The organism is Modicisalibacter sp. MOD 31.J (assembly GCF_020147985.1).
Taxonomy (GTDB): Bacteria; Pseudomonadota; Gammaproteobacteria; order Pseudomonadales; family Halomonadaceae; genus Modicisalibacter; species Modicisalibacter coralii.
Genome location: NZ_JAGXFF010000005.1, coordinates 451,193 through 563,464, shown reverse-complemented (window position 1 = coordinate 563,464; position 112,272 = coordinate 451,193). Strand labels below are relative to the sequence as shown.

Annotated in this window: 108 protein-coding genes, 3 tRNA genes and 5 pseudogenes (2 of these 116 only partly in view); 96 read left to right on the top strand and 20 right to left on the bottom strand. The window is 61.8% G+C overall.

The features are described 5' to 3' along the window. The 5 genes from rpsM to rplQ form a co-directional block, all read left to right on the top strand. Positions 1 to 253 carry the 3' portion of a 30S ribosomal protein S13 gene (gene rpsM / locus KGR00_RS19590; protein ID WP_129141344.1) on the top strand. 104 nt of this gene lie to the left of the window's left edge, so 253 of the gene's 357 nt are visible here — the last part of the coding sequence; its start codon lies beyond the left edge, outside the window; its stop codon occupies positions 251 to 253. Between the two features lie 35 nt (positions 254 to 288). Beyond that, complete coding sequence (gene rpsK / locus KGR00_RS19585; RefSeq protein ID WP_011505752.1) at positions 289 to 675, top strand: 30S ribosomal protein S11; 387 nt, start codon at positions 289 to 291, stop codon at positions 673 to 675. 12 nt (positions 676 to 687) lie between these two features. Then, positions 688 to 1,308 carry a 30S ribosomal protein S4 gene (gene rpsD / locus KGR00_RS19580; protein WP_129141343.1) on the top strand — a complete coding sequence of 207 codons (621 nt, stop codon included), beginning with the start codon at positions 688 to 690 and terminating at the stop codon, positions 1,306 to 1,308. Positions 1,309 to 1,393: 85 nt separating this feature from the next. Next, on the top strand, positions 1,394 to 2,392 hold the full coding sequence (rpoA, locus tag KGR00_RS19575) for a DNA-directed RNA polymerase subunit alpha (protein WP_129141342.1): 999 nt from the start codon (positions 1,394 to 1,396) through the stop codon (positions 2,390 to 2,392). A 34-nt stretch (positions 2,393 to 2,426) separates the two neighbouring features. Next, positions 2,427 to 2,813 carry a 50S ribosomal protein L17 gene (gene rplQ / locus KGR00_RS19570; protein ID WP_129141341.1) on the top strand — a complete coding sequence of 129 codons (387 nt, stop codon included), beginning with the start codon at positions 2,427 to 2,429 and terminating at the stop codon, positions 2,811 to 2,813. A 64-nt stretch (positions 2,814 to 2,877) separates the two neighbouring features. Here rplQ and KGR00_RS19565 read toward each other — a convergent pair whose 3' ends face one another. Beyond that, positions 2,878 to 4,275 (bottom strand): PLP-dependent aminotransferase family protein, encoded by a 1,398-nt coding sequence (locus KGR00_RS19565; RefSeq protein WP_224418664.1) that lies wholly within the window; start codon positions 4,273 to 4,275, stop codon positions 2,878 to 2,880. A 248-nt stretch (positions 4,276 to 4,523) separates the two neighbouring features. Here KGR00_RS19565 and KGR00_RS19560 point away from each other — a divergent pair, with 248 nt between their 5' ends. Continuing rightward, positions 4,524 to 5,684, top strand: a complete 1,161-nt coding sequence (locus KGR00_RS19560; RefSeq protein WP_224418665.1) for an MFS transporter — start codon at positions 4,524 to 4,526, stop codon at positions 5,682 to 5,684. 62 nt (positions 5,685 to 5,746) lie between these two features. Here the strand turns inward: KGR00_RS19560 and uvrA are convergent, their stop codons facing one another. After that, a complete protein-coding gene (uvrA, locus tag KGR00_RS19555) occupies positions 5,747 to 8,617 on the bottom strand; it encodes an excinuclease ABC subunit UvrA (RefSeq protein WP_224418666.1) in 2,871 nt (956 codons plus the stop codon). A 364-nt stretch (positions 8,618 to 8,981) separates the two neighbouring features. Between uvrA and KGR00_RS19550 the strand changes: the two genes are divergently transcribed. Next, the gene (locus KGR00_RS19550; protein ID WP_224418667.1) at positions 8,982 to 10,361 is read left to right on the top strand and encodes an MFS transporter; all 1,380 of its coding nucleotides are present in this window, start codon (positions 8,982 to 8,984) and stop codon (positions 10,359 to 10,361) included. 28 nt (positions 10,362 to 10,389) lie between these two features. Further along, the gene (gene ssb / locus KGR00_RS19545) at positions 10,390 to 10,965 is read left to right on the top strand and encodes a single-stranded DNA-binding protein (protein ID WP_129141336.1); all 576 of its coding nucleotides are present in this window, start codon (positions 10,390 to 10,392) and stop codon (positions 10,963 to 10,965) included. A 158-nt stretch (positions 10,966 to 11,123) separates the two neighbouring features. Here ssb and norR read toward each other — a convergent pair whose 3' ends face one another. Then, positions 11,124 to 12,764, bottom strand: coding sequence for a nitric oxide reductase transcriptional regulator NorR (gene norR / locus KGR00_RS19540; RefSeq protein ID WP_224418668.1), 1,641 nt, complete (start codon positions 12,762 to 12,764; stop codon positions 11,124 to 11,126). Positions 12,765 to 13,006: 242 nt separating this feature from the next. On the opposite strand from norR, the gene hmpA reads away from it, so the two are divergent. The 6 genes from hmpA to mnmH all read left to right on the top strand — a co-directional run bounded on the left by hmpA (position 13,007) and on the right by mnmH (position 19,663). Beyond that, positions 13,007 to 14,185 carry an NO-inducible flavohemoprotein gene (gene hmpA / locus KGR00_RS19535; RefSeq protein ID WP_224418669.1) on the top strand — a complete coding sequence of 393 codons (1,179 nt, stop codon included), beginning with the start codon at positions 13,007 to 13,009 and terminating at the stop codon, positions 14,183 to 14,185. 131 nt (positions 14,186 to 14,316) lie between these two features. Next, positions 14,317 to 15,414, top strand: coding sequence for an alkene reductase (locus KGR00_RS19530; RefSeq protein ID WP_224418670.1), 1,098 nt, complete (start codon positions 14,317 to 14,319; stop codon positions 15,412 to 15,414). Positions 15,415 to 15,527: 113 nt separating this feature from the next. Further along, complete coding sequence (locus tag KGR00_RS19525) at positions 15,528 to 16,001, top strand: copper resistance protein NlpE N-terminal domain-containing protein (protein ID WP_224418671.1); 474 nt, start codon at positions 15,528 to 15,530, stop codon at positions 15,999 to 16,001. A gap of 91 nt (positions 16,002 to 16,092) precedes the next feature. Beyond that, positions 16,093 to 17,469, top strand: coding sequence for a DNA repair protein RadA (gene radA / locus KGR00_RS19520; RefSeq protein ID WP_224418672.1), 1,377 nt, complete (start codon positions 16,093 to 16,095; stop codon positions 17,467 to 17,469). A 68-nt stretch (positions 17,470 to 17,537) separates the two neighbouring features. Then, positions 17,538 to 18,575: a selenide, water dikinase SelD gene (selD, locus tag KGR00_RS19515; RefSeq protein ID WP_129141330.1), complete on the top strand. Its 1,038-nt coding sequence runs from the start codon at positions 17,538 to 17,540 to the stop codon at positions 18,573 to 18,575. Beyond that, positions 18,572 to 19,663 carry a tRNA 2-selenouridine(34) synthase MnmH gene (mnmH, locus tag KGR00_RS19510; RefSeq protein ID WP_224418673.1) on the top strand — a complete coding sequence of 364 codons (1,092 nt, stop codon included), beginning with the start codon at positions 18,572 to 18,574 and terminating at the stop codon, positions 19,661 to 19,663. The genes selD and mnmH overlap by 4 nt, the downstream gene beginning before the upstream one ends. Positions 19,664 to 19,722: 59 nt before the next feature. On the opposite strand, the gene KGR00_RS19505 is transcribed toward mnmH, so the two are convergent. Further along, positions 19,723 to 20,454 (bottom strand): type 1 glutamine amidotransferase, encoded by a 732-nt coding sequence (locus tag KGR00_RS19505; RefSeq protein ID WP_129141328.1) that lies wholly within the window; start codon positions 20,452 to 20,454, stop codon positions 19,723 to 19,725. Positions 20,455 to 20,527: 73 nt separating this feature from the next. Here KGR00_RS19505 and KGR00_RS19500 point away from each other — a divergent pair. The 3 genes and pseudogenes from KGR00_RS19500 to KGR00_RS19490 all read left to right on the top strand — a co-directional run. Beyond that, positions 20,528 to 20,821, top strand: a pseudogene (locus tag KGR00_RS19500) (MGMT family protein); the annotation flags it as partial. A gap of 36 nt (positions 20,822 to 20,857) precedes the next feature. Continuing rightward, positions 20,858 to 21,454, top strand: a complete 597-nt coding sequence (locus tag KGR00_RS19495) for a YjaG family protein (protein WP_224419852.1) — start codon at positions 20,858 to 20,860, stop codon at positions 21,452 to 21,454. Positions 21,455 to 21,487: 33 nt separating this feature from the next. Then, positions 21,488 to 22,258 (top strand): CHAD domain-containing protein, encoded by a 771-nt coding sequence (locus KGR00_RS19490; protein WP_224418674.1) that lies wholly within the window; start codon positions 21,488 to 21,490, stop codon positions 22,256 to 22,258. On the opposite strand, the gene hisF is transcribed toward KGR00_RS19490, so the two are convergent. The 4 genes from hisF to hisB form a co-directional block, all read right to left on the bottom strand. Next, positions 22,259 to 23,032: an imidazole glycerol phosphate synthase subunit HisF gene (gene hisF / locus KGR00_RS19485; RefSeq protein ID WP_129141324.1), complete on the bottom strand. Its 774-nt coding sequence runs from the start codon at positions 23,030 to 23,032 to the stop codon at positions 22,259 to 22,261. It lies immediately after the preceding gene. A 5-nt stretch (positions 23,033 to 23,037) separates the two neighbouring features. Continuing rightward, positions 23,038 to 23,805, bottom strand: coding sequence for a 1-(5-phosphoribosyl)-5-[(5-phosphoribosylamino)methylideneamino]imidazole-4-carboxamide isomerase (hisA, locus tag KGR00_RS19480; RefSeq protein ID WP_129141323.1), 768 nt, complete (start codon positions 23,803 to 23,805; stop codon positions 23,038 to 23,040). 94 nt (positions 23,806 to 23,899) lie between these two features. Beyond that, complete coding sequence (gene hisH / locus KGR00_RS19475; RefSeq protein ID WP_129141322.1) at positions 23,900 to 24,541, bottom strand: imidazole glycerol phosphate synthase subunit HisH; 642 nt, start codon at positions 24,539 to 24,541, stop codon at positions 23,900 to 23,902. Positions 24,542 to 24,563: 22 nt separating this feature from the next. Next, positions 24,564 to 25,157: an imidazoleglycerol-phosphate dehydratase HisB gene (hisB, locus tag KGR00_RS19470; RefSeq protein WP_224418675.1), complete on the bottom strand. Its 594-nt coding sequence runs from the start codon at positions 25,155 to 25,157 to the stop codon at positions 24,564 to 24,566. A 184-nt stretch (positions 25,158 to 25,341) separates the two neighbouring features. On the opposite strand from hisB, the gene KGR00_RS19465 reads away from it, so the two are divergent. The 21 genes from KGR00_RS19465 (at position 25,342) to KGR00_RS19365 (ending at position 42,558) form a co-directional block, all read left to right on the top strand. Next, on the top strand, positions 25,342 to 25,794 hold the full coding sequence (locus tag KGR00_RS19465) for an acetyl-CoA sensor PanZ family protein (RefSeq protein WP_129141320.1): 453 nt from the start codon (positions 25,342 to 25,344) through the stop codon (positions 25,792 to 25,794). After that, entirely contained in the window at positions 25,791 to 28,109 is a 2,319-nt protein-coding gene (locus tag KGR00_RS19460; RefSeq protein WP_224418676.1) for an AsmA family protein, read from the top strand. Before KGR00_RS19465 ends, KGR00_RS19460 begins: the two co-directional genes overlap by 4 nt. Before the next feature lie 64 nt (positions 28,110 to 28,173). Beyond that, positions 28,174 to 29,274 carry an A/G-specific adenine glycosylase gene (mutY, locus tag KGR00_RS19455; RefSeq protein WP_224418677.1) on the top strand — a complete coding sequence of 367 codons (1,101 nt, stop codon included), beginning with the start codon at positions 28,174 to 28,176 and terminating at the stop codon, positions 29,272 to 29,274. Then, on the top strand, positions 29,271 to 29,543 hold the full coding sequence (locus KGR00_RS19450; RefSeq protein WP_129141317.1) for an oxidative damage protection protein: 273 nt from the start codon (positions 29,271 to 29,273) through the stop codon (positions 29,541 to 29,543). Before mutY ends, KGR00_RS19450 begins: the two co-directional genes overlap by 4 nt. A 94-nt stretch (positions 29,544 to 29,637) precedes the next feature. Further along, a tRNA-Phe gene (locus KGR00_RS19445) sits at positions 29,638 to 29,713 on the top strand. Positions 29,714 to 29,719: 6 nt separating this feature from the next. Then, positions 29,720 to 29,794, top strand: a tRNA-Gln gene (locus tag KGR00_RS19440). A gap of 16 nt (positions 29,795 to 29,810) precedes the next feature. Next, a tRNA-Thr gene (locus KGR00_RS19435) sits at positions 29,811 to 29,886 on the top strand. An 89-nt stretch (positions 29,887 to 29,975) separates the two neighbouring features. Further along, complete coding sequence (locus tag KGR00_RS19430) at positions 29,976 to 30,878, top strand: ParA family protein (protein WP_224418678.1); 903 nt, start codon at positions 29,976 to 29,978, stop codon at positions 30,876 to 30,878. Positions 30,879 to 30,918: 40 nt separating this feature from the next. Further along, entirely contained in the window at positions 30,919 to 32,286 is a 1,368-nt protein-coding gene (dnaB, locus tag KGR00_RS19425) for a replicative DNA helicase (RefSeq protein ID WP_224419853.1), read from the top strand. Beyond that, entirely contained in the window at positions 32,283 to 32,591 is a 309-nt protein-coding gene (locus KGR00_RS19420; protein ID WP_224418679.1) for a hypothetical protein, read from the top strand. The genes dnaB and KGR00_RS19420 overlap by 4 nt, the downstream gene beginning before the upstream one ends. After that, positions 32,588 to 33,316 (top strand): hypothetical protein, encoded by a 729-nt coding sequence (locus KGR00_RS19415; protein ID WP_224418680.1) that lies wholly within the window; start codon positions 32,588 to 32,590, stop codon positions 33,314 to 33,316. The genes KGR00_RS19420 and KGR00_RS19415 overlap by 4 nt, the downstream gene beginning before the upstream one ends. After that, a complete protein-coding gene (locus KGR00_RS19410) occupies positions 33,313 to 34,182 on the top strand; it encodes a DNA adenine methylase (protein WP_224418681.1) in 870 nt (289 codons plus the stop codon). Before KGR00_RS19415 ends, KGR00_RS19410 begins: the two co-directional genes overlap by 4 nt. Positions 34,183 to 34,401: 219 nt before the next feature. Beyond that, the gene (locus KGR00_RS19405) at positions 34,402 to 35,091 is read left to right on the top strand and encodes a DUF2786 domain-containing protein (protein ID WP_224418682.1); all 690 of its coding nucleotides are present in this window, start codon (positions 34,402 to 34,404) and stop codon (positions 35,089 to 35,091) included. Then, on the top strand, positions 35,084 to 35,584 hold the full coding sequence (locus tag KGR00_RS19400) for a hypothetical protein (protein WP_224418683.1): 501 nt from the start codon (positions 35,084 to 35,086) through the stop codon (positions 35,582 to 35,584). Before KGR00_RS19405 ends, KGR00_RS19400 begins: the two co-directional genes overlap by 8 nt. Positions 35,585 to 35,588: 4 nt before the next feature. After that, a complete protein-coding gene (locus tag KGR00_RS19395) occupies positions 35,589 to 37,619 on the top strand; it encodes a ParB family protein (RefSeq protein WP_224418684.1) in 2,031 nt (676 codons plus the stop codon). Between the two features lie 2 nt (positions 37,620 to 37,621). Further along, positions 37,622 to 38,233, top strand: coding sequence for a DUF2857 domain-containing protein (locus tag KGR00_RS19390; protein WP_224418685.1), 612 nt, complete (start codon positions 37,622 to 37,624; stop codon positions 38,231 to 38,233). Beyond that, a complete protein-coding gene (locus tag KGR00_RS19385) occupies positions 38,233 to 39,462 on the top strand; it encodes an STY4528 family pathogenicity island replication protein (protein WP_224418686.1) in 1,230 nt (409 codons plus the stop codon). Before KGR00_RS19390 ends, KGR00_RS19385 begins: the two co-directional genes overlap by 1 nt. Before the next feature lie 105 nt (positions 39,463 to 39,567). After that, positions 39,568 to 40,350: a PFL_4669 family integrating conjugative element protein gene (locus KGR00_RS19380; RefSeq protein WP_224418687.1), complete on the top strand. Its 783-nt coding sequence runs from the start codon at positions 39,568 to 39,570 to the stop codon at positions 40,348 to 40,350. Positions 40,351 to 40,855: 505 nt separating this feature from the next. After that, positions 40,856 to 41,488, top strand: coding sequence for a hypothetical protein (locus KGR00_RS19375; protein WP_224424516.1), 633 nt, complete (start codon positions 40,856 to 40,858; stop codon positions 41,486 to 41,488). Further along, positions 41,485 to 41,940 carry a DUF3158 family protein gene (locus KGR00_RS19370; RefSeq protein ID WP_224418690.1) on the top strand — a complete coding sequence of 152 codons (456 nt, stop codon included), beginning with the start codon at positions 41,485 to 41,487 and terminating at the stop codon, positions 41,938 to 41,940. The genes KGR00_RS19375 and KGR00_RS19370 overlap by 4 nt, the downstream gene beginning before the upstream one ends. 111 nt (positions 41,941 to 42,051) lie before the next feature. Continuing rightward, complete coding sequence (locus tag KGR00_RS19365) at positions 42,052 to 42,558, top strand: single-stranded DNA-binding protein (protein WP_224418691.1); 507 nt, start codon at positions 42,052 to 42,054, stop codon at positions 42,556 to 42,558. A 181-nt stretch (positions 42,559 to 42,739) separates the two neighbouring features. Here KGR00_RS19365 and KGR00_RS19360 read toward each other — a convergent pair whose 3' ends face one another. Then, positions 42,740 to 43,417, bottom strand: a complete 678-nt coding sequence (locus KGR00_RS19360) for a hypothetical protein (RefSeq protein ID WP_224418692.1) — start codon at positions 43,415 to 43,417, stop codon at positions 42,740 to 42,742. Between the two features lie 436 nt (positions 43,418 to 43,853). Here KGR00_RS19360 and KGR00_RS19355 point away from each other — a divergent pair, with 436 nt between their 5' ends. From KGR00_RS19355 to KGR00_RS19235, 25 genes are all read left to right on the top strand, one after another. Beyond that, entirely contained in the window at positions 43,854 to 45,893 is a 2,040-nt protein-coding gene (locus tag KGR00_RS19355; RefSeq protein ID WP_224418693.1) for a DNA topoisomerase III, read from the top strand. After that, the gene (locus KGR00_RS19350; protein ID WP_224424515.1) at positions 45,890 to 46,753 is read left to right on the top strand and encodes a hypothetical protein; all 864 of its coding nucleotides are present in this window, start codon (positions 45,890 to 45,892) and stop codon (positions 46,751 to 46,753) included. Before KGR00_RS19355 ends, KGR00_RS19350 begins: the two co-directional genes overlap by 4 nt. A 117-nt stretch (positions 46,754 to 46,870) precedes the next feature. After that, positions 46,871 to 47,575 carry a hypothetical protein gene (locus KGR00_RS19345; RefSeq protein WP_224418695.1) on the top strand — a complete coding sequence of 235 codons (705 nt, stop codon included), beginning with the start codon at positions 46,871 to 46,873 and terminating at the stop codon, positions 47,573 to 47,575. A 922-nt stretch (positions 47,576 to 48,497) separates the two neighbouring features. Further along, positions 48,498 to 48,863 carry a CCDC90 family protein gene (locus KGR00_RS19340; RefSeq protein ID WP_224418696.1) on the top strand — a complete coding sequence of 122 codons (366 nt, stop codon included), beginning with the start codon at positions 48,498 to 48,500 and terminating at the stop codon, positions 48,861 to 48,863. A 94-nt stretch (positions 48,864 to 48,957) separates the two neighbouring features. After that, positions 48,958 to 49,491, top strand: a complete 534-nt coding sequence (locus KGR00_RS19335) for an STY4534 family ICE replication protein (RefSeq protein WP_224418697.1) — start codon at positions 48,958 to 48,960, stop codon at positions 49,489 to 49,491. Between the two features lie 123 nt (positions 49,492 to 49,614). Then, entirely contained in the window at positions 49,615 to 49,869 is a 255-nt protein-coding gene (locus tag KGR00_RS19330) for a hypothetical protein (RefSeq protein WP_224418698.1), read from the top strand. Between the two features lie 755 nt (positions 49,870 to 50,624). Next, positions 50,625 to 51,449, top strand: coding sequence for a hypothetical protein (locus tag KGR00_RS19325; protein WP_224418699.1), 825 nt, complete (start codon positions 50,625 to 50,627; stop codon positions 51,447 to 51,449). 10 nt (positions 51,450 to 51,459) lie between these two features. Continuing rightward, complete coding sequence (locus KGR00_RS19320; protein ID WP_224418700.1) at positions 51,460 to 52,218, top strand: TIGR03759 family integrating conjugative element protein; 759 nt, start codon at positions 51,460 to 51,462, stop codon at positions 52,216 to 52,218. Between the two features lie 3 nt (positions 52,219 to 52,221). After that, positions 52,222 to 52,935, top strand: a complete 714-nt coding sequence (locus KGR00_RS19315) for a lytic transglycosylase domain-containing protein (protein ID WP_224418701.1) — start codon at positions 52,222 to 52,224, stop codon at positions 52,933 to 52,935. Between the two features lie 21 nt (positions 52,936 to 52,956). After that, positions 52,957 to 53,514, top strand: coding sequence for an integrating conjugative element protein (locus KGR00_RS19310; protein WP_224418702.1), 558 nt, complete (start codon positions 52,957 to 52,959; stop codon positions 53,512 to 53,514). A gap of 11 nt (positions 53,515 to 53,525) precedes the next feature. Then, a complete protein-coding gene (gene traD / locus KGR00_RS19305; protein ID WP_224418703.1) occupies positions 53,526 to 55,709 on the top strand; it encodes a type IV conjugative transfer system coupling protein TraD in 2,184 nt (727 codons plus the stop codon). A 37-nt stretch (positions 55,710 to 55,746) separates the two neighbouring features. Beyond that, positions 55,747 to 56,400 (top strand): TIGR03747 family integrating conjugative element membrane protein, encoded by a 654-nt coding sequence (locus KGR00_RS19300; RefSeq protein ID WP_224418704.1) that lies wholly within the window; start codon positions 55,747 to 55,749, stop codon positions 56,398 to 56,400. A gap of 161 nt (positions 56,401 to 56,561) precedes the next feature. Then, complete coding sequence (locus KGR00_RS19295; protein ID WP_224418705.1) at positions 56,562 to 56,909, top strand: RAQPRD family integrative conjugative element protein; 348 nt, start codon at positions 56,562 to 56,564, stop codon at positions 56,907 to 56,909. Next, positions 56,909 to 57,124 carry a TIGR03758 family integrating conjugative element protein gene (locus tag KGR00_RS19290; protein WP_224418706.1) on the top strand — a complete coding sequence of 72 codons (216 nt, stop codon included), beginning with the start codon at positions 56,909 to 56,911 and terminating at the stop codon, positions 57,122 to 57,124. Before KGR00_RS19295 ends, KGR00_RS19290 begins: the two co-directional genes overlap by 1 nt. 30 nt (positions 57,125 to 57,154) lie before the next feature. Next, positions 57,155 to 57,529 carry a TIGR03745 family integrating conjugative element membrane protein gene (locus KGR00_RS19285; protein ID WP_224418707.1) on the top strand — a complete coding sequence of 125 codons (375 nt, stop codon included), beginning with the start codon at positions 57,155 to 57,157 and terminating at the stop codon, positions 57,527 to 57,529. Positions 57,530 to 57,540: 11 nt separating this feature from the next. Beyond that, entirely contained in the window at positions 57,541 to 57,951 is a 411-nt protein-coding gene (locus KGR00_RS19280; protein ID WP_224418708.1) for a TIGR03750 family conjugal transfer protein, read from the top strand. Next, the gene (locus KGR00_RS19275) at positions 57,948 to 58,601 is read left to right on the top strand and encodes a PFL_4703 family integrating conjugative element protein (RefSeq protein ID WP_224418709.1); all 654 of its coding nucleotides are present in this window, start codon (positions 57,948 to 57,950) and stop codon (positions 58,599 to 58,601) included. Before KGR00_RS19280 ends, KGR00_RS19275 begins: the two co-directional genes overlap by 4 nt. Then, positions 58,598 to 59,446 (top strand): TIGR03749 family integrating conjugative element protein, encoded by an 849-nt coding sequence (locus tag KGR00_RS19270; protein WP_224418710.1) that lies wholly within the window; start codon positions 58,598 to 58,600, stop codon positions 59,444 to 59,446. Before KGR00_RS19275 ends, KGR00_RS19270 begins: the two co-directional genes overlap by 4 nt. Next, positions 59,443 to 60,933 (top strand): TIGR03752 family integrating conjugative element protein, encoded by a 1,491-nt coding sequence (locus KGR00_RS19265; protein WP_224418711.1) that lies wholly within the window; start codon positions 59,443 to 59,445, stop codon positions 60,931 to 60,933. The genes KGR00_RS19270 and KGR00_RS19265 overlap by 4 nt, the downstream gene beginning before the upstream one ends. Then, entirely contained in the window at positions 60,896 to 61,396 is a 501-nt protein-coding gene (locus KGR00_RS19260; RefSeq protein WP_224418712.1) for a TIGR03751 family conjugal transfer lipoprotein, read from the top strand. The genes KGR00_RS19265 and KGR00_RS19260 overlap by 38 nt, the downstream gene beginning before the upstream one ends. After that, entirely contained in the window at positions 61,396 to 64,353 is a 2,958-nt protein-coding gene (locus KGR00_RS19255) for a conjugative transfer ATPase (protein ID WP_224418713.1), read from the top strand. Before KGR00_RS19260 ends, KGR00_RS19255 begins: the two co-directional genes overlap by 1 nt. Before the next feature lie 11 nt (positions 64,354 to 64,364). Beyond that, complete coding sequence (locus KGR00_RS19250) at positions 64,365 to 64,919, top strand: DUF2726 domain-containing protein (RefSeq protein WP_224418714.1); 555 nt, start codon at positions 64,365 to 64,367, stop codon at positions 64,917 to 64,919. Beyond that, complete coding sequence (locus tag KGR00_RS19245) at positions 64,889 to 65,539, top strand: hypothetical protein (protein ID WP_224418715.1); 651 nt, start codon at positions 64,889 to 64,891, stop codon at positions 65,537 to 65,539. Before KGR00_RS19250 ends, KGR00_RS19245 begins: the two co-directional genes overlap by 31 nt. Beyond that, on the top strand, positions 65,536 to 66,291 hold the full coding sequence (locus tag KGR00_RS19240) for a DsbC family protein (protein WP_224418716.1): 756 nt from the start codon (positions 65,536 to 65,538) through the stop codon (positions 66,289 to 66,291). The genes KGR00_RS19245 and KGR00_RS19240 overlap by 4 nt, the downstream gene beginning before the upstream one ends. A 96-nt stretch (positions 66,292 to 66,387) precedes the next feature. Further along, a complete protein-coding gene (locus tag KGR00_RS19235; protein WP_224418717.1) occupies positions 66,388 to 67,263 on the top strand; it encodes a hypothetical protein in 876 nt (291 codons plus the stop codon). Positions 67,264 to 67,271: 8 nt separating this feature from the next. Here the strand turns inward: KGR00_RS19235 and KGR00_RS19230 are convergent, their stop codons facing one another. Next, positions 67,272 to 67,538, bottom strand: coding sequence for a hypothetical protein (locus tag KGR00_RS19230; protein ID WP_224418718.1), 267 nt, complete (start codon positions 67,536 to 67,538; stop codon positions 67,272 to 67,274). Positions 67,539 to 67,797: 259 nt separating this feature from the next. Beyond that, complete coding sequence (locus tag KGR00_RS19225; RefSeq protein ID WP_224418719.1) at positions 67,798 to 71,682, bottom strand: hypothetical protein; 3,885 nt, start codon at positions 71,680 to 71,682, stop codon at positions 67,798 to 67,800. Between the two features lie 383 nt (positions 71,683 to 72,065). Between KGR00_RS19225 and KGR00_RS19220 the strand changes: the two genes are divergently transcribed. From KGR00_RS19220 to KGR00_RS19200, 5 genes are read left to right on the top strand one after another with little or no spacing between them, the layout of a single operon-like run. After that, positions 72,066 to 72,497: a TIGR03757 family integrating conjugative element protein gene (locus KGR00_RS19220; RefSeq protein ID WP_224424513.1), complete on the top strand. Its 432-nt coding sequence runs from the start codon at positions 72,066 to 72,068 to the stop codon at positions 72,495 to 72,497. Positions 72,498 to 72,514: 17 nt separating this feature from the next. Continuing rightward, on the top strand, positions 72,515 to 73,483 hold the full coding sequence (locus KGR00_RS19215) for a TIGR03756 family integrating conjugative element protein (protein ID WP_224419854.1): 969 nt from the start codon (positions 72,515 to 72,517) through the stop codon (positions 73,481 to 73,483). Further along, positions 73,480 to 74,916: a hypothetical protein gene (locus KGR00_RS19210; protein ID WP_224418721.1), complete on the top strand. Its 1,437-nt coding sequence runs from the start codon at positions 73,480 to 73,482 to the stop codon at positions 74,914 to 74,916. Before KGR00_RS19215 ends, KGR00_RS19210 begins: the two co-directional genes overlap by 4 nt. Beyond that, positions 74,913 to 75,290, top strand: coding sequence for a hypothetical protein (locus tag KGR00_RS19205; protein WP_224418722.1), 378 nt, complete (start codon positions 74,913 to 74,915; stop codon positions 75,288 to 75,290). Before KGR00_RS19210 ends, KGR00_RS19205 begins: the two co-directional genes overlap by 4 nt. Continuing rightward, positions 75,287 to 76,819, top strand: coding sequence for a conjugal transfer protein TraG N-terminal domain-containing protein (locus KGR00_RS19200; protein WP_224418723.1), 1,533 nt, complete (start codon positions 75,287 to 75,289; stop codon positions 76,817 to 76,819). Before KGR00_RS19205 ends, KGR00_RS19200 begins: the two co-directional genes overlap by 4 nt. A gap of 38 nt (positions 76,820 to 76,857) precedes the next feature. On the opposite strand, the gene KGR00_RS19195 is transcribed toward KGR00_RS19200, so the two are convergent. Further along, positions 76,858 to 77,112 (bottom strand): hypothetical protein, encoded by a 255-nt coding sequence (locus KGR00_RS19195; protein WP_224418724.1) that lies wholly within the window; start codon positions 77,110 to 77,112, stop codon positions 76,858 to 76,860. Between the two features lie 196 nt (positions 77,113 to 77,308). Here KGR00_RS19195 and KGR00_RS19190 point away from each other — a divergent pair, with 196 nt between their 5' ends. The 6 genes from KGR00_RS19190 to KGR00_RS19165 all read left to right on the top strand — a co-directional run bounded on the left by KGR00_RS19190 (position 77,309) and on the right by KGR00_RS19165 (position 80,766). Continuing rightward, on the top strand, positions 77,309 to 77,710 hold the full coding sequence (locus KGR00_RS19190) for an antitoxin Xre-like helix-turn-helix domain-containing protein (protein WP_224418725.1): 402 nt from the start codon (positions 77,309 to 77,311) through the stop codon (positions 77,708 to 77,710). After that, a complete protein-coding gene (locus KGR00_RS19185; protein ID WP_224418726.1) occupies positions 77,704 to 78,396 on the top strand; it encodes an RES family NAD+ phosphorylase in 693 nt (230 codons plus the stop codon). The genes KGR00_RS19190 and KGR00_RS19185 overlap by 7 nt, the downstream gene beginning before the upstream one ends. A 140-nt stretch (positions 78,397 to 78,536) precedes the next feature. Beyond that, complete coding sequence (locus tag KGR00_RS19180) at positions 78,537 to 78,938, top strand: hypothetical protein (RefSeq protein ID WP_224418727.1); 402 nt, start codon at positions 78,537 to 78,539, stop codon at positions 78,936 to 78,938. A 174-nt stretch (positions 78,939 to 79,112) separates the two neighbouring features. Then, positions 79,113 to 79,310, top strand: coding sequence for a hypothetical protein (locus KGR00_RS19175; protein WP_224418728.1), 198 nt, complete (start codon positions 79,113 to 79,115; stop codon positions 79,308 to 79,310). Then, positions 79,282 to 79,872, top strand: a complete 591-nt coding sequence (locus tag KGR00_RS19170) for a hypothetical protein (RefSeq protein ID WP_224418729.1) — start codon at positions 79,282 to 79,284, stop codon at positions 79,870 to 79,872. The genes KGR00_RS19175 and KGR00_RS19170 overlap by 29 nt, the downstream gene beginning before the upstream one ends. 60 nt (positions 79,873 to 79,932) lie before the next feature. Then, entirely contained in the window at positions 79,933 to 80,766 is an 834-nt protein-coding gene (locus tag KGR00_RS19165; protein WP_224418730.1) for a hypothetical protein, read from the top strand. Between the two features lie 932 nt (positions 80,767 to 81,698). On the opposite strand, the gene KGR00_RS19160 is transcribed toward KGR00_RS19165, so the two are convergent. The 3 genes from KGR00_RS19160 to KGR00_RS19150 all read right to left on the bottom strand — a co-directional run bounded on the left by KGR00_RS19160 (position 81,699) and on the right by KGR00_RS19150 (position 84,522). After that, the gene (locus tag KGR00_RS19160) at positions 81,699 to 82,655 is read right to left on the bottom strand and encodes a TIR domain-containing protein (RefSeq protein WP_224418731.1); all 957 of its coding nucleotides are present in this window, start codon (positions 82,653 to 82,655) and stop codon (positions 81,699 to 81,701) included. A 741-nt stretch (positions 82,656 to 83,396) separates the two neighbouring features. Continuing rightward, entirely contained in the window at positions 83,397 to 83,771 is a 375-nt protein-coding gene (locus KGR00_RS19155; protein WP_224418732.1) for a hypothetical protein, read from the bottom strand. A 94-nt stretch (positions 83,772 to 83,865) separates the two neighbouring features. Continuing rightward, positions 83,866 to 84,522, bottom strand: coding sequence for a hypothetical protein (locus KGR00_RS19150; RefSeq protein ID WP_224418733.1), 657 nt, complete (start codon positions 84,520 to 84,522; stop codon positions 83,866 to 83,868). Between the two features lie 1,608 nt (positions 84,523 to 86,130). Between KGR00_RS19150 and KGR00_RS19140 the strand changes: the two genes are divergently transcribed. From KGR00_RS19140 to KGR00_RS19055, 18 genes and pseudogenes are all read left to right on the top strand, one after another. Beyond that, the gene (locus KGR00_RS19140) at positions 86,131 to 86,391 is read left to right on the top strand and encodes a hypothetical protein (protein ID WP_224418735.1); all 261 of its coding nucleotides are present in this window, start codon (positions 86,131 to 86,133) and stop codon (positions 86,389 to 86,391) included. A gap of 98 nt (positions 86,392 to 86,489) precedes the next feature. Next, the gene (locus KGR00_RS19135; protein ID WP_224418736.1) at positions 86,490 to 87,026 is read left to right on the top strand and encodes a hypothetical protein; all 537 of its coding nucleotides are present in this window, start codon (positions 86,490 to 86,492) and stop codon (positions 87,024 to 87,026) included. 73 nt (positions 87,027 to 87,099) lie between these two features. Continuing rightward, positions 87,100 to 87,300 carry a hypothetical protein gene (locus tag KGR00_RS19130; protein WP_224418737.1) on the top strand — a complete coding sequence of 67 codons (201 nt, stop codon included), beginning with the start codon at positions 87,100 to 87,102 and terminating at the stop codon, positions 87,298 to 87,300. A gap of 111 nt (positions 87,301 to 87,411) precedes the next feature. Then, positions 87,412 to 87,810, top strand: a complete 399-nt coding sequence (locus KGR00_RS19125) for a hypothetical protein (protein ID WP_224418738.1) — start codon at positions 87,412 to 87,414, stop codon at positions 87,808 to 87,810. A 118-nt stretch (positions 87,811 to 87,928) separates the two neighbouring features. Then, positions 87,929 to 88,768, top strand: a pseudogene (locus KGR00_RS19120) (ArdC-like ssDNA-binding domain-containing protein); the annotation flags it as partial. Next, positions 88,742 to 89,080, top strand: coding sequence for a DUF3275 family protein (locus KGR00_RS22525; RefSeq protein WP_343232820.1), 339 nt, complete (start codon positions 88,742 to 88,744; stop codon positions 89,078 to 89,080). The pseudogene KGR00_RS19120 and the gene KGR00_RS22525, both read left to right, overlap by 27 nt. Positions 89,081 to 89,101: 21 nt before the next feature. Further along, the gene (locus tag KGR00_RS19110; protein WP_224418739.1) at positions 89,102 to 89,338 is read left to right on the top strand and encodes a hypothetical protein; all 237 of its coding nucleotides are present in this window, start codon (positions 89,102 to 89,104) and stop codon (positions 89,336 to 89,338) included. An 81-nt stretch (positions 89,339 to 89,419) separates the two neighbouring features. After that, on the top strand, positions 89,420 to 90,364 hold the full coding sequence (locus KGR00_RS19105; protein ID WP_224418740.1) for a hypothetical protein: 945 nt from the start codon (positions 89,420 to 89,422) through the stop codon (positions 90,362 to 90,364). Positions 90,365 to 90,379: 15 nt separating this feature from the next. Beyond that, positions 90,380 to 91,480, top strand: a pseudogene (locus KGR00_RS19100) (DUF6094 domain-containing protein); the annotation flags it as partial. Positions 91,481 to 91,649: 169 nt separating this feature from the next. Continuing rightward, positions 91,650 to 93,875, top strand: coding sequence for a DEAD/DEAH box helicase (locus KGR00_RS19095; RefSeq protein ID WP_343232821.1), 2,226 nt, complete (start codon positions 91,650 to 91,652; stop codon positions 93,873 to 93,875). Between the two features lie 490 nt (positions 93,876 to 94,365). Further along, positions 94,366 to 95,280: an MBL fold metallo-hydrolase gene (locus KGR00_RS19090; protein ID WP_224418741.1), complete on the top strand. Its 915-nt coding sequence runs from the start codon at positions 94,366 to 94,368 to the stop codon at positions 95,278 to 95,280. Positions 95,281 to 95,338: 58 nt separating this feature from the next. Next, positions 95,339 to 96,607: an FAD/NAD(P)-binding oxidoreductase gene (locus tag KGR00_RS19085; RefSeq protein ID WP_224418742.1), complete on the top strand. Its 1,269-nt coding sequence runs from the start codon at positions 95,339 to 95,341 to the stop codon at positions 96,605 to 96,607. Positions 96,608 to 96,623: 16 nt separating this feature from the next. After that, positions 96,624 to 98,417 carry a sulfate permease gene (sulP, locus tag KGR00_RS19080; RefSeq protein WP_224418743.1) on the top strand — a complete coding sequence of 598 codons (1,794 nt, stop codon included), beginning with the start codon at positions 96,624 to 96,626 and terminating at the stop codon, positions 98,415 to 98,417. A 41-nt stretch (positions 98,418 to 98,458) separates the two neighbouring features. After that, positions 98,459 to 98,890, top strand: coding sequence for a TIGR01244 family sulfur transferase (locus KGR00_RS19075; protein ID WP_224418744.1), 432 nt, complete (start codon positions 98,459 to 98,461; stop codon positions 98,888 to 98,890). Positions 98,891 to 98,970: 80 nt separating this feature from the next. Beyond that, complete coding sequence (locus KGR00_RS19070) at positions 98,971 to 99,429, top strand: YeeE/YedE family protein (RefSeq protein ID WP_224419855.1); 459 nt, start codon at positions 98,971 to 98,973, stop codon at positions 99,427 to 99,429. Beyond that, the gene (locus KGR00_RS19065; protein ID WP_224418745.1) at positions 99,426 to 99,839 is read left to right on the top strand and encodes a DUF6691 family protein; all 414 of its coding nucleotides are present in this window, start codon (positions 99,426 to 99,428) and stop codon (positions 99,837 to 99,839) included. The genes KGR00_RS19070 and KGR00_RS19065 overlap by 4 nt, the downstream gene beginning before the upstream one ends. Before the next feature lie 76 nt (positions 99,840 to 99,915). Beyond that, entirely contained in the window at positions 99,916 to 100,611 is a 696-nt protein-coding gene (locus KGR00_RS19060; protein ID WP_224418746.1) for a response regulator, read from the top strand. Beyond that, positions 100,608 to 101,912 carry a sensor histidine kinase gene (locus KGR00_RS19055; RefSeq protein WP_224418747.1) on the top strand — a complete coding sequence of 435 codons (1,305 nt, stop codon included), beginning with the start codon at positions 100,608 to 100,610 and terminating at the stop codon, positions 101,910 to 101,912. Before KGR00_RS19060 ends, KGR00_RS19055 begins: the two co-directional genes overlap by 4 nt. Before the next feature lie 78 nt (positions 101,913 to 101,990). Here KGR00_RS19055 and dsbG read toward each other — a convergent pair whose 3' ends face one another. From dsbG to dsbD, 3 genes are all read right to left on the bottom strand, one after another. Beyond that, the gene (gene dsbG, locus KGR00_RS19050; RefSeq protein WP_224418748.1) at positions 101,991 to 102,773 is read right to left on the bottom strand and encodes a thiol:disulfide interchange protein DsbG; all 783 of its coding nucleotides are present in this window, start codon (positions 102,771 to 102,773) and stop codon (positions 101,991 to 101,993) included. A 75-nt stretch (positions 102,774 to 102,848) separates the two neighbouring features. Next, on the bottom strand, positions 102,849 to 103,673 hold the full coding sequence (locus KGR00_RS19045) for a prolipoprotein diacylglyceryl transferase family protein (RefSeq protein ID WP_224418749.1): 825 nt from the start codon (positions 103,671 to 103,673) through the stop codon (positions 102,849 to 102,851). Positions 103,674 to 103,675: 2 nt separating this feature from the next. Then, positions 103,676 to 105,613: a protein-disulfide reductase DsbD gene (gene dsbD / locus KGR00_RS19040; protein ID WP_224424512.1), complete on the bottom strand. Its 1,938-nt coding sequence runs from the start codon at positions 105,611 to 105,613 to the stop codon at positions 103,676 to 103,678. Positions 105,614 to 105,752: 139 nt separating this feature from the next. On the opposite strand from dsbD, the gene KGR00_RS19035 reads away from it, so the two are divergent. Beyond that, entirely contained in the window at positions 105,753 to 106,289 is a 537-nt protein-coding gene (locus KGR00_RS19035) for a DsrE family protein (RefSeq protein WP_224418750.1), read from the top strand. A gap of 80 nt (positions 106,290 to 106,369) precedes the next feature. On the opposite strand, the gene lnt is transcribed toward KGR00_RS19035, so the two are convergent. Then, entirely contained in the window at positions 106,370 to 107,851 is a 1,482-nt protein-coding gene (lnt, locus tag KGR00_RS19030) for an apolipoprotein N-acyltransferase (protein WP_224418751.1), read from the bottom strand. Between the two features lie 649 nt (positions 107,852 to 108,500). On the opposite strand from lnt, the gene mobH reads away from it, so the two are divergent. Next, entirely contained in the window at positions 108,501 to 110,264 is a 1,764-nt protein-coding gene (mobH, locus tag KGR00_RS19025; RefSeq protein ID WP_224418752.1) for a MobH family relaxase, read from the top strand. Between the two features lie 31 nt (positions 110,265 to 110,295). Beyond that, positions 110,296 to 111,101 (top strand): IS5 family transposase gene (locus KGR00_RS19020; protein WP_224417470.1). Its coding sequence is split into 2 segments (ribosomal slippage): positions 110,296 to 110,623 and positions 110,623 to 111,101, totalling 807 coding nucleotides; the frame shifts between segments, so codons are not numbered across the junction. 173 nt (positions 111,102 to 111,274) lie between these two features. On the opposite strand, the pseudogene KGR00_RS19015 reads toward KGR00_RS19020, so the two are convergent. Continuing rightward, positions 111,275 to 111,679, bottom strand: a pseudogene (locus KGR00_RS19015) (IS5 family transposase); the annotation flags it as partial. A 103-nt stretch (positions 111,680 to 111,782) separates the two neighbouring features. Between KGR00_RS19015 and istA the strand changes: the two are divergent. Beyond that, a pseudogene (istA, locus tag KGR00_RS19010) lies at positions 111,783 to 112,272 on the top strand (IS21 family transposase) (it continues 692 nt past the right edge of the window).

The following is a 112,272-nucleotide window of genomic DNA, read 5'->3' as shown; positions in this document are numbered from 1 at the left end:
CGCGGTCGGCATCGAGCCGACGACCAAGGTGCAGGAGCTGTCCGCCGAACAGGTGGATGCCCTGCGCACAGAAGTCGGCAAGTATACCGTTGAAGGCGACCTTCGCCGTGATACGACGCTGAACATCAAGCGTCTCATGGACCTGGGTTGCTATCGTGGTCTGCGCCATCGTCGTGGTCTTCCGCTGCGCGGCCAGCGCACCAAGACCAATGCGCGTACCCGCAAGGGCCCGCGCAAGCCGATCCGCAAATAACACGTTCTGGCGTTTAGACAGGAATAGACATCAACATGGCTAACCCGCGTAGTAACCGTAAAAAGGTGAAAAAGCAGGTAGTGGATGCGGTTGCCCACATCCATGCCTCTTTTAACAACACGATCGTGACGATCACAGACCGCCAGGGCAACGCTCTTTCCTGGGCGACTGCCGGTGGTTCGGGTTTTCGTGGTTCTCGCAAGAGCACCCCGTTCGCAGCTCAAGTGGCGAGTGAACGTGCAGCGACTGCTGCAGCCGAGTATGGTGTGAAAAACGTCGACGTGCTGGTCAAAGGCCCCGGTCCGGGCCGTGAGTCCGCCGTGCGTGCACTGAATGCCGCCGGTTTCCGCGTGCAGAGCATCACCGACGCGACGCCCGTTCCCCACAACGGCTGCCGTCCGCCGAAGAAACGCCGCGTTTAAGGAGACAGACTCATGGCTCGTTATATTGGACCGAAGTGCAAACTGTCTCGTCGTGAAGGTACCGACCTCTTCCTCAAGAGCGGTGTCACTCCCTTCGAGAAGAAGTGCAAATCCGAGCAGATCCCGGGTGTGCACGGCCAGCGCCGTCAGCGTCTTTCCGACTACGGCTTGCAGCTTCGCGAGAAGCAGAAAGTACGTCGTATCTACGGCGTGCTCGAGAACCAGTTCCGCAACTACTACAAGGAAGCGGCCCGCCTGAAGGGCGCGACCGGTGAGTTGCTGCTGCAGTTGCTCGAATCCCGACTGGACAACGTCGTCTACCGCATGGGCTTCGGCTCGACGCGTGCCGAAGCGCGTCAGCTGGTGAGCCACAAGGCGATCGCCGTCAACGGCAAGACCGTCAACGTGGCGTCCTATCAGGTCCGTCCCGGTGACGTCGTCTCCGTCCGCGAGAAGGCCAAGAATCAGGTGCGCATCCAGAGCGCCCTGCAACTGGCCGGCCAGCGTGGCGACGTCGCCTGGGTCGATGTCGACTCGAAGAAGATGGAAGGCACTTTCAAGGCTGTCCCGGAACGCGGCGACCTGTCTGCCGACATCAACGAAAACCTGATCGTCGAGCTGTACTCGAAGTAAACGTCGCCCCGCGTGATGTCAGGCCTGCGCCGCAGGCCTGGTGTCGAGTACCGAGTATCCGTTTGGCAGCCTGAAAGGTGTTCATATGCAGCGTTCAGTGACAGAGTTTCTCCGTCCTCGCGATATCAAGGTCGAAGAGATCAACGCGCACCACGCGAAGATCGTGCTCGAGCCGTTCGAGCGCGGCTTCGGTCACACCCTGGGGAATGCTCTGCGTCGCATCCTGCTGTCTTCCATGCCCGGTTGCGCCGTGGTAGAGGCGGAAATCGCCGGTGTTGACCACGAATACAGCGCGATCGAAGGGGTTCAGGAGGATGTCATCGAGATCCTTCTCAACCTCAAGGACGTGGCCATCAAGATGCACAGTCGCGACGAGGCCGTGCTCTCGCTGAACAAGCAGGGCCCGTGCATCGTGACTGCCGGTGACATCGCCGCCGACCACGACGTCGAGATCGTCAATCCCGAGCACGTGATTGCCCACGTCAACGAGGGCGCCGAGCTCCAGATGCAGCTCAAGGTCGCTCGTGGTCGTGGCTATGAGCCCGCGGATACCCGTGTCAGTGCGGATGACGAAACCCGGGCCATCGGTCGCCTGCAGCTGGATGCGACCTTCAGCCCCGTGCGTCGCGTTTCCTACGCCGTCGAAGCGGCGCGTGTCGAACAGCGGACCGACCTGGACAAGCTGGTCATCGACCTGGAAACCGACGGCACCCTGGATCCGGAAGAGGCGATCCGTCGCAGCGCGACCATCCTGCAGGAGCAGCTGGGCGCGTTCGTCGACCTGGAAGCCGACAAGGAACAGGAAGTCGAGGAGGAAGAGGATCACATCGATCCCATCCTGCTGCGCCCCGTAGACGATCTCGAGTTGACCGTCCGCAGCGCCAACTGCCTCAAGGCCGAGAACATCTACTACATCGGTGACCTGATTCAGCGCACCGAGGTGGAGCTGTTGAAGACCCCGAACCTCGGCAAGAAGTCCTTGAACGAGATCAAGGACGTCCTGGCAGCGCGCGGCCTGTCCCTGGGCATGCGGCTGGAGAACTGGCCGCCGGCTAGCCTGAAGGACGACAAGGCCTCCGCGTGAGCGTCGACTCGAGTCCCAGTTAAGGAACATAACCATGCGTCATCGTAAGAGTGGTCGTCACCTCAATCGTACGAGCTCGCACCGCCAGGCCATGTTCAAGAACATGTGCGTCTCGCTGGTCGAGCACGAAGTCATCAAGACAACCCTGCCCAAGGCCAAGGAGCTGCGTCGTCACATCGAGCCGCTGATCACCCTGGCCAAGCAGGACAGCGTCGCCAACCGTCGTCTGGCCTTCAGCCGGACCCGCTCCAAGGAAGCGGTCGGCAAGCTCTTCAACGAGCTCGGCCCGCGTTTCGCCAACCGCCCCGGCGGTTACGTGCGCGTCCTGAAGTGCGGTTACCGCGCCGGCGACAACGCGCCGATGGCCTACGTCGAGCTGATCGACCGTCCGGCCGTCGAGGAAGCTGCCGGCGAGGAGTAAACCCCTCCCGCGCATCTGTCCTGGCTACGCACAACCGGCTTCTCCCCTAGAGGAGCCGGTTTTTTCATGCACGGTCGTTGGCGGGGTCGGCCAGGAAGCGTCGCGCGCGAGCATCGGTGGCGTAGGCGACGTTGATGCGTAGCCAGGGTGTGTCCCGTGCCTCGGGCAAGAAGACCCGTCCTGGTGACAAGGCGATGCCGCGTGTGGCGGCATGGGCGACCAGACGCTGAGAGGATTCGATGTCGGGGTGGCGCGTCCAGACGAACAGGCCGCCGGCGGGAGCATCGAAGATCTGCCACCCGGCCTTGCGTAGCAGCGCCAGTGTGGCTGACATCTGCCTGGCCAGACGAACCCTGAGGCGTTCCATCATGCGTCGATAGCTGCCGTTCTGAAGCATGGTGGCCAGGACCTGCTCGGCAAAGTGAGGCGCGGAGATGCTGGTCAGCATTTTCACGTCGACGAGGCGGCGGATCAGTTCCGGCTGGCCCGAGATGAACCCCACCCGCAACGAGCAGGACAGACTCTTGGAAAAGCTGCCGACATAGATCACCCGGTCGAGGCCGTCCAGCTCGGACAAGCGCACCGACGGCGTGTGTTGAAAGTCGGCATAGATGTCATCCTCGATGATCCGGACGTCGTGTCGTTCGGCGAGCCGCAGAAGGCGATGGGCGATCGGCGCCGAGAGGCTGGTGCCGGTCGGGTTCTGAAAGACGCTATTGATGAACATCAGACTCGGACGGTGCTCGAGCAGCAAGGCCTCGAGGCGTTCGATATCGGGACCGTCGGCGCGGCGGGGGACGGCGATGATGTTGGCGCGCTGCAGGCGCAATAGGCCGAGCAAGTTGTAGTAGCCCGGGGATTCGACCAGGACGGTGTCCCCGGGGCGGATCAACAGCCTCACCAGCAGGTCGAGTGCGTGGCTGCCGCCGCCGGTCAGCAGGATCTGGTTGGCGTGCGTCTCGATACCGAGCCGACGAAGGCGTTGCTGGATCAAGGTCCGCAGTGCCGGCGTGCCCAGCGGCGGGCTATAGTCGAAAACGCCGGCCCTGCTTTGTCGTGTCACCGAACGAATGGCATGGGCGAGGTCGTCGATTTCCCGCCAGTCATCCGGCAGCCAGCCGCAGCCCAGCTTGAGGCGCGTATCGTCCTGTTCGAAGAGGCGCCAGTTTTCGCTGGTGACGTCGGCCAAGGACACGGGGATGGTATCTTCCTGCCCGGATCGAGCCCGCTCCGCCACGAAAAAACCGGCGCCCGGTCTGGAATGAACCAGGCCTTCCGCGACGAGGTGTTCATAGGCTTCGATGACCGTATTGCGGCCGACAGCGAGTTCGCGGGTTAGCCGGCGAATGGACGGCAGTCGGCTCCCCGCGCCTGCGCCGTTCTCTATGAATCCCGTGCGCAGGTGCTCGACGACGCAGGTCGTCTGGGGACGGGAAACAGGGAGGTCGGCGTCATGGGGCATGAGGGCTCCAGCAAGGGACGAGGGCTGTGGCGATTATTGTGCGACTCGCCATCATGGCGGGCAAATCATGGCTGTCGGGCCGTGAGCCAGAATACGGTGCTGCGGGGCCTTGATGGTGTCCGGCGTCCCGATCGTTCTTGAAAACGCCTGTACAGTTCAGGCGAACGACTCGCCGCCGTGCCTTCTCCGCGGGGGCATGGGCGCCTCATGCTGACGGCTCCGTCAGTCTGTATGTACAGGAACGCACCATGCCCCGCCTCGATGCCACCCGGCTTGCCGTAGCCCTATGCCTGATTACCACCGCCGTCAATCTACAGGCCCCGCTCTACGCGCTGCTGGCGGACAAGGACGGCGTCGGGACAGGCGCGAGCAGCGTCGCCTTTGCCTGTTACGTGTTGGGGGTCTTTCCGGTACTGCTGATGCTGAACGGCCTGGTGGATCGGATCGGCAGAAAGGGCATGATCGTGGGGGCACTTTGTCTGACGCTGGCAGCGACGGCCCTGACGATCGTGGCCCCCGGGCTGGTGAGTCTCGGTATCGCCCGCCTGATGATGGGCCTGGGGACCGCGATGATGGCGTCGGTCGCACCGGGATGGATGGTGGACCTGCTCCAGAGGGGGGATCGCCGCCAGGCAGCCAACTGGGTCGCCGCCAGTACCTCCCTGGGCTTCGGGCTCGGCGCAGCGATCACCAGCCTTTTTCTACTGCACCGAGTCGAGCTGGTGCCGTCGAGTCTGTGGTTATATCTGCCAGCGGCCAGCCTGGCGTTGCTGCTGGTATCGGGACTCGAGGATCGTCATGCGCGCCGTCGGGGCGGTGGTGGGATGCTGAAACTGCCGAGCTGGCCGTCGGGCAGCTTGCCGTTCGCCCTGGCCATCCTGCTGGCATGGGCGACCGTGGGCCTGGTCATTGCCTTGCTGCCCTCTGCGCTCGAAAAGCATGGGCTGGCGGAGTGGTCGGGTTTTGCCACCTTCGGTATCTGCAGTTGCGGGGTGCTGTTCCAGCCCTGGGCACGCCGACTGTCTCCCCGGGGCGCGACGCGGCTTGGCTTGGCGATACTGCCACCGGCGTTCGGGTTGATTGCCTGGGGCGCGACCGAGGGCGTGATGAGTGCGATCTTGATCGGTACCCTGGCCGCCAGCAGTGCCTGTTACGGGTTCATCTACCTGGGTGGCATGAGTGGCGTGCTGGAGCTGGCGGGCGAGCAGACCGAGCGTGCCAGTGCCGGGTTTTTCCTGATGGCGTATACCGGCTTCAGCCTGCCAGTGGTGCTCATCGGTATGGTCGCGGATCTCTGGGGACACACGCTGGCGCTGGGACTCTTCGGTCTGGCCTTGTTTGCCGGGGCTCTCCTGGTCGGTAGACGGTTATCCGGCGAGCGCGTGAAGACGCTCTCACCGAACTCGTAGCGGCACCACCTTCAAGGGGCTCGCGCGTCATGAAGGCGGTGCGCACGGGTGAGTGTCGGCCGTCAGGATTCCACCTTTTCGCCGGTTGCCTTCGCGCTGCGCGACTTGCCGGTGGCGAGCAGCGGTTCGAGGAAGCGCCCGGTGTGCGAGTGTTCGAGGGTCGCCACGTGTTCCGGCGTGCCCTCGGCGATGATCCGTCCGCCGCCCGAGCCCCCCTCAGGGCCCAGGTCGATCAGCCAGTCGGCGGTCTTGATCACGTCCAGATTGTGCTCGATCACTACCACGGTATTGCCGTGGTCGCGCAGCCGGTGGAGCACCATCAGCAGCTGGCGGATGTCCTCGAAGTGCAGCCCGGTGGTGGGTTCGTCGAGGATGTAGAGCGTCTGGCCGGTGTCACGCTTGGCCAGCTCACGGGCCAGCTTGACGCGCTGCGCCTCGCCGCCGGAGAGCGTGGTCGCACTCTGCCCCAGGCGCACGTAGGACAGCCCCACGTCCATCAGCGTCTGCAGGCGCCGAGCGATGGCCGGCACCGGCGAGAAGAATTCCAGCGCCTCCTCGACGGTCATCTCGAGGACTTCGTGGATGTTCTTGCCCTTGTAGGTGATCTCCAGGGTCTCGCGGTTGTAGCGCTTGCCCTTGCAGACGTCGCAGGGCACGTAGATGTCGGGCAGGAAGTGCATCTCGACCTTGATCATGCCTTCGCCCTGGCACGCCTCGCAGCGCCCGCCCTTGACGTTGAAGGAGAAGCGGCCGGGCTTGTAGCCGCGGGCGCGGGCCTCCTGGGTGCCGGCGAACAGCTCGCGGATCGGCGTGAAGATGCCGGTGTAGGTCGCCGGGTTGGAGCGCGGCGTGCGGCCGATCGGGCTCTGGTCGATGTCGATGATCTTGTCGAGCTGATCGAGCCCCTCGATGGCGGTGTAGGTTTGCGGCGTCAGGGTGGAGGCCCGGTTGAGCTCGCGCGCGGCGATCGGCATCAGCGTCGAGTTGATCAGCGTCGACTTGCCCGATCCGGAGACCCCGGTGACGCAGACGAACAGCCCCAGCGGCAGCTCGAGGGTGACGTCCTGGAGATTGTTGCCGCGCGCGCCGATCAGCCGCACGACCTTCTCGGGGTTGCCCGGGATGCGATACGGCGGCACCTCGATGCGCCGGGTGCCGGCCAGGTACTGCCCGGTCAGCGAGTCGCGACTGGCCTCGACCTCGGCCGGCGTGCCCTGGGCGACGATGCGCCCGCCGTGGACGCCGGCGCCGGGGCCGATGTCGAGCACGTGGTCGGCGGCACGGATGGCATCCTCGTCGTGCTCGACGACGATCACCGTATTGCCCAGGTCGCGCAGGTGGACCAGCGTGCGCAGGAGGCGGTCGTTGTCGCGCTGGTGCAGCCCGATCGACGGCTCGTCGAGGATGTACATCACCCCCACCAGGCCGGCGCCGATCTGGCTGGCCAGGCGGATGCGCTGGGCCTCGCCGCCGGAGAGGGTATCGGCGCTGCGCTCGAGGTTGAGATAGTCGAGGCCGACATTGACCAGGAACTCCAGCCGGGCATGGATCTCGCGAACGATCTTGGCGGCGATCTCGCCCTTGCGGCCGGGCAGTTCCAGGGCCTTGAAGTAGTCCCAGGCGTCGCCGATCGGCAGGCGCACGATCTCCGGCAGGGTGTGGTCGTCGACGTAGACGTGGCGCGATTCGCGCCGCAGCCGCGAGCCGTGGCAGGTCGGGCAGGGCTGCACCGCCAGGTACTTGGCGAGATCCTCGCGGACCATGCTCGAATCGGTCTCGCGATAGCGACGCTGCATGTTGGGCAGCACGCCCTCGAAGGCATGTTCGCGGGTCACCTTGCGGCCGCGGTCGTTGACGTAGCTGAAGGCGATGGCGTCGTGCCCGCTGCCATGGAGGACGATCTCGCGCTCGTGGCGGGCCAGTTCGTTCCAGGGCGTCTCGAGCTTGAAGCGATAGTGCTCGGCGACCGCCTGCAACTGGTTGAAGTAGTAGACGCTGCGCCGGTCCCAGCCCTTGATCACGCCTTCGGCGAGTGACAGTTCCGGGTGGCTGATCAGCTTGTCGGGGTCGAAGTACTGCTGGCTGCCCAGGCCGTCGCAGGTCGGGCAGGCGCCGGCGGGATTGTTGAACGAGAACATCCGCGGCTCGAGCTCGGCGATCGAGTAGCCGCATACCGGGCAGGCGAAACGTGCCGAGAAGGTCAGGTCGTCGCGCTCGCCGTCCATGAAATGCACGACGGCGATCCCGTCGGACAGGTTCAGCGCGGTCTCGAAGGATTCGGCGAGACGCTGCTGGAGGTCGTCGCGCACCTTGATGCGGTCGACCACCACGCTGATGTCGTGCTTCTTGTTCTTGTCGAGCGGCGGAATCTCGTCGAACTCCAGCACCTGGCCGTCGACCTGGACGCGCACGAAACCCTGGGCACGCAGTTCGCTGATCAACTGCTGGTGCTCCCCCTTGCGGCCCTTGATCACCGGCGCCAGCAGCATCAGCCGGCTGCCTTCGGGCAGGGCCAGCACCTGATCGACCATCTGCGAGACGGTCTGTGCCTCGAGATCGATGTCGTGATCCGGGCAGCGCGGCGTGCCGGCCCGCGCGAACAGCAGGCGCAGGTAGTCGTAGATCTCGGTGATGGTGCCGACCGTCGAGCGCGGGTTGTGGGAGGTGGACTTCTGCTCGATGGAGATCGCCGGCGACAGCCCCTCGATGTGGTCGACGTCGGGCTTTTCCATCATCGACAGGAACTGCCGCGCATAGGTGGACAGCGACTCGACGTAGCGTCGCTGGCCTTCGGCGTACAGCGTGTCGAAGGCCAGCGAGGACTTGCCGGAACCGGACAGCCCGGTGACCACGATCAGCTTGTCGCGCGGCAGTTCGACGTCGATGTTCTGGAGGTTGTGGGTGCGAGCCCCCCTGACCTGGATCCTGTCCATTGCCACCTCATTGCAGCGCAAAATTTCCATTATACGCCCTGGCCGGTTGCGACCATAGCAACCCGGGTTAAGCGGCCGGGTCGGCCCGGTCGTGCGCGGCTTTCCCCCGATGGGCGCGAACCGGTAGAATGGTCGCGCTCGGTGCCGCATGCCGGCGCGTCGTCGCGAATGACGAGCGAGGCCCGATCAGGCAGACACGGCACGAGGCGTCGGTGTACGCCGCTGCCGGCGCTCATGCACGCAAGGCATGGGCCGATGGGTACCGTCTGGCCGAGCCTGCGCCGTCTTCCGGCCGTCGCCCGGTGGCGCTTTGTGACTCGCAAGCTGTTTCCCCTTCCCGTTCACCCAGACTGCGAACCTGCCCATGACTGCTCGACTACTGACCTCCGAGCGGCGTGCCATCACCGGCCTCGCCGGCCTGTACGCCACCCGCATGCTCGGCCTCTTCATGGTACTCCCGGTCCTGGCGCTCTATGCCAGGGACCTCGCCGGCGCCACACCGCTGCTCGTCGGCCTGGCGCTGGGCGCCTACGGCCTGACCCAGGCGGTCTTCCAGATCCCCTTCGGCCTGCTCTCCGATCGCGTGGGACGCAAGGCGGTGATCGCCGGCGGCCTGGTACTGTTCATGCTCGGCAGCGTGATCGCCGCCGAGGCCGATACCATCTTCGAGATCATCGCCGGGCGCTGCCTGCAGGGCAGCGGCGCGGTGGCCGGCGCGATCATGGCACTGCTCGCCGACCAGACCCGCGAACAGACCCGCACCGCGGCGATGGCCACCATCGGCTTGTCGATCGGTGTGGCCTTCGCCATCGCCATGGTCGTCGGCCCGCTGGTCGCCGCCCACTTCGGGCTGACCAGCGTATTCTGGCTCACCGCGCTGCTCGCCCTGGCCAGCCTGCTGGTGCTGTGGAAGCTGGTGCCCGCCGCGCCGCGCCTGGTACGCCACCGCGACGTGGGCATGGATCGCAGCCAGCTGCACAGCACGCTGTCGAGCCTCAGCCTGCTGCGCCTGGATTTCTCGATCTTCGCCCTGCACCTGATCCTCACCGCCGCCTTCGTCGCGGTACCGTTCCGGCTGGTCGACGTGGGCATCCAGGCTTCGCACCAGGGCTGGTTCTACCTGGCGGTGATGGGCCTGGCCTTCGTCTGCATGGTGCCGCTGGTGATCGTCGCCGAGAAACGCCGCCAGATGAAGGCGACCTTCCTCGGCTCGGTGGCCGGCATGACACTGATCCTGCTGGCGCTGGGCGAGATCGGCCATCAGCGCTGGGTGCTGCTGGGGCTGTTGTGGGCCTTCTTCGTGGTCTTCAACCTGCTCGAGGCCACCCTGCCGTCGATGATCAGCAAGCTGGCCCCGGCCGGCGCCAAGGGCACCGCCATGGGCGTGTATTCGACCAGCCAGTTCCTCGGCGCCTTCCTCGGCGGGGTGCTGGGCGGGGCGCTATCCCAGCATTTCGGGTATGATGCGGTATTTCTCGGCGCCGCCCTGCTCGGCGCGGTCTGGCTGGCGGTGATCTGGAAGATGCCCGCGCCGCGGCATCTGTCCAGCGAGATCGTCGCGCTCGAGGAGGGCCACGACGCGTTCGACACGCTGATGTCCCGCTTCGCCGCCGTGGCCGGGGTCGAGGACGTGATGGTGGTGCCCGAGGAGGGCGTGGCCTATCTCAAGGTCGACCGGCAGCGCCTGGACACCGATGCCCTGGCCCGCGTGGCCGGTACCCGACACGACACATCGGGCGCCTGAACGCCCGTCCAACAGCAAGGAGTCAAACATGGCCCGTGGTGTGAACAAGGTCATCCTGATCGGCAATCTGGGTCAGGACCCTGAAGTGCGCTTTACGCCGTCGGGAACGGCGGTGGCCAACCTCAACGTGGCGACGACCGATACCTGGATGGATCGGCAGAGCGGTCAGCGCCAGGAGCGGACCGAGTGGCACCGGGTGGTGCTGTTCAACAAGCTCGCCGAAATCGCCCAGCAGTACCTCAAGAAGGGCGGCAAGGTGTACATCGAAGGCCGGCTGCAGACCCGCAAGTGGCAGGACCAGAACGGCCAGGACCGCTATTCGACGGAGATCGTCTGCAACGACATGCAGATGCTCGATTCGCGCGGCGGCGGCGACTTCGCCCCGCAGCAGCAGCCGGGCAACGCCGGCGGACAGCAGGGCGGTTACGGTCAGCAGGGCGGCAATTACGGCCAGCAGGGCGGCTATGGCAACAACGCGCCCCAGCAGCGTCCTCCGCAGCAGCCGCCGGCCCAGGGTGGTCAGCAAGGCGGCCAGCAGGGCGGCAACTATGGCGCCCCGCAGCCCGGCAGCTTCGATGACTTTGACGACGAGATCCCGTTCTAAACCAAGGTCGTCCTAAGGAAGCGCTGAACAAATAGGCGAGCGGGATGAAGCGCAAGGCGCCCGGCGCACAGGAACCGCAGCATATGGGGTATATGTGAGGATTCCGCGCACCGCGCAACGCAGCGATTCGCCCGTGCAGGCATTTGTGCAGTGTTTCCCTAACGCGCTCCCGACCCGTCGGCATTACCGGCGGGTTTTTTGTGGGGGCGCGTCGGCGACTTGAGCCCCAGCCGGCGTGCCAGGCGGTGCAGGTTGCCGCTGTCCAGCCCCAGGGTGCGAGCGGTGGCCGCCCAGTTGCCGTCGTGGGCATTCAGTGCCTCGTCGATATAGCGGCGCTGAAAGTCCTCGGTGGCCTGGCGCAGCACCGGCCAGTCGCCCCGGGTCGCGGGGACATCGGAGCCGGTCGCGGCAGAGCGCTCGGGCGGCGGCGTCGTCGCAGCCGGCTCGTCGGTGGGCAGATCGAGATGGTGGCGCTCGATGCGGATCACGGCCTGGCGGCGGCTGTCGGCGCCGTGGTCGCGGACCCGTTCACCGAGCCGTTCGCCGAGGGCGCGCAGGGCCGCCCGGCCCAGGGTGTGCTCCAGCTCGCGCACGTTGCCGGGCCAGTGCCAGGCGAGCAACGCGGCCTCGGCCTCGGCGGCCAGGCGCAGGTTGCTCACGCCCAGGCGGACCCGGTTGTCGGCGAGGAAGCTGCCGACCAGCAGCGGCATATCTTCGCGGCGCTCGCGCAGCGGCGGCACCTGCAGCGGGAAGGCGCCAAGGCGGTGGTAGAGATCCTCGCGGAAGCGTCCGGCGGCGGCCTCGGCGGCCAGATCGCGGTTGGTCACGGCGATCACCCGGACGTCGACACGCTGGACGCGCTCGCTGCCCAGCGGCTGGATCTCGCCTTCCTGCAGGGCGCGCAGCAGCTTGGGCTGCAGGGCCAGCGGCAACTCGCCGATCTCGTCGAGCATCAGGGTGCCGCCGTCGGCCATGGCAAAGTGGCCGCGGTGGTCCTGGATCGCGCCGGAGAAGGCCCCGCGGCGATGGCCGAACAGCTCGCTCTCGATCAGCGACTCGGGCAGGCTGGCGCAGTTGACCTGGACCAGCGGGCCGCGATGGCGCGCCGAGCGGGCGTGCAGGGCGCGCACTACCCGCTCCTTGCCGACCCCGGTCTCGCCCTGCAGCAGCACGCACATGTCGGTGGGCGCGACCAGGCGGATGGTCTCGTCGAGCCGCCGCATCGCCGGGCTGTTCCAGTGCATCGTCACCGGCGGCTGGCGCTCCTGATCGAGCGCCTCGCTGAGTCGCGAGCGGGTCTGGCTGAGCTGGCTGGCCAGGCGCAGGCAGGTGCCCAGCAGGCGGGCCTTGGCCAGCAGCTCCTCGTCGTCCAGCGTGGCGAGCCGGCCGGCCTCGAGGGCGTCCAGGGTCAGCACGCCGATCAACCGTTCGCCGTCGCGCAGGGCCACGCCCAGGCAGTCGTGGACCGCGCTCAGGTCCTCGTCGATCAGGCCGTCGAAGGGGTCGGGCAGCGGGCTGTCGGGCGGGAAGCGGCAGACCGCGGCGTGGCTGGCGATGGCCGCCAGGCGTGGATGAGCGTCGAGCGAGAAATGGCGGCCGCGCACGTCGGCCGGCAGGCCGAGCACGGCGACCGGCTGCAACCCGGCGTCGGTCGTCACCATCAGCGTGCTGGCGTCGGCCGGTGAATCGCCCACCAGGGTGGCGAGCAGGGTCGACCACCAGGGATGCAGGGTCTCGATCGGTTCGCCGTCGGCGAGCCGGGTGAGCAGCTCGCGCAGGGCGCGGTAGAACGGTGTCATTAAGACGCTCTTCAGCGGAATTTGTCGAAATGACAGCAAAATGGCTGTCGTTTGTACAGTCTCCGTGACTGGCGGTGGCCAACGGCCCGCGCCGGTGGTTGGAGCCGGCGGGCTCGGCGCCGCCGGTGGCGGGGGCTGGCGACACGGGGTGTGGCAGGGTGTCGCGGATGATCAAGGCACTGGCACGCTGGCACGGCGGTTGCTCTATCAGGATGTCACGCCATCTTTCAGGAGAATCATCCATGCTGACCCCGCAACAGGAACAGCTGGTCGCCGCCACCGCCCCCGTCGTCGCCGAGCATCTCGAGGCGATCACCGCGCGTTTCTATCCGCTGATGTTCGCGCGTTACCCCGAGGTCAAGGCCCTGTTCAACGCCGCCCACCAGGCCACCGGCAGCCAGCCGCGGGCCCTGGCCGGCTCGGTGCTGCGCTACGTGCAACTGCGCGGCGACCGTGAACAGGCCAAGGCGGCGCTGGCCCTGGTGGTCGGCAAGCACGTCTCGCTGGGTATCCGTCCCGATCAGTATCCGATCGTCGGCGAGTGCCTCATGGCAGCGATCGGCGAGGTGCTGGGCGATGCCGTCACCCCCGAGATCGCCGATGCCTGGCAGGCCGTCTACGAGGAGCTGGCCGGCCTGTTGATCGAGCTCGAGGCCGAGGCCTATGCCGAGTTCGCCGGTCGGCCGGGCGGCTGGAGCGGGACCCGGGTCTTCCGCGTCGCCGAGACCCGCGACGAGAGCGCCGAGATCCGTTCCTTCGTGCTCGCGCCCGAGGACGGTGGCCCCGTTGCCGACTTCCGCGGCGGCCAGTTCATCGGCGTGCGGCTGGTACTCGACGGCGAACCGGTCTACCGTCACTACAGCCTGTCGGCGGCCCCCAACGGCCGGACCTATCGGCTGTCGATCAAGCGCGAGCCCGGCGGCCGGGTCAGCGAGTACTTCCACGCCCACATGGGCGTCGGCGCCACGCTGGAACTGCTGCCGCCGGCCGGCGACCTGACCCTCGACGAAGGCCGTGAGCCGGTGATGCTGCTCAGCGGCGGGGTGGGCCAGACGCCGATGCTGTCGCTCGCCAACGAGGCGCTGGCCCAGGGCCGTGAGGTGACCTATGTGCACGCCGCTCGCGACGGCAGCGTACACGCCTTCGCCGACGAACTGGCCGCGCTCCAGGCCCGCTACCCGCAACAGCTCAGAACCGTGACGCTCTACGAGTCGCCGCGGGATGATGACGCGCCGGATCATGTTGGCCGCCTCGATCGCGAGCTGCTGGCGCGCCACCTGCCGAGCCCCGAGGCCCGCTGCTACATGGTCGGCCCCTACGGCTTCATGCGCAGCGTCGACGAGCAACTGGCCGAGTTGGGTGTGCCCGGGGCACAGCGTCGTTTCGAGACCTTCGGCCCCACCCGTCAGCTCTCGGCCTGACATGCCTCGGCGGTGATGGTGGTTGCCTATGCCCCTGATCGGTAAAAACCATCGTCGCCGCCATTGATTAGCGCTCTAATGGCTACCATATACTCTCTCGAGCCGACGATTTCACTGGCCAAGGAGAGACCATGGCATACCAGAGATTGCTGTCCCCGCTGCAGGTCGGGCGTCTGAGCCTGCCCAACCGGGTGATCATGGCGCCGCTGACCCGCGCCCGCACGCCGGACATGGTGCCGGGCGAGTTGCAGGCGACCTACTATGCCCAGCGTGCCGGGGCCGGGCTGATCATCAGCGAGGCCACCAACATCTCGCCCACCGCGCGCGGTTACGTCTATACCCCGGGCATCTATACCGATGCCCAGGAAGCGGGCTGGCGCAAGGTGGTCAAGGCGGTTCACGACGCCGGCGGGCGCATGGCGCTGCAGCTGTGGCACGTCGGCCGGGTATCGCACGACTCCGTGCAGCCGGGCGGCCAGCCGCCGGTGGCGCCGAGCGCGCTACGCGGTGAGGGCGCCCAGGCCTTCATCGAGTTCGCGGACGGCTCGGCCGGCCGCGCGCCGGCCAGCACACCGCGTGCCCTCGCGCTCGACGAGATCCCGGCGCTGATCGACGACTATCGCCAGGCGGCGCGACGCGCCAAGCGGGCCGGCTTCGACATGGTCGAGGTCCACGCCGCCAACGCCTACCTGTTGCAGCAGTTCCTCGCCACCGGGTCCAATCGGCGCACCGATCGCTATGGCGGCAGCGTGGTCAACCGGGCGCGGTTGCTGCTCGAGGTGGTCGATGCGGTGAGCCAGGTGATGGGCGCCGACCGGGTGGGCGTGCGCCTGTCGCCGTTCATCGAGATATTCGGCCTCTCCGACGACGAGCCGGAGGCGATGATGCACTATCTGGCCGAGCAGCTGTCGCTGCGCAAGATCGGCTACCTGCACATCAACGAACCGGACTGGACCGGCGAAGGCCCGCAGCTCAGCGACGCTTTCCGTCGCGACCTGCGCGAGCGTTTCCGCGGGGTGCTGCTGTATTGCGGCCATTACACCGCCGAGCGTGGCGAGGCGCTGATCGACAATGGCCTGGGCGACGCCGTGGTGTTCGGCCGGCCCTACATCGCCAATCCCGATCTGGTCGAGCGCTTCCGTCGCGACGCGCCGCTCAACACGCCCGATCCGGATACCTTCTACGGTGGCGGGGCCGAGGGTTACACGGATTACCCGAGCCTGGACTGATGCTCGCCATGCCCGCGGCAGGCCATGGGCTGTCCAGCGGCCTGGCTTGCCGCTATCCTGTGAGGCAGGACGCCGTATCGGGCGGTCCAAGCCCATTGGTTAGGAGGACTCACATGCAGATCAGGACGTTGCTGGCCGGTTCCGCGATGCTTGCCGTGCTGGCGGGTTGTGCCACCGGCACCCAGCAGGCCGCGTCGCCCCAGACGCCGGCGGCCGCCGAACAGGCGGCCGTCTACGAAGGGACGCTACCGTGTCGCAACTGCGCAGGGATCGACATCACCGTGGCCCTGCGTGGTGACGAGCAGGCCAGCGATGCCGAGCGCACCTTCAAACTGGACGCCGCCTACCGCGAACACCCGCAGAACCCGCCGGACGAGCACTACGAGGGGCAGTGGGACGTGCTCAGCGGCACGGCCACCGATCCCGACGCCACCGTCTATGAATTGACCCCGGATGGCGAAGGGCAGGTCTACTACTTCCTCAAGCTCGACCCCGATACCCTGGAACTGGTCGATCCGCAGAAGCGGCGCTTCCAGAACGGCGAGGCCCTGCGGCTGACGCGCGAGCAGGGTCAGGTCGCCCAGTAAGTCCGGTCGGCCATCACACGACGGGGCGGCCTGCGGGCCGCCCTTGTCGTTGACGGGGTCGTCATCGTCGTCACAGCGTGGGAAGCGTGTCATGGCCAAGGCGAAGAGCGCCTTCGTGTGCACCGAGTGCGGTGCCGAATACACCAAGTGGCAGGGCCAGTGCTCGAGCTGCCGCGAGTGGAATACCCTGAGCGAGGTGCGCCTGGCCGCCCCCCGCCCGGGAAGCGGTGGCGCCGCGCCTGCGCCGCGCGCGGGGTACGCCGGCGCGCTGTCGCGCGAGGTGGTCGATCTGGGCAGCGTCGATCTCACCGAGGTGCCGCGCTTCTCGTCGACCTTCGGCGAGTTCGACCGGGTGCTGGGCGGCGGCCTGGTACCCGGGTCGGCGGTGCTGCTGGGCGGCCACCCCGGCGCCGGCAAGTCGACCCTGCTGTTGCAGACGGCCTGCAAGCTCGCCCAGCAGCGCAGCGTGCTCTATGTCACCGGCGAGGAGTCGCTGTCGCAGGTGGCGATGCGCGCCCATCGCCTGCAACTGCCCACCCAGGGGCTGAAGATGCTCGCCGAGACCAGCATCGAGACGATCCTCGGCGTCGCCGAGCGCGAGCGTCCCGCGGTGCTGATCATCGACTCGATCCAGACCATGCATCTCGAGGATATCGGTTCGGCGCCGGGCGGCGTGGCCCAGGTGCGCGAGTCGGCGGCGGCGCTGACGCGCTTCGCCAAGGGCTCCAATACCGTGCTGATGCTGGTCGGTCACGTCACCAAGGACGGCACCCTGGCGGGCCCCAAGGTGCTCGAGCACATGATCGATGCCTCGCTGCTGCTCGAGGGCGGCAGCGACTCGCGCTTTCGCACCCTGCGCGGCCAGAAGAACCGCTTCGGGGCGGTCAACGAGCTGGGCGTGTTCGCGATGCTCGAGCAGGGCCTCAAGGAGGTCAAGAACCCCAGCGCGATCTTTCTCTCGCGCGGCGAGGAGCAGGCGCCGGGCAGCCTGGTGATGGTGGTCTGGGAAGGCACCCGACCGATCCTCGTCGAGGTCCAGGCGCTGCTCGACGACTCGGCGCTGGGCAACCCGCGCCGGGTGGCGGTGGGGCTCGACCCCAACCGGCTGGCGATGCTGCTGGCGGTGCTGCACAAGCACGGCGGGCTGTTCACCGGCGACCAGGATGTCTTCCTCAACGTGGTGGGCGGGGTCAAGGTGCTGGAGACCAGCGCCGACCTGGCGGTGCTGCTGGCGGTGGTGTCGAGCCTGCAGAACCGCAGCCTGCCGCGCGAGCTGGTGGTGTTCGGCGAGGTGGGCCTGTCCGGCGAGATTCGTCCGGTGCCCAGTGGCCAGGAGCGTATCGTCGAGGCCGCCAAGCACGGCTTCACCCGGGCCATCGTGCCACGCGGCAACGCCCCCAAGCGTGCCCCGGAGGGGATGACGGTGGTCGCCGTGGACAAGCTCGCCGAGGCGCTGGAGGCCCTGTAGGCCCGGCCGTTGCCCCGCCTGTCTACGCTTGACGTAGAATCGTCGCAAACCGAACCAAGGAGAGGACCATGAGCGCCATTCGCCTGACCCAGTACAGCCACGGCGCCGGCTGTGGCTGCAAGATCGCCCCCGACGTGCTCGACGGGATCCTCGCCAAGGCCGGCCCCGGGGCCAGCAACAGCCGGCTGATCGTCGGCAACCAGGGGCGCGAGGATGCCGCCGTCTATGACCTCGGTGACGGCCGCGGGCTGATCGCCACCACCGATTTCTTCATGCCGATCGTCGACGATCCGTTCGACTTCGGCCGTATCGCCGCCACCAACGCCATCAGCGACGTCTATGCCATGGGCGGTTCGCCGGTGATGGCGCTGGGCATCCTCGGCTGGCCGCTGGACACCCTGGGCGCCGACATCGCCGGCGACGTGGTGGCCGGGGCCCAGGCGGTGTGTCGCGAGCTGGGGCTGGCGCTGGCCGGTGGCCACTCGATCGACGCCCCCGAACCGATCTTCGGACTGGCGGTCAACGGCCTGGTGGATCTCGAGCATCTCAAGCTCAACAAGGGCGCCGAGCCGGGCGATCTGCTGTATCTCACCAAGCCCCTGGGTGTGGGCCTTCTGACCACCGCCGAGAAGCGCGGCCTGCTCGAGCCGGGGCACCAGGGGCTGGCCCGCGAGACCATGCTCGCCGCCAACGACATGGGCGTCGAGCTGGCGAAGATCTCGGGCGTGCATGCCATGACCGACGTCACCGGCTTCGGCCTCGCCGGGCATCTGAGCGAGGTCTGCGAGGCCAGCGGGGTCAAGGCGCGCATCGACTTCCGTCGCCTGCCGCGGCTGGCCGACGCCGAGGCCTATCGTCGCCAGGGCGCGGTACCCGGCGGCAGCGAACGCAACCGCCAGGCGCTGGGCGGACGGCTGCCGACGATGGACGAGGCGCACTGGCAGTGGCTCTGCGATCCGCAGACCTCCGGGGGCCTGCTGCTCGCGGTGCACCCGTCCTATGCCGATGACGTCGAGCGTGTCGGCCGGGCCCACGGCGTGAACCTGGAGCCCTTCGGTGAGTGCGTGAAGGCCGAGGGCGAGGCGCTGATCGAGGTCCGGCGGTGACCCTGCCCAGCGTCGCGCCCGATCTGGCCTGGCTCGCCGAGGGGCGCACCCTGATCGACGTGCGTGCCCCCGTGGAGTTCGCCCAGGGGGCGCTGCCGGGCGCCGTCAACCTGCCGCTGATGGACGACGAGGAGCGTCACCGGGTGGGCATCGCCTACAAGCAGCACGGTCAGGCGGCGGCGATCGAACTCGGTCAGCGGCTGGTCGGTGGCGGCATCAAGCGCGCCCGGGTGGACGCCTGGCGGCGGGTGCTCGACGCGCATCCCGATGCCCTGATCTACTGCTTCCGCGGCGGCTTGCGTTCGCAGATCGCCCAGCAGTGGCTGGCCGAGGCGGGGCTCGAGCGTCCGCGCATCCAGGGCGGCTGGAAGGCCATGCGTCAGGCGCTGTGCCGACGCATCGACGCCGCCGCCGAGCGGCCGATGCTGGTGGTCGGCGGGCTCACCGGCTGCGCCAAGACCGAGCTGGTGCAGCGCGCCGGCAATGGCCTGGATCTGGAGGCCTGTGCCCGTCACAAGGGCTCGGCATTCGGTCGCCATCCGCTGCCGGCGCCGTCGCAGATCGATTTCGAGCACGCCATGGGTCGCGATCTGCTGGCCATCGAGGGCTCCTGCGTGGTCGAGGACGAGTCGCGCCACATCGGCAACGTCAACATTCCGCTGGCGTTCTGGCGGAATATGGAACAGGCGCCGCGCGTGCGCGTGGAGATGCCGCTGGACTGGCGCCTGGCGCGCATCCACAAGGACTACATCGAGGACCTGTGGGCGATCTACGCCGGCCAGTACGGCGAATGGCTGGGCTGGGCGCTGATGCGCAAGCAGCTCGCCGGCGCCCTGCGGCGCCTGAAAAAGCGCCTGGGCGGGCCGCGTCTGGAACGCCTGATCCGCCTGCAGGAGCTGGCCTTCCGCGAGCACCAGCGCGGCAATTCCCAGGCCCACGAGGCCTGGCTGGCGCCGCTGCTCACCGAATACTACGATCCGCTCTACCGGCATCAGCTCGACAAGCACGACCAGACCTTCCTGCATGTCGGCGACTGGGAGAGCTGTCTGGCATTTGCCCGCGACTGGCTGGCGCGACAGACAGCCTAGTCGCGCGCTCTCGGAGGGGGCTTACAAAGTCGGCGAGCGCAGGCATTGTGCACCCCCTCTCAGGCGGTGCTGGCGAGCCAGCGCACCAGCACCCGATCCAGCAGGGCGGCGAGGCGGTCGAAGCGCCGGGGATCGGCGAGGATGCTCTCGCGACTCTGGACGTAGGGGCTGTCGGCGGCGTCACCGTCGGACTGCCCGCTGTCGCCAGCGGGACGCTCGGTGTCGCCCGGAAGCGGGTGGTCGAGCAGCTGCGCCGCGCTGGACGCGGTGACTTCCAGACGGCACTGCAGGCCGACGACCCGGCCGGCGTCCCAGGCGAAGCCCTGCACCGGGCTGGCCGAGCTGGCGCCCAGCGGCAGGGCGTCCTCGGGCAGGCCGAAGATGTCGCGGTGCCAGTGGAAGGCCTCGAACTGCTCGGGCAGGTCGAAGGGACTCTCCGGCGCCAGGGTGATGGTATGCCAGCCGGCCTCGGTGTAGATCCCCGGCGAGACGATGGCGCCGAGCGCCTCGGCGATCAACTGGGCACCCAGGCCGATGCCCAAGAGCGGCTTGCCGCTCTTGAGCGCGCGCATGATCAGCTTCTTCTCGCGCTTGAGCCAGGGGTGGGCCTCGAGCGCATCGTGACGCTGGGGGCCGTCGAGCAGGATCAGGGCGTCGCAGTCCTCCAGGCGCGGCGGGACCTCGTCGGCGTACAGGTGACAGGTGTTGTGGCTGTGCCCCATGCCCGCCAGCCAGTCGGCGAGTCGGGCGGGGCCCTCATGGGCGGCGTGCTGGAGAAAGTAGATATGCATGATGGCATCATGATGGCGGAAGCGGCGTGACAGCGTCCAGTGGCGTTTTTTCTTTCGCTCAGGGAGTCCGGCGATGGCCTCGCGTGAACGGCTCGAACAGATCTACACCATCGTCGCCCAGATCCCCGCGGGGCGGGTGACCACCTACGGTCGGGTGGCGACGATGACCGACGGCGCGACCGCCCGCATGGTGGGCAGTGCCATGCGCCATCTGCCCGCGGGCAACCAGCTGCCCTGGCATCGCGTGATCAATGCCTCGCGGCGTGTCGCCGACCATGGCGGCGCGGCCCGCCAGCGCGACAAGCTGCGCGCCGAGGGGGTGGTCTTCGACGAGCGCGGGCGGGTCGATGCATCACTGCTCTGGCCCAGAGGGCCGGAAGCGCGTGACATTCAAGGAGATGGCATGAGCAAACCCGCGGGCGGCTTCAAGGCGCGCCTCAAGCAACTCGATCGGAGTCAGCAGGCGGCCTTCATGGCCGCGCTGTGCGAACGTCTGTTGCCCAACTATGGTCTTTATGCACAGATGAGCGGTGTCGGCGATCCCCGGGCCCTGCGGGTGATCCTCGACCTGGCCTGGGAGGCGCTGCTGGTGCGCGAGGCGAAGATCGATTTCGCCCGCCAGGCCGAGAAGCTCGTCGAGCTCGAGCCGCCCGGCGACGACGACAGCTTCGGCGCGCGCCGGGCGGTGGAAGCGGTAATGGCACTGGCCACGTTGCTCGATACCCTGCAGAGCGAGACGCCCGACGCGCCCCAGGCGGTCAGTGGCCTGTCGATGAGCGGCGTGCAGGCCTACATCGAAATGACCGAAGGCAGCGAAGCCGACGATGCCGAGCAGGCCGCCGAGCGCCTGCGCGAGCATCCGCTGATGGACGACGAGCGCGGCTTCCAGGCGGCGGTGCTGGAAGCCGCCGAACAGCGACTCGATCGCGAGGCGCTCAAGGCGCTGCGCCGTCTGGGGCGTAACGACGGCGTCAGCAACCTCGGGCTGAGTCTGGACTGATCGGCGCCCGCCAGGGGCGCCGGGGAGGCGAGCGTGAAGTACCGTCAATGGCCCCAGGCGCGTATCGACGAGGCCCGTGCCCGGCTGGCCTCGCCGCTCGACGATGACGACGTGCACGAGCTGCGTCTGACCTGCAAGCGGCTGCGAGCCGCCCGCCAGCTGCAGCGCGTCGAGCGCCCCAAGGCGGCGATCAAGGCCCGCGAGGCCACGCCGCGGGCGATCGCCAAGACCCTGGAGGGCCCGCGCGAGGCCCGGGTACGCCATGCCATGCTGGGTTGGGCGCTGCCGCGCCTGAGCCCCGAGCTGCGTCCCGTGGTGGCCCGGCTGCGCGCCACCCTGGTCGCGTCGCTCGACGCGACCGCCGGTGCGGATCGGGGGGTGCTCGGCGCCGAATTCGCCCGCGAGGCCGACAACTGGCGGGCCGAGCCGCTGAGAGGCCGTCAGGTCAAGGCCGGCTATCGGCGCAGTCGGCGCAAGGCCCGGCGGCTGGCCGCGGCCTGTGCCGAGTCCCGGGATCCCGCGCTTTGCCACCGCTGGCGCAAGTGGGTGAAGTATCTGACCTATCAGCAGGCACTGCGTGAAGGGGTCAAGGGCAAGTCGCCCAAGCTCGATCCGCGCCGCCTCAAGCGCCTGGCCAAGCGGCTCGGCCGTCAGCACGACCTGGTCAATCTGGCGGCATGGCTACAGGCGGAGGCGACACTGGACGCATCACGCCGCGACCCGCTGATGGGTGAGTTGCATGCCCTCGCCGAGCAACAGCTCGACGAGGGCCTCGAGCAGGCCGAGAAGCTCGGCTGGCTGTGACTACAGCCGCATCTCGATGCCGTGCTCGCTCATGTAGCGCTTGGCGTCGGGGATGGTGTATTCGCCGAAGTGGAAGATGCTCGCGGCGAGCACCGCGTCGGCGGCGCCCCGGGTCACGCCTTCCACCAGGTGATCGAGGTTGCCGACCCCGCCGGAGGCGATCACCGGCACTGCCACGGCATCGGAGATCGCCCGGGTCAGTTCCAGATCGAAGCCCGACTTGGTGCCATCGCGATCCATGCTGGTGAGCAGCAGTTCGCCGGCACCGTAGTTGACCATCTTGCGCGCCCAGTCGATGGCATCGAGCCCGGTGGGCTTGCGTCCGCCATGGGTGAAGATCTCCCAGCGCAGCGGTTCGCCGTCGGCGCTGACCCGCTTGGCGTCGATCGCCACCACGATGCACTGGCTGCCGAAGCGTTCGGCGGCCTCGTGCACGAACTCGGGGTTGTTCACCGCGGCGGTGTTGATCGAGACCTTGTCCGCGCCGGCGTTGAGCATGGTGCGGATATCCTCGCAGGTGCGGATGCCGCCCCCCACGGTCAGCGGGATGAACACCTCGCCGGCGATGCGCTCGACCATCTCGACAGTGGTTTCGCGGTCCTCGTGGCTGGCGGTGATGTCGAGGAAGGTGATCTCGTCGGCGCCCTGCTGGTTGTAGCGTTTGGCGATCTCCACCGGGTCGCCGGCGTCGCGGATGCCGACGAAATTGACGCCCTTGACCACCCGGCCGGCGTCGACGTCGAGACAGGGGATGATGCGTTTGGCCAGGCCCATGGTCGTCACTCCTTGCGGGTTGCGGGGGTATCGCGTTCGGCGTCCATCGCGTCGCACAGTCGCTGCGCCTCGGCGACGTCGAGGCTGCCCTCGTAGATGGCGCGTCCGGTGATGGCACCGAGAATGCCCTGATCGGCGACCTCGGCCAGGCCGCGGATGTCGTCGAGATTGGTGACGCCGCCGGACGCGATCACCGGCAGGCCGCCCTCGCGGGCCAGCTCGACGGTGGCGTCGAGATTGACGCCCTGCATCATGCCGTCGCGAGCGATGTCGGTATAGACGATCGACGACACGCCGTCGTCGGCGAAGCGCTTGGCCAGTTCGGTGGCCTTGATCGTCGAGACCTCGGCCCAGCCGTCGGTGGCGACGAAGCCGTCGCGGGCGTCGAGGCCGACGATCACGTGGCCCTCGAACAGCCGGCACATCTCGCTGACGAAGGCCGGCTGCTTGACTGCCTGGGTGCCGATGATCACGTAGGAGACGCCGGCGTTCAGGTAGTGCTCGATGGTCGCCGCCGAGCGGATCCCGCCGCCGATCTGGATCGGCAGTTGCGGATAGGCGCGGGCGATGGCGGTCACCGCCCCGCCATTGACCGGCTTGCCCTCGAAGGCGCCGTTGAGATCGACCAGATGCAGGCGCCGCGCGCCGGCCTCGACCCAGCGCTCGGCCATGGCGACCGGATCGTCGCCATAGGTGGTGGCGTCGTCCATGCGCCCCTGCTTGAGGCGGACGCATTGGCCGTCCTTGAGATCGATGGCGGGAATAACCAGCATGTCGTGTCCTCGTTCACGCCCCGGGCGCGATTGGTCCAGCTTGATGATGAGAGATGAAGGCCCGTGTCACGAGACCCCGCGGGTGATTGACCGGCTAGGGCGCCCAGTTGACGAAGTTTTCCAGCAGCCGCAGGCCGGCACTGGCACTCTTCTCGGGGTGGAACTGCACCGCGAAGACGGTGTCGCGGCCGGTGGCCACGTGCGCGGTGACGTCGCCGTAGCGAGTGGTGCCGAAGACGTCCGCATCGCGCTCGGCCTCGACATAGTAGCCGTGCACGAAGTAGAAGCGGGTCTCGTCGGCGATGCCGTCCCACAGCGGATGCGCGTGACGCTGGACGACCTGGTTCCAGCCCATGTGGGGCACCTTGAGCCGGCGGCCCTCGGCATCGTGCATCGCCTGGCTGAAGTGGCGCACCCTGCCGGGCAGAAAGCGCAGGCACTCGATGCCACCGTTTTCCTCGCTGGCGTCCATGAGCATCTGCTGGCCGACACAGATGCCCAGCAGCGGCTTGGCCTGGTCGGCGAGCATCTCCTGAACCAGCCCCTGCAGTTCCGTGCGCTGCAGTTCGCCCATGCAGTCGCGCATGGCGCCCTGGCCGGGCAGCACGATGCGCGTGGCACCGCGAATGGAGCGTGCGTCGCGGGTGATCACCACGTGTTCGTGGGTGACGTGCTCCAGGGCCTTGGCCACGGAGTGCAGGTTGCCCATGCCATAGTCGATGACGGCGATCGTCATGCTCGCTCCTCGCGGTTGGTGATCAAAGGCTGCCCTTGGTGGACGGCATCTGGCCGGCCATGCGCGGGTCGGCTTCCACCGCCATGCGCAGCGCCCGGCCGAAGGCCTTGAAGATCGTCTCGGCCTGATGGTGGGCGTTGCTGCCCTTGAGGTTGTCGATGTGCAGGGTCACCCGGGCGTGGTTGACGAAGCCCTGGAAGAATTCCTGGAACAGCTGGGTGTCCAGGCGGCCGATGCTGGCGCGGGTGAAGTCGACGTCCATGGCCAGGCCGGGACGGCCGGAGAAGTCGATCACCACTCGCGACAGGGCCTCGTCGAGCGGCACGTAGGCGTGGCCGTAGCGGCGGATGCCGCGCTTGTCGCCGATTGCCCGATCGAAGGCCTGGCCCAGGGTGATGCCGATGTCCTCGACGGTATGATGATCGTCGATGTGCAGGTCGCCCTTGGCCACGATGTCCAGGTCGATCAGGCCGTGGCGCGCGATCTGGTCGAGCATGTGATCGAGGAACGGCACGCCGGTCTCGGCGTTGAAGCGCCCCTGGCCGTCCAGGTTGATGGTGACCGTGATCTGGGTTTCCGAGGTGTCTCGCGACACCGTGGCGATGCGCTCGGGCATGGACCGCTCTCCCTCCGGGCGCTCGCGCGCCGGGCACTGATGATCAGGGGCACTGCCGACGACGCGTGCCGCCATCCGGCCCGGTGCCCCTGCCGAGCCTGCCATTATAGAGAATCGCACTGGCCATCCGCTACAATGCGGGGGCTCAAGACGGGAGCGACATCCCGCCCACGGGAGAATAGGCATGCCGGTCACATTGGAGGAAGTCGATCACGCGCGCTGGGAAGCCGAGCCCCGGGTCGCGCTGGACCTGTCGCGGATCTATCACGACGCTGCCCCCGACTGGCTGCCGGCGCCCGCCGACGACTTCATTCGCCAGCACCTCGAGGAGGGCGGCGTCTTTCACGGCGCGCTGTTCAACGACCGTCTGCTCGGCGCGGTGAGCGTGCGCAAGACACCCGAGGCCTGGTGGATGTCGCATTTCTGCGTGCGCAAGACCACGCGCCGCCGCGGCGTCGGCTCGCGGCTGATGGCGTTGGTGGCCGCCGCTGCCGGCGACACCGACACCCCGCTGCGCATCGAGATCGTCCATCTGCCGTTGGAAAGCCAGCTGTTGCTGGTGCGGATGGGGTACCGGCTCGAGGAGAGCGGCAGCTTTTTCGAACTCAAGACATCCGCTCCAGGAGGAAGCCAATGAAGAGGCTGGTACGGATACTGCTCGCGGCAGTTGGCGTACTGGGATTGGTGGTCGTGGCGGCGGTGGTGTATGTCACCACCTTCTTCGACCCCAACGATCTCAAGCCGCGTCTGGTCGAGGCGGTACACGAGCAGACCGGGCTGACCCTGTCGCTGGACGGCCCTCTCAACTGGTCCTTCTACCCGCGTATCGGTGTCAGCGTCGAGGATGCGCGTGCCTGGCTGCCCGAACAGACTCGCGAGAACGAGGCGTTCGCCGCCATCGACCGCGGCGAGGTCAGTCTGGCCTTCGCGCCGCTGCTGTCCGGCGAGATCGCCATCGACGGGGTGACGCTCGACGGCATGCGTCTCGACCTGGTGCGTGATGAGCAGGGCCATGGCAACTGGGAGCAGTTGCTCGACCGGCTCGGCGGCTCCGGCGACAAGGCCGAGAGTGCGCTGGCGCCGGCCTCGGCCGGCCCCGCGATGCAGGCGTCCAGCGATCCCGCGGTGGCCCTCGACATCGCCAGCATCGAGGTGCGCAACAGCCGGGTGCATTATGTCGACCGGTCCAGCGACCTGGATCTGACCGTGCGCGATCTCTCGTTGACCGGCCGCGACGTCAATCCGGTCAACGCCTTCCCGCTGCAGACGCATTTCGTCGTCGACAGCACCGCGCCCGAGCTGAGCAGTCAGGTGGACTTCAAGAGCAAGGTACGGCTGGGCCTCAACGACGGCCGCTACGTGCTGGAAGGGCCGTCGCTGGAGACTCGCACCAGCCTGGCCGCCTCCAAGGATCGCGAACAGACGCTCGATGTCGAGGCCGGCAAGCTCACCGCCGACACCCGGGGCGGGCATTACCGGCTCGACGCTGCCCAGGTCGATGCCGAACTGGCGCACCCCGCGCTCGGCGACAAGCCGCTCTCGCTGGCGTCGTCGTTCGTCGCCGAGGCCAATACCCAGGAACAGACCGCGCGGCTCAGTGACCTTTCGCTGACCGGTGACGATGGGCTCAAGCTGACCGGCGTCCTGACGGTTAGCCAGTTGAGCGACGCACCGCACTATTCCGGGCAGGTCAAGCTGGCGCCGCTGTCGCTGCGCCCCTGGCTGACGCGCTTCGGCGTGGCCCTCGACACCGCCGACGATGACGCGCTCTCCGAGGTCGCACTGACCAGCCCGGTGACGGGCGACCTGTCCAGGGCGATGCTCTCCAATCTGACCCTGGTCGTGGACGACACCACGCTGACCGGCTCGCTAGGGGCCGGCCTCGACGGTCGCTCGCTGAGCTTCGATCTGCAGGGCGACAAGCTCGACCTGGACGGCTACCTGCCGCCGCGCACTCAGGCTGCGCCTCAGGATGACACCGCCGCGCTGCTGCGTACGCTGGGGGTGGCGCCGGCCTATGCGGCGACCGAGGCGGCGCAAGCGGCCGATCTGGTGCCGACGGCGGCGCTGCGCGATCTCTCCCTCGATGGCCAGCTCGCCCTGGACAGCCTCACGGTCAAGGGCCTGACTCTCGACAAGCCGTCGCTGGCGCTCGCCGGCAGCGATGGTCGGCTTGCGCTCGAGCGGCTCGACAGCCGGCTCTACGACGGCACGCTGCATGCCGAGGCCGGTCTCGACGTGCGTCAGTCGCCGATCCGCTGGTCGTTCAGCGAGAAACTCGACGGCGTGCAGCTCGTGCCGCTGGTCGAGGACTACAGCGGCAAGCCTTCGCCGTTGCGTGGCCGGCTCAACGTCAACGGCGACTTCACCTCGCAGACCAACCGTGCCGACACCCTGCTGCGCAATCTCGACGGCAAGGCCGACTTCCGCGTCAGCGACGGTGCGGTGTTCAAGGTCAACGTCTCGCGGGAGCTGTGCACCGCGGTGGCCATGCTGGAGGGCGAGACCACCAGCCGCGACTGGAGTCCGGATACCCGCTTCGACCAGATCAAGGGCAGTGCCAAGGTGGTCGACGGCGTCATCCACAACGACGACCTGCTGATCGGCATCCCCGGCATCGAACTGACCGGCAAGGGCCAGGTCAACCTGCCCACCCAGCGCTTCGACTACGACGCCCGGGCTCGTTTCGTGGATACCGCCGATGCCGCCTGCAAGGTCAATCCGCGGCTCGAGAAGGTGCCGCTGCCCGTGCACTGCGAGGGTGAGCTGTCCGGCGAGCCGGGGCAGTGGTGCGCCTTCGATCGCCAGGCCTTCCAGCAGACGCTGACCAACCTCGCCAAGGACGAGGCCCAGAAGAAGGCCGTCGACAAGCTCGGCGAGAAACTCAATGAAAAACTCGGTGACAAATCTTCCGAGGAACTTCGCAACGCCATCCGTGGTCTATTGAAGTGACTATCATGCAAGCCAGTCCTGCGCCGACCTTCGCGTCGGCGCTTTTTTATGGGACGCTGCGCCCATGACGCCATCCCAGCCCATCGACCTGACCCCGCAGGCCTTCCAGTCGCGCCTGCTCGACTGGTTCGATCGCCACGGTCGCAAGAGCCTGCCCTGGCAGCAGGACAAGACCCCTTATCGAGTCTGGGTCTCGGAGATCATGCTCCAGCAGACTCAGGTCGCCACGGTGATCCCCTACTACGAACGCTTCATGGCGCGCTTTCCGGACGTCGAGGCGCTGGCCCGCGCCGAGGTCGACGAGGTGCTTCACCTGTGGACCGGGCTCGGCTACTACGCACGGGCGCGCAACCTGCACCGGGCGGCGCAGTGCGTGGTCGACGAGCACGACGGTGAATTTCCCGTGCACAGCCTCGAGGCCATGGCCGCGCTGCCGGGGATCGGTCTGTCGACCGCCGGGGCGATCATCGGCATCAGCACCGGTCGGCGCGCGGTGATTCTCGACGGCAACGTCAAGCGCGTGCTGGCGCGGCTGCACGCGGTCCAGGGCTGGCCCGGCAAGACCGCGGTGAGCCGCGAGCTGTGGCGGCTGGCCGAGCATTACACGCCCGACTCGCGGGTGGCCGACTACGCGCAGGCGATGATGGACCTGGGGGCGACGCTGTGTACCCGGGGCAAGCCCAGTTGCCTGCTGTGTCCCTTCGAGGACGTCTGCGTGGCTCACGCCCGCGGCGAGGAGCGGCGTTTTCCCGAGTCCAAGCCGCGCAAGGCGCTGCCCGAGCGGCGTACGCTGATGCTGCTGCTGTGCGACCCCGAGGGTCGCGTGCTGCTCGAGCGCCGGCCGCCCAGCGGCTTGTGGGGGGGATTGTGGTGCTTTCCTCAGTTCGAGGATGACGCCGCGCTGGATGACTGGTTAGCCTGTCATGTGGCACATGCCCGGCGCGGCAAGGCCTGGGCGCCGTTCACGCATACCTTCAGCCATTTTCGGCTGCAGATCGTGCCGCAACCGGTCTGGCTGACGCGCGAGCCAGGAATCGTCGCGGAAAGCGGTCGGCTGTGGTACGACCTGGCACAACCCGCCAATGTCGGGCTGGCGGCGCCGGTCAAGACGCTGCTGGAGACGTTGGCCGACAACCTGACACAAGCCGAGGAGACAACGCCATGACCCAGACCGTGTTCTGCCGCAAGTACCAGCAGGAGCTCGAAGCCCTGCCGTTCCCGCCACTGCCCGGCGAGAAGGGGCTGGAGATCCAGCGAACCGTTTCCAAGCAGGCCTGGGACGAGTGGCAGGCGCAGCAGACGCGACTGATCAACGAGAAGCACCTCAACCTGCTCGAGCCCGAGTCGCGCGAGTACCTCATGGAGCAGATGGAGCGTTTCCTCGACAACCGCGAGACCGACCAGGCCGAAGGCTATGTACCGCCGTCGCAGTGATGTCTGACGGTGTCGTGGAGGGAAAGCATCTTTTTGAATTGAAAAGGGTTGACCGGCACGGGGCTTTACGGTTTAATACGTCCCCGTTGGCAGCGGCCAGATAGCTCAGTCGGTAGAGCAGTGGATTGAAAATCCTCGTGTCGGCGGTTCGATTCCGTCTCTGGCCACCACACTGCTGGGGTATAGCCAAGTGGTAAGGCACCGGTTTTTGGTATCGGCATTCGCAGGTTCGAGTCCTGCTACCCCAGCCACGCCGACGCATTTGGCGCTGGCATAGCTCAGTTGGTAGAGCAACTGACTTGTAATCAGTAGGTCCCGGGTTCGACTCCTGGTGCCAGCACCAACCTAAGCTACCCTCCCTATCTCGCACGTTTGATTCGACGCTTGTAGTGGCTGCACTCGCTCCATTCACCCTGGGCGAGGCAACGAATCATGCGTGTTGTCGCAACAGTTTGTTCCAAAGGCGGCGTCGGCAAGACGACGACCACCGCCAATCTAGGCGGCCTTCTGGCCGACGCCGGTTTCCGGGTCCTGCTCGTCGACCTGGATTCCCAGCCGACCCTCTCCTCCTACTACGATCTGTCGCAGCCGGCCCCGGGTGGGGTTTACGAGCTGTTCGCCACCGACCTGGTGGACCTCGACAAGATCATATCCCGAACGTCGATCCCCGGGCTCGACATCATCGTCTCGAACGATCATCGCAACCAGCTGCAGCAGCTGTTGCTCAATGCGCCGAACGGTCGGTTTCGACTCGTCGGGTTGCTCGATCGCTTCGCCGATCGCTATGACGTCATCCTCATCGACACCCAGGGTGCGCGGTCCATTCTCCTCGAGATGGCCGTGCTGGCCTCGGATCACCTGGTTTCCCCCATCGTCCCGGAGTTGCTGACGGCACGCGAGTTCGTGCGTGGCACCCAGGGCATGCTCAACGAGCTGCGCGAACTGGCGCTTTACACACGCTTCGATGTCCCGCCGGTCTCCATCCTCCTCAACAAGATGACCGACCAGCTGAGGGATGCCCGTGATATCTCCGAGAGCATTCGCGGCATGTATGCCGAGGTCGATGACATCGGAGAGGGGGGCGGCATCCGTGTGCTCGATACGCCGCTGGTCAATCTCTCGGCGTATCGCCGCGCGGCCCTGGATAGCCTGCCGGTCCACCGTGTCGAACCGCGTAAGCCGAGTTCTCGCAAGGCGCTCGCCTGTGCGGACCAGATCAAGGCGGTCGCCGCCGATTTATTCCCCGAATGGGCCGATGCCATCCGCGCCGTTGGAGCCGTGAAGCCGAACGGTAACCCCGGGACCGGCAAAGCGGGAGGTGGCCATGTCCACTGACGCACGGCACGCACCCCCGACCGCTCACCCCAATGTCGAGATGATCGGTTTGCTCCCTCCTCACAGCAGTGAGGCGGAGCAAGCCGTTCTCGGTGCCCTGATGCTCGACAACAGCAAGTGGGACGAGATCAGCGAAATCGTCGATGCCGACGCGTTCTATGACTTCCAGCACCGCTGCATCGCCCACGCCATGGCGGAACTCGCTCGCGCCGAACACCCGCTCGATATCGTGACAGTATCGGAAGTGCTCGAGCGAAATGGGCATCTGGAACCGATGGGGGGACTGGCGTATCTCGCCGAGCTGGCACGCAACACGCCCTCGGCGAGCAATATCGTCGCCTACGCGGAAATCGTCCGCGAGCATTGGCGCCGTCGGCAGTTGACTGGTGTGGGGCGCGATATCAGTCAGCAGGCGCTCGACGGCGGCCAACTCTGCCACGCCATCATCGAAGCCGCCGAACGCCAGCTTTTCGAGTTGGCCGAGGATCGTCGCAGCGAGCCGGCGGGAGTCCGTCAGGCGCTCTCGGTCGCGGTCGACACGATCGATCGTGCCTTCCACGCCAAGGACGGCATCACCGGAACACCGACGGGATACCGGGATCTCGACGACCTCACCGGCGGCTGGCAGAACTCGGACCTCATCGTCGTCGCGGGACGCCCAGCGATGGGCAAGACAACGTTGGGCATGAACCTGGTCGAGAACGCCTTGATTTCGACGGCTGGGCGCGTCGAGTTGGCCACGGCGCCGATCTTCGTGTTCTCCCTCGAGATGCCCGAGGAACAGCTGATGCTGCGCCTCATGGCCAGTATCGGGCGCCTGGATCTGGGGCGCATCCGCGCCGGCAAGTTGGAAGACAACGACTGGGACAAATTGACGGCGGCCGCTCAGCGGATCCTGGAATTCGAGGATCGGCTGTTCATCGACGATCAGGCCGGCTTGACGGCAACGACGCTCAAGTCGCGTGCCCGCCGCATGATGCGCCGTCACGGCAAGCCAGCGCTGATCCTGATCGATTATCTGCAACTCCTCCATGAGCCGCGGAGCGAGAACCGCAACAACGAGATTTCGACCATATCCCGGATCCTCAAGGCGACCGCGAAGGACCTCGGGTGCCCGGTCATCGCGCTTTCACAGTTGAATCGCAGCGTCGAAACCCGTCCCAACAAACGTCCCACGATGGCCGACCTGCGCGATTCCGGCGCGATCGAGCAGGATGCCGACGTGATCGCTTTCGTCTATCGCGACGAGGTCTACCACCCAGACAATCCGGACAACAAAGGGCTGGCCGAACTCATACTCGGCAAGCAGCGCAACGGTCCCATCGGCACGGTCCACCTCGCCTTTCTGGGCTCGAGCACCCGGTTCGAATCGCTGGAGTGGAAGCAAACGCGGGAGGGATGGTCATGACGGCATCCCCGCAAGCGAATCAAGCGCTCAAGCACCTGATTTCGGCTGCTCGAGGCCACAGCGGGCAGTCCCATCACCTACGGCGCTTTCTGCTCGGTATCTACAACGGCTACGACTGGCCGTTTGAACTGCATCGGTTGAGAGCACTGGACTCGGGGTTGGCCCACGATGCCCTCGTCGTATTGACGGAAGCGACCTTCGGTTCCAGCGAGATCCATCACTGGATCAGCAATGGCGATGCCGTCTTCCTGGAATTGTGGGAGCGCGAGAAAGCCGATGCCTGGCAGGGGGAGGAACAACTATGACCTCTTGTCAGCTGAGCGTGGAAGTCCTCTTTGACTGGGAGAGAGCGTCGGCGACGCGGTACTTGCCGGTCTGCTATCTCGACGGCCAACCCATCGAACTCCGGTTCGATCTGGTTCGTGTCGAGCAAGCGACCCTGGAGGCGGCGTATTCCGCCAGGTTGGTGGGCGAGATTCGGGCGGGTGACTGGTGTGTCCGCGAGCAGTACCTGATCCCGGCAATCGAGGCCAGCGACTTCGTCTACTACTCGCTGGAGAGCTATCTGCAAAGCCGGGACGACAGCGTCCCCCAGCGGTCGCTCGAGCGGTTTCTCGACTATGAAGTTCGTCGACAGATCGGGCGACTTCGCCATGAAGGGATGGCTCAGACTCAGGACTTCTACGACATACCCACCCGCGCCAGTGGCGATGTGCTTGCCGAGCGCAGACGACAGGTCGAGGTCGAGGGCTGGGAGCCGAGCCACGATGATACCCACCGTAGCGCTGAAATGGTCCGCGCCGCCATCGGGTACGCGAATCTCGCCGCCCTCCAGGGTCGTTACGGCGTCCCCGACACCACGGACCTATCGCTCTACATCCCGCATGATTGGCCGTGGGCCACGGGATGGTGGAAGCCGAGCCGCAGCGCGCGGCGAAACCTGATCAAGGCCGCTGCATTGCTACTCGCCGAGATCGAGCGGCTCGATCGGGCAGCCGACCGCGACGGAAAGAAGGGAGACGACTCATGACGGTCTCTGCTCCCTTGATGCGATACCACGGCGGCAAGTTCCGATTGGCCAAGTGGATCATGGCGCACTTTCCGCCGGCGACAGCTTTCGACGTGTACGTCGAGTCCTTCGGTGGCGCCGCGGGCGTGCTTCTCCAGAAGCCAAGAAGTTACGCAGAGGTGTACAACGACCTGGATGGTGAAGTGACCAATCTGTTCGAGGTGCTTCGCCACCCTCGGCTGCGTGCCCGACTCGTTGAAGCCATCAGGCTGACTCCCTACGCCCGCCACGAGTTCGAGCAGGCGTTCGAGATGAGCGAGGAGCCGGTCGAGAGCGCTAGACGCGTGTTGATCAGAGCCCAGATGGGATTCGGTTCCGCCGGTGCGACCCGGGGTAATTCGGGATTCCGCACCGATACTCGCCGCGTCGGCGGCACGCCGCAACATCACTGGCAGCGTATGCCTTTGCTGATCGAGGTCGTGGCCGAACGGTTGTCCGGCGTGCTGATCGAGAATCGGGACGCCCTGAGCGTTATCGCCCAGCATGACTCCAAGCGAACCCTGCATTACGTCGACCCGCCCTATCCCGAAGAGACGCGCGAGAAAGACCACCGCAGCGCCTATCGATATGAAATGAGCAATCGGCAACACCTCGACTTGCTCGACCATCTCATGAACGCCACGGGTTTCGTTCTCCTATCTGGCTACGACTGCGACCTCTATCGCAATGCACTGAGGGGCTGGCGTATGGCGCGCCGCCAGACTCAAGCATCGGGTCAGCGAGGTTCTAGCCGGCGTACGGAATGCCTGTGGCTCAATCCTCGTGCTGCCGAATGGGCGGGCCAGCTCGAACTCGGCCTTAACGATCAGGAGGTGGCCCATGGCTAACGGCTTACCGATTCGCTGCGCGACACAGGGCATGCGGCGGGTCGTTCGATATGCAGTCGACCACGGCTGGGACGTCGAGCGAACTCGAGGCGGGCATGTCCGCTTCATGAAGACCGGATGCCCGCCGGTATTCACTGGATTCTCACCCAGCGATGTGCGTGCCGAAAGGAACGCGATGGCTCGATTGCGTCGGGTGGAGCGGCAAGAAGGAGGTCCGCGATGATCCCTGATCGCAACCTGCGCAAGATCAAGCGTTGCCTGGCGTTATCCCAGTCGGCCAACGCGCATGAAGCGGGAATCGCGCTACGCCAGGCCCAGCGGCTCATGGCCAAGTACGGCTTGAGCGAGATCGATGTCGCCGCCTCGACGATCGAGCGCATCGTCGTGCCGGCCGCCGCTGGGCGCACGCCACCTCGGTGGCTCGGTCAACTGGTAGTGCTCGTCAATGCGTCGTTCGGCACGCTGGCCGTCTATGAACCCCACCCGGCTCTCAGCGGGTGGCAGGGGTATTACGCCTTTCTCGGCGAGTCGGGCCAGGTGCGTATCGCGGCGTATGCCTTCGAAGTGCTCCAGCGTCAGCTGGTCAGTGATCGGAAGGCGTTCCTGGCAGGCATGAGCAAGCGCGCCAAGCGCGTCACCAAGACTCGCCGTGCCGATGCCTTCGCGTGTGCTTGGGTGTCGGGCGCCGCCGAGCATATCCGTCCCGTCGAGATGGGCAAGGAGGCCATCGCAGCGATCGACCATTTCAAGACCCGCTTCTACACCACCCTCGAGTCACTCTCGACGATCGACCGCGGACAACGTCGCGATGATCGGCGGGCAATGATGCGGGGCTTCGAAGCTGGGCGGAATGCCCGTTTCCACGATGGCGTCGAGGCGGATCGGCGGGAGGGACTGACCCATGGCTGAGATTTTGCAATTCCCGATCCGAGCAATGAATGGCTCTGGCATCGAGCGCTATCTGACGAATCTGGAGTGCCTCTCCCTCGGGATGTGCGATCCGTTTCCTGAGTGGTTGGAGGTTATCGACGACTGGCTGGAGAAACATCCCCAGGCACGCACGACCCGAAATACCACATTGCGCTCGCTGCTCGCCGACACCTGGCTGGTGTTCCACATGGCTTGTGACGAGACGGGACGGTTGTCGATGCGGCCGCATCTACACCGGCGTTGGGCACAGCTGCAGTATCACGTCCTGAGCGATGTCGAGTTGCTGGTCATCGTCGTCGACAACCTCGCCGACATCCGTCACGGCGTGGCTGAGTTGAGCCAACAGTATCCTCCCGAGGTCCGTGACGACCTGAGCCTGTTCGGCGTCGAGCAAGGTATCGCGCGCCTGAAACATCAACTGGAACGTTTGCTGGATCCCGATGTTTTGGCATCGCGGCAGCCGGAGTGGTAAGCCCATGAGCAGCAAGAACGCAATCACCAGCGATCAGATCACGGCCAAGCTGACTCAGCCGGGGCCGACGTTAATGACACAACCCACCGACCGGCTGCCGGCACCGAGCAGCGAAATGGCCATCACGCTGACGCTGGACCAACTGCGCCCCTATGATCGCAATCCGCGCACCCTGCGCAATCCGAAGTACCAGGAGATCAAGGAGTCGATCCGTGCCGTCGGGCTCAAGCAGACGCTGACCGTCACTCAGCGGCCGGGCGACGATCGCTACATGATCTCCGATGGCGGGAACACCCGATTGAGCATCCTGCAGGAGCTGTACGAGGAGACCGGGGACGCGCGCTTCTATAGCCAGGACTGCCACTACGTACCGTGGCAGGGCGAGATCCACGTCCTTGCCGGCCATCTGGCGGAGAACGACAACCGCGGCCAGCTCACCTGGATCGAGCGGGCCCGTGGGGTCTACGAAGCCAAGCGCATGCTCGAGGCCGAGAGAGGCGAGTCGATCTCCCAGAGAGAATTGACGCGGCGCCTCCAGGGGTTGGGGTACACCATCAACCAGAGTCACGTCTCGAAGATGCTCTACACCATCGAGCATTTTCTGCCGACTTTGCCCATGACCCTCGAGAGTGGCATGGGACGGCCCCAAGTCGAAAAACTGGCTGGCTTCCGCCAGTTCTGCGAGGAGTGCTGGACCCGTTGTGCCGACTACTGGCTGGAACACGCCGAGGATCTGGGCGAGGCCGAGCAGTGGGCCAGCAACGTCGTCGACGGTGATTTCGCCCAGGCCTGGCACGATGAGATGGTCCAACTGGATCACGAGGGGCAGACCGAGCTCCCGTGGAGCATCGTCGAGGATCGTCTCAAGGGCATGCTCCACGATCACACCGGACTCCATTTCAACCCGATCGACATGGCCTGGAAGAACTGGTTCACGGTGCGCAAGTACGGGCGCTCGGTGAGCGAGGAGGAGCGGGCCGATATCTGGACCACGGTCGACGCGGAACTCGAGCGACTGCGCCATCCCCCGGAACGTTACCTATATCCGCCGCTCCAGGACAAGACGGTTCCAACCACTGGCAGTGACGCGAGGCGATCGACTCGGTCGCATACGCCGCCCGACATCCCGGGGCGCGCCGACGACACCGGCGCAGCGATCGATACCGATGACGGCCATGGTCCCCAGGACACGGATCCGGTCGACATTGTCTTCGGGGATGGCGAGAGCGACTTGTCGCCGAAAGAGACCGATGCAGGAGATGGGGGAGCCGTTTCTCGCGGTGGATCACGCGACTCGCCCGAGATGCAGCGCATGCGAGAGCAGCTCGAGCAACTCGAACAGCGTAACGCCGAACTCGAGCAGTGGGCCCAGCAGACACCGGCGGCCCCCCAGCCGAGCGAAACCTCCCTGCACGAATGGCTCGATAGCGACGGCGAGGCTCGACCTATCCGTTCCGCTGATGAGCAGGACACCCTGGTCGACGATCTCACGCTGTCGCCGTATCACGAGAGCGAAGGGCATCGCCAATTGCGTCACTGGCAGGCGCGGGAACACGGCGAGGAGGCGATCGACTTCGAGGCGGCCGCGCTCAAGAGCGTCCCGCTTCAGTCCGGTGGCCCCGTCGCGCCGATCACCGATCTCTGGCACGTGCCCGCCTGGCGGCGCAAGCCGCAAGATCTGCGCATGCAGATTGGCGAGGTCGTTCAGGCCCTGGCGAGTTGGGCGGGGCTCGACGCGAGTGGCTCCAGCGAGATCATCCGTCTCAACGCCCGCGAAGGGCTGGGGTATGAACTCGGTCCACTGGGGGACTACCCCGGCCGTCGGGCCCAGTTGATCTGGCAGCTGCTGGCCGGCTTCCAGGGCCACATCGATCCCATTCTGCCATCCGAGATTTCGCTGCTCGGGGAACTGGTCGGTAGCCACGGTGACGATGTCGACGTGCGTCTGCCGGATGGCTTGTTCATCCGAGTCTGGTGGCTGACCCGCTTGGTCAGGGTCTTGCGCGAGGTGACCGATAACGCAGGGGGGCAATGACAATGACGACACCACAACTCAACAACGCCTTATTCAATCAGGCCCTCGAACTGATCCGCGAGGGCGACATGCGTCGCGCGCGAGCCCTGGGATTCAGCAACGAGGAACTGCAGAGTCTGAGCCGGTTACGAGCCAGCGAGATCGAGTCGATGATTCACGAGTTCCCCGGGGTCGCGCGGTTCGAGCTGGATCACGAGATGTTCAGGGCCGCGTTGCGGCGGATCGATCGCGATCAGGACCGCGACGAGTTGGTCGACCAGTGCATCCGTCACGGGGCCAGTGTGCAGATGCTGGCCGCATTCTTCGGCCTGACACCCAATGACTGTTCCGCGCGAAGAGCATTACTGGGCGTGCCGAGTCGCCAGGGACGACTGCCGATGCCGGACGAATCCGTGGAGCACGCCGCCTGGCATCGCTGGCAAACCATCAGTAGTGACCCGGCCAGTCCGGCATCGGCGGAGGACATCCGCGGCATGCTGGTCCTGGCCGAGGAAGTGGAGTTGCCGCTCGCCGTGATCTGGACACTGATCCGGCAGTGGACGACGCCGGAGCAGGCCCGTCAGGAGAGTGTGCCGGGTGACGACGAGGGCGTGATGCGTGTCGGGGTGGCGTGATGAGAAACTATGACGCGCTCATCGGGCGCGCCGCGTCATCCCTGACCCAGCGCCGAGGCCAACCCGCCTCGGCGTCGGGCGTTCAGGAGGACGCCCTCGACGGTCTCCTGTTCATGGGCAACCCCCATGAAACCGTCCCCCGCGCGCTGTTGCTCGATCAGCGCCTGGGGGCGGTCGACGTATTGGGCTGGCAGATGATCCGGCTACTGTCGAACGCAGATCGCACCACGGCGTTCCCGACCTACGACGAACTGGAGCCATTGCTGCGCTCGGGCGCGAATCGCAAGGCGTCGCGCAAGACCGTCGCGAGGGTCATCGCGATCCTCCGCCTGACCCGCTGGATGACTCTGGGCATGAAGGCGCGCAACACCGAGAACGGCCGCATGATCGGCAACGTCTACGTGCTGCACGACGAGCCGCTCGCTCCTGCCGAGTCGCTGTCGCTCGACGCCGAGTACATCGAGTACGTCATCCGTTGCACCCGTCACCGCAACCGCGATGTTGCCGAGGTGGCTCGACTGGTGCGAGACGAACTGGCCGAGAGTGGCGTCCTCGAGGTGCCGACTCGACTGGATGTCATCGATCAGCGTGCCCAGCGGCAGAGCCAAGCCGAGTTTCCAGCAGAAACTCAGTCAACGTCCACCCAGTTTCCGGCGGAAACTCAGGGCAAATCGCCCAGTTTCCAGCGGAAACCAGGGCGGTTTCCCGAGACCGGCGAGCCCAGTTTCCAGCGGAAACTCATGCGTGAATCAGTAGGTTACGACACAGTTTCCGCAACGTCAGGCCCTACAGTACGTAGTTATACAAACTCTGTGTGTAAAACCACCGCGCGCGAGACGGATGCCCCCGCGCTGATCTGGAGCTGGCCACTCGAGTTGAGCAGCGACGAACGTGAGTCGGTTTCGCTCATGCTGACCGGACTGCCGCACGAGACTCAACAGGCCGTGATCGACGAGGCGGCCGGGCGCATGGAGGAGGGCAAGGTCCAGCGCCCCATGGGGTTCCTGCACACACTGGCCAAGCGGGCCGCATCGGGACAGTTCCAGGCGACCCACTTTGGCCAAGGGGTGGCCGGGAAGCGCAACAGTCTGCAGTTGCCATCGACGGGCCCCCCTAGCACGACGGGGGTGGGCGCTGCCGATGGCCTGGCACATGAATCCCCGCCAATGTCGGCGGAAACCGAGCGAGCCCGGGAGGACATGTTCAGGCGCCTGGGCCTATCCCGATAGCGTTGGTAGAAACGCTCGCGTTCGGGATTAACGTTTTCGCTGGGGTCATCGGTGATGGGCCATGAAGCTGTGAACCCATCCAGTGCATTGACTCCAGGAGTGACCATGGCCAGCGCCGAGCCCCGCGTAGGGCAGCTACGCAGCAAGATCGAAATGACACTGCATACCTATCCCGCCGTTCTGGCGTGGCACGGTCGAGGGGTCGAGAGTGGCAAGCCGCAGGTCGTGGGGCTGAAGCAATTCCTGTCCCTGGCTGGACGGATCCACCGGGCGGCGGAGCGAGACGATCCGTACGCCGATATGTGGTTGCTGACCCTGGAGGGCAAGATCCATCAGACCCGTGATGCGCTGAGGCAGCTCAAACAGAGGGTGAGTACCGTTCTCGACGGCATTCCCGAAGGGTTGGACGTCAGCCGCAACGTGAGTCAGCAGCCATTCGTGACGCCGGTGTTCACGGGCGGCCAGATGGGCTGGCAGGCCGTGATGCTGCTCATGGAATACGACGGCATCGTGCGCGACGTGCTCCTGGCCCACCACATCGGGCTGCTGGGCAACAAGCAGCGCGCGTCGATGATACGCGACCAGGGAGGTCACGCCATGCGATCGCTCTGCTACGCGCCGGTCAAGTTTCCCGGCTTCAGCGGTGCGACGCGAGACGACTTTGCCGCGAACAACGCCAAGGCGCGGGACGCCCGTGAAAAGTTCGGCGAGCTGCCGCAGGACATTCTGGAAGGGACACGTCGAAGTGAGTTTGCTCCCCCCGTCCGCCGTGAGTCGAATCTGGCAGCGCCGTCGGCGGATCAAGCCTCTCAGGGCCTCGCAGGAGCGGATATGGATGATGACTCCCTGTTGCCCGAAGCCGATGAGCCACAGGTAGGCCCAAGGTGATTCCACTGGAATCAGCGCCGGCGGCGGTGACCCGAGTGATTCCACTGGAATCAGTGCCGGCGGTGACCAGGGTGATTCCGGGGGAATCAGTGCCGACGGCGAGCTGGGTGTTTCCCCCGGAAACAGTGCCGACGGCGGGATCGAGTGTTGCCACTGGCAACACGCCGGCGGCGAGCAGGGTGTTTCCACTGGAAACATTGCCGGCGGCGAGCTGGGTGACTCCACTGGAATCAGTGCCGGCGGCGAGCTGGGTGATTCCACTGGAATCAGTGCCGGCGGCGGGATCGAGTGTTGCCACTGGCAACACGCCGGCGGCGAGCTGGGTGATTCCACTGGAATCAGCGTCGGCGGCGGTGACCCGAGTGATTCCACTGGAATCAGTGCCGGCGGCGAGCTGGGTGATTCCAGTGGAATCAGTGCCGACGGCGGTGACCCGAGTGATTCCACTGGAATCAGTGCCGGCGGTGACCAGGGTGATGCCACTGGCATCGGTGCCGGCGGCGAGTTGGGTGTTTCCCCCGGAAACAGCGCCGGCGGCGAGCTGGGTGACTCCACTGGAATCAGTGCCGGCGGCGAGCTGGGTGATTCCACTGGAATCAGTGCCGGCGGTGACCAGGGTGATGCCACTGGCATCGGTGCCGGCGGTGACCAGGGTGATTCCGGGGGAATCAGTGCCGACGGCGGGATCGAGTGTTGCCACTGGCAACACGCCGGCGGCGAGCAGGGTGTTTCCACTGGAAACAGTGTCGGCGGCGAGCTGGGTGACTCCACTGGAATCAGTGCCGGCGGCGAGCTGGGTGATTCCACTGGAATCAGTGCCGGCGGCGAGCTGGGTGATTCCACTGGAATCAGTGCCGACGGCGGTGACCCGAGTGATTCCACTGGAATCAGTGCCGACGGCGAGCTGGGTGTTTCCCCCGGAAACAGTGCCGACGGCGAGCTGGGTGATGCCACTGGAATCAGCGCTGGCGGTGACCAGGGTGATGCCACTGGCATCGGTGCCGGCGGCGAGCTGGGTGATTCCACTGGAATCAGTGCCGGCGGTGACCAGGGTGATGCCACTGGCATCGGTGCCGGCGGCGAGCGGGGTGTTTCCAATGGAAACAGAAATCGAGACTGGGTGAGGAATAAGTCGTGACGACGATATCTGCACTGGAACAGCCACAGGATTTTGCACTGAATCGATACGCAAAGGGCCTTTTAAAACCCTTTAAGGGTAAAGGGGAGGTACTGAGATTCCGGGACGAGTTGGAAGAGGAGTGTGCTCGGTTGTGGCAGGAGTCGGCGGACCTTGCCAACCGGCACAACAAGACCGTGGTTCAGGTTGGCCTATTCCTCAAGCCTCATCAGACCAGCGGTGGGCGAGTCCGGCCCATCCAGTGGCGAGATCGAGGACAAAGCCAGATGGGGCGCCGATTGCTGGAAGCGGTGCTGGAACATGGCGGTGTCTCACAAGGCATGCGTCGCAAGCTAGTCGACATCGAAACCGAGCGTGTCATCTTCAATGCCAAGGTGGCGGCCGTGACGCGTCAGATCGCTCGCTGCAATAAGGCGCTCGAGGAGATCGAAGAAATCGAATCGATGTTGTGAGCTCTCGCCGGGAAATATCCGCGCCGGAGTTAACGTTTTTTGCTGACCTGCCTTGGGTCGCGCGGAAAAGTGCTCGTGCACGATTTCGATTCACATCCCATGGAGGTCAGCATGAGCACCCACTTCAGCGGCGAGGGGAATATCGGTTCGGACCCCGAAGTCAGGATGTTCCCGCCAAGCGGCAACCAGGCTCCACGAGGGGTATTGCGACTGAACGTTCGATTCGACAATCCGGTTCCCACCGAACAAGGCAATGTCGATCGGGGCGGGTTCTGGGCCAATGTCGAGATCTGGAATCGCGATGTCGAGACCTGGGCGCGTCTCTACCAACGCGGGATGCGCGTCATGGTATCCGGCCGAATGGTGCTCGATGAGTGGAAGGATCGCGAGAGTGGCGAGGACCGGTCTCAGTTCAAGGTTCAAGCGCAGCGGGTCGGCATCCTTCCCTTCAGGGTCACGCAGGTCGTTCTCGAGAAAGCCAACTGCGGTGCCAATCAGCAGAGTATCACTGCGACGGATGAAGGTAGCGTGGGAGCCTTTGCAAAAACTGCGGGGGAGGCGGGGGAGTGGAATAATCCGGTAGGGTCTAATTCAGTAGCCGAGCATTTTGGCCAGTGATTGATCGTCCCCCGGGCTAGTGGCCATGGTGACGGTTAATGATCGTTTGTCGTTCAGCCTACATGTGGGTGGTTAACGACCTGCCATGGCTACTCCAGCTTTCTGAGTACGGGGGAATTGGAAAATAAATGTTTTATGAGAAGCTTGTCAGTAGGTTTTTGCTGGCCGAGAGATGGCAAGCTTATGGCTCTTGGCAGATAAAAGCTCTATTGCTATCAGTGGAGTTCTCGCAATAATCACGATACTGTTCGTTCAAGGCCACTAGGCTGAAGCAGCCTAAAGCTATGAATCCTAAATAAGTGAACATCAGCTTAGGTCCCCTTCCTTTTATTTTTCCATAAAACATCATTGTTCCGATTAAATATAAGATGAGCCAGATTGGAAGTGTGATTAAAAAAATGGTAATGATGATTGTGTATCCGATAACAATAAGTATCATAAATACAAATAACCTGTAGGAAATCATTTCGGGAATCGTGTTTTTCTCTTTCATGTTCATTTGTTTTCTGTTTTTAATAACAGCGGAGAGAAGCCTGGGCATGTAGAGGAAGCCCTTTATAGTCATTGGTATGAGGCGATGTTCTGAGCGCGTAAATTGTTCCATGAATGTAAGTGAGGAAATGGAAAGCGCAAGAATGATTATGTAGTCAGGAGCCCAGGTTGGGAGCGGGAAAATGAATTGTGGCCAAAGATAGTCTAGGGCAGAGGATATAGGATCGCGTATATAGAACTGATACGTATCAAATGTAGATTTTAAATGTCCATAGAATGTCACAAGCCCAGAAAAAGAATTCGATATCGCAATTATAGAAGAAAATCCGCTTGTGATAACGGCTGCTCGTGCAAAAGCTGGATGCATAAAAGTGACCTCGTTGTTATTTTTATTGCGCCGCTGTGTGAATATTTTAACTCTGTGGTGGCGCATTAGAATTTGTATGTAGTATAGATCATTTTTTTGGTGGCTGGTAGGATTTTTAGTTGGTGAATGATCAAATATTATGCTGAATGGTTGCTCGGGGTTCTAGAGCTATGTGGGCTTCTGAAGTTTAGTTGAATGGTGCTGGCTAGATCTGTTTAAATAAATTAATGGGCTTATGGGTGTTTGTGGTGAGTATTTCTTTTTGAAAGCTGTTAATATTTATTAGTGGTCTTTTCGTTGTTGTCCAAGCTAGTCAGGCCATTTGATACATGGAAGACAGAGTTTAATGTTGCCGGCCTCTGTTAACGTTTTCTCCTGACCTGTCGAACCAGTCCGACCATCCTGGGCCAGTTGCATCTCACGAGGCCCGGAGACCATGACTCGACTGTTTCTCTGCGAAAAACCCTCTCAGGCGCGCGACATCGGCAAGGTGCTCGGTGCTACCCGCAAAGCTGACGGATGTCTTCAGGGAGAGGGTGTCGTCGTCACCTGGGCTTTCGGTCATCTCCTCGAGCAAGCTCCCCCCGAAGCCTATGATCCGGCGCTGAAGCGCTGGTCGCTGGAGTCGCTGCCGATCCGGCCGGGGCAGTGGAAGAATACGGTGCGCAAGGATGCCGGCAAGCAGTTCAGGGTGATCCAGGGTCTGCTGAAGCAGTGCAGCGAAGTGGTCGTCTCCACCGACGCCGATCGCGAGGGCGAGACCATCGGGCGCGAGATCCTCGATGCCTGTCGCTATCAGGGCCGCGTCTCGCGGCTCTGGCTCTCGGCGCTGGATGAAGCGTCGATTCGCAAGGCGCTGGCCAACATCCGGCCTGGAGAGTCGACCTGGTCGCTGTATCAGGCCGGGCTCGGTCGCTCTCGCGCGGACTGGCTGGTCGGAATGAACCTGACACGGGCGTTTTCGGTGCTGGCCCAACGACAGGGGCATGAGGGCGTGCTGTCGGTGGGCCGTGTGCAGACACCGACCCTGGCTTTGGTCGTGAGACGCGACCAGGAGATCGCGAGCTTCGTGCCCAAGCCATTCTGGGACGTCGTGGCGAACCTGCAGGCGCGGGGTGGTAGGTTTCAGGCCAAATGGCTGCCGGCCAATGACGCCTGGCTCGACGAGGAAGGACGCTGCATCGACCAGGAGGCGGCGCGCGCGGCCGCGGCACGCTGCCAGAGGGCGCAGGCGACGGTGGCGTCCGTCGAGACCTCGCGCAAACGGGAAGCCGCGCCTCTGGTGATGGACCTGGGCACGCTGCAGCAGGCGTGTTCGAAGCACTTCGGCTTCGGTGCCCAGCAGGTGCTCGACATCGCCCAGTCGTTGTATGAGACGCACAAGGCCACCACCTATCCCCGTACCGACTGTCGCTATCTGCCCACGTCGATGCTGAGCGAGGTGGAGGTGGTCGTGACGGCGCTCCTGCACTCGGATGACAAGCTCGCTCCGGTTATCGATCGTCTGGATCGGAAGCTCAAGAGCCGCGTGTGGAACGATCGCAAAATCACGGCTCACCACGGGATCATTCCCACCACGGCCCCCTGCCGGATCGATCGCATGAGCGAGGACGAGTTCCGAGTCTACGATCTGATCCGTCGTCACTATCTGGCTCAGTTCCTGCCCGCCCATGAGTACGATCAGACCGACGTGCGCCTGGATCTCGCCGGCGAGACGTTCGTGGCCTCGGGGCGACAGGTGCGGGTCGAGGGGTGGAAGTTGCTATTTCCTCGAGGGAAGGGCAAAGGACAGGACGGTGACGACGAGGAGCAGGAGGCTTCAGGTGCGCAGGCGCTCCCGCCTCTCCGTCAGGGGGAAAGCTGCGCGGTCGTGGACCTTCTGGTGAAGGATCGCCAGACCCAGCCGCCGAAGCCATTTGCCGAGGGCACGCTGATCTCGGCGATGAAGAATGCCGCCCGGTTCGTCACCGACGAACGATTGCGCGCGCGGCTGCGCGAGAGCGCCGGCATCGGTACCGAGGCGACCCGCGCCGGGATCATCGAGACGTTGCTCAAGCGAGGCTTCATCCGCAAGAAGGGACGCACGATCGTTTCGACCCCGGTGGGGCAGGGGCTGATCGCGGCGTTACCTCCGCAGCTCAGCAACCCGGGTATGACGGCGCTGTGGGAGCAGGCTCTGGACCAGGTTGCCGAGGGTTCCATGACCCTGGAGGATTTCATGCAGCGTCAGCATGTCATGCTCGACAAGCTCATCGCGTTGGCGCTCCAGCAACCCCGTCTGGATCTTCCCGAGCCCCCTAGCGAAACCTGTCCCAAGTGCTCGGCCAAGATGCGCAAGCGCAAGGGAGGCAGTGGCCCCTTCTGGTCGTGCTCCCGCTATCCCGAGTGCGACGGCACCAAGTCGATCGGCAAGAAGGGCAAGCCGAAGGCCAGCGGCCGATCGAAAGCACAGCCAGCTCGGGGAGGGCGCGGATGATGCGTGGGGACGATTGGGAGTCCAACTGCGCCGAATACCTGACCGGGACCGGAAAGGAGTCGGGCGCTTTCGACAAGGCGATGACAGAGACGGAGATCGCTTGGGTGGTCGATCAGAGATTACGCACCCAGTGCTGGGAGACCTACCCCGAGGTGGTTCTTGAGACGTTCCCGGGACGTCCCGATATCATCGCGACACGCCGAGGGATCTGCCAGGTCTTCGAGTGCAAGCGCTCGTTGACCCTGGGCGTCATCGAGCAGGCGAGCCGTTGGCGAACGCACTCGCGACCGGAGCAGGCCGGCATGCCCCATCTGATATGGGTCGCCTGCAAACGCCCCCAGTATCGGTCCAACAATCTGCTGTGGTGGCTGATGCGCGAGTTCGGCATCGGGCTCCTGGCGATCGAAAAACAGCCCGCCATGGAGATCCGTTACAGCGGCGAGGCCGAGATCCAACCTCAATCCTATCGCATCTACCGCCAGCTGGCCCCGCGCATCCAGCCGGGAGCGCGGAGGTCGGCGCAGTGCCTGATCGACCAGCTCAATCCCGACATGCGCATTGCCCGACCGGGGGCCAGAGGCGGGGAAACCGAGTACATGACGCCGTTCAAGCGCACCATGGCCATGATCGATACCTATCTACGAGCCGATCCCGAGGCCGAACGGCACATCGAGCACATCATCGACTACCTGAACGCGCATGGTGGCCATCACTACGGCACCGATCGTAGTGCCCGGGGGGCGATCCCGCCACAACTGGATCGCCTTGGCTATCCACGCACTCGCGAGTGGGGGTGCTGGTTCAAGGCGAAGCCCATCGATGGTCCCGACGCCATCGAGATGTCAGCCGAGGCGACGTAGTCCTCGAGAAGGTGTTCTGACATCGGAAATGCTGACGCCACGAGTTAACGTTTTCGACTGATCGAGCAGGCTCGAGTGGGCATCGTGGTGGAATCGACTTCCGCGAGGCCTGCAATCATGAGGCGATTCCGTCTTCCTGCCGTTGGCACCATCGCGCTCCTATCCCTGGGCGTCACGGCATGTTCTCACTTCCCATCCCAAACGGCTCCAAAGTCGGTGGATTCCCGGCCTGACACCGAGATCGAGGATTCCACGGACGACGATGGTGCCGGACCACGGCTTGCCAACATTTACGATGACGATTCGACGGCTGTCGACGTCGTGCGAGTGGGGCGCTATCAACTGGTTCAGGCCAATGCTCAGGAGGGGCAAAAGCATCTCCTGGAACAGATCGTTTCCGTTCAAATCCCACCGATCGAGTCGCCGAGCGTCGGCGACGCCATTCGTTATGTCCTGAAGGGCACGGGCTATCAGCTGTGCGATCCGCGCGGGACCGCGATGAATTACCTGTACAGCCGCCCGCTCCCGGGGCCCCACTATCAAATGGGCCCCATGCCATTGCGAGCGGCGCTGGAGATGCTGGCCGGTGAGCCGTGGACGTTGGATGCTGATCGCATCACGCGAACCGTGTGTTACGAGCCCACTGAGCAGGTTCGGTTCGGCGTCACCGTGGCTTCGGATCGACGCGAGCAATGGCGGCCCATTGTCCAGCCGGCACCTCGCCGGCAGAGCGAGACGATGGCCGATGAGGATTCCTCTTCGGCTTCGGGCGCCGCGGCTACCACGACCGCCTATGAGCCGGGCGCCCGGGTCGCTGAGTAGTACATGGCATACGGCCCCCGCGGGAGGCGATGAAACGCGGCCCAAGAACGTCGCTCTACTGGCCTGCATGAAGCAGTAGGAAAAACGCACTTTGGATCCGGGCAGGGGGCGGTGGAGCGTGGCGCTTGCCTTACGCGGAGGGCTACTGGATAATTCCAGATGTACCCCGTTGCGACTGTCGGTTAACAGTCGATCCCAGGGCCCTCTGTGGTCCGATCCCAAAGCGCGAACACCTGGTGAGAACGCGCACCCCGCCATCAGCATGGCTGCACTACTAGGGACAAGTAGCTGGGGTTCCAGGTTCCTTGTGTTATCAGGTCGACCGGTCGTCGACCACCTCCCAATGTTTCCTCGAATCATCGAACCGGCCAGCGAGCGACCTTCGTCGAGGATCGCTCTCTGGCCGGTTCGACGATCATTCCCGCCGGCGGTGCCCGCCGCCTGACCCCCGGGCTCCTTTTGTGCGGGGATCCGCGCACAAACGTACTGGTCCAACGCCATGACCTAGGACCGGATGCAACGGCTGGTCGAGCGCATGACTACGAGGGGCATGACGGTCGATAGCTCGCATAATGGCTGATTCCACACGCTACCCGCACCGGTATCGGTAGCTGCATTGTCTTGCGGTTCTGGTCTTCAATCCCAAGGCGCGGCGGGGGACAACCGCCGCCACGACTTGCGATTGGTGATCGTTTGGGGTTGACGCCGCGAGAAGGTGGCGCAATCCTTACCATGTACGCCGTTGGTCACTGTCGGTCATCAGTGACGCCCTTTGCCTTCGGGCAGATCCCCAAGCTGTATCGCATCCCGCAAGACAGCGCCCTGCCAAGGGTCGGATGCCACTGCTATTTCACCCACCCGGGAAAACACTTCCCGGATGGGGTGTGTCTTCCCCAAGCCATGGAGAAGACTGGAGATGACGATGTACGCCATCGATACCCTGGAGTTCGCGAGGCAACTGCGCACGGCCGGCTTCACTCAGGAGCAGGCCGAGGCGATTGCCGAAGCTCATGGACGAGCCTTCCGTGAGGCGGCCGAGCATACGCTCGCCACCAAATCGGATCTGGCCGAGACTCGTGCTGCTCTGACAAAGGATATCGACGCTGTTCGAACCGACCTGAATCAGAAGATCGACTCTGTTCGTACAGACCTGAACCAGAAGATCGATTCCGTTCGTTCCGAGCTGAAGCTTGATATGACAAAACTGGCCAACCAGTTGACACTCCGCCTCGGTGGAATGTTTGCACTGGGCCTCGCCTTTCTGACTGCGATCAAGTTCTTCAGCTAATCGCATCCCAACCTACCCATCCGGGGGAACACTTCCCCCGATGGGGATGGTGTATCTCCTGGAGTTTTTTAGACTCGACCCAAGGAGTTACATCATGTCCACTTCGACCGATAACCAGTTCTTCGATCTCCACATCACTGGCGTGGGCTACGTCAACCGGATTCGCAAGGTCACGCTCAAGCGTGGCAACCCGTTCTGGGCTTGCGATATCTCCGCGTTGAATGGTCCCGCGAATGATGTCGAGTATCGCCGCTTCGATTGTCGCGTCAGCGGTGCCGAGGCGGAAAAGCTGGTCAAGAAGTTCGCCGCTACCGTGGCCGATCGCAAGGAGAAAGGGCTTTCCGAGCCCAAGATCCTTGTCGGCTTCAAGCTGGGCGATCTGTACGCCGACCTGTTCACACGGACAAAAGGGGATCGCGCGGGTGAAACCGGCGTGAGCCTGAAAGCACGTCTGCTGTTCATCAACTGGGTGAAGGTGGATGGCGAGAAAGTCTACGAAGCGCCTCGGCGAGACGCTGTCTCAGCTACCTCCGACGATCCTTCTGGTCAGTCCGGCGACGGGGCTTCGCCTCAGCCGGACGTCGCCGCCGACACCGGTTCGGTGGGGGCTGCCGAAGCCATGGCCTGATTCCACATAACCGCCTCACCGTTCGGGATCTAGCGTCCCGGCGGTGTGGTTCAACCCACCCGCTCGCAGGGGAGATTTCTCCCCTGCGGGGGCGTCTCCAATGCGGCACCGATTGGAGATGTCATGTCCTATCTATCCAAGCTCCGGGTCGCTCGCGCCATATTCGACGCGGCCGACCGTATCAGCAGCAGCGTGACCGCGGCTTGCGTGGTTGCCGCCTTGCTGGGTCCTACCCTGCGGACGCAACCCGACGGCATGGCCCATGCTTTCTGGGGCGGCGCGGTCTTCCTCGTCGTGGCCCTGGTCGCTGGTATCGCCAAGAGCATGCTAGACTCGTTGATAACCAAGGCCGAAGCCGACGAGGGAGGTGATTCCTGATGGATTACGCAACTCTGCTGCTTGGCACTATTTTCGTTGTGCTCACGGTATCGATGACGGTGGCAGGCGGTTACGCCTACACGATTCATCGCAAACGCGAAGCACGGCGAAAGCACTAATCTCGGCCAACCGGCCGATTTTGACCTCATCGTGACCGCCTCCCTCTGGGAGGCGGTTTTCGTTAGTCCCTACGGGAGTCATCCCGTGCACTAGATACCTTCTATCCCTACCGGGGCCATCCCCGGCGGGGATGGCTCCATGAGAGCATGGAGTCCGTATCATGAGTATCTATTGTCTGGTGCCGCGCCCAGACGGAGTGTCCCACGTCGTCTACGAAGGCAGTCCGGTATGGCCGAGGGTCGAAGTCGGGCTGCTCCGGGCCGCATATCCTCCAGAAAGGGTACTCGGGGAGTTAGCCTGGATCGTCTTTGATCGAATGGGACGTCCGTTTTCCGGCGAGACACCCGAGCTTGCGCTGGCGGCGTTCGCCGATCGCCCCGAGCATCGCTACACGGAACGCTAGTCGTTCATGTGTCCTCAACGATCGAATCTATGCAAACGCCCTGCGGGGCGTTTTTTTCGCCGGAAAATAGGGACGTGCGCAGTTAACGTTTCTCGTCGCGAGCCTCTCACCCCTCGGGCACGGTTGGTCCAGAAACCATCACCAAGGACGCCCGGCGCGAGGTCTCATTCGATGTCCCTATTTCAGAATCGTCGAGCCGTCTCCTTAGCTTTCCGGGTTGCAGGAGGCAAACATGACGGGTGAACACCAAGAAGCTCACGACCAGGATCGTGAGAATAGAGCGGGTATCTCGCCGGAAGACATCGCCGAGCCTGATCGCAAACCCCGTGGAAGAAGGCCTCTAGCGAGAATCGCCATTGTGGTGGGTGGCCTTGCTGCCATAGGGCTAGCCGCTGTTGCGGGATATGGAGTCATCTCCAGTGGTGTCGCTGATCTTGCCTCGGGCTATGGCTATGGCGATGACGCCGAGGGGCCCTCGCTGGAGTCCCGTCTGCAACAGCAGCAGCAGACGCTCGATCAGCTTCGCGACCGATTGGACACGCTTGAGGCGGAACGCGCGTCCGACGTTGCCCTGGGCCGCAACGTCGATGCGCGTCTCGACCGGCTGGCCGAGCATGTCGAGGCAAACGCCCAGATGAAACAGCGTCTCGATCATCTCGCCTCTGCCGACGAGGTCGACGGGCTGTCCCAACGCATCGACGAGCTTTCCGGCTCGGTCGATGTACGCTTCAGCGCGGTTCGCGAGACCGAGCAGGGGCTCGAGGCATCCATCGATGCGCTGCGCGAGCGGCTCGAGAAGCGAAAAGCGAAACCGCGACAGGACCAAGCCTCCCGCTCTCGTCGGAAGTCGCCGACGCCCCCGTTCACCATCGCCGGTGTGGAACGGCGGGGTGATCGCCGTTTCCTGGCGATAGCGGATGGAGAGGTGGCGAGTCTGAGCGATCTGCGTCTGATTCGAGCGGGACAGAGCGTCGGACGTTGGCGTCTCTCGTCGATCGATGGGCGTTCGGCGTCGTTCACCGTCGACGGCCGCGACGTCGTCGTGTCCCTCCCTTGAGGAATGTCCCATGACGAAACGTGCCTGCCTGATATTGATCGCGTCGCTGTCCTGCACCGTGCTCTCCGTCGAGGCCCAGGTGCCTTTGTCGCTTGATCCTCCTCCAGGGCCGAGCATCCAGCGGGAAGCGCTGCAGCGTAACCGTGAGACTGAGGTTGATACGTCACGGATCGAACACAGCCGCGAGCGTACCGCGAAGGCGTGGGGACTGAGCGAGCGCGAGTACGCGCGCTACGAGTCGATCATGTCGGGGCCGCGTGGCACTTGGTCACCGAACCTCGACCCCTTGACCGCGTTGGGGATCGAGGCGCGTTCCGAGGAGGAACGCCAGAAGTACGCCGAGCAATTGGTCGAGACCGAGCGTCGACGCGTCGAGGCGGAACTGGCTTTCCAGCGAGCGTACGACGCCGCCTGGCAGCGTCTCTATCCCGGGGAAATGCCGATCAAGGCCTTCAGCACCCAGAAGGGTGGCGAGACCCGATCGTTGTTCGACAGCGATTCACGCCAGGTTCCTGGTCGACTCAGCGTCGTCGTGGCGACCCAAGGGTGCCGGCAGTGCGATGCCACCGTGAAGCGGTTGTTGCGAGGGGGCGCGGCGATGGATATCTGGGTCGTCGATGCGAACGGGGACGACGAGCGGATTCGTAGCTGGGCGTCCAAAGTGGGTATCCCCGCCAGGCAGGTCCGCGACGGCGATATCACGCTCAACCATGGCGAGTCGCTCGATGTGGATGGCGACGAGCTGCCTCGCGTCGCGCCGAGGGGGTGAGGGATGCGCTGGGCGATCATGGTGCTAGTGGCTTGCTTGACGGCGGGACGGGCCGATGCCGACTCTCCGGCGATTCCTCCAGCCTATGTCGTGGCCGCCGAGCACAATGGCATACCCCCGGCCATGCTGTACGCCGTGGCCAGCACCGAGTCGAAAGTCAGCCTCGGCAACGGCATCCGGCCTTGGCCGTGGACGCTCAATGTCGCCGGCAAAGCGCTGCGGTTCGGCGATCGTGCCTCGGCCTGCAGGGCGCTGCGCAACGCGCTCGAGCACACACGAATCGTCGATGTCGGCATTGCCCAACTCAATGTGCGTTGGCATCCCCAGTTGTTCGGGGTGGGAGGGCGCTTCGGCGATCCGTGTGCCGGCCTCGATCCCTATGCCAACCTCGATGAGGCGGCGGCCCTGATTCGTCGACATTTCGAGGACTCGGGCGACTGGTTGATAGCGGCGGGGCGTTACCACCGACCCGCAGGCGGCAGGCCGGCCGCGAGATATCGTGAAGCCGTTCGCCAGGAGCTGCTGAGATTGGGGCGCTCTCTCGAACAAGTCTCCCTGACAAGCACGAGTGGCCATGGTGATTCGGCCCTGACTCAACAGGCCGACCATCAACCCAATCTCACCTGGATAACACCATCTCCCCGCCCGGTTCAGAACGATTTCGTCTGGACGACTCCATCGCCACGCCGCTGGCTCGCGGAAGTCGCCAGTCGCTGATATCAACCGTCAGGAATCCTCATGAAGATCGTCCGCACCCTATGTCTCGGTTTCTGTCTCTGGCCTGCCATGCAGGCCATCACCGCCCAAGCCCAGGACGAGGCGCAGCGTCCTCCCGGGCTGCCGGAGTTGGTGGTGGTCGCGGACCACGGTGGCCGCTCGGCGCGGCCGTATTTCGTGGCGATCAGCCGCGCCGGTGTCGACGAGCGGGACGGCTATAGGGCCGAGCCTCGAACCCAGCCATTCGGCGAAGCCGCTATGTTGCCGATCGAGAGCCGGCGTCTGTCACCGGGCCGGGTGCCTGCCCGCTCGATCGAACTGCCCGATGGCTTCACACCGATTTTCCTGATCGGCGACGACGATCTGTCTCGTCAATGGCTCGCTCAGCGTGGCGATGTCCTGCGCGATATGAACGCCGTCGGACTGGTCGTGCAGGTTCGAAACGAGCAATCCCTGCAGGCGCTCCGCGCCGAGGCCTCGGGGTTGGAGCTTCGCCCGGCCTCCGGTGACGACTTGGCGGGTCGGCTGGGGCTACGTCATTACCCCGTGCTGATCAGTCGGCACGGAGTCGAGCAGTAGAGGGCGACGATATGAGCCAGAACTATCCTCTCGAGTCGCTATTACGTCCGGCGGTTGAGCTGTACTCGGTCTGGATGAGCGTCGGCTGCGCTGCGCTATGCCTCTACGCGCCCTGGTCGCTCGCGCTCGCACCGAGCGTGGGGCTCGGTACCGCCATCGGGTTTCTGGTGTTCGGCGCCTGGCGCTTCCAGCAGGCATGGGTCGTGCTGCGCTATCGGCGCAATATGCGACGTCTGCCACGCTTCGCGTTGCCGGCGCGGAAGATCCCGGTCAGCAAGCGCAGCCTCTGGCTTGGCAAGGGGTTCAAGTGGCAGGCGCGGCACACGCAGCGACTTCACGAAGCCGGGCAGCCGGCCGCCGAATCCTATGTCCTGCCGAGTCCCCTCTATCAGCGAGCACGGCGTCTCGAGCAGTCGATGGAAGGCGGAGTGGTCGGCCAATATATCGCAGCGCTGTTGCGCTGGGATTCGATGCTCAACCCGGTGCGGCCGTTGCCGCCGGTCGGTGGTCGCCCGGCGCTGCACGCGGTCGAGTGGAAAGAGCACGATGTCTGGATGCCGCTCGGCGAGCGGGTGGGTCACACCCTGGTCGAGGGAACGACCCGCGTGGGCAAGACGCGACTGGCCGAGATCCTGATCACTCAAGACATCCATCGAGGGGACATCGTGATCTGCTTCGATCCCAAGGGCGACGCCGACTTGCTACTTCGAATGTACGCCGAGGCGCAGAAGGCCGGACGTGGCGACGAGTTCTACATCTTTCACCTGGGCTGGCCGGATGTGTCGTGTCGCTACAACGCCGTGGGTCGATTCTCGCGTCTCTCGGAAGTGCCGACCCGCGTCACTGGACAGCTCTCCGGGGAAGGCAACTCCGCGGCGTTTCGTCAGTTCGCCTGGCGTTTCGTCAATATCGTCGCCCGTGCTCGGCACGCGCTCGGCGAGCGGCCTAGCTACAGCCAGATCCTGGCCGACGTGGTGAACATCGATGCTTTGTTGATGCAGTACGTCCAAGAGACGTTGGAGCCACGAATGCCGGGCGCCAATAAGCAGATCACCGAGATCGAGGGCAAGCTCAACGATCGCAACATGCCGCGCAACATGGTGGGGCGGCACAAGCGGGTGGTGGCGATCGTACAGTACCTGCAGCAGCCCGAGGTGATCGAGACGCTGACCGACCCCGTGCTCGACGGACTTTTGTCGGCCGTGCGCTACGACAAGACCTACTTCGACAAGATCGTGGCATCGCTTCTGCCGCTCCTCGAGAAACTGACCAGCGGGAAGATCGCCGAGCTGCTCTCGCCCGATTACGACGACATCGAGGACGACCGCCCGATCATCGACTGGCAGCAGATCATTCGCAAGAAGGGGGTCGTGTACGTAGGGCTCGACGCGCTATCGGATTTCGAGGTCGCTCAGGCCGTGGGCAATTCCATGTTCGCCGACATCGTGTCGGTGGCAGGCCACATCTACAAGTTCGGCGCCGAGGACGGATTGCCGGGGCAGGGCGATGGTCGGAAATTGCCGATCAACCTGCACTGCGACGAGTTCAACGAGCTGATGGGCGACGAGTTCATCCCGCTCATCAACAAAGGGGGCGGCGCCGGCATCCAGGTCACGGCCTATACACAGACCCTCTCCGACATCGAAGCCCGCATCGGCGATGCCGCCAAGGCGGGCCAGGTCGTCGGCAACTTCAACACGCTCATCATGCTGCGCGTGCGCGAGGAGCGCACCGCCAGGCTTCTCACCGACCAACTGGCCAAGGTCCAGGTCTCGACGCGTCTGCAGGTATCAATGGCCAGCGACAATGCCGACGTCAATTCCGATCAGGATTTCAGCTCATCGGCGGGGGACCGCATCGGCACCGATCCGGTCGAGATGATCACCTCGAACGACGTGATCAACCTCCCCAAGGGCCAGGCGTTCTTGCTGATCGAGGGGGGGCAACTCTGGAAGTTGCGGATGCCGTTGCCGTTGCCCGACAAGGCCGATGACGTCCCCAGGGACGTGGCCGATATCGCGCGCCGCATGCGAGCCAAGTACAGCACCGGCGATCAGTGGTGGGAGGGCGTGATGCCACCACCGATCCATCTGGACTTCGAGCCAACGGAGCCGCAAGCCGGGCCACGGGGGGCGGGAACGTCGCTTTCGACGACGTCCGACGATGGTGCGGGGGTGATGCATGGCGAGGGATGACGCCCAGGCGCACAGAGCCGAGGAAAAGCGCACGGGCATGATCGGGACCCTCATCCAGCTCCCTTTCTCGCTGATCTGGATCGTACTCGTCTCGATCATCTGTTCGGTGGCGATCGAGTGGCTGGGCATCTATTTCCAATGGTTCGGGCAACCGGGTTCGATGCACGCTCGGCAGACGATGTTATCGGAGATGGGATATCTCGATAGCCAGTTCACGCGATCCCTGCTGGTCTCGTCGCCCGTGGAATTCGCCTCGTTGGTCGTCGAGACCTGCTACCAATGGCTGTTCGTGAAGACCGGCATTGCTGGCTGGGTCGAGCAGGGCGCGGATGCGCTGGGTTGGGTGGGGACGCTCAAGACCTACCTCCAGGCGGCCATGTACGTGACGCTGATGACGCTGACTCGTTGCGTGATTCTGGCGCTGACCTCTCCGTTGTTCGCCCTGGCCGCGATCATGGGATTCACCGATGGTCTCGTCAGCCGGGATCTACGGCGGTTCGGAGCGGGGCGCGAGTCCGCCTTCGTCTATCACCATGCCAAGCGTATGGTGACACCGATTTTCCTGACCGGGTGGTTGATCTACCTCTCCCTGCCGTTTTCGATCCATCCGAATTTGTTCCTGCTGCCCTGTGCCTTGCTGTTCGGGCTGATGATCGCGATCGCCACCGCCAGCTTCAAGAAGTACCTCTGACATCTGACAGTTGTCGACTCCCCCGCTTGCCCCCGCTCCCCGCGGGGGCTTTTTTCGTCGGCAGAATACGTGGTCGATGCGCTTAACGTTTCGGGCTGATCCTCGCGCGTGTTCCCCCGACCATGAAGTCATGGCGTCACCATTCACGATGGGACTCAAACATGACGGTTCATCCGAAGCGCTTTCACGTTCTGCTGGGCGGGTTAGTGGCCAGCATCGCCGGCGTGTCGTCGCCGGCGAGCGCCACGGATATCGACGAGATCCAGCGGCGCGATCTGGCGTTGATCCAGACTCAGATCGAGCAGATAGAGGTCGTCGTCGATCGTATCGATGCCCGGCAGCAACAAGCCGATCCCGCCACGACTCGGATCTACTTCGACATCCCGCGACTTCGTGCGGATCTCGAGTCGATAGTCACCGGGATCGATTCCTACCTCTCTCCCGAGCGCCCGTTGCCACGTCGGCCACGGCCCATCGACGGCGACTATCTCGATGACAAGGGGGCGTGATGGATGCCTTCGAAACGGGATCCGGCATGACGGGGGACGAACTCTACCTGCTGATCGCCGGAGTCGGCTGCGCGCTGGCACTGCTTGCCGCCTGCTGGATCCTGCTCTCGGTCTATCGGGGGTTCGTCAAGAACCGTGTCGATGGCGACGTGTTGTCCATCGTCGCCTGGCGGACGTTACTGCTGATCCTGCTGTTTTTCTGGGTATTTCTCTGATTCAAGAACCATCCACCGAGGAGTTTCGACATGGTCTTCCGATCGCTTCTGAAGCATGCCACCCGCTGGACCGATAACGCGAGTCGACGTCTGGTCGTGGTGATCGCGATGATATTGCCGGGCGTGAGCCTGGCCGATTTGCCCACCCTCGAGAGCCCGACACAGGGTACCGGAGGCATTCGTTCCCAGTTTCAGGGGTATATGTACGACGGCTTAGTGCTCGGGGGTTTGGCACTGTGTTCTGTGGCATTCATCTGGGTCGGTATGGCTTGCCTCGCCTCCTTCAACGAAGCCCGGGTGAGGGGCGAGTGGAGCAAGTTCGGTGTGACGGGATTCGTCGGCGTGCTGTTGCTTCTGCTCGTCATCTGGCTCACCACCGAGGCCGCGCCGATTCTGGCGCAGTAAGGAGCGGCGCCATGTCGAGCATCGACTTCATTCCACGGCGTATCAATGACCCGCCCGTTGTGTTTCGTGGCATGACGTTGCGCGAGGTCGTGATCATGGCGGTCGCCGGCCTATCGACGGCACTACTACCCGGCATCGTGCTGGCCATCGTCATGGGCATGCCGGCGATGGCGCCGACGGTGGCGGTGGCGGGCATGGCCTGCTCCCTGGGAATGGGCGGCACCATCATGCGTCGGCTACGTCGAGGGCGACCGCCTTCGATGCTCTACCGGCAGCTGGCGTTCAAGCTCGCGACACTCGGTATCGCATCGGGACGCGAGCGCTTGATCACCCGTTCCGGGGTCTATCGCGTAGGGGGAGATCCTGGCGATCCCGGATCTCGGGGACGCGGACGCCGCCGGTTGATGGGAGACGATCGATGAGTCGTTTACGCAATGCCCTGGCCGGGCGAGATTCCCACATCAATACCCTGCGCGCGGCATGCGGCGGACTCGTCGTCGCGTGTCTGGCGCTGGGGTACGGCTGGTACAGCGCGCCCCGGGATCTGACGATCTCCATTCCCCCCGACCTGCGCTCGGGCTCGACCCAGAAGTGGTGGGAGAAACCGCCGTCGGCGGTCTACGCCTTCACGACCTATGTGTGGCAGCAGATCAATCGCTGGCCCACCAACGGCGAGGAGGACTACAAGCGCAATCTCTATGCCTATTCCCCGTTTCTGACGCCGTCGTGTCAGGCCGAGCTCGAGACCGACTACCGTCATCGCAAGCAGCGCAACGAACTCGATGAGCGCGAGCGCATGGTGTTCGAGATTCCTGGACGAGGGTTCAGCAATGCGCCATCCGGTCCGGGGTCGGTGGAGATCGTTTCCCGGGACGAATGGATCGTCAATCTCGACCTCGCGGTGAAGGAGAGCTACGCGGGCACACCCATTCGCGACGTCTACATGCGTTTTCCGATTCGCGTCGTGCGGGCAGACGGCGACCCGCAGAACAACAAGTGGGGCATGCAGCTCGACTGCCTAGCCCGACCGGCACAACGCCTGGAGATCCCTCGGAAGGAGACGTCCTCATGACTCGCCAATGCGTCTTCCCGGCACTGCTCCGCGGCGGCGTCCTCGTCGCCTTGCTGAGCCTCGCGCTTCAGGCCCAGGCAGTGGAGATCCTGCACTGGGATCGCAAGCCGTTACCCGTCGATCTCCCGGTTGGCACGGAACGCGTCATCGTTCTCGACCGTAACGTCAGGGTCGGCCTGCCTCGCGAGATAGCCGATCCCGATACGCTGCGTGTGCAAAGTGCCGGAGGGGCCATCTATCTCAAGGCGAATCGACCGTTCGATACGCAGCGGGTGCGTATCCAGGACGTAGAGACCAACCAGGTCGTGTTGTTCGATCTGTCCGCCAAGTCGAGTGGAGCCAGCGACGAGCAGATCAAGGTCGTCATCCCCGATGGGCCCGAGAGCCGCGCCACCGCAGAGAGCGAGGACAATGATCGCTCGACGGAAGGCGCGACCGCCGGGACGCCGGTGCCGGTCGTGCTGACCCGTTTCGCGGCACAGTCTCTCTATGCACCGACCCGCACGATCGACCCCGTGGAGGGAATCGGTCGGGTGGCGATGCGCCTGCCCGCCAGCCTGCCGTCCCTGATGCCGTCGTTGCCGGTCACGGCGACACCGGTCGCGGCCTGGAAACTCGATGGCTGGACGGTCACGGCGGTCAGGCTCATCAATCGCGATCCCTCGCGCGAGTTCGCGCTGGATCCTCGCTGGTTGCAGGGGGACCTGCATAGCGCCTCTTTCATGCATCCCACGTTGGGGCCGCGGGGTAGTGCCGAGGACACGACGACGGTGTTCATCGTCACCAACGGCGTGTCCCTGGCTCAGGCGGTGCCCCTGGCCCAGACCCGGGGAGGTGACTCATGAAGCCTCGTGGCAATGCGTTGCTGAAATTCGGCGTCCCCATCGCTGTCATCGCCATGGTCCTGATCGTGGTCAAGGGCTGCAGCGGCGGCGATAGCGACGGGAGGGGTGGCACTCAGACCGAGGAAGACGCCTCGCGGACGTTGACCCGCGAGGAGATGGATGCGCTGGGCATCAGCGGCGACTCCGCGCAGGACACCGTGGCCACGCTGGTGGGCAAGATGAACGTGTGGAATCAGCAACAGCAGGAACAGGAGGAACGAATCGATCAGTTGATCGAGGAAAACGAACGGCTCTCGAGCCGGAAGACCGACGTCGACACCGCCGTTCAAGCGGCGATTCGCGAGGAGCGCCGGCGTCAGCAGGCGGTACGAGAGCGGAGCGAGAAGTCGCTGTTGTCGCGCTTCGAGCAGCGAGTGCAGCGATTGTTGCCGGACGAGCAGAGTGGAGACTCATCCTCGTCCAGCGAGGACATGCCGATCGGGCTGGGCCTGGAGGGCGGTGGCACTCCGGGAGGTGGCTACGAGACTGACCAGGGGCTGGCGTGGGTCGAGCCGATGGACCAGCGAGAGGACGAGGGGCGGCGACCGGGCGGCCGCGACGGTGGGCCCGCGTTCCCGACCTCGTTCAAGGCCGCGGCAAGCGAAGTGGGCGACTTCGCATCGCGCACATCCAGCGCGGTCGAGGCCAAGGTCACGGGGCAGCCGGACGCCGCCACCGTGGAGCCGGTCTACACCATTCCCCAGAACTCGACGTTGATGGGCTCGTTGGCGATGACGGCGTTGTTGGGCCGCGTGCCGGTCGATGGTGCCGTCAACGACCCGTATCCCTTCAAAGTCATGATCGGTAAGGACAACCTGACGGCCAACGGTATCGAGCTGCCCGAGGTCCAGGCCGCCGTGGCCAGCGGCACGGCGACGGGGGACTGGACCCTCTCCTGCGTGCGCGGAAACATCACCAGCCTCACGTTCGTTTTCGCGGATGGCACGGTGCGCACGGTGCCGTCACCGGACGATGTCAACGAGGGGGGTGGCAACGGCAACCGACGTTCCGGTGACCGGACCATCGGCGGTGGCAACGCGATCGGCTGGATCAGCGATCGAAGCGGCATTCCCTGCATCAGCGGCGCCCGGCGCAGCAATGCCCGGCAATATCTCGGCACCCAGGGCCTTCTGACGGCGGCGGGCGCGGGCGTGGCGACGATGCTGTCCGACGACGACTCGACCTCGGTTACCTCCTTCGGTTCCAACGGCACGGTCTCCCAGGCCATGACCGGCAATCAGGCCGTGGGACAGATTCTGAGCCAGGGCGTCAACGACATGAGCGAGTGGGTCAACCAGCTCTACGGCGAAGCCTTCGCGGCCGTCTATGTGCCGCCGGGCGAGACCGTGGCCATCCATATCGACAAGCAGTTACCGATCGATTACGAGACCGAGGGGAGGAAGGTGCGTTATGACACGTCAACCGCGACCACAGTCGGGCTCGACTGATTCACGCGCGATATCGCGCGGCGCGATCGTACTGCTGGGATTGGCCGGCCTCGTGCTGCTGTCGGGCTGTGCGACCTCCAAGGACGAGATGATGCCGACCAACGGCATGACCATGCAGGAACTCTGGGAGAAGGGCTCAACGGCCGGTGGCGATGGCCACCGTACCGGTAGTCCCGGACAGCGTGCCGTGGACGATGCCCGCGGGGCGCTTCGTCGTCCGATCGGAGTCGGCGAGATGCGCGCCGAGCAGACGCGCTACACCCGAGACGCGGCCAATGAGATCTATAGCCAGTTCTCGCGGCTGCCCAACCCCGACCTGGTGATGTTTGTCTATCCCCATCTCGCTGGCGGCGAGTCGGTGCCGGTCCCGGGCTACTCGACGGTCTTTCCGCTCTACGACAAACCGCAGTATGCCATGCCTGGAGAGGGGGCCCGCCCCCGCGTGGCGGGGAGGGTGCGCTGATGTCGATGTTCGATGACGTCATGAACCGCCTGTTCTCGCCGCAGCCGCGGGACAATGGAAAGCGAGGGGCGAACGGGCACGACGGCGAGACGGCACGTGCCGAGGGTATCAACGAGCGGCCCTTGCTGACCGACGAGAGTGGGCGGCCATTATCTCTGCCGCGGGGTCAGGCGCCGACGATGAGTGAGATCCGCGAGGCATACCGTCGCGCCCCATCGTTCGCCAGCCGGCTGCCGTGGGTCGAATACCTCCCGGATTCAGGCTGCTTTCTGCTCGAGGACGGCGTCTCGCTCGGGGTGGTCGCCGAGGTGACGCCGGTACCCTCCGAGGGGCGTTCCCTCGACGCCCTGGTCGCCGTGAGAGATCAGATCGAGGCGGCTCTGCAGGACAGCCTGCCGGAGCTGGATACCAACCAGTGGGTCGTTCAGCTCTATACCAAGGACGATACCGACCCTCGCGAGGATCTCGAGCGCATCCGAGACGGGATTCCAGAGCCTCTCAGGGATACCGAATACACCAAGGCCTGGCTGGCCAGCATGGAGGCGCATTTCAAGGCGATCTCCAAGCCGGACGGGTTGTTCGAAGACGACGTCATCACCCAAACCACCTGGCGGGGACAGACCCGGCGCACGCGCCTGGTGCTGTATCGCTGGGCGGGCGACAACAAGGCGAAGCTCGGTGAACGCCGCTCGCGCTTGTCGCCCGAGGCTATGATCAACCACGTCTATGGCAAGCTCGAGGCCCAACTGGCCAGCGCCGGCCTGCCCATGCGCCGCTATGATGGTCGCGACTTCCATCGCTGGATGATGCCGCGATTCAACCCGCGTCCTCGCTTCTCGCCCGATGACCCGCAGCGCTTCTACGACATCTTCGACTATCCCGGTGACGAGCCCGGGGAGCGGATGTGGTCGTACGATCTCGCCGAGGGCATGCTGGCCAGCTCGCCCCGCGCCGACGTCGAATCGGGGCTGTGGTATTTCGACGGGCAGCCGCAGCGTGTCATCCCGGTCGAGGAACTCCGGAAGGTGCCGAAGGTGGGGCACTTGACCGCCGAGATCTCTCGCGGCCAGACGTCGGTTCGCAACGCCACCTTCGACGTGCTGCCCCTGGGCGTCGAGGCCTGTCTGACGATCGTTGCCATCCCCCAGGAGCCCCTGGAAAGTCACATCGAGCAGTTGCGCAACAAGGCCGTCGGCGACAGCGTCCTCGCGACCAACGTCCGGGCGGACTGCGATCAGGCTCGGGACTATCTGGGCAAGGATCACAAGATGTATCAGTCGGCGCTGGCGTTCTTCGTCAGCGGTCGCGACGAGGAAGATCTCGATCGTCGTGTGATGGACCTGACGACGCAGCTCAGCACCGCCGACCTCAAGCCGGTCGAGCCCGAGAACGAGGTCGCGGGCTTGAATACCTACCTGCGCTGGCTGCCGATGAATTTCGATCCCGAGATCGACCGTAACAACCGCTGGTATACGCGGTTCAACTTCGTTCAGCACCTCGCCAACCTGGCGCCGTTCTATGGGCGCGCGCGAGGCACCGGCCACCCCGGCATCAGCTTCTTCAACCGCGGAGGGGAGTCGCTGACGTTTGATCCGCTCAACAAGCTGGACCGCAAACAAAACGCTCACATGTTCGTCTTCGGCCCCACCGGTGCCGGCAAGTCGGCGACGCTGAACTCGATGCTGGGACAGGTGGTGGCCATGCGCCGGCCGCGCCTGTTCATCATCGAGAAGGGCAATTCATTCGGTCTGCTGGCCGATTATTTCGAGCGGATGGGGCTGTCGGTCAACAAGGTGAAGCTCGCCCCGGGAGCGAACGCCAAGCTCCCGCCGTTCGCCGAGGCACATCGCCTGTTGGACCCCGAGATGCGCGAGCGCCGCGTGGTGCGCGATCGTCAGGATTTCGGCGAGGCGCCTGATGCCCCTGCCGAGACGCCCGAAGCGCTGCTCGAAGCGATCGGCACCGACGACACCGGCGAGGAAGACGTCGAGCGCGATCTGCTCGGCGAGATGGAGATGATGGCGCGCCTGATGATCACCGGCGGCGACCCGAAGGAGGAAGCCGACTACCGCAGAGCCGACAATCGCATGGTGCGCGACGCGGTGATGATCGCCGCGGAGAAGTCGCACACCGAGGGTCGCCAGTGCCTGTCCGAGGACGTTCGCCAGGCGTTCTATACGCTTTCTCGGGACGAAAATCTACCCGAGGGTCGCCGCAACCGCGCCTACCTGATGGGCGAGGGGGTTGGCATGTTCTGCGACGGCTTCGATGGCCAGGTGTTCAACCAGTTCAACCAACCGGGGGAAGCCTGGCCTGAATGCGACGTCACCCTCATCGATCTGGCGCACTATGCCAATCCCGGGTACGAGGCGCAGTTGGCTCTGGCCGTGATGTCGATCACCAACATGATCACCACCATGGCCGAGCGCGATCAATACAGCGGCCGGCCGATCATCCAGGTCATCGACGAGTGCCACCTGCTGACGGCGAACCCGCTGCTGGCACCGTTTCTCGTCGGCGTGGCCAAGATGGGGCGAAAGCTCAATCACTGGTTGTGGCTGGCCACCCAGAACGTCAAGGATTTCCCGGACGTCTCGGCCAAAATGTTGAGCATGATGGAGTGGTGGCTGTTGCTCAATATGCCGCCCAGCGAGATTGCCGAGGTCAGCCGATTCAAGACGCTGACGGATGAGCAGCGCATGCTCGTCGAGTCGGCGACCAAGGCATCCGGCAAGTACACCGAGGGCGTGGTGTTTGGGGGCCGACTCCAGTCCTTGTTCCGAGTCGTGCCGCCCAGCCTATATCTCTCCCTGGCCGGTACCGAGCCCGAGGAGAAGGCGGAACGCGCCAAGATCATGCGGGAGTTCGGCTGCTCGGAGTTGGATGCCGCGATCAAGGTCGCCGAGAAGCTCGACCGACTGCGCGGCCTCGAGACGGCGGCGGGGGCTGGAGCATGACAGGAGATCTCGTGTATCTGGTCGTGCTGGCCTTGATGGTGATAACGCTCGGTCTTTGGGCCGTCAGGTACCTGGTGCCGGCACGTAGGCGGCTGCCCTATGTCGGTCGCGAGGCGCTGAACTCTCCCACCGAGCAGGCGTTCATGGCGGCGGTATCGCGGGCCGTGGGTTCCCGCGTGATGATCGCCAACAAGGTACGTATCGCCGATGTCCTGGACGTGAGTTTCCGTCGACGCCACTCCCGTGACCAGCGGTGGTGGCGTCACTTCCGGGCGATCAGCTCGAAGCACGTCGATCTCGTCCTCTGCGAACCGAACGGTGGACGGATTCTTGCGGCGCTCGAACTCGACGATCGCAGCCATCGGCGTGGTGATCGGAGGCGCCGGGATCGTTTCGTGGATCGCGCCTTCGCGTCGGCGGGGGTACCGCTACTGCGCTTCGCGGCACGCCGCCGGTATGACGTCGCGGCGATCCACTCTCGTCTCGTGCCCCATCTCCCCGGGGCTCTTGCGACTCCGACACAAGGATCGACTGCATGTCAGAACTCCAGATCTACCACGCCATGAACGTCGATGCGCGTCAGCGCACGCTGCACGTGTTGCCGGTTCTCCAGGTCGACCCCTTCGATGACCTGGCAATCGACGATATCTCCCTGGCGGTGTCGGTGGATTGGCTCGATGATCCCGTTTCGCCGCCGGACGGCTGGACCATCCGTCAGCCGTATCCGAATCGCCTCTACTACGTCGGCGGGTCCGACGCGTGCCATCTGGGGCATTTCGTTCCCCTACCGGAAGGCGGATACGAAGGCACCGTGACATTCCACTGGACGGTGGCGGTCGTGAATCTCCCACCAGGGCACTTCCAGGTCGCCCATCGCGTCGACCTGGCGTTTGCCGAAGGGGAGGGGAGGACCTACTCGATGGACGTGGCCAACTGGTGGTCGCGCAGCGAATACGCAGAGGGCCACGCCAACCCCGAGATCGGACGCAACCGCTTCTCGAGGTTGAAGTGCCAGGGCATCTCGCCGGCGCGCAATGCCCATGTCGAGGAGTCGATCCACGAGGGCTGCCGCTACATCGATATCCATGAATCCCTCTCGCTGCCGGCGATCACGCTCAACGACTGCTGGACGGTCGGAACCTATGGTGGAGATACCGCGCTCGTGTGTCTCGAGGAGCTGCGATGAACCGTTTCTGGAAAGCCCTGGGGCTCGCCGGCGTCGTCATGATGCTCAGCGGGGGCGGAGCGGCCGCGACTACTGACGATGTGCCGCCAACGCTCGACGTACTCACCATCAACGGCCAGAGCGTGACACCCGAGTCGGTACAGCGGGTCGACATCACGGGGCCTATCTACGAGGTGCGGTTGCGTAACGGTGACGTTTTCTACAGCGATGTCCAGGGGCGGCACATGGTCGTCGGCAACCTCTACGACAATGCTCCGGAGGGGCTCGTCAACGTCACGGAGCAGAACGACCGACGAGGCCGCCTGGAGAGACTGAAGCGAATCCCCGACGATTCGCTGATCACGTTCCCGGCCGCGGGGAGGCCAATCGGCACGGTCACGGTATTCACCGACACGACATGCCCATACTGCCAACGGTTGCATCAGGAGATCGACCAGCTCAACGCTGGCGGCGTGACGGTGCGCTATGTCCCGTTTCCGCGTGCTGGTGGTCGCTCCCCAGCCGCCCATCAACTGGCACAGGCGATATGTGCTGACTCCCCGAAAGACGCTTTGACGGCCGCCTTCAGGGGGCAGGTGCTGGACTCGGCAGCAACCGAGCGTTGCCGAACAGCCGTCGAAGATGGATTCCGGCTGGGACAGCGATTTGGGGTTCAAGGAACCCCGTCCATCGTTCTTCCCAACGGAGAGATGGGCGAGGGGTACGTCCCGGCTCACGAACTGATCACGGCCGTTCAGCGAGCCAGTGAATAATCGCTGATTTCCCGCAGAACATTCCTTCCACGACTCCCAACTGGTTAGACTCGTGTTATTTCACTGCCGGGTGGGGGATTGATGAGGGTATACAAGTTGAAAGTCGAAGACTGGGACGAGAAGCCCCTCGATCGTGCGCGGTTCGAAGAGGAAACGGGGAGGCGTAACCCTTGGTACGCCAACAACGAAACTGGCGAGAAGTCCTGCTTCGCCGTGTGCCCCGGTTGCGACAATCCGATTCAGATCATTGGCTTCTATCGTCGCTCGGCCCATACCCCAGAACCCTATGCCCGGCACTATGGTCGATCTATTCGAGGACTCTCCGTCTATCGTCAGTTCGCCTACGACAACTGCCCCTATTCGGCGCCGCGCCGATACGACAGGGATGCCCGTCGTTCCGGGTCTGATCCCCTGGGCGACAAGATCCTCGATATTCTGGTACCGAACTTCGACAGGGTGATCTATCTCCTGGAGCAGGACATCGGTCTCAAGATCACCGCCAAGCTCGCCGAGCAAATGCTCATCGACTATCGCGGGCAGGAAGGCCATCAGTATATGGGGGCTACTCTGCAGAATGTCCCTTGGGTTTTCGCCTATATGACGCTCTCCAAGTCCTTGGTAGGTCGGCGCGTCCCGGGTGACGAGGCCATGCTCGATGCCGTCGAGAAGACGGTTCCAGGCGCCGTGATCGATCGAGACAGAATGCAGGTTACATGGCGGAAGGGGCAGTTCGTGGAAGTCGATTTCTGTTTTATCCATCACCGTGCGCGTCATGAGGACGGGAACCTGAGAGAATCCATGAAAATGGTCGTCTCCCACGGGCGGGATAACGCCCCGGTTTACAGCAAGGTCATAGAGTTCGATCGGAATCGGTTCAGAAACCTCGTTCGGACACCGGCCGAGCGAGCGACGCGGCCACGCCGGGAAGAGTTGGTCGGTCTCGCCGAGAAGATCCTGGGTAGCCGCGGATAAGGTCAGTATTAACCCGACTCGTTGCGGAAGCACAGAGCGTACCGACTGTTCAACGCCAACCACCATGACTCTGGTAGTCGAGGCACCGCGCCTTCCCGTTCGGCATGGTGCAAGCATTCCAGGATGGTCTCCAGGCCCAAGTTGAAACGGTGAAACCGATCCTGCATGGCGAATACCATGTAGTCATCACCGGACAGGTCCGCTTCGCCGGCCGGGGGCGGATTGGCATCCAGATTTGCGGGGTTGTTCAAGGGAGCATGATCATCGTTGCTCATCATTTCGTTCCTGTGTGGACGGACAATATAGCACTATAAAACCGCCCGCATTAAGTAGTGACAGGGAATGTTAATTCGGATCACTTCCATTTCACTGCCTGAGATATTGCGCTAGTGTAGGCTGAAGTCTACCAGGTCTGATCGCGTTTGATAGAGTTCAGCACAGCAGAACGCCGTGCTGTTATTAACTATGCATTTAGCATCGTACTACTCGCAGGTCTATAGCATGCTAGTAGCCGTTCCTGCCAGATATCCTTGTTCATGCTCGGTAAGAAGCCTCTCGATTGGCGTCGCGCCTGCGTTCTTCATCGATCGCTCGGTCAATCTGAGAAACGGTTTTACTAATCCAGCGATGCACATGTGGGTTATTTGATAGATCGCGTAGCTGGAAAAGCTTATCTCGTTCCTTTTCAAGCTTATTGGCGTACGAGCCTACCCAAGACCCGGCTGTTAAGCGTGATGTCAAAGAGTCCATTGTTTCTTCGTTTTCAACATTGTTGTCTATGAAATGAATAAATTCCGAGGACCATTTTTGCCCTTCTGTTTTTGAGATAAACAGTTGTATCCAGCTCATGATAAAAGGCATGCGTGTCGCTTTATCTTCTAACATCCAAGGGATATAGATGCTTTGTGGGACGTCGTTAAGAACGCCTGGGCTTGAGGGATCGCTGGTGCTCCCCCTGAATAAGCTTGGAAGCCTGTGTTTGGCTGTTACGTCTGTGCTCTCTCTTGCTGCATGATATAGCTCCCAGACTAGTCGGGGAGAGTGCGATATTAATCGCTCAAGGGCTTTTTGTGCATAATCGTCGAAAGTGAGTTGAACGCTGAAGTCATCTATGCCAATGACATCAATAATGAAATTGGTCAGGTTTTCATTGAATTCTGCGTCAGAATGGCCACCTTCAAGCAGTCTTTCAACTAGATTGTCCCAGTAATGCCAGTCCATGGCGGTGTAGTTTTCTTTGTAGTATAGGGCTCTGTTTATGACTGAGTCTTTGATGCATTCAATATAGATTTCTATATTTATCTGCGGGCGATTTAGTACGTGATTTAAGAAATAGATGGCTGCCCATGCTCCTGGTCCCTTTTTCTTGTGTAGTGTTCTTACAAGATTCTCAATTAGGCTCGGATCAATGCTCTTGAGATTGTCGCTCAGTGTTAGTATTCCTGCTTGGTATGGTTCAACTGTGCCATCTTCTATGAAGTTTGTCGCTAGCCGTAGGAGGTCATCATCAAGGCCGGCAGCGGATAAGAATTCAATTGATGAGCTTCTTAATTTTGGCTCTTTAAGAGCGATATCCATACATTCAAGACCCTTTTCTCTGTCTGACTGTGTGGCACCTGATATGACATTTTGCACTAATTTAGAAAGCGTCGCCGGGTCAATGTCAGCAGGGTGTGATTCTAAAATATAATTCAGTAAGCTCTCGGGTTCATCGACGTGTTGTGCAACGCGGAGCATGGCTATCCATGAGCTGTTTCCCGGTCTGGACATGTACTTGTCGAGAAGTGGGAAGAAAAAATTTGCATCATTTGGGCTTTTGTCTATTAATTTGTGGATTTCGTTAGCTTGAAAATCAAAGCTGTTTTCCCCATCAGGATCATAGCAGATGTCAGGATCGTGGAAATCTATTGCCCAGCCGCTGCTATAGAAGTAAATTAGGTTGATTACTCCTACGGGTAGAAGCTCATCGTAGTAGTGTCGCAATCTATTTTGATGCCCTTTGCTTGCATCATTTCTATTAAAATACAGCCATTCATTTAGGCTTAAAGCTGGTGCGTGCCAGTTTGGATGCACCTCTCGAAGTTGATCGATGAGGGCTTGTAGTTCGTCAAACATAGGCTCTATTGAATAAAAGGCCCTTAGGTGCTCGGCTATAATTGCTAGTGCTTTTCCTTTATAAGGGTCCTTTGCGCTAGTCGCGATTGTTACAAGCCTTGAAAAGGCATTCCTGTAATAGTCAAATATTTGTACATATGTCGTCGGTCGCCAGTCTTCCAAGGCTTCTCCTGCTCCAATTTGCTCGGCTCCGCCATTTCTTGAAAAACGGCCGGTCTCAAGCATACGGTTCAAGGCATCCACGCAAAGTTTTCGTATGCGTGTATCGGTATCACTAAGGCCCTCGTCGAGTATTTCAAGTTTTTCTACCGGTGATGCCTCAGTTCCTGAGAGGTGAAGCTGGAAAAGTTGTACAAATTGCCCATAAGCGTTATTGGACCAGCTCTCATTTTCAGAAGCCCCAAGTTTTAATAGAAGCCTTGCGGCAGAAATAAAAGTCTGATGTCGGAAAGCAAGTTTTTCCAATGCGAAGACTGTGTGGCGCCTTCCGGTTTTAAAGTTTAATAGTTCATCAATCGACTTGTGTCTTAGTAGTGCGGAGAGGTGCTCCATTGTGGCGTCAGGAGCCAAATGGACAAATCGGGCAAGGAGCTGAGAACCAAGCTCACTATCTAAGGCTGTTTCATCAGGTAATGATTCGGCGATCCGTCTGCGGGCAAATCTGGTTACTTTTTCTGACCAAGAGAGCCAGCGCAATCTCCCAATCATCTTTATTTTCATTTCTTCATTGACAGACTGGTATAAATTCTCCAGTTCTCCTTCTGGGCTATATTCAAGCCATTGGTTTGCTAAGCGCATAGCGAGAGGGATTGGTTGCACCTCACCATAATCCCCTTGACGAAGTAGAGCCCCTCTTCCAGTAAAACGCTGCAGCTCCTTAAACATTGTAAGTCTATCTTTTGTACAATATTTAGCGAGATCTTCAAGTTCGTTGGCTGCGTCATTTTCTAACCCGACAATTGTGAAAAGGCTTAGGGTTTGCAGACTTTCAAAGGCAGATTGGTCTTCTTTATGTTCACCCCAGACGATTCGTGAAATTAGCGATTCGACTGAGCTAAGCTCTTCATCTCCCCCTTCCAGAGCCAGCGAGGCCAAAATGGCCATTCTTGGGAAGCCTTGCGATAAATCACGTATAATCGAAGCATTTTTTTTGCTCGACTTTCTGTTTGTCGCTACTGCGATATCATCGATGAGTTTATCCGATGCGCGGTTGATTTCAATAATTAAGTTTTGATCTTTGCCATGGGCATTGGTTTCTACCCCTATGGTGATGAGGTGGCAGTTAGATCCTTCACGATGAACTATGTCGCTGAGTCGCGTATGGATATCGTTTGGGCAGTCGTCTATGATTAGTAGAGCGCAAGATCCAGTGTCAACAATGTCCTGCGCTATACTAAATAGCCTGTCTCTAACATCGTCGTATACGCAATATATTATCTGGCTTTCACTGAGAGTATCTTGGTTTGTATGTTCCTGGCTCGCTATGAGTTGGTGTACAAAACGGGTCTTTCCGTATCCAGATGGCCCTACCACACGGATTGCATTGCCTCTGCCTAGGAAGAACGATGAAATGGTCTCTCTAATCATAACAAATGATTGTTTTAGAGTGATTGATGAGTTCTCTTTATTCCATGTTTGTGCTTCCGTGCCTTTGAGGGAAAAGCGCTTGTCTTCATTTATCTGAAAGTCAATGCGTGAAATATCAGGTGTGCGCCCCCAGTCTTCGAATGTCTGAAAGCCACCAAGGTTAACCTCACGCAATATAGAGTTTAGCCATAGAGCCACAGACGGATGGTTGTTTGTCCAGTTAGATATCTTATTGCAATCGTAAATTTGGATTGATGATAATAGTTCTGGGTCATAGCCAGTTTCACGGATCCCTTCTCTGATCTTGATGATACGTTTGTCGACATTTGTTCCAACCACTGGAGTAGTAGTGACGACAACATAAGCCCCGTTTCTTGATATGACTTCTTTAATAGCTTCGTTCAATATTGGTTTATTGCTGCCTTGCGTAGACTTTGTTTGTGTTTCGGCTTTTAGCCCTCCAGGAGTTGTTTTTCCTTTTTTGCTCTGAAAAATAGTGAAGCGGCTTGGAAGCCAGTCGGTTTCATTCGGGCCGCCAGACCATGAAACACGAGCGTCATCTCCCCCGTCGGGGATCGTTATCTGGGCAGGTGCTGTACCTGACCGTAGGGGAATTGAATTCTTGTGGAGCTCTGCCGTGATCAGGCGTTGAAGCAGGCTGACAATTTTGGACTCATCTAGTCTTTCGATTTGTCTTGGGCTGACTTCGAAAATCATAAAATGCCCTTTTGGCGGTCGATTATTTGAGAGCGGTTCGCGTTTTTAGCACTTGGGAGAGAAGGAGAGTTAATTCGTTATGTTTTTGAACCACTTCCTTCCTGGTTGGTGCGCACTGCGGCTGGCAGATAATGCGGCCATCTTGATGTGTTTCGATCTCACCGGTGGCCGGACCATAGCAATGCATCACGCAAAATCCATCCCTGAAGGGGGCAGTGGTTGGTGAGTCTCTCCAGTACAGTACACATACTAGGGCATCGCTAGTTCATGGCGGTCTCCCAGCTATCGAGGAAAACCTTGACCTGGCAATTTAACATTCTCTGCTGTCGCAGCTAGCGCCTCCCGGTACACCTGGTCATGAATCCGTCGAGGAAGACGCTGTCATGACCTTCTCTCCATCATCGTCTCGAGCCCTGCCATTGGCGCTGTCGCTAGCCACGATCCTGGCGGCTGGAACGGCGTCAGCCGGGGTCGAGGTGTTCACCATCACCGGCGAACCCATCGTCAACGCCCCCGAGCGTGCCGCCGTCATCGAGCTGGATGCGCCGGCGCGTCTCGATGCCCGGATCTCACGGGATCTGCCGGCCGACCCCGATCGCGCCCGGCATGTGCTCCAGTCCCGGATGAACGGCACTGACTGGCAGAAGACCCTCGATCACTACGGGAAGCTGTACACCGGAATCGCCAGGGCCTGGATGCTGGGCGTCGAGAAAGTGCCCGCCGTCGTCGTCGATGGCCGCTACGTCGTCTATGGCGAGCCCGATGTGCAGGCGGCGCTCGAGGAAATCGAGCATGAGAGGGAGGGCGACCGATGAAACAGGCATTGCGCTTCATGCCCTACGTGTTCGCCGTCCTGGTCGTCGGGATCGCCGGCCTTCTCTCGGCGCCCAAGGCCCGGGCCATCTCCACGGCGGAGATCGCAGCCTCGGCGACGAGCACCGAGTGCCTCGACTACCAGGTCATCGGCATCTGTGCCTGGCTCTATTGCACGCCGTTCGGCTGCACGGTCAGAACCTCGATTCGAGTCAAGCACTACATCCCCGAGCTGGTCGTCAGTGCCTACGAGAACACCGGCGAGAACCCCTGGACCGAAGCCGCCGACATGATGGCGCTCTCGACGACCAACGTCATCGACGGTATCGCTGGGGGCGGTGGTTCGAGTAACGAGGCGATGTCGAACCAGCACATCAATACGCGATTCAAGAATGCCGACGCGATAGGCCACCCCAGCGAAGTGTTCTACAAGTTTCTGAGCAGCTTCGGATTTTCCTGCGATAGCGAGGCCGTGCCGTTCAGGCCCTATCTGCTATCCACCTTTGACTCGCTGGCCTGGCGATCGGGGATCCCCGAGTCGGCCTATCCCGAGGCGCTGACTCCCGGGGTGCGGGAGCTCGGCGACAGTCTGGATGTTCACGAGGGTATGTGGAGTCCGATCTATCCGCGGAGTGGTTTCGTCTCCCAGACCCATGACTACAAGGTCGCCGCGACCGTTGCCCAGCGTGTCGCCGATATCGTCACGCGCACTGGCCAGCCACACGTCTACTGGCCTCTGAGCCCGAGTGGCGGCGCCAACTCCGGCCGCTGGCCGCCCGATCCGGTCATGGAAGGGGATCCCGAGACGCACAAGTGGCAGCGGCTTGAGCCGGATCCGGTGGATTCTTGTGCCGTGTTCCCTGACGGCGGCGAGAAAAACGAACTGCAGGCGCCGGGGGACTACGTCTGGGCCCTGTGGCGGCCGTACAGCTGCTGCAAAAAGCGCGGTCAGGAACTGCTCTGGTTTACGGGAGGGAATGATCTATGAAGATGAGCCGACGGTGGCTATTGGCGGTCCTGGCGACCCTGGCGTTGCCCTCTCTGGTCGAGGCACGGGATGGGCTCTACTACGAGATCGGCGGCGCCGCGCCGTTCGAGGCCTCTGCCGGCCTTGGCCATACGCCACGGCCAAGGGCCCTCGGAATCCGTTGGGACGTCGACGCGACGTGCGGAAATTTCGACCTCGGGGCGACCGTGAGCAATCAGCTCAATGGCGTGACGCGCGGGTTCGAGGACATGATGGGCAACGTGGTCAGCAATGCCACCGGCGCGGTTGCCAGTCTGCCCGCCATGATCATTCAACGAGCCAACCCCGGACTCTATGACCTGCTGACCAACGGCGTGCTACAGGGACGACTCGACTTCGATAAGTCCAAGCTCTCCTGTCAGCGCATGTCTCGAGAACTCGCGGACGCCACGCTCGGTGGCCGGATGCAGAAAGCCGCAATGGCGGAGAACTGGCAGGACATCGCTGCCTCGAACACCGATGCCGTCGCGGCTCAGGAGGAAGCCGAGGCTCAGGCCGGCAATGCCGGACGCACATGGGTCGGAGGACAGAAGCGGGGTGGTCAAGGCCAGGAGCCGGTGCGCGTCGTCGAGGACACGGCCAAGGCGGGTTACAACCTGCTCCACGGGCGCACCGATACGACATCCGAGGCTCCGGTTTCGGGTGGCGGAGGTGGGTGGGGCTCGGTGTCCACCTCGAATGGCGATTGGGTCGGTGGTGGAGGCATTGCCGGTGGTGGCGGAATGGGGGGTGGAGGAACCGGTTCCGGCAGCGACTGCCAGGGTGGGATGTGTACACTCTGGGGGACGCCCGAGGCAGCCGCCGAATGGACTCGGAAGATCGTCGGCGATACCGAGATCCGTACCTGCGATGGGTGCGACAAGACGGCAAGTATCGCCGGCACCGGCTTGATCCGCGAACTCGAGGACGAACAGAAGGCGATTCACGAACACCTGGTCGACATGCTCAACGGCGGCGCGATCACTCAGTCCAAACTCAACGCCGTTTCGGCGGGCAACGGACTGGCCGTCTCGCGCGGCGTGATCGAGGCGATGCGGGCCGATCCCCAGGGTCCTCTGCTTGCCCAGCGTCTGGCCAGCGAGATGGCCCTGGCGCGCACGCTCACCAAGGCGATGTGGGCTCGTCGAACGTTGATCGCGGGAACCAGCGATCCGGGCATCGAGAACAACGAAGAGGGCATGTCGGCCCTCGATCGCAAGCTCCAGGCATTCAACCGCGATATCGAGTTGCTCAAGAGCGAGATGGAGATCCGTCAATCGCTGGCGAGCAATGCCGCGATGCAGGCGCTGCGCCGCGCCGCCAATCGTGCATCTGGTACCAGTCCCGACGAGACTGCCCTGCCGCAGCCGCGGCTCGACGAGCGCGGCCGTCCGATCCAGGAGGCGAGCGAATGACACGCTCTCGACTCATCGACCCGCGCCGCTGGCCATCGTTGGTGGTCTTTTTCGTGGTCCTCGTTCTGATGGTCCTGTTGAGCGGAGCGATCGTCTCGCTAGGGATTCATCTGATGGAAAGCCGCGAGGCCTTCGAGGCCGCCAGACGAGCGGCACTGCCTTGGCTGTTCCTGTGGCGGTGGGCCTGTTACGCCACTCTCGTCACCGCCTGGGTCCGTCTCTGGAAGCCTCGCGTTCTCGAGCGGCTCGCCGAGGACGATGACGGCGGCGTAGCGGCACGCCAGCGTCTGGGGCGGATCGAGCGTCTGGCGATCGGCGTCATGGCCGGTATCGAACTACTCAATCTCATCGACTGGCTGGGGGATGCGTCATGACCGCCGATCTCAACGTCAACGACTACTTGGAGATGGTCATGCTGATGATCGGCTGGGTGATCAACAACACCCTCTGGTCGTCGCTGACGCAAACGGGCCTGGCTCTGGTGCCATTCATCGCGCTGATCGCCTCTGAGTGGTTCAAGGTCCGCCAAGAAGGCGAGGACGAGGGGAACAAGGGCTCCTTGCTCGTCGTTCGTCTGGAGACGCGCCTCTATGCCATGGTGCTCTGCTATGCGTTCACCTGCGCGCCAATAATGGATCTGTCGTTCAACCCGGTGAATGCCACCGAACGTACCAATGCCGACGGCAACGAGTGCAGCGTCTCGGTGATCGGTCAGGGGCAGTGGGGGAGCACCACGCTCAACGCGATCGGTGGACAGGGTGCCGAGATCCCGCTGTGGTGGGCCTTTGTTCATGCCGTCTCCAAGGGAATCACAAACGTCGCCGTCTCAAGCATTCCCTGCACCCCGGATCTCCAGGCGATCACCTCGGAAATCGATGCCCAGGAGATCTCCGATCCTGGCCTGCGCCACGAGCTGGGCGAATTCCAGCGTCAGTGCTACGGCGCGGCGCGCAACAAGCTGTTCCGGGAGGCCGGCGCGATCGACGCCACCGACGCCATGGATGTCGACTGGCTCGGTAGCGAGTATTTCCTGAATACGCCTGGCTACTACGATACGTTCTACGCCGGCCGGCCGGTCACGGGGTTTCCCTACGACGCATCTCGCGACCAGGCGCGTCCGGGTACCGGGCCCGGTCGTCCGGGCTATCCGAGGTGCAGTGAGTGGTGGAGCGATGAGAACGCCGGTCTCTACTCGAGACTGCACGACCAGGTCGATCCCGGGCTCTGGGACAACTTGAGTTCGGTCTTCTCGTCCACCGATGCCGAAGGCAAGGTCATCCGGCGGTTGATCAGTCAACGCGCTGGTTCGGCCAACGGTAACCAGTCGGTTGCCGTCACCGGCTATGGCAACCTGGATGGCGACGTCCTCGATGACGTCGGGGATACGGTCTCCATGGCCGTCGGAGGCGTCGGTGGCGCCGCTGCGGGTGTGCTCGGCAAGGCCGGGATGGATATGCTCAAGCGAGCGTTACCGATGGTTCAGTACATCCTCATCATGGCCGTGGTGATCTGTCTGCCGTTCGTGATGATCGTATCGGGCTACTCGTTCAAGGTGGCCGGCACGGCGACATTCGGGCTTTTCGCCCTGTGGTTCCTGACCTTCTGGTGGGAGTTGGCGCGTTGGATCAACTCGAACCTGATCGATCTCATCTACGACTCCGATGCTGCCAAGATGAGCTTCATCGCAGCGGGACAGAACGGATATGACAAGCTGGTTCTGGTGTTCGTGGAATGGGCGACATTCCTGATTTTGCCGGGAATTTGGGTGACGATCCTAGGGTGGGCAGGAATGAAGGTTGGAGGAGCCATTGGAGGACTCAGCGAGGGCGTCTCAGGGGCACAGAAAGCTGGAAACGAAGGTAGCAAGATAGCTTCTAAGGCAGCAACAAAGGGCGCTGCATAGTTGCAAATTGGTAGAGGAGATGGCTTCCATCTCCTCGCCTAGTCTGCTTTGAAGCCACCGCTGTAGTAGCCGTAACCTTCGTAGCCATCACGGTAACCATCTTTGAGAGATGCACAGACTTCATCTGCATCATCAACATTGACAGGTTTGGCGGATGCAGCGGTACTAGCCAGTGCCCCTGCCAGTCCAGCCGAGCCTGCAACAGCAACCTTGCCGGTGATCTTGAGCAGATCGAGAGACAGCGTACCAACTGCGCGGCGTCCCTTGGGGGTGAAGAGATCAGTGAATTTCATGGGGCAATCTCCCACGGTGCTGTCGATGGCGATACAGACATATTATGCCTTACCGATGGAGAGGGCAACGCATAATTCATTTTTTTCGCGAAGTCAACCCAGAGTGCTGAGACAGCGACTTGTTCGCGCGTCAGTAGCAACTTGATCCAGGGGCGCAATATTCCTATATTTGTGTCTGTAGATCAGGAGGGCGATCATGACAGTCGTCGAAAAGTCGGCCAACGACAAAGCGCGCAACACCTCGGGGCTGCGCGCTGCGGTGAAGATCCTGGAGAAGTGGGGTGCCTCCCAAGATCAGGGGGCCGGGGTGCTGCGTGTCTCCCGCAGCACCTACAACCGCGCCAAACGCGGCGACCAGGGCTGGCAGGTGAACATCGACCCCGACCAGCTGACGCGGATCAGTCTGGTGCTGAATATCCACGCTGCGCTGAGGACGTTGTTCGAGAACCCAGCCAACGTCTATGGCTTCGTGAACATGCCCAACCACAACCCTGGCTTCAACGGACTCACTCCCTTGGAGTCGATGACTCGCGCCGGCCTTCCGGGGCTGTACGAGACCTTCAAGCGTATCGATGGCCTGCGGAGCGCCCAGTGGTAAGCCTTGAGGAGATACCACGGCTGCCTGCAGAGACGCGCCGAGCGCACCGACTGGTCAACTCCAAGTTTCCCCCGATCAGCCTCTTCGATGACGTGGCCGACGAGGAAGAATTCGACGCGCTTCATCAGCTCCAGGCGCTCACCAACCCACGGCTGCTGGCCGAGGCAGGCGATCTTGGGCTCATCGCCCGGGAAGACATTCCGTTCGGCATAACGGGCTGCTCCTGCGCGGTTGCGCCCTTCACCCACCTCAATGCCAGCGGTTCGCGATTCAGCGACGGGAGCTTCGGAGTGCTTTACCTGGCTGACTGCCTGGAGACGGCCATCGCCGAGGTGCGTCATCACCAGGAGACCTACTGGCACAACGTGCCCGATCTGGACTTTGACCGCTTCGTATTTCGTGAACTGGTCTGCGAGTTCTCCGAGACCGACCATCTGGACCTCTCTCGGTTACCGCCGGACGACCCCATTCTTGCCCCGAACGACTACACCGCCGGTCGTGCTCTTGGTGCCGCGATCACCGCGCAGAAGGTCCCTGGCGTCAGGTACCCATCCGTTAGGCAAGAGGGCACGTGGTGCTGGGGCCTCATGACCCCGCGCCATGTTCGCTCGATCGTGCAGTCTTCCCATCTCGAGATGATCTGGAACCAAGGGGTCACCGCGGTCAATATCGTGAGCCAGCCATGAGGCAGACGATGAGGAGTAGATTGCAGCTTCCGCAACTCTGGGAGAATTCGAAGTACATCTCGTGGCACCGGTCTCACGACAACCCGGTCGTCCGCGTCCCTCGCCCTTCCGGAGAGCCAGAGTCGAAGTCGATTCCGCGCTTGGCCGACGAGTACGCCACCTGGGAAGCCTGTATCGCCTATCGGGACCGCCGCGGCCCGGAGCTTTGGGGAGAGCGGCGCTGGGCCGAGATCCTGTCCGCCGCATCGAGACGGTCGGTCGCGCGCCACCGGGCCCAACCTGCTGGGCCGATCACGGGCGTGTATCCCTACGAACGTCCCAATGGCACCACAGTCTGGATAGCCACCTGGTACGAACTCCTGCCGGACGGTTCGCGCCGCAAGCGCGGCAAACAGTACAGCTACGGTACACCTCACTCCCGCTTCGCCACCTCCGAGCAGGCCATGGCGGCCGCCATCGAGAAACGTCAGCAAGAAGAGGCCCGCTGGTACAGCACGACAGGGGCCGGGGAGCACAGAGAGGTCAGCCGGCTGGATGCCTGAATCCCACGGCGCCCGGCATGAGCCCAGAGAAGTGTGAAGCGGGTCTGTTGCGCGTCTCTGGGGGGCAGGGTCAACCGATAGGTTTATTTTGCACTATGCTTGGCATAGGATTCGGGATTCCGAACACGAAAGCGTGTTAACGTCATGACGTTGGGAATGCAGAGGAGTAGAGCCATGAAACATCGCACCAAGAGCAGCCGCACGGCACGTGCAGCGGGCTCCGTGATGGACATCTGGCCTACGGGCAGTTACTCCCAGCACATGCCCAAGGGGAGCGATCAGGAACGGCTTTCCCAATACTGGGCATCTGTCGGCAAGCACCTTCGGTCAGCCCTGAGCCAGTATGACATCGACCACGCCTCCAGACGGTGACTCGCCCTCCCAGCAGCAACTCTCCCTGCAGGGAGATCAGCAGGCAGGCCAAGTAGACGAAGCGACCCAGAAAGAGTTCGTCGGGCTTGTCGAGCAGCTCCATCATGGCCAGCTCAGCCAGGATGAGCAGGTCCGCTTGGGTGATCTGATAGTCAATATGCCGGTGCCAGAGTCCTCGGAATCGACCGTGGCCATGATGCACCAGGTTAGCTATCAGGGCCCCTTGCCTCCCCCAGAGCAACTCAATGCCTATGACGAAGACACTCGTCGCGTCATCGTGCAGATGGCCCTCGACGAACAGAAGCACGTGCATGACGTCCGTCGCAGAGGCCTGGATGGTTCCATCAAGAAGGACGAGCGCGGCCAGCGATATGGACTGACCGTCGCCATCGTCGGGCTGGTCGCGGCCGCGGTGATCGCCCCCTTCAGTGCCGCCGCCGCCGGCGTGATCGGAACGCTCGACCTACTGGGCCTGGTGACCGTTTTCGTTGCTCCGCGAATTCTTGAAAGTCGGAGTCGTAAAGAGAACCAAAGGTCTGATGAAAATCAGGATGGTGATTAATAAAGGGCTTTTCGAGTTATATGGGGTAGGGATTTTATAATAAATTATGGAGCAGGGGCGATGGCCAATCATAAGTTAGACTTGTTGGACAATGCAATAGATAGCCTAAGAGAAGCGCTGGCTAAATATGAAGAAGGAGAGAATGGGGATCAGAAGGCATATAAGTTTGCCATTCTTCACTTGTCCCATTTCATAGAGCTGGTTTTTAAGCATTATATCGCAGAGCAGCACGAATTTTTGATTTATAAATCTCCTTTTGCCGACAAGCTGGACAAAAGCAAGACTATCGGTTTTTGGGAGTCGGTGAATTTCATATCTCATGTCACGGGCGAGATGGGTAAAAACTCAGAGTTCAGGAAGGACTTGGACTGGCTAAAGAGGCTGCGAAATGATATAGAGCACTACAAGTTTGAAATGAATGTCGAAGAGGTGAGGGACGCGCTTGGAAGAGTTTTTCGATCTGTCCTTGAGTTTTTCGAATTCTTCAGTGATTTGAGTCTGGAAAGCTATGTTCCTTCAGAGTTGGCGGGAGCGTTTCAAGAGTTGGCTGACGAATATATCGGCAAGCTGAGACGTGCTGAAAGAGAGGTAGAGGAAGCGGAGAAAGAGGCTTTCTCAGGTTATAGACCAAAAGAATATGATTTGGTTCGGTGGGCAAGGTTAAAGTGTGAGTCGTGTGGTAATGACTTAATGATACCGGATTCGCAATCAAGTACTGGCTATCAATGCAAGTTATGCGGAAATGAAGATAGCTTTGAAATTCCTGCAACTTGTGATTTTTGTGGTTGTGATGGTTATGCTGATGATATGGAAGCATGGTCTGATGATGAAGGTGGAGTGGAATTAAGGTGCTACTATTGCTCTGGACGTCATCATATGGATAGAGATGACTAGGGGCGAGGTTGTTATATATAATAGCCTTTCAAATCGGTGGAATGCCTACGATATGATGCTGGATCTCTGTTGGTGTTGTTTATAAGCTGCTTTTTATTTTGGTTTATTTTTTGACGTTCGGGTTCTAGTGTTGCCCATGTCTTTTGCTCTTTACCTTCAGGACGAGGGAAAGGGCTTACCCCAAAGGGACAAAGGGCTGTAAGGGAAGGGATGATAAGGGGAAGGGTGTTACCCGGTATGATAAGGGACACCCCAAAGGGCCAACCGAGTAAAAGGCCGAAGGGCTATGCTCTCACTGGCAGTTTCTGGTGGGTGTGCCATTTAGCCGGCTTATCCGCATTGCCAGAGAAAATAAGGCTCACTCCCATTGCCCAAAGGCTATTGGCCAGAAGCAGATAATAAGCAAGTTTAGTTATAATTCCAATTTTCAACTACCGCTTTGGAGTGAGACGAAAAGCCACCCCGGCGAAGGGACCGCCAGGGCCGGAATGAACTGGGGCGACTGGTTATGCCTTATCTGTTCAAAATGTTCCCAAAGGCTACAGATCTCGTCGTTCAGCCGCATTCAAAGTCCTGATAAAGTTAGGAATCGTTGAGTTTTTTCCTCACAATAAGTTTTAAGCCAGTAGTCGTAGGTCTGCAACGCTCTGTTAGCAGTATCCTTACCTAATCGATATCGGCATCGTGATATGAAATCTTCTGCAAAAGCTTCACTTAGGCCTTCGCTGATAAGGCTCTTCTTGAGATGATTCCAAGCGCCTCCGTGGGTAGCATAAGTCTTAATCATATCTCTCGTGTTCATGAGGATCTCAAAATTGCATAACGCCGCGAGCATACGCGGCTTTGTAGTGGAGGTGTCTACGAAGTCCGGAGCGATTCAGCCTGAGTTGTTTAGCAAGAGGACTCATAATCACGCGGGGGCCGAGACGTAATCATTGCATTGCTCTCCTTAGCTTTGCTGAGATAGAATGAACTGCCACTCGATTTCCGATTTCCCCGCTCGTTTTTAAAAAATCATTCTGCTCAAGAAACCTCAAAACGTGCGTTACTATGGATAAATGGATATTGAGTTTTTTGCTAAGCTCATGGTTGGTGTAAATGTTCTCGTTTACAATTGCTCCTACTATTGAGTTCTGCATCTTACCATATTCTGGTACGTAGGCTTTACAGTACTCTTCATAACCAAATAACGTTACTCGATAATGGCACCCCCAATGCTCTGGGCCACCACCAATATAGTGTGATATCGAAATGTAACCTTGATCCTCAAGAATCTCTAGAGACTCCAGAACTTGCTCTTTGGGTGGGGCTTCCGAATTGTTATCATTAAAGATCTCTTCTGGCTCTATTGGATCATCCGGCCATTCATTTAGGGAATCGCAAGATTGCTTTAGCACTAAGTTGTCTACTGGCTCAAGGCCCTCTATTTGATGTATGGCAGGTAACGTATATGATGGGGGTTGACCAATATTTGGTTTTAATGAAGCGCCAAAAATTGATGCCAATATCCTTTCGAAACTAGAGTCGTAGCAAGATTTGTCTTTTATTGTCTCCCAGAGAGTGGACTTAAGTGGCTCTGGTACTTCGCACTCATCAATAACAACGGGTATAAGTTTTGTTCCTTTCTGAATCCTGTTAATGATAGTGGAGTTTAGCTCTTCCCGAACCCATGGTTTCTGAACACTGTAATCTGAGAGTACAATGATTACGGCTTCCGATTGTTTTAGCCCTTCCTCAAAGATCTTGTCAACCAAGCTATCACCTGGAAGCATTTCCCATTTATCCAGCCAAACGTCCACGCCATTTTCAGTAAGCCTAGTAGCAAACTCGTCTACAAAACGCTCTTTATCTTCAGATGCGTGGCTCAAGAATACTTTAGGGTGTGTCATAGATATCCAATTGCGTATAATGTCTCAATAAACGTCGCAGCTCTGTTGCGTCAGTCACCAAGGCGCGAAGTTAGGTTATTAGTTAGTTGGGATTTTTGCCATTTTTTTCCTTGGTTTCTCTTATTTTCTGAAGTTCTTCTACAATAGGATTTGTTTCGCCTACGCTTTGTAAAAATGGGCGTAGATCAACATGGCTTTTTTCGACTACGGCTTTTTCCATATAACTATATGATGCTGTGACTACAAACTGTGAGGGCAATGAATGCTTCGACTCTCCAAAGATAAGCCATACCTGGCCAAGAGCAAAAAATAATTCTTGGCTTAGCGCAAAACTATCAAATGTAGATGAAAAGGCACTTGCTTCTCTCAGGTTTTTATCTGGCTCGTCAAACTGATAAAAATCCCTATCCAGTTATAAGTTTACGTTTAATGCAGGTGTCTTACCACTATTATGAATTTTTAAATATAGAGAAGACGTATGGGGTCTTATGAAAGGCTGAACTACCAAATAGGGTCGAGACATCGTTTCTGTTTGTTCTTTCATCATCTGTACAGAGCGTTCACTCATTTTTGACATTCTATATGTCAAATAAGCGTAGACCCCAGTGACAACGACGAGAATTCCCGTCAGTATTTCCATGATCATCATTGCCTCCTGATGCCTAAGGCCTAAGCTTAACTGCCGGCCGAAGCGCGGTAGCGCTTTGGGCTTTCAATTGCAGCCCCCTCGTTATACCGAAATCAAAGACAGAACACTGCTTCGATCCACTCGTCTTTTGGGAATGGACCGTGTATCGACTTGAAACAGCCCCGACTTTCTTTAACGTCGCGCTGCATATCTGTCGCTACCCAATTCACTGTGCAAACGACTTTGTTGGCGTCGAGAATTACACCTCGGATTATGCCAATATGAAAAATTCGGATCCCCTTCTGTCCCTGACCTTTCATGCGTTTTATGGCTATGCGGTCGCCTATTTGCATTTTTTCTGCTTTCGCGTACTGCGCTGGCTGATCGACTTCATTCCAGCCCAGCAACCAAAACCCCTGTTCTACAAAACGCTGGTCTTGATGCTCAGTGCCGCCCCACGACGCCCCCACTACCCAGTAATTCGCCATTATGCACCTCTTTATATAACACGTGGCTCACGCACCTGTCGAAGATGCGAAGCAGCGGAAATTTGGTCATCGTGAGACAGTTTTTTATACGCTATCATGATAGAGCCAGAAGTTCAGGCGATGCTGTGCTGAGCACCAAACCGACTGCAAGCCAAAATACACCAGCTGTGGCTAGACGGAGCCCGTCGGTGGATGTGGCCTCCATTTTACGGTGAAGCTCTGTGAATTGGGTGCCACGCTCCTGAGTTTCCTGTTGTAGTTTTGACGTGAACGTTCTTTTGTTTTTGGAAATAGCACTCTCTGAAGACCGAAGACGACCCTCAACGCTCTTGAGGTTGGCTTCAAGAGCGTCTATGCGCTGTTCCAAGGTTGCGTACGGTGGCGCACTTTGCCACACAGTGGCGGATGCATATCCACTTGATGTGAGCGTGGCTGAGCCTGACGCATATTGGACTTTAGGCTTGAAGCGTGGCCAGGACGTTGCCCAGCTTCGAAGCAATTGAAGGAAACTAGGTTTATTGAACATCCGTCGTGTATCTCGAATACCGAGCGCTGCCGCCACGATACCAAGAAGTTGTAAACCTAGCCCAGCCAAACGAATTGCAGGCTCAGTTTGTATGGAGAATGGCAACCACACGGCTATCACGGCCACTGAGATGGTCGAGGTGGCCAGTTGCGCTCTCGCGAGCCAATGAAAAAAACGAACAGTCCAGTTAGACATCAAATACGCTCCCCCTTCCATGTAGCGCATAACGCCGCACCTCAGTCTCCGACTGAGGTGCGGCAGAGTTCTGGGCGGTCAAGTGTAGCGTTTTGTTTGTAGCATAGTAACATTCAGTAGGTAATCCACAGCCCATTCAATCAACTTGGGGATAATATATTGATCATGGGGAATGGCAATGGGCCACCGAAGCCTACTCTCAAGTTACCCCCACGGTCATTCACAACAAGCGCAGAGATATCTACTCTATGCTCTCGATGCTGACTACGGACTCTTTCAAGAGTGTTGGAATAATCTTGATGGCTTGTGAATAGCTCATGATTTGACACTGAAATGCTGAGGTTAGCCCTTGCAGCGGATCGTACCAAAGCTTCAGCGTAGCTGGTTTTACCAGCTACGCTTGCTCCACTAACTAATATCTCTCTCATACTACTCCCCCCGGTGCGATATTATTTCGCCCAACACTTTGTACAACGGCGAGAGGAACGAGCGTCCGACGCTGTGGGCGTGAGCTGCTGCTTGTTATTTTTTCTAATATTGAGATGCACTACGAATTTTACAATATCCGTAGGCACATCCAGATTCACGTAAATGCTCTATGACATCGTCGATACAGCATTCTCCATACACTTTATAACCAACTGATTGGTCGTTGCTATTTTGGGTGTATACTGCGTATAGTGCACATCGAGGGTCATAATATAGGCAGCATATTTCTTTATCAAAAAGTCTAGTTAAGCGGTTATGAGAATTTGGGAAGTACTGTCTGATCAGCGGGTAGAACTTAGGTGAAGAGAGTAAGATCCGCTCTATGTCGTAACAATTGAAAAACTTGCTTTGGCTTTGTTTATTATTGCAAATATTATTTACTGATGTTACAAAGCCCTCTGTGTATGACGTTGAACAGAAAAACATAAACCCATTGCAGTCGTGTTCTGCCAGTTTATTCGCAATGGCTGCATCATCTCTGACACCTACCGGTCTACCACTATAAGCATAGTGTTTACAGCTCACCAGCCAACGATAACCGCGACTCCCAAATTGAATAGGCTCCTCGCAAATAATATCACGCCCACCATCGGGGCCTATGGCTGGCCGGACAGGTATGTGCGCCCCATGCTCTTCTAAAAGATGCATGCAGAAATTTTCAAATGCATGATGGTACGGTATTTCTTTTAAATCTATAACCATATTCACATCCTTAGGTGTCGGGTCGCGCCCATGGTTACTGTAAGCGAAGATGCCCGTAAGGCTAGGCCGATTTCTGATTTGGCATGTGCCCCTTATACCCATTGTAGTGCACAAACTCCGTGGGATCGACGGCCGGGCCTGTAGGACTCCCATATCGAGCGCGCTCCATTTACTCCCCCCTACTGATTCATCCAGGCCCCGCTTGGTCCTGGTTCAACTGATTGAAGACCCTTGCACACCCTCATCGACCGTTACATACTCAATGTGCATCCGTTGGCTGCTGACGGCAACAGCAGCGCCCTTTGCCCCACGGGGCATATCCCGAAGCCGCAACGCATCCCGAGAAGCGGCGCTCTAGCGAGCTGGATGCCTCCTAACCCTCACCAGGGAGACTCTCCCTGGTTGGGAGTCTCCGATCCCGAAACCACTCGACCGATGGAGATTCCCATGCAACTTGGCATTGCCTTGTACGACGCCCTGCGTTCCGTCGACATCCCTGACAATAAGGCCATGGATGTCGTGAATGCCCTGGAGAGTGAGATGAATCAGCAGCTTGCCACCAAGCAAGACCTGATAGCGACCAGGCAGGACCTGAAGCAGGAAATCAGCCAACTGGAAACGCGGCTGACTGTCCGGATGGGCGCGATGGGTGCCGGCATCATCGGTATCCAGTCCATCATCATGGCCCTACTGAAAGTCTTCGGCTGACACAGCCTCTTCGACCGACCTCTGTTCCACCACCCATCCGGGGACGCTTCCCCGACGGGGATGGTGTGCTCCCGGGCCTGATCCACTGGAGCAACACCATGAACCTGAACCCCTTCAAAGGCTCTCGAGCCTGTCTGTTCGCCATACTCGTTCCGGTCCTGCTGCCTCAAGTCTTGCCCGAGCCACTCCTGTGGATCTGGCTGACGCTCGCGTGTCTCTGGATTCTCGTGAAGCTGGGGATCGTGAAGGTGGCATTCGCGGGAAGCGAAAGCGTCGAGCCCGAGGAGGGAGGAACCTCACCGGACTCGCGTTCCAGCCTGAAGTCCGGCTCTCCCCATCGTGGTGAGATTCTCGCCCTGGGCAGCGCGCCCTTCGAGTTCGACGAGGCGAACCGCCTCAGCTACTACATCACGCTGCGTTCCGCCACTGGCGAAAGAACGTTGTGGGGTGTCGATCTCGAGCGTGTCGCGCACGAGGCCGATCTGACCATCGGGGAGACCGTCGAACTCGAGTTCCTCGGGAAGAAACCGGTCGTCGTCCCGAAGCCGGTACGCGATGCCCAGGGCAAGGTGGTCGCTCACCGCAAGGTGAACACCCATCGCAACACCTGGAAAGCGACCGTTCTGCCGGCATGAACCCACCCATGGGGAAGTTCCTTCCCCATGGGGCGAGGTGCTTCCTCGATTCGGTAACTGGAGGAGACGCACCATGAACATCTACCTGCCTCACGGCACATCTCCGTCCAAGGTCGAGGAGGTTCGGCGTGCCGTCGAGAATACCGGCCACCCGGTAAACTGGATTGGCACGTTGGCCGATCAGGCTTCCTGTTGGCATCTCGAGTATCAGGGTGTCGAAGTCGATGATGCCCTGGTGATCGACACCGTCGAAGACGTCCTGGTTGGGCCATAGGACCCTGGACGCCTGAAGACGGCATAAACCACGCGATATCCACCCCATGGGGAAGTTTCCTTCCCCATGGGGCGAGGTGCTTCCCCTTTTTCGTTATCGAGGAGAAGCACCATGAATCGCACACCCCACAAAGCCAACGTCCGCATCGATCTCACCGCGAAGGCGAAGCGACTCGGGCTCTGTCCCGATCGCCACGACGTGATGGTCCAGATGGAGCAACCTCTCATCAATGAGGTGGTCGCGCTCTTCGAGACGGCTGGCACATCTCACTCTGCTCTTGAGGGCTTGCACTGGATCGAACGTCTCGATGCGTTCCTTGAGCAAGCTCGAGACGAGCTATCGAAAGCGCCTGCTGGCAGCCGATCTCTCGATTTCGACATAGCGGCACCCCATCGTACCGGCGCGTTATTGCTTCCGCTGTTCGTTGGTGTCCATGTCGAGCTGGAGCATCAATTCGGTAAGCAGGCACTGGTGTTCTCGCTGCCCAGACGCGACCGTCTGACTGCCTGAGCACGCGATATTCCACACCGACAAGCCCGTTCAAGACGGGCTTGTTTCCTTATCCACCCCCGGCCGGGACAGTCTCCCGGTGGGGGCGAGTCTCGGTCGTCATCCGGAGGTTTCGACGATGGCCGACATCTACCAAGCAATCACGGATCGGATTCTGGAAAGTCTCGAGCAAGGGCACCTTCCCGGCATCGGGAAGCCCTGGGATCCATCCAATCGAACGCCACTCATCCCCTGCAATGCGGTCTCCGGGCGGCAGTACAACGGCATCAACGTGCCGCTTCTTTGGGGCATGGCCGACAAGCGCGGATTTTCACAGGACCGCTGGCTCACATTTCGCCAGGCCAAAGAGGCCGGGGGATCGGTACGCAAGGGCGAGAAAAGCACCCTCGCGTGCTTCTACAAACCCATGAAGCGCCAGATCGTCGATGAGGCCGGCGAGCCCGTGCTGGACGAGGAGGGCAATCCCAAGGAGAAGCACTTCGCCATCCTGCGGGGCTTCAATCTCTTCAACGTGGACCAGTGCGACGGGCTTCCCGATGAGGTCACGAATCCGCCGGCGACGTCGGTCGAGGGATTCGGCAGCGTGGATGCGCTCGACGACTTCATCGGTGGCTGTGGCATCAAGGTCACGCATTCGCTGGATCGTGACATCGCCGGGTATTACCCCCGGCAGGACCGAGTGCTGATGCCGGCGAAGGAGCGATTCCAGGATGCGGACAGCTACTACAGCGTGGCACTTCACGAACTCACCCATGCCACCGGGCACGAATCACGCTTGGCCCGCATAGGGATCACCGACCCCGAGCCGTTCGGTTCCGAACGATACGCGCTCGAGGAGTTGGTCGCGCAGCTGGGCAGTGCCTTTCTGTGCGGACACTTCGGTATTCGCAACGAGGCCTTCGATGCCGCCTACATCGCCAGTTGGATCGAGGTGCTGCAGTCGGACAAGAAGGCCATCTTTCGCGCCTCGGGCGCGGCACGCCTGGCGGCGGAATTCCTGAAGCAAGCGCACGAGGAAAACCGCAAGCCGGCATCGCCTGACCAATCACCGAAGGAGAGCGCCGCGGTCATGCCGAAGCGCCGGCCCGAGGTGAGCGATCAGGACATCGAGCTGTTCGGGCATCAATGGCCGCTGGGGGACAGCGTCAAGCTGGACCCTACGGTCGAACGGGGCACATTGCGCGCCCAGATCACTCGCCTGAAGCAGATGGGCTACGAACTCGATGCCACGACGCAAACCTGGACCTACTCGGCTGCCGCGGCGGCCTGATCATCGACCAAGGAGCATGACATGACTTCCACCGCTACCATCCCGACGACGACCGTCGGCCTTCTGGCTCATCGTGATTTGGGCATGCAACTACCGCTGTGCACCCTGAAAAGTGCGGCCGGTTACTACATCGGCACCGTCCATGAGGAGTACGGCCCGGTCTCGAGAGAGTCGGAAGAATACTTCTCGACGGCGGAACAAGCCGAAGACGCGCTGGCCAGTGGCCGCTGGACCCAGCGACTGACGTCCGGTATCTGAACCAAGGCCACCCCTGTGGGACGATCTCTGTCCCGCAGGGCTGGGTCGTCCTTCAGCACCCCGAAGGAGCCCAGCATGGCCATGAATGCACAACCCATGGAGCCGACGTTCTCGGCACTGACCGAGATCCAGCTCAACGCGCTCGAGGATCTGCTCTCCAACGACGAGGCATCGTCGGATGAGGAACTGATCGCGTTCTTCACCTCGGAGGGCATACCCGAGGCCGTGGCTCGGCAGGCACTGACCTACCGCGACCAATACCTCACGACCATCTATCTAGACGGGCATACCCCGATTCGTCTCGAGCGTGACGCTTGGCGTTACGACCCTCAGTCGCGTCGCTTCGTGCCTGCCTGTTCCGACACTCAACCCCTGGGGGCGATGACTGCCCCTGGGGCAGCTTGTCCCATCTCTCTCGATGGAGGCAGCATGTCGACTTCAATTCCGCTCTGGCGTCTCGAGGAGGCGCCGGAGCTTTTTCTTGACAGCTTCGTCGCCGATGGCGGCCGCGCGGTGTTTCTGTCCCTGTGGGGCCGGGATACCGCCATTCACGAACTGATGGCGAACCTGACCCTACCGGTCGCAGAAGGCGGGTGGAATGGGGTCACGCTTCAGCGGGACGGCCAGTCGATCCCCCTGAATCTGGATCGTGATCGCCTAGTGAAGCGCACGACGCGGACCTACCGGCAGACGCGTTTCGGCAGCCTGCTGAACCTATGGCTGTTCGATCGGCGCTGTCAGGATCCCGATCGGGCCAACCGTCAGTGCTACGCCATTTTCAACGAACGAGACCCCCGTCAGGACAAGAGCGCGATGCTCTGGTCGCGACTGCGAGATCTCGCCGCGTTTCCGCTGCTCGATCACTGGCGACCCAGGGTCGTTCAACTGCTCCTCGAGCATGGCGCGATACGCCAGCTCGACCAAACGTCCGAGCGCCTGTCCGGCGTCTGGATCGATCTCTCGCTGGCCACCGTCCAGGACGCCATCGGTCAGCTCATTCACACCGGCGATCTCGCCACGCAATGAACCCGGGAGGCCATCATGGCTCTGATGTTTCCACGCTTGGCGCGCAACTTCGCCAAGAACGGCTACTACCCCACCGACGAGGACTCGATCGATCGTGTTCTGCAGGCTCTGGACGCCTCGCATGACCAGCGGGTGCGCATCTTGGATCCGTGCGCCGGCGAAGGTCACGCGATTCTGGAAAGTGCTCACCGGCTGGGCCGCGAGCGAACCGATGTCTACGGTATCGAGTTCGATCTCGAGCGCGCACGCCACATGCAGAGTGTCGTGGATGTCGGCATCCAGTCGGATCTGATGGACACCGTCATCTCGCCGCGCTCGTTCGGGATGATGTTCTTCAACCCACCCTACGGGGATCTCGTCAGCGAGACCGGCGGCAGCAAGGGGTATGCCGGCAAGGGCCGGCAGCGGCTGGAGAAGCTGTTCTACCAGCGCTGTGTCCATCTGCTGCAGTACGGCGGGGTCATGGTGATGATCGTGCCGCACTACGTCTTCGACGATGAACTGTCGAGCTGGGTCAGCCAGCACTTCGATCGCGTCACCGCGTTCGAGGCCGCGGTCGATACCTTCAAGCAGGTCGTCGTCTTCGGCGTTCGAACGAAGCGCAATGCACTGTTGGCCAACGACCGGACCAAAACGATCAGACAGATGTTGCAGCGACTCGGGTTGGGAGAGTTCAAACCCGAGCCGTTGCCGTCGACCTGGTGGGATGAACCCTATGACGTGCCGCCGGCGACGAGCAGCACGCCACATTGCTACCGCGTGTCGCTGGAGCCCGAGCAGTTGGGGCAGGAGGTCGAGCAGTTGGGCGGGCTATGGCCCGACTTCAACCTGGCGTTCTGGACCGATGGCGCCACGCAACGTCGTCCGCTGCGCCGGCTTTCGAGCTGGCACCTCGCGCTGTCGCTGGCGGCGGGAGGCATATCGGGCGTCGTGACCTCGCGATCCGGGCGTCAGCTGGTCGTGAAGGGCGATACCTTCAAGGAGAAGTCCTCGAAGGTCGAGTTCGACGAGGACGCCGATGGCAACATCAGCGAGCGTCGAATCCTGACCGATCGTTTCGTGCCAGCCATCATGGCCTGGGACGTCACGCCTGGCTCTCCCGACAAGGGGCGACTGTTCAAGATCACCTCGACGCCGGCACTGGATGCGCCGACACCATCTGAACCTGCCGATTCGGACGCCGAGACGGCATAAACCAACACGCTCGCTCATGGAGCGAGCCAACCCCTACGGGCAGAACTTCGCCCGTGGGGGCGTGTTCTGCCCGTTTTCATTGGAGACGGTTATGAACATGCCCTGCACAGCACCGGATAACGTCATCGCGCTCAACGATTTCATCGATGAGTTCGGTGACGGGCTTCTGGATACGCTCAACCACACCCATCCTCCGGTCTACGATGGCCGAGGCGACCCGGCTCGTCAGGCGGTGATGGACACCCTGGCACGACAGCCGTTTCCGGCACAGGCGGAGGTCGTTCAGGCCATCTGTGCCTTGCTGCTGGATCAGAACGAACGTGCCGGGATCATCAACGCCGAGATGGGAACCGGCAAGACTATGATGGCGATCGCCGTCGCCGCCGTGCTGGCGACCAAGGGCTATCGTCGATCGTTGATCGTGTCTCCGCCGCACCTGGTCTACAAGTGGCGGCGCGAGATCCTCGAGACGGTGCCCGATGCCCACGTGTGGGTACTCAACGGGCCCGATACGCTGGCGAAGTTGCTCGAACTGCGCGAACAGCTGGGGCAGCCAGAGGATGGCCGGCCGGAGTTCTTCGTGCTGGGTCGCGTGCGCATGCGCATGGGGTTCCACTGGGTTCCGGTGGCCACCCCGAAGCGCACGCTGTCCGGACGCTTCGCGGCGTGTCCGGACTGCGGCCGCATGATACTCGACAACGACAATGAGCCGATCCGGTTCGAGTCGTTCCAGCAGACCGAGCGTCGGCAGCATTGCGGCGGTTGCGGTGGCCAGCTCTGGACACTCATACGGCAGCGGCAGCCCGAAGGGGATGCCCGCCGTCGTTCGGTGCTCAAGGCGCTGCAGCGTATCCCGACGATCGGCAAGGTGACGTCCGAGAAGCTGATCGCCCAGTTCGGGGAGGCGTTTCTATCGTCGATGCTGGCCGACAACGTGCACGAGTTCATCAACCTGATGGACGAGAACGGTGACTTGGTGTTCAACGATCGTCAAGCGACGAGGATGGAGCGGGCGATGGCCAACATCGAGTTCGGTTTCGGCGAGGGCGGTTTCCAGCCGAGCGAATTCGTGAAGCGCTACCTGCCCGATCGGTTCTTCGACCTACTGATCGTCGACGAGGGGCACGAGTACAAGAACGCGGGGTCGGCCCAGGGCCAAGCCATGGGCGTACTGGCAGCGAAGGCACGCAAGACGCTATTGCTGACAGGCACGCTGATGGGCGGCTATGCCGATGACCTGTTCTACCTGCTCTTTCGGGTTCTCACGCCGGTGATGATCGAGGATGGTTACCGTCCCCATCGCAATTCACTGGGCGCGGCGTCCATGGCCTTCATGCGCGAGCACGGTGTCCTCAAGGACATCTACTCGGAGCGCGAGGGCGCTGGACACAAGACGGCGAAAGGGCGGAAAACCTCGGTGCGCACCGTGAAGGCACCAGGTTTCGGTCCCAAGGGCATACTGCGCTACGTGTTGCCCTTCACGGTTTTTCTCAAGCTCCAGGACATCGGTGGCGATGTGCTGCCGCCCTATGACGAGGAGTTCGTGGAAGTGCCGATGTCGTTCGATCAGGCCAGTGCCTATGATCGGCTCTCAGAGGAGCTTACACGGGCGCTCAAGGAAGCGCTGGCTCGCAAGGACACCACACTGCTCGGAGTGGTGCTCAACGTGCTGCTGGCGTGGCCTGATTGTTGTTTTCGGCCCGAGACCGTCAAGCATCCGCGCTCACGGGAGCTGATCAGTTTCGCGAAGTCGATATTCGACGAGACGTCGACGATGCCGAAGGAGGACGAGCTGATCGAGCTATGCCGGTCGGAGAAGGCCCGGGGCCGCAAGGTGCTGGTCTACTCCACCTACACTGGTAAGCGCGACACGACGAGTCGCCTGAAGCGGGTGCTCGAGCAGGCGGGGCTGAAAGTGGCCGTGCTGCGCTCTAGCGTCGACACCAGTCGGCGCGAGGACTGGATCGCGGACCAGGTCGAGAAGGGGATCGATGTCTTGATCGCCAACCCGGAGCTGGTGAAGACGGGGCTGGATCTTCTCGACTTCCCGACGATCGCATTCATGCAGACTGGCTGGAACGTCTACACGCTGCAGCAGGCAGCGCGGCGCTCCTGGCGAATTGGTCAGCACCGGGCGGTACGCGTTGTATTCTTTGGCTACGCCGAAACGTCACAGATCGCCTGCCTGCGGCTGATGGCCAGCAAGATCGCCGTGGCACAGAGCACGTCCGGGGATATCCCCGAGTCTGGGCTCGATTCGCTCAACAGCGACGGCGAATCGGTCGAAGTGGAGCTGGCTCGTCAGCTGGTTGCATGACGCTCACGTTTCACTTCAAACCCTAACCCCTCCTCTGAGGGGTTGGGGTTTTTTAATGAGAATGAAATATGCGGGTCGAAAGGGGCCTAAATGTGTTTTAGATGTCACCCACCGGCAGAGCCTGACCTAGAGATCTCAAGTCCTTCTGTAGCTGGATGCGCACGCAGCTGATGAGTCCACGAGCATTGTCCGGTAGGGGGTTGCCAGGCCGGACCAGCAAAATGCTATGAGAGCGAACATCGAAGCGTAAAGTGCGTACGACCAAGCCCCGATCCACCATCGCGTTATTTTCATTGAGGGCGGATGGGCCTGAAGAGGCCGTAAGAACAACGGCACCGGCGATCCCGGTGCCGTTTTTTCATGTTCGAGCAAAGAGATATGCCTGGAAGGCATAACTGTAGATGCCTAGCTCCGCTTTATATTTCAAATCAATCTAACGTTAGAACATTTTTGGCGTTACTCTGTGGGTATGCTTTCCAAAGGAGCCGTGATGAACACTTTTGCTCTCTCTCAAGGTGACGGGGATACTGGCCGTCCCGACGTCGCCGGTTTTTTCGATCCTCGTACCTTCAGTATCCAGTACGTTGTCAGTGACCCCGCTACGCGCCGTTGCGCGATCATCGATCCGGTGCTCGATTACGATGAGAAGTCCGGCGCCACGGCGACGTTCCAGGCCGATGAGCTCTTAGCTTACATCGAGCGCGAAGGGCTTAGGGTCGAGTGGATTCTGGATACCCATCCCCACGCTGATCACTTCTCCGCCGCGCGCTATCTGCATGACAAGACTGGTGCGCCCACCGCTATCGGCCAGCCGGTGACCCAAGTCCAGGCATTGTGGAAGGAAATCTACAACTGGCCGGACCTGCAGGACGACGGCAGCCAGTGGGATCATCTATTCGATGAAGGGGACACCTTCAAGCTGGGTGGGATCGATTGCCGGGTGATGCACTCACCGGGCCATACGCTGGCCTCGATCACCTATGTGATCGGCGATGCCGCCTTCGTTCACGACACCCTGTTTCAGCCCGATTTCGGCACTGCCCGCGCCGACTTCCCCGGGGGAAGCGCACACCAGCTGTGGCATTCGATCCAAGCGATCCTCGCGCTGCCTGATCAGACACGCCTGTTCACCGGCCACGACTACATGCCCGACGGCCGGGAACCGCAGTGGGAAAGTACAGTGCGCGAGCAGCGCGAGACCAATAAGCATTGCCTGAATGAGAGCAGCGAGGCCGAGTACGTCGAGCTGCGCAATCGTCGCGACAGCGAACTGCCGATGCCGAAGCTGATCCTGCACGCGCTGCAGGTCAACATTCTCGGCGGCCGCCTCCCCGAACCGGAGAGCAACGGTAAACGCTATCTGAAATTGCCGCTCGACGCCCTGGAAGGTGCCGCGTGGGAGTGAGAAGGCGTCGTCGCCAAACCTTATCGCGCCGCGCCGAATCGACTAAAGGGAGCCAGTCATGAACGAATCGACAGACACGAATCCGTCGACAGTTACGAACGACAAGCGCCATGACATCGTCATCGTCGGCGGCGGGGCGGGAGGCATCGCGGTTGCCGCGAGTCTTCACAAACGTCGTTCCGATCTCGATATCGCTATCGTCGAGCCCGCGCAGGATCACTTCTACCAGCCCGGTTGGACGCTGGTGGGCGGTGGTGTCTTCACCCCGGAGCAGACCCGGCGTTCGATGCACTCGGTAATGCCGAGCTTCGTGACCTGGCACCAGGCCGCGGCGGAACGGTTGCTGCCGGAATCTCGCCAGGTTGTACTAGGCAACGGTTCGACACTCGGCTACCGGGCGCTGGTGGTTGCGCCGGGTCTCGAGATCGACTGGCAGGCGATCGATGGTCTCGAGGAGACGCTGGGTAAGAATGGCGTGACCTCGAACTACCGTTTCGATCTGGCACCCTATACCTGGTCGTTGGTTCAGTCGATGCGCGGCGGCAAGGCGCTGTTCACACAGCCGCCAATGCCAATCAAGTGCGCCGGGGCGCCCCAGAAGGCGATGTATCTCTCCTGCAATGAGTGGGAGAAGCAGGGCGTCCTGAACGGCATCGACGTTCATTTTTACAATGCCGGCGGTGTGATGTTCGGCGTCTCGGACTTCGTGCCGGCACTGGACGAATACGTTCAGCGTTACGGCATCCACAAGCAGTTCCAACAAAACCTCATCGCCGTGGACGGCCCGGCCCAGAAGGCGCGTTTTCGCGTCACGAGCGAGGATAGCAGCGAAGAGATCGAGACCGATTTCGACATGCTTCACGTCGTGCCGCCTCAGCGCGCCCCAAGGCTGGTGCGCGAATCGTCACTGGCCAACAAGGGTGGCTGGCTTGATCTCGATGCCGACACTCTCCAGCACAACCACTTCAGTGATGTCTTCGGTCTCGGCGACGCCAGCGGTACCGGCAACGCCAAGACGGCCGCCGCCGTGCGCAAGCAGGCACCGGTAGTGGCGGACAATCTGCTGGCTGTGCTCGATGGCAAGTCGATGCCCTCCGGCTATGCGGGATATGGCGCCTGTCCGTTGACGGTCGAACGCGGTCGCGTGGTGCTGGCGGAGTTCGGTTACGGTGGCCAGTTGCAGCCGACGTTCCCTTCCTGGATCAATCAGGCCACACGGCCGACCCGGCTCGGATGGAACATCAAGGCGCAGCAGCTCCCCTTCATCTACTGGAATCTGATGCTCAAGGGGCACGAATGGCTGGCCAAGCCGCAGGCGCGCACTTGATTGAGGCCGGCAAATCATGAATCAGCCGCAAAAAGCCGGATTGGCACGCTGGTTCCCGATCCTGGATTGGGGGCGGCGTTACAACGGCGGGTTGCTGGGCGAAGATCTGCTGGCAGCCATCATCGTGGCGCTGATGCTGATCCCGCAGGCGCTGGCCTACGCCATGCTGGCGGGACTCCCGCCGGTGGTGGGGCTGTACGCGAGCCTGGTGCCGCTGGTCGTCTACACCCTGCTGGGGAGTAGCGCGACGCTCTCCGTCGGCCCGATGGCGGTGGTGTCTCTGATGACGGCATCGGCGCTTTCACAGGTTGCCGAGTCGGGATCGCCGAACTACATCGCCGCAGCCCTAGTGCTGGCACTGCTCTCCGGGGCCATTCTGCTGATCATGGGTCTCTGTCGGCTGGGCTTTCTGGTCAATTTCCTGAGTCATCCGGTGATGACCGGCTTCGTCAGCGCCTCTGGCGTGTTGATCGCGGCGAGCCAGCTCAAACAGCTGCTGGGTATCGATCTCTCTGGTTCGACGCTGCCGGCGCTGCTGTCCCATCTACCGTCGGCGCTGACCGGTGTCAGCCTGCCTACCGTGATCATCGGGCTGGGGTCGCTGCTGCTGCTGTGGCTGATCCGACGATGGGGCAAGTCCGCGCTGGAACGTTATCACGTACCGGCTCGAATCGCCGGTGTGCTGGTCAAGCTGGCGCCCATCGCCACCATCGTATTGGCGGCGCTGGTCGCCGGCGCGGCGGGATGGCTGGGCCGCGACGTGGCCGTCATCGGCGAGATTCCCGCTGGTCTGCCACCGCTGACCCTGCCCGACTGGGAGCCGGCACTTTGGCGATCGCTGATCGGTTCGGCGGTGCTGATCAGCATCGTCGGCTACGTGGAGTCGGTTTCGGTGGCGCAGGCGCTGGCGGTGCGCCGCGGTGAGCGCGTCGATCCGGACCAGGAACTGATCGGGCTCGGCGGGGCCAATCTGGCGGCGGCTTTCACCGGCGGCATGCCGATCACCGGCGGCTTCTCGCGCTCCGTGGTCAATTTCGATGCCGGCGCTCGCACGCCGGCTTCCAGCGCGTTCACCGCCGTGGGTATCGCGCTGGCCATGCTGTTTCTGTCGCCCTGGCTGCGGGAACTGCCGATGGCGACTCTGGCGGCGACCATCGTCATCGCCACCGTCTCGCTGATCGATCTGGCGGCGTTCGCGCGGGTCTGGCGCTACGCCCGCGGCGAGGGCGTGGCGATGACCGCCACCGCGCTGGCGACGCTGATCCTGGGCGTGGACGTGGGCATTCTGGTCGGCGTGGGCATGTCGCTGGCGCTGCATCTCTACGGCACCAGCCGGCCCCACAGCGCCGAGGTAGGGCGCATTCCGGGGACCGAGCACTTCCGCAACGTCCGCCGCCACGCGGTTGAAACCGACGCCGGGGTTGCCATTCTTCGCGTCGACGAGAGCCTCTATTTCGCCAACGTCCGCCATCTGGAAGACCTGATCACGGCAGTGGTCTCTCGCGATCCGCCGCCGCGGGATCTGGTACTGGCCTGTCAGGCGATCAATGTCATCGATGCTACGGCGCTGGAGAGTCTCGAGGCGCTCAATCGGCGTCTTCGGGACCGGCAGATCGGACTGCATCTCGCTGAGGTGAAAGGGCCGGTGATGGACCGATTGAGCCGTACCGAACTGCTCGAAACGCTCAATGGCCGCGTTTTCCTGAGCACCTTCGATGCCTGGTGTGAGCTGCACGGCCGCGGGGCGGCACCACTGAGCCATCCCTGTATCGAATCACCGACGCCCGGTGAATCTGTCACAGCCGGTTGATGACATCAACGTCATCACCAAACGAGCAAGACGAGGAAATCATGGAAATCAAGTCACTTGATAATCGTTTGAGCGTCACCGCACAGCCCCAACTCGAAGAGCTGGAGCAACTGGCAGTTCAAGGGTTTCGCACGATCCTCTCCAATCGTCCACGGGGCGAGAGTGAGGATCAGCCAGATCCTGATGGCATGAAAAGCAAGGCAGAATCATTGGGCATGGTCTGGCATCAGGTCCCGGTCAAGCCGGGGGAATATTCGCAGGCCGATATCGAAGCGTTCGAGCACATCCTGATTCACTCTCCTGGCCCCATTATCGGCTTCTGCCGCTCGGGTAAGCGGGTGACTCACCTATGGGCTTTGTCACAGGCAGCGCATCGCACCGTTCCTGAACTCATCGAGGCTGCACAATCCGCCGGTTATGACCTGGAGCCCTTGCGTGAGCGCCTCGAGCAGCAGGCAAGCCAGGCGGTCTGAAGGAGCTGATCGGTATGTGATGTCGGCGCTGCCGAGCATTCGAAAATAGCTGGTTGACGACACTGGCAATGGGACACGAGATGGAAACGATGAGTGCGTTTCAGGGGTTGCTGGGCGGGGTCCTGATCGGACTTGCCGCTACCCTGCTCATGGGGTTGCTGGGACGAATCGCAGGGATCAGCGGCATTTTCTCTGGGCTGCTTTTCGAACGCGGCGGGAACACGCCCTGGCGTGTCGCGTTTCTACTGGGAATCGTCTCCGGGACGGGCTTGCTGATATTGACCGGCCTGGACTGGGGCAATGTGGCGGGCGACGGCGAAGCGGTGGTCGGTGCTCCGGCGAGCGGGCTGACGACAATGTTGATCGCCGGTCTGCTGGTCGGGTTGGGCACGGGTCTGGGCAGCGGCTGCACGAGCGGACACGGCGTCTGCGGACTGGCACGACTGTCACCGCGATCCCTGGCCGCGACGCTCGTCTTCGTGCTGGTCGCCATGCTGACCGTGTTCGTGTCGCGCCCCTGGCTGGGAGGCGCACCATGAAGGTGGTGGCTGGTTACCTGACGGGCTTGTTGTTCGGCCTCGGCTTGGCGATCAGCGGCATGACCGATCCGGCGCGCGTTATCGGCTTTCTCGATGTCGCCGGCGCCTGGGATCCGACCCTGATCTTCGTGCTGGGCGGTGCCGTCGTCACCACCTTCATCGGCTATCGGCTCGCTTGGCGACGCCCCATGCCGCTGTTCGAATCCCGATTTCAGCTGCCCACCCGCCGTGACCTCGATGCCCGACTGCTGGGAGGCGCCGCGCTTTTCGGTATCGGCTGGGGGCTTTCAGGGTATTGCCCGGGACCGGCGGTCGCCTCACTTCCGGTGCTGAGTTGGCCACTGGCGCTGTTCCTGATCGCCATGGTGATCGGGTGGTGGCTGGCGCGTCGGCTTTCCCCTGCTCACTAAAGGGTGAACTCATCCTGACATCATCGCCGTCCGCCAGACTGCGGCGGGAATGGATCAGGTAGAAAACGGAATAAACATGCGCGTATTGCTCGTCGAGGACGATGCACCGGTGGCGGCAGGCATCGAAGCGGGACTGGCGCTGAGCGACTTCGTCATCGATATCGTGAACACGCTGGACGGTGCACGCGGGGCGTTGTCCGCAATCGACTACGATGCCGCGGTGCTCGATCGCCGTCTGCCCGACGGCGATGGTCTGACGTTGCTGCAAGAGTGGCGTCGTGCGGGTATTGCCATGCCGGTACTGATGCTGACGGCGAGAGACGCCGTTGCCAGTCGTGTGGAAGGGCTTCAGGGCGGAGCCGACGATTATCTGGTCAAACCGTTCGATCTGGATGAGTTGACGGCAAGGCTGCAGGCGCTGTTGCGCCGCAGTGCCGGGCAGGTCGACCGCTCCCTTCGCCACGGGCGCCTGGCGCTGGACCCCGTCGCTCGCAGCGTGACCTTGGATGGCGCACCGGTGGTGCTGGTGCGTCGCGAGCTGATGCTACTGGAGGCGCTGATGCGCGCGCGTGGGCGGATCCTGAGCGCCGACCAGTTGAAGGATCGCCTTTACGGCATCGATGACGAGATCGAGAGTAACGCCCTCAACGTGCATATCTACCAGTTGCGTCGCAAGCTGGGACGCGAAGTGATCGAGACGGTCCGGGGCGTCGGCTACCGTCTCGGCGCGCTTCCCGCCGACGAGCGACTGCATGGCGACATACCCTCATGAGCCTGCGGCTGCGTCTCGTCGCCACGCTCGGGATCACGCTGATGCTGCTGTGGGGGCTGACGGCGGCGTGGTCGATGCGCGATCTCTCGAGCCAGCTCGAGCGGTCGCTGGATCAGCGTCTGGCTCAGTCGGCGCGAATGGTGGCCGGCCTGCTCGATCGCGTGCCAGCCGCGGCCTGGGATGGAGAAGTGGGCGAGACATCGACCATCCCTGCGCTAGAGGGCGTCGCGTGCCGGGTATCTTCGCTGCGCGGGCAGGTGGTGGCGGGTACGCATCCGGAAATGAACGATGTCCTCGCCGTCGATGACGAAGGCTATAGCTACCGCGATCACAACGGCCAGCGCTGGCGCGTCTATACCCTAGTCGACGACGATAAGCGCATCACCGTGGCGGATCGGCTGCGGGAGCGGGAATCATTGTTATCTCAGGTACGCCGTGCGGCGTTCTATCCCTTTCTACTCGCTTCGATCGGCAGCCTGATCGCGCTGTGGTGGGGCGTGACCCGGGGTCTGTCGCCGCTTTCGAGGCTGCAGCGGCGCTTGATGTCACGCGATCACGATGATCTCTCGGCACTGCCGATCCGCGGCTTGCCGGGGGAAATTCGTCCGCTGATCGATGGGTTCAATACCCTGCTGGCACGCACCCGGCGCATGCTGGAGTTGGAGCAGCGCTTTACCGACGATGCCGCGCATGAGCTGCGCACGCCGCTGACCGCGATTCGTACCCATCTGCAGATCGCACGACGCGTTGACGGCGATCCCCGCCGGGAGGCGATGCATCAGGCCGAGGCGGGGGTGGGGCGGCTGACGAAGACGCTCGACCAGTTGCTGTTGCTGGCACGCATGGAGAGCGAGGAGATCGCGCGGGGGAGTGTCGACCCCACGCGGCTGCGCGAGGCCCTGGAGGCCGCGATGGTGGAAACCGGCAGTCGTGATCGCTGTCACTGGCATGCGTCGGTCGACCGGCTTCACGTCGGGTTATCCGGGGAGTTGCTGGTGATTGCGCTGCGCAATCTGCTCGAGAACGCCATGCGTCACGGTTCGCCCGACACCCCGATCGAGATCGGGGTGCACGAGACGAATGGCATGGCCGTGATCGACATCGCCAACCAGGGCGAGACCATTCCGCCCGAACAGATCGCTCGCCTAACGGAGCGCTTTCATCGCGGCAATCATCTCCAGGGTAGCGGCCTGGGGTTATCCATCGTCGAGGCGATCGCCACCCGGGCCGGCGGGAGCGTGCGGCTCGCCTCCGGCGACGGCATCGGGCTGCGGGTCACGCTCTCGCTGCCCCTGGCCTGATTCGCCAGGGGCGGATGAGCAGGGGCGGTTGAGCAGGGCCGGATGAATAGGGGGATGAGCAGGGGTGAACGGGAAAGTTCAGGGCGAGTCGCTACCCATGATGGTGCGCAGCTTGTCCGGGGAGGGCGCGCCCATGACCTTGTGCACCTCGCCATCGTCGTCCTGATAGAAAATTACCGGCGTGGCATAGAGCTGGGCGTCGCGCATCACCTGCGTGTTGTCGGCGACCCACTGCTCGCTCTGATCGGTTCCCTCGCTGTCCGGCATGGCGCCGGTGCGATAGTGCTCGGCGATGGCGGCGCTCGGATCGTCGGCGGCCAGAATCGCGGCGGCTTTCTCGGGGCTGTCCGCCTTGAGTACGCCTACCATCAGATGACGAATCTGCACATCACCGTTTTCGACCCAAGGCTGAGCGTCCTGCCAGAACTTGCGGCAGTAGGGGCAGTTGGGATCGCTGAAGGTGTAGACCACTCGCGATGCATCGGCATCGCCCTCGCGAACCCAATGGTGGTCCGCCATTGCCTTCCATAGCTCGGCATTCTTGGGTCCATCGACGAGCTGTTCCAGCGGCTCGGCGGAGACGTCCCGACCCTGGTCGTCGATCAGCGTACCGACGACGGCATGCTCGCCGTCCGGGGTCAGATAGGCGGCTACACTCTGTCCTCGAATGCTGGCACCGTAGCCCTTGAGCCCGCCGGGCGCATCGAATTCGCCGTGAACGGTGAGGCCCTGCTGCTCTAGTGCCTGGATCGGCGCGGGCCAGTCATCGGCGGCGGCGGGAAGGCTTGCCGCCAGAGCCATACCGGCGGCCAGGGGCAGCGCGAGCCGAAGTGACATCATTCGGGGGGTGTGATGTTGCATCGTTGTCGTCTCCGTTTATTAACGTCTAGCGGGAAGGTCGAGTGAAGCGTTCGGGTTGAAAGCGCGTCCGAATTGTCATGGGGCAATGCGCTCGAGACTGCGATCGAGCGTGGCACGGGAAAGCTCACCGAAGTGGGTATCGACGAGCTGGCCGTCGGCGTCGTAGTAGAGCGTGGTCGGCATGGCCATGGCGCCCACTTCCCGACCGAAGGCCATGTTCGGATCGCGATAGAGATGATCGAGCGAGAGGGACTCCCGTTGCAGAAATGTCTCAACGGCGTCGACGCTCTCGCCCTGATTGACGAACACGAACGACACATCGTCCCGCTCCTGCTGGGCCTGTTCCAGCATCGGCATCTCGCGACGACAGGGCGGGCACCAGCTCGCCCAGAGGTTGACCACCATGGGACGATCGGACTCCTGCAGTACAGCGGTTAGTACCACCTGCGACCCATCGAGATCTGCCAGCGGGATCGAGGGCAGGCTCGCTCCGCGGGGCGCCATCAGCGCCAGGGCGCCAGCAGTCATCGACCACGCCAAAGCACCCGAGAGAACCGCTGCACCCAACGGGCGGCGCATGGCCGGCTGCCGCCAGAAACGCCAGCCCAGATAAGCGAAAGCGATGGTCAGCCCCGCCAGCGGCTCGAATTCGCGATCCCGGATATCGAGCCAGGACCAGAACGTGTCGTAGCTCTGCCAGTAGCGGGCGACGAACACGATGCGTGCGCCGATCACGCCGATCAGCAACGCATTGAACAGAAGGTCGCCGACGCTGACCTGTCGACGACGGCCCATCCAGGCACCCACGATCAGGGCAACGATCATGGCCACGACCAGCAGAAGCTGACCCAGACCCACGCCCAGGGGCCCCAAAGCGATACTGCGATCGAGCGGATTCATGGTCAGCCCTCCGTGGACTCGTTGGCGCTCTGTCTGGCCTGCGCGTAGCGGTCGATAAAGGCCTCGGCATCCAGCTCGCCGATGATGCGGGCGCCGCGCTGCTCCTGACCGTCGGGGCCGAACCACATCAGGGTCGGCGGGCCGACGACACCGAAGTGCTGCATGATCGCCTGGTCCGCGTCGTCGTAATCCGTGACGTCAATACTCAGTCGCTGCACGTCCTGGAGCGCATCCTTAACGCTCGGGTCGCTGAACACTTCCCGTTCAATGACCTCGCAGGAGACACACCAGTCAGCAGTGAATTCGACCAGCGTCATCTGGCCGCTGTTGGCGGTGGCCTGGACGCGGCGTTCGAGCGTGGACAGATCCTTCACGCCGTCGAACGCGACAGGCCCAGCTACGTTGGCACCCTGCGAGGTCGTTGCCACACCGCTCGGGGCGTAGACCGACAGCGGTCGCCACGGGTCGTTGGCGCCACCGGCGGCACCGATCAGGATCAACGCGCTCCACAGACCGATGATGGCGGCACTGGCGATGGCGAACTGGGGCAGAATGCTACCCGTGCCGTTGCCACGCGCCATGGCGACGAGAGAGATCGCGGCGCCCAGGCCCAGCGCGCCCCACAGGCCAAGCACGATGGCATCCGAGAGGATGCGGGCGACGAACCAGATCGCCATGCCCAGCAGCACGAAGCCGAACAGCGCCTTGACGCGCGTCATCCAGGCACCGGGCCTGGGCAGCAACTGGCTGCCGACCGTGCCGATCAGCACCAGCGGGGCGCCCATGCCGAGGCCCAGCGCGAGCAGCGCCGCGCCGCCCAGCCACGGGTTGCCGGTTTCGGCGATGAACAGCAGGGCGCCGGCGAGGGGAGCGGTCATGCAAGGGCCGACCAGCAAGGCGGAGAGCACCCCCATGACGGCGACGCCTTTGAATCGGCCACCGCGCTGTTTCGACAGTCCCGTATCCAGGCGTTGACGCAGCGCCCGCGGCAGTTCGAGCTCGAAGGCACCGAACATGGCGAGCGCCAGCACCACGAACAGTACCGAGAAAATGCCGATGAACCAGACATTCTGGAACAGCATCTGCAGATTGGCGCCGGCCATGGCCGCGGCCACGCCCAGTATCGCGTATGTCGCGGCCATGGGGAGAACGTAGGCGAGCGAGAGCACGAAGCCGGCGGCGCGCGGATTCTCCCCGCTGCGACGTTGGCCGACGATCAGGCTGGAGAGGATGGGGATCATCGGCAGCACGCAAGGCGTGAAGGTCAACAGCAGCCCCATGCCGAAGAAGGCGGCCAGCGTCCAGACCCAGTTGCCGCCGGCGAGCTGTGCCGCCAACTGCTGATCTTCCGCCACCGCCGCGTCTGTCTGGGGCTGAGTGGTGGGGCTTGACGCGGCAGACGCTGGTGTCGCGGATGACGCATTCGGCGCCTCGGCCGAGGCATTTGTTCCCCGTGCGTTCGCGTCGGTGGTGCCGCTCCCGGAGGCACCACCGAAGGATTCCAGCTCGAAAGTCCGCTGCTGGGGTGGATAGCAGAGGCCAGCATCGGCGCAACCCTGCCAACGCAGGGTGAGGGTATCGGCTTCCCCAGGGTGCGTGGTCATGCTCAACACATGACGGTAGATCTCGGACCGGCCGAAGTACTCGTCCTCAATGGTCTCCCCCTCGGGGATATCGAGCGACAGTTCGTGCTCATCGGCTTGAGCAGAGAAGCTGTGGCGATAGAGGTAGTAACCGGGCTCGATCTGCCAGTCGATTTCTACCTCGTCGCCATCCTGTATCAGCGTCGGCTTGAAGGCCTGATCCGGCGGTAGGAAGTCGCCCTGTTGCCCGAACGGATCCTGCGCCATGGACAGCGTGGCGACACCGAGCAATGTCAACATCATGATCCACTGGACTCGCCTTGACCGCATTGACTTCCCCTTCGCTCCTGCCCGCATCGGCTGCGCTCCTGATTCGATGGCGACAGATTGGCCCATGGGGATGAGCTGAAAATGAACCCTTGCTATCGCTGTCGGTAGCGTATATTCATTTATTGAATATCGTTATTCTTTTTATGAGATTTAAGCGGAGGTCAAAATGCACAATTACCCCTCATCGCAGTGGCTCGACTCTTTGGGGCTGATTCGAGGCAAACCCGGTAATGCCGAACTGGCGATCCCCGGCTCACCGCTGCCTGCTGGGCAGGCGGTCGATCAGTGGCTTCCCGCGCCCGGCGAGACCTGTCATGGGCTCTTTCAGATTTCCAGTGCGGCCGATGCGACGGATCGAGTGCATGGCGGTGTCATACGGCTGGTGCGAACGCTCAATCTGATGTCACAGGCCGAGGTGGCGTGTCGCGCCGTCGTCGTCGTTGCCGGGCCGGCGACGCCATGCGTGTTGAAATCTGCAGCCTATCGCGAGCGGGTTGCCGAGCCGTCACTCGAGGAAAATCCCAACGCGCCCTGGTGGAACGCCCTGCGCCAGCAAGGAGTGCCGGTGCTGGTCTGCCTGCAGGCGCTGGCCGCTCAAGGGCTGTCGCTCGAGGAGGTCGAAGCCGGTATCGAGCCGGTGCAGTCAGGCTTGAGCGCAGCGTTGGCGTTGGGAAGACATGGGTTCGTTCCGCTTAACCTATAAGAATGAATATATTTCGACATCGGAGTTTGAATGGGATATATCAGAGATAGACGAGGCGCCCAGTAAAATTCGCTGCGTTATCAGTAATATGTTTGCCGGCGAAGAATGTTTTCTCTGATTCCTGGTAGCACCAACAGAGCGGCAAGCAGCCAGATTGGCCAGCTACCAACGCGGCTGAACGGTGTCAGCCCAGTCATGGGTGTGACTTCGCCGATGACGCTGGTTGCTTCAAACTGTGGGCCTCGCTGTCGCAGATTACCTTTATTGTCGATGATCGCGGTAACACCATTATTAGTCGCGCGTATTACATAACGCCCGTTCTCGAGCGCCCGGAGCCTCGCCATCTGCAGGTGCTGTAAAGGTCCGATCGAGCGACCAAACCAGGTGTCGTTGGAGACCGTAAGCAAAACTTTGGCGTTTCGGGCGCGCTCGGCGACCAAATCGGGATAGACGATCTCGTAGCAGATAGCGTTCCCGATAGCGACGTCGTGGGTAAAAATCGGCGGCTGCGATTCAGCCCCGGCGCTGAAGTCCGACATCGGAAGGTCGAAAAAATCTATCACGTCGCGCAGTATGGAATCTAGGGGAAGAAACTCACCGAAGGGAACCAGGTGGGACTTTCGATACTCGCCCTGCACCGCCCCGGTGCCGATGATGGCATTGTAGTAATGCTCGTCGCGGTCACCTTGAACGATACCGGTGAGAAGCGCTGTACCAGGAGGAAGTGAAGCCTGCAGGCGTTCAAGATAGGGGCGAGCCTGATTCGCAAACATTGGCAGTGCCGTCTCAGGCCAGACAATGACATCGGCGTTTATGGGTAGTTCGTGGGTCAACCGAGCATAAACCTCCAGTGCGTTACGCTGGCCCTCTGAGCTCCACTTATCGAGTTGAGGCAAGTTGCCCTGAATTAACGCGAATCGCAATGGATCGGCGGCCTTGTGGGTCCACTGGCCTGGCATTGCCAGTGCAGCGAGCCAGATCATAGCGATAAGCACCACAGCCCACCAGCGTCGCCGAAAAAACTCGACTAGCAATGTCCCCGTCAAAGCGACGATTAGTGACAGTAAATAAACCCCACCAATAGGCGCCCATGTCGCTATGGGCGAATCTACTTGAGCACTACCCAATAGTAGCCATGGAAAACCGGTGAATGCCCAGCTACGAAAAGCTTCGGCAAGCACCCAGGTCCCAGCAAAACTCAGGAATGCCAGCCGAGATGAAGTGAAGTGACGATAGAGCCCGAAGAAAATGGCGGGAAACAGAGCCAGTACGGCTACGAATAATCCAGTCAGAACAATTGCCAGAGGAACACCGGTATATCCGTAGTCGTGAATCGAGACGTAGACCCAACTGGTGCCTGTACCGAATAGAGCGATCCCGAAGAGCCAGCCGTGCAGCGTTGCCTGTACCGTGCTCAGCTGATGATGACCCAGGTACATCAGTGCTACGGCAAGCGGTCCTAGCCACCAGAAGTTGAAGGGTGCAAAGCTCAGCGTTGATAAGCAGCCGGCCAAAAGCGCGGCTAGATAGGTTGACCAAGGCTTAACGATACACGCTGGCATGCACTCTCCTCCGAGGCGGGGCTGTATCAAGGGTACCGTGAATCTTCTTGAGGCCTCGAGGTGGTGATACTTGCCTGGACTTCTTATTAGCCAGTTGCTAGTTGTCTACCACCTCTTTACACACCGATTGGAACACCTGAATTGCTTTGAAGAAAGCCGGCCTGTTGTATAGCCGACTTCTGTGCCAGAGGTGTGGTGACTCGGGGTGCCAGCATCTCCAGCATCTCGATGCCTCTAATCTTGCTTGGATATATCTGGTCTTTGACCTTATCGTTCCGTACGCGCCCAAGTGTGACGTATGGAGATTGGCCTATGGAGATGAGCTGAAAATTAACCCAAGAGATGTGAGATACATTCCGTGGTTTGGCCTCTCTCCTCACCGCTAGCGTCTTAGAATACGAGTCGACGTTTTTCGAGCGGCTTCCCGTTCGATTTAACGGCCGTATATCGGTTAATGATACCTACGTGGGGCTAGGCGTGTTAGTAGACGGCGATATGTCTGTAGGGTTTTATTTCTTCAAGCTGAAAAAGACAGGATTAAGTCTCTTGTGACTCAAAAATAAATCCGGCCGAGTTAACATTCTCTATGCCAAAAAACGTTGACTTCTGTCACAGGTGTGTGTTTCACCCATAGTGTCAGGTATCAGTAATGCTACGACGCCTATTCCTGCGATCCCGTCAGAATACCAGTCCGCCGAAAGGCTACACCCAGCCCATGCTAGGTAAGGAGCTACTCGATACTCCTCGGCGGCAGCAGATGATCAAGATGCTGTGGAATACGACATCCTTGACCCAGAGCGTCTTCGACGAGTACCTCCTTGCCCCGATCCGCCGCTATGCTGAGCTGGTACAGCGGCTCCCAGCTTCGGAGTCACATCACCATGCTTATCCAGGTGGCATGCTGGACCATGCGCTGGAGATGGCTTGCTACGGATTGCGTCTGCGTCAACGTCATCTCCTACCTCCCGGCGCAAAGCCCGAAGATCAAAGTTCATCAGGTGAGCTTTGGAGTGCCGCCGTAATTCATGGAGCGCTCATGCACGACGTCGCCAAGACGCTGGTCGACGTAGAAATTCATCTTGAGGATGGGCGAGAGTGGAGATTGTGGCACGGTCCCATTCCTGCCGCTTACCGTGTCAGGTACCGAGTTGGACGGGAGTATCACCTTCACGCGGCGGTCAATCCATTGTTGTGCGAGCGAGTCCTTGGGGCGAAGGTGCTCGACTGGATGATGACGCAGCCCAAGCTATTTGCGCTGTTCATGTACACCATCGCAGGACACACCGAGCGAGGCGGAATCGTCGCGGAGCTGATTCACCAGGCGGATCGCGCGAGTGTTGCCAAGGCTTTGGGGGGCGATCCGGTCCAGGCTCTTTCAGCTCCCGTGGAATCGATCCAGAGAAAGCTGGCAGAAGGCCTACGGTATATGGTCAAGGAACAGTTCAAGCTCAATAAGAGAGGCGAAGTCGCTTGGCTAACTGAGGAGGCTCTCTGGCTAGTTTCGCCGCGTGCGGTCAATGAACTGAAAGCGCACCTATATGCTCAGGGTGTCAAGAGCATCCCAGGAGACCTTAACAGGCTGTACGGTGAGCTGCAGTCACACGGGCTGATCGAGGAAGTCACCGAAGGGAAAGCGGTGTGGAAGTGCGAGATTGTGGAAGGTGACTGGAAGCAGTCCTTCAACATGATCAAGGTGCCACCGACGTTGATCTGGGGGGTAGAGAATAAGCCAGCCCCTTTTCGAGGAAAAATCACGCTTCAAGGTGAAGGCGCAGTTACAGCAGATAAGCCGTCCTCAGAAGACGTGGCAGTAGCCAAATCGGAATCGGATTCCGAAAGCAAGACACAAAGTGGCGAAATACAGCCGTCTCAGGGCATCGACACACAGCCTTATTCTCAGGCTAGTACTGTCGGTGACACTCTGGACGACGACATCATGGCACTTTTTCCTGAGGTGAATTCTGAGCTGGAGAGAGTCCTGGACCAAGTTCAGAGCGCTGATTCTGCTGAGCAAGAAAGCTCGGCCGAGCCAAATTCATCTACATCTGCTAAAAATGTCGGTTCGCGACCTAAGTCGAATGATCAGAAAGCTAACAATACTTCGGATCTCGGTGAGCAGTTCTGGCAGTGGTTGAAGATGGGGGTTGCGGATCACTCTATCGTCATCAATGACACCAAGGCGCCAATTCATACAGTTGAAGGCACCTATTTCCTAGTCAGTCCCGGTATATTCAAACGCTTTAGCACTAAAGAGCTTGGAGATGAAGAACAGTGGAAGGCAGTTCAAAAACGCTTCCAAAAGCTGGGATTGCATATCAGAACTCAGGGACAAAACATTCATAACGTTTCCGTCGAGGGGCCGAACAAGACCCGACTGCTGAAAGGATACTTAGAGTGCCTTTCAAAACCTTGAAAGCGGCTCCAGCCATTCCTAGATTTTGGGCATGGCTAAGAAGATCGTATCCGATGAACTCTGGTCTATTGTCGAGCCGCTACTGCCGCCGCCTCAGCCCAAGCCGCGTGGCGGCCGACCTCCCGTTTCCAATCGCGCAGCCCTGACAGGCATCCTGTTCGTCCTGCGCTCGGGTATCCCTTGGGAGATGTTGCCTCAAGAGATGGGCTGCGGTTCCGGCGTGACCTGCTGGAGGCGCCTGCGCGACTGGCAGGAAGCGGGCGTCTGGGACCGCTTGCATCAGACGCTGCTGGAACACTTGCAGCACGCGGATCAACTGGATTGGGAGCGAGCCTGTATGGACAGCGCCTCCCTACCGGCAAAAAAAGGGGCTCAGCGATCGGCCCCAACCCGACAGACCGAGGAAGACCGGGCACAAAGCGGCACCTCCTGACCGATCGTCAGGGAGTCCCGTTGGCTGTCCTGCTCTCGGGAGCCAACATGAACGATAGTGTGCCATTAACGGCACTGCTCGATAGCGTTCCACCGATTTCGTCGGGGCGACCGGGGCGGCCTCGCCGTCGTCCCGGCAAACTTCATGCGGACAAGGCATACGATCATCGCCGTTGCCGCCGAGCCTGTCGGCGACGTGGCATCCAGCCCCGCATTGCTCGTCGCGGTGTCGAGGATAGTCAGCGACTCGGCTGCCATCGCTGGGTTGTCGAACGAACCTTTGCGTGGCTGGGCCGGATGAGGCGACTCACCACGCGCTATGAGCGGCGAGTCGATATCCATTATGCCTTTACGCTGCTGGGCTGTTCCCTGGTCTGCCTGAACAAGCTCCAAGGCAGGTTTTGAAAGGCACTCTTAATCAAGGATCCGCGAGGAGTGAGTCAACGGATACCACCTGACAATTGGGTGCTGACTCTTTTGAAATCCCAAGAAAAGAAGGACGAAACGTATGAATGATGTTTCATTCATGGAACTGGTGAGCCGGTATTCAGCAGACAAGCACTTGCGTCCCAAAAGCGTTAGGTTCTGTACGAAAAGTCAGCTCGTAGACAGCGGCTTATGCAAGCCAGGCATACCATGGCGCGAAAGCTACGGGCCAGCTTGTCATAGCGCGTCGCAATTCGCCGTATCTCCTTGAGCCAGCTAAAAGCGCGCTCTACCACATTACGCTCCCGATACTTGGGCTTGTCGAACCCTCGGGGGAGGCCAGGACGCGGCTTTCGGTACATCTTGCGCTGCGCGATGATCGGCTTTATCCGGTATCGATCACAGTAGCGGCGCAAGTCATCGCTGTCGTAGCCCTTGTCGGCCACGATATAGCGGCAACGCTTGCGTGGTCGCCCCGACTTTCCTGGCAGGCGAACCCTCTCCATCGTGGGCATGAAATGGCGAGTGTCAGCATCCTGACCCGGAGACAGCGTGAAGTGTCGACGCCGGCGCTATAAGTCCGTAAATCATCAACACAGATTGTCCCCCCGACCCGCATGACCTTTCCTTGCTGGTGACCAAACCGGTAAGGGCCGCGCCATGCTGAGCCGAGAGGACTTCCTCATGATAAGGCAACTTCACCAGCGAGGCGCCCACCTCGTGGACATTGCGCATCAGATCGGCTGTTGCGAACGGACCGTGCGCCGCCATCTGGCCCGCGAGGAGGCCCCCACCGGGCGACCGGCCAGGCCACGCGCGAGCAAACTCGATCCCTACAAGCCGATCATTGATCAGCTGCTGGCCGACAACGTCTGGAACGCCGAGGTGATCTTCCAGTTGATTCGGGAGCAGGGCTACAGCGGCGGTAGCACCATCGTACGCTTGTACATCCAGCCCAAGCGGGCGCTACGGCCGAGCAAGCGGACCGTACGCTTCGAGACCCAGCCCGGCTTCCAGCTCCAGCACGACTGGGGTGAGATCGAGACGGTCGTCGCCGGCCAGCGCTGCAAGGTCTATTTTGCGGTCAACACGCTGGGCTATTCGCGGCGCTTCCATGCCTGGGCGGCGCCCAGCCAGGATGCCGAGCACA

Bases quoted from the DNA above. Each gene is read 5' to 3' on its own strand.
- rpsK (WP_011505752.1), top strand. From the start codon at position 289: ATGGCTAACCCGCGTAGTAACCGTAAAAAGGTGAAAAAGCAGGTAGTG.
- rpsD (WP_129141343.1), top strand. From the start codon at position 688: ATGGCTCGTTATATTGGACCGAAGTGCAAACTGTCTCGTCGTGAAGGT.
- rpoA (WP_129141342.1), top strand. From the start codon at position 1,394: ATGCAGCGTTCAGTGACAGAGTTTCTCCGTCCTCGCGATATCAAGGTC.
- rplQ (WP_129141341.1), top strand. From the start codon at position 2,427: ATGCGTCATCGTAAGAGTGGTCGTCACCTCAATCGTACGAGCTCGCAC.
- KGR00_RS19565 (WP_224418664.1), bottom strand. From the start codon at position 4,275: ATGCCCCATGACGCCGACCTCCCTGTTTCCCGTCCCCAGACGACCTGC.
- KGR00_RS19560 (WP_224418665.1), top strand. From the start codon at position 4,524: ATGCCCCGCCTCGATGCCACCCGGCTTGCCGTAGCCCTATGCCTGATT.
- uvrA (WP_224418666.1), bottom strand. From the start codon at position 8,617: ATGGACAGGATCCAGGTCAGGGGGGCTCGCACCCACAACCTCCAGAAC.
- KGR00_RS19550 (WP_224418667.1), top strand. From the start codon at position 8,982: ATGACTGCTCGACTACTGACCTCCGAGCGGCGTGCCATCACCGGCCTC.
- ssb (WP_129141336.1), top strand. From the start codon at position 10,390: ATGGCCCGTGGTGTGAACAAGGTCATCCTGATCGGCAATCTGGGTCAG.
- norR (WP_224418668.1), bottom strand. From the start codon at position 12,764: ATGACACCGTTCTACCGCGCCCTGCGCGAGCTGCTCACCCGGCTCGCC.
- hmpA (WP_224418669.1), top strand. From the start codon at position 13,007: ATGCTGACCCCGCAACAGGAACAGCTGGTCGCCGCCACCGCCCCCGTC.
- KGR00_RS19530 (WP_224418670.1), top strand. From the start codon at position 14,317: ATGGCATACCAGAGATTGCTGTCCCCGCTGCAGGTCGGGCGTCTGAGC.
- KGR00_RS19525 (WP_224418671.1), top strand. From the start codon at position 15,528: ATGCAGATCAGGACGTTGCTGGCCGGTTCCGCGATGCTTGCCGTGCTG.
- radA (WP_224418672.1), top strand. From the start codon at position 16,093: ATGGCCAAGGCGAAGAGCGCCTTCGTGTGCACCGAGTGCGGTGCCGAA.
- selD (WP_129141330.1), top strand. From the start codon at position 17,538: ATGAGCGCCATTCGCCTGACCCAGTACAGCCACGGCGCCGGCTGTGGC.
- KGR00_RS19505 (WP_129141328.1), bottom strand. From the start codon at position 20,454: ATGCATATCTACTTTCTCCAGCACGCCGCCCATGAGGGCCCCGCCCGA.
- KGR00_RS19495 (WP_224419852.1), top strand. From the start codon at position 20,858: ATGAGCAAACCCGCGGGCGGCTTCAAGGCGCGCCTCAAGCAACTCGAT.
- hisF (WP_129141324.1), bottom strand. From the start codon at position 23,032: ATGGGCCTGGCCAAACGCATCATCCCCTGTCTCGACGTCGACGCCGGC.
- hisA (WP_129141323.1), bottom strand. From the start codon at position 23,805: ATGCTGGTTATTCCCGCCATCGATCTCAAGGACGGCCAATGCGTCCGC.
- hisH (WP_129141322.1), bottom strand. From the start codon at position 24,541: ATGACGATCGCCGTCATCGACTATGGCATGGGCAACCTGCACTCCGTG.
- hisB (WP_224418675.1), bottom strand. From the start codon at position 25,157: ATGCCCGAGCGCATCGCCACGGTGTCGCGAGACACCTCGGAAACCCAG.
- KGR00_RS19465 (WP_129141320.1), top strand. From the start codon at position 25,342: ATGCCGGTCACATTGGAGGAAGTCGATCACGCGCGCTGGGAAGCCGAG.
- KGR00_RS19460 (WP_224418676.1), top strand. From the start codon at position 25,791: ATGAAGAGGCTGGTACGGATACTGCTCGCGGCAGTTGGCGTACTGGGA.
- mutY (WP_224418677.1), top strand. From the start codon at position 28,174: ATGACGCCATCCCAGCCCATCGACCTGACCCCGCAGGCCTTCCAGTCG.
- KGR00_RS19450 (WP_129141317.1), top strand. From the start codon at position 29,271: ATGACCCAGACCGTGTTCTGCCGCAAGTACCAGCAGGAGCTCGAAGCC.
- KGR00_RS19430 (WP_224418678.1), top strand. From the start codon at position 29,976: ATGCGTGTTGTCGCAACAGTTTGTTCCAAAGGCGGCGTCGGCAAGACG.
- dnaB (WP_224419853.1), top strand. From the start codon at position 30,919: ATGATCGGTTTGCTCCCTCCTCACAGCAGTGAGGCGGAGCAAGCCGTT.
- KGR00_RS19420 (WP_224418679.1), top strand. From the start codon at position 32,283: ATGACGGCATCCCCGCAAGCGAATCAAGCGCTCAAGCACCTGATTTCG.
- KGR00_RS19415 (WP_224418680.1), top strand. From the start codon at position 32,588: ATGACCTCTTGTCAGCTGAGCGTGGAAGTCCTCTTTGACTGGGAGAGA.
- KGR00_RS19410 (WP_224418681.1), top strand. From the start codon at position 33,313: ATGACGGTCTCTGCTCCCTTGATGCGATACCACGGCGGCAAGTTCCGA.
- KGR00_RS19405 (WP_224418682.1), top strand. From the start codon at position 34,402: ATGATCCCTGATCGCAACCTGCGCAAGATCAAGCGTTGCCTGGCGTTA.
- KGR00_RS19400 (WP_224418683.1), top strand. From the start codon at position 35,084: ATGGCTGAGATTTTGCAATTCCCGATCCGAGCAATGAATGGCTCTGGC.
- KGR00_RS19395 (WP_224418684.1), top strand. From the start codon at position 35,589: ATGAGCAGCAAGAACGCAATCACCAGCGATCAGATCACGGCCAAGCTG.
- KGR00_RS19390 (WP_224418685.1), top strand. From the start codon at position 37,622: ATGACGACACCACAACTCAACAACGCCTTATTCAATCAGGCCCTCGAA.
- KGR00_RS19385 (WP_224418686.1), top strand. From the start codon at position 38,233: ATGAGAAACTATGACGCGCTCATCGGGCGCGCCGCGTCATCCCTGACC.
- KGR00_RS19380 (WP_224418687.1), top strand. From the start codon at position 39,568: ATGGCCAGCGCCGAGCCCCGCGTAGGGCAGCTACGCAGCAAGATCGAA.
- KGR00_RS19365 (WP_224418691.1), top strand. From the start codon at position 42,052: ATGAGCACCCACTTCAGCGGCGAGGGGAATATCGGTTCGGACCCCGAA.
- KGR00_RS19360 (WP_224418692.1), bottom strand. From the start codon at position 43,417: ATGCATCCAGCTTTTGCACGAGCAGCCGTTATCACAAGCGGATTTTCT.
- KGR00_RS19355 (WP_224418693.1), top strand. From the start codon at position 43,854: ATGACTCGACTGTTTCTCTGCGAAAAACCCTCTCAGGCGCGCGACATC.
- KGR00_RS19350 (WP_224424515.1), top strand. From the start codon at position 45,890: ATGATGCGTGGGGACGATTGGGAGTCCAACTGCGCCGAATACCTGACC.
- KGR00_RS19345 (WP_224418695.1), top strand. From the start codon at position 46,871: ATGAGGCGATTCCGTCTTCCTGCCGTTGGCACCATCGCGCTCCTATCC.
- KGR00_RS19340 (WP_224418696.1), top strand. From the start codon at position 48,498: ATGTACGCCATCGATACCCTGGAGTTCGCGAGGCAACTGCGCACGGCC.
- KGR00_RS19335 (WP_224418697.1), top strand. From the start codon at position 48,958: ATGTCCACTTCGACCGATAACCAGTTCTTCGATCTCCACATCACTGGC.
- KGR00_RS19330 (WP_224418698.1), top strand. From the start codon at position 49,615: ATGTCCTATCTATCCAAGCTCCGGGTCGCTCGCGCCATATTCGACGCG.
- KGR00_RS19325 (WP_224418699.1), top strand. From the start codon at position 50,625: ATGACGGGTGAACACCAAGAAGCTCACGACCAGGATCGTGAGAATAGA.
- KGR00_RS19320 (WP_224418700.1), top strand. From the start codon at position 51,460: ATGACGAAACGTGCCTGCCTGATATTGATCGCGTCGCTGTCCTGCACC.
- KGR00_RS19315 (WP_224418701.1), top strand. From the start codon at position 52,222: ATGCGCTGGGCGATCATGGTGCTAGTGGCTTGCTTGACGGCGGGACGG.
- KGR00_RS19310 (WP_224418702.1), top strand. From the start codon at position 52,957: ATGAAGATCGTCCGCACCCTATGTCTCGGTTTCTGTCTCTGGCCTGCC.
- traD (WP_224418703.1), top strand. From the start codon at position 53,526: ATGAGCCAGAACTATCCTCTCGAGTCGCTATTACGTCCGGCGGTTGAG.
- KGR00_RS19300 (WP_224418704.1), top strand. From the start codon at position 55,747: ATGATCGGGACCCTCATCCAGCTCCCTTTCTCGCTGATCTGGATCGTA.
- KGR00_RS19295 (WP_224418705.1), top strand. From the start codon at position 56,562: ATGACGGTTCATCCGAAGCGCTTTCACGTTCTGCTGGGCGGGTTAGTG.
- KGR00_RS19290 (WP_224418706.1), top strand. From the start codon at position 56,909: ATGGATGCCTTCGAAACGGGATCCGGCATGACGGGGGACGAACTCTAC.
- KGR00_RS19285 (WP_224418707.1), top strand. From the start codon at position 57,155: ATGGTCTTCCGATCGCTTCTGAAGCATGCCACCCGCTGGACCGATAAC.
- KGR00_RS19280 (WP_224418708.1), top strand. From the start codon at position 57,541: ATGTCGAGCATCGACTTCATTCCACGGCGTATCAATGACCCGCCCGTT.
- KGR00_RS19275 (WP_224418709.1), top strand. From the start codon at position 57,948: ATGAGTCGTTTACGCAATGCCCTGGCCGGGCGAGATTCCCACATCAAT.
- KGR00_RS19270 (WP_224418710.1), top strand. From the start codon at position 58,598: ATGACTCGCCAATGCGTCTTCCCGGCACTGCTCCGCGGCGGCGTCCTC.
- KGR00_RS19265 (WP_224418711.1), top strand. From the start codon at position 59,443: ATGAAGCCTCGTGGCAATGCGTTGCTGAAATTCGGCGTCCCCATCGCT.
- KGR00_RS19260 (WP_224418712.1), top strand. From the start codon at position 60,896: ATGACACGTCAACCGCGACCACAGTCGGGCTCGACTGATTCACGCGCG.
- KGR00_RS19255 (WP_224418713.1), top strand. From the start codon at position 61,396: ATGTCGATGTTCGATGACGTCATGAACCGCCTGTTCTCGCCGCAGCCG.
- KGR00_RS19245 (WP_224418715.1), top strand. From the start codon at position 64,889: ATGTCAGAACTCCAGATCTACCACGCCATGAACGTCGATGCGCGTCAG.
- KGR00_RS19240 (WP_224418716.1), top strand. From the start codon at position 65,536: ATGAACCGTTTCTGGAAAGCCCTGGGGCTCGCCGGCGTCGTCATGATG.
- KGR00_RS19230 (WP_224418718.1), bottom strand. From the start codon at position 67,538: ATGAGCAACGATGATCATGCTCCCTTGAACAACCCCGCAAATCTGGAT.
- KGR00_RS19225 (WP_224418719.1), bottom strand. From the start codon at position 71,682: ATGATTTTCGAAGTCAGCCCAAGACAAATCGAAAGACTAGATGAGTCC.
- KGR00_RS19220 (WP_224424513.1), top strand. From the start codon at position 72,066: ATGACCTTCTCTCCATCATCGTCTCGAGCCCTGCCATTGGCGCTGTCG.
- KGR00_RS19215 (WP_224419854.1), top strand. From the start codon at position 72,515: ATGCCCTACGTGTTCGCCGTCCTGGTCGTCGGGATCGCCGGCCTTCTC.
- KGR00_RS19210 (WP_224418721.1), top strand. From the start codon at position 73,480: ATGAAGATGAGCCGACGGTGGCTATTGGCGGTCCTGGCGACCCTGGCG.
- KGR00_RS19205 (WP_224418722.1), top strand. From the start codon at position 74,913: ATGACACGCTCTCGACTCATCGACCCGCGCCGCTGGCCATCGTTGGTG.
- KGR00_RS19200 (WP_224418723.1), top strand. From the start codon at position 75,287: ATGACCGCCGATCTCAACGTCAACGACTACTTGGAGATGGTCATGCTG.
- KGR00_RS19195 (WP_224418724.1), bottom strand. From the start codon at position 77,112: ATGAAATTCACTGATCTCTTCACCCCCAAGGGACGCCGCGCAGTTGGT.
- KGR00_RS19190 (WP_224418725.1), top strand. From the start codon at position 77,309: ATGACAGTCGTCGAAAAGTCGGCCAACGACAAAGCGCGCAACACCTCG.
- KGR00_RS19175 (WP_224418728.1), top strand. From the start codon at position 79,113: ATGAAACATCGCACCAAGAGCAGCCGCACGGCACGTGCAGCGGGCTCC.
- KGR00_RS19170 (WP_224418729.1), top strand. From the start codon at position 79,282: ATGACATCGACCACGCCTCCAGACGGTGACTCGCCCTCCCAGCAGCAA.
- KGR00_RS19165 (WP_224418730.1), top strand. From the start codon at position 79,933: ATGGCCAATCATAAGTTAGACTTGTTGGACAATGCAATAGATAGCCTA.
- KGR00_RS19160 (WP_224418731.1), bottom strand. From the start codon at position 82,655: ATGACACACCCTAAAGTATTCTTGAGCCACGCATCTGAAGATAAAGAG.
- KGR00_RS19155 (WP_224418732.1), bottom strand. From the start codon at position 83,771: ATGGCGAATTACTGGGTAGTGGGGGCGTCGTGGGGCGGCACTGAGCAT.
- KGR00_RS19150 (WP_224418733.1), bottom strand. From the start codon at position 84,522: ATGCGCTACATGGAAGGGGGAGCGTATTTGATGTCTAACTGGACTGTT.
- KGR00_RS19140 (WP_224418735.1), top strand. From the start codon at position 86,131: ATGCAACTTGGCATTGCCTTGTACGACGCCCTGCGTTCCGTCGACATC.
- KGR00_RS19135 (WP_224418736.1), top strand. From the start codon at position 86,490: ATGAACCTGAACCCCTTCAAAGGCTCTCGAGCCTGTCTGTTCGCCATA.
- KGR00_RS19130 (WP_224418737.1), top strand. From the start codon at position 87,100: ATGAACATCTACCTGCCTCACGGCACATCTCCGTCCAAGGTCGAGGAG.
- KGR00_RS19125 (WP_224418738.1), top strand. From the start codon at position 87,412: ATGAATCGCACACCCCACAAAGCCAACGTCCGCATCGATCTCACCGCG.
- KGR00_RS19110 (WP_224418739.1), top strand. From the start codon at position 89,102: ATGACTTCCACCGCTACCATCCCGACGACGACCGTCGGCCTTCTGGCT.
- KGR00_RS19105 (WP_224418740.1), top strand. From the start codon at position 89,420: ATGAATGCACAACCCATGGAGCCGACGTTCTCGGCACTGACCGAGATC.
- KGR00_RS19095 (WP_343232821.1), top strand. From the start codon at position 91,650: ATGAACATGCCCTGCACAGCACCGGATAACGTCATCGCGCTCAACGAT.
- KGR00_RS19090 (WP_224418741.1), top strand. From the start codon at position 94,366: ATGAACACTTTTGCTCTCTCTCAAGGTGACGGGGATACTGGCCGTCCC.
- KGR00_RS19085 (WP_224418742.1), top strand. From the start codon at position 95,339: ATGAACGAATCGACAGACACGAATCCGTCGACAGTTACGAACGACAAG.
- sulP (WP_224418743.1), top strand. From the start codon at position 96,624: ATGAATCAGCCGCAAAAAGCCGGATTGGCACGCTGGTTCCCGATCCTG.
- KGR00_RS19075 (WP_224418744.1), top strand. From the start codon at position 98,459: ATGGAAATCAAGTCACTTGATAATCGTTTGAGCGTCACCGCACAGCCC.
- KGR00_RS19070 (WP_224419855.1), top strand. From the start codon at position 98,971: ATGGAAACGATGAGTGCGTTTCAGGGGTTGCTGGGCGGGGTCCTGATC.
- KGR00_RS19065 (WP_224418745.1), top strand. From the start codon at position 99,426: ATGAAGGTGGTGGCTGGTTACCTGACGGGCTTGTTGTTCGGCCTCGGC.
- KGR00_RS19060 (WP_224418746.1), top strand. From the start codon at position 99,916: ATGCGCGTATTGCTCGTCGAGGACGATGCACCGGTGGCGGCAGGCATC.
- KGR00_RS19055 (WP_224418747.1), top strand. From the start codon at position 100,608: ATGAGCCTGCGGCTGCGTCTCGTCGCCACGCTCGGGATCACGCTGATG.
- dsbG (WP_224418748.1), bottom strand. From the start codon at position 102,773: ATGCAACATCACACCCCCCGAATGATGTCACTTCGGCTCGCGCTGCCC.
- KGR00_RS19045 (WP_224418749.1), bottom strand. From the start codon at position 103,673: ATGAATCCGCTCGATCGCAGTATCGCTTTGGGGCCCCTGGGCGTGGGT.
- dsbD (WP_224424512.1), bottom strand. From the start codon at position 105,613: ATGCGGGCAGGAGCGAAGGGGAAGTCAATGCGGTCAAGGCGAGTCCAG.
- KGR00_RS19035 (WP_224418750.1), top strand. From the start codon at position 105,753: ATGCACAATTACCCCTCATCGCAGTGGCTCGACTCTTTGGGGCTGATT.
- lnt (WP_224418751.1), bottom strand. From the start codon at position 107,851: ATGCCAGCGTGTATCGTTAAGCCTTGGTCAACCTATCTAGCCGCGCTT.
- mobH (WP_224418752.1), top strand. From the start codon at position 108,501: ATGCTACGACGCCTATTCCTGCGATCCCGTCAGAATACCAGTCCGCCG.